The sequence below is a fragment of the Streptomyces wedmorensis genome (assembly GCF_000716445.1).
In the GTDB taxonomy this organism is placed as follows: Bacteria; Actinomycetota; Actinomycetes; order Streptomycetales; family Streptomycetaceae; genus Streptomyces; species Streptomyces wedmorensis.
Genome location: NZ_JNWK01000024.1, coordinates 1 through 115343 on the forward strand (window position 1 = coordinate 1; position 115343 = coordinate 115343).

Annotated in this window: 99 protein-coding genes, 1 tRNA gene and 1 pseudogene (1 of these 101 running past the window's edge); 60 read left to right on the forward strand and 41 right to left on the reverse strand. The window is 72.2% G+C overall.

All coding sequences use genetic code 11. The features are described from left to right. Positions 1 to 118: 118 nt before the first annotated feature. From OO54_RS20085 to OO54_RS20100, 4 genes are all read right to left on the reverse strand, one after another. Positions 119 to 811: a 3-keto-5-aminohexanoate cleavage protein gene (locus OO54_RS20085; RefSeq protein ID WP_234439309.1), complete on the reverse strand. Its 693-nt coding sequence runs from the start codon at positions 809 to 811 to the stop codon at positions 119 to 121. 74 nt (positions 812 to 885) lie between these two features. Beyond that, entirely contained in the window at positions 886 to 1500 is a 615-nt protein-coding gene (locus OO54_RS20090; RefSeq protein WP_033204923.1) for a hypothetical protein, read from the reverse strand. A 163-nt stretch (positions 1501 to 1663) separates the two neighbouring features. Continuing rightward, entirely contained in the window at positions 1664 to 2995 is a 1332-nt protein-coding gene (locus OO54_RS20095) for an alpha/beta hydrolase (RefSeq protein WP_033205043.1), read from the reverse strand. Between the two features lie 174 nt (positions 2996 to 3169). Continuing rightward, positions 3170 to 4417 (reverse strand): exo-beta-N-acetylmuramidase NamZ family protein, encoded by a 1248-nt coding sequence (locus tag OO54_RS20100; protein ID WP_033204924.1) that lies wholly within the window; start codon positions 4415 to 4417, stop codon positions 3170 to 3172. Positions 4418 to 4600: 183 nt separating this feature from the next. On the opposite strand from OO54_RS20100, the gene OO54_RS20105 reads away from it, so the two are divergent. The 3 genes from OO54_RS20105 to OO54_RS20115 all read left to right on the forward strand — a co-directional run bounded on the left by OO54_RS20105 (position 4601) and on the right by OO54_RS20115 (position 10585). Continuing rightward, positions 4601 to 5395, forward strand: a complete 795-nt coding sequence (locus OO54_RS20105) for an SDR family oxidoreductase (RefSeq protein ID WP_033204926.1) — start codon at positions 4601 to 4603, stop codon at positions 5393 to 5395. A gap of 143 nt (positions 5396 to 5538) precedes the next feature. Next, on the forward strand, positions 5539 to 6132 hold the full coding sequence (locus tag OO54_RS20110; RefSeq protein WP_017241640.1) for a TetR/AcrR family transcriptional regulator: 594 nt from the start codon (positions 5539 to 5541) through the stop codon (positions 6130 to 6132). Between the two features lie 25 nt (positions 6133 to 6157). Further along, on the forward strand, positions 6158 to 10585 hold the full coding sequence (locus tag OO54_RS20115) for a WD40 repeat domain-containing protein (RefSeq protein WP_157856493.1): 4428 nt from the start codon (positions 6158 to 6160) through the stop codon (positions 10583 to 10585). Positions 10586 to 10736: 151 nt separating this feature from the next. Here OO54_RS20115 and OO54_RS20120 read toward each other — a convergent pair whose 3' ends face one another. Beyond that, positions 10737 to 11951, reverse strand: a complete 1215-nt coding sequence (locus tag OO54_RS20120; protein ID WP_033204930.1) for an acyl-CoA dehydrogenase family protein — start codon at positions 11949 to 11951, stop codon at positions 10737 to 10739. Between the two features lie 6 nt (positions 11952 to 11957). Beyond that, the gene (locus OO54_RS20125) at positions 11958 to 12980 is read right to left on the reverse strand and encodes a phosphotransferase family protein (protein WP_033205045.1); all 1023 of its coding nucleotides are present in this window, start codon (positions 12978 to 12980) and stop codon (positions 11958 to 11960) included. Between the two features lie 132 nt (positions 12981 to 13112). On the opposite strand from OO54_RS20125, the gene OO54_RS20130 reads away from it, so the two are divergent. After that, positions 13113 to 14435 carry an enolase C-terminal domain-like protein gene (locus OO54_RS20130; protein WP_033204931.1) on the forward strand — a complete coding sequence of 441 codons (1323 nt, stop codon included), beginning with the start codon at positions 13113 to 13115 and terminating at the stop codon, positions 14433 to 14435. A 550-nt stretch (positions 14436 to 14985) separates the two neighbouring features. Here the strand turns inward: OO54_RS20130 and OO54_RS20135 are convergent. After that, positions 14986 to 15897 (reverse strand): MBL fold metallo-hydrolase, encoded by a 912-nt coding sequence (locus OO54_RS20135; protein WP_033204933.1) that lies wholly within the window; start codon positions 15895 to 15897, stop codon positions 14986 to 14988. Positions 15898 to 16052: 155 nt separating this feature from the next. Between OO54_RS20135 and OO54_RS20140 the strand changes: the two genes are divergently transcribed. Further along, on the forward strand, positions 16053 to 16982 hold the full coding sequence (locus tag OO54_RS20140) for an NADP-dependent oxidoreductase (RefSeq protein ID WP_033204934.1): 930 nt from the start codon (positions 16053 to 16055) through the stop codon (positions 16980 to 16982). Positions 16983 to 17024: 42 nt separating this feature from the next. Here OO54_RS20140 and OO54_RS20145 read toward each other — a convergent pair whose 3' ends face one another. From OO54_RS20145 to OO54_RS20170, 6 genes are all read right to left on the reverse strand, one after another. Beyond that, on the reverse strand, positions 17025 to 18407 hold the full coding sequence (locus tag OO54_RS20145) for an FAD-binding oxidoreductase (protein ID WP_234439412.1): 1383 nt from the start codon (positions 18405 to 18407) through the stop codon (positions 17025 to 17027). A 278-nt stretch (positions 18408 to 18685) separates the two neighbouring features. Further along, the gene (locus OO54_RS20150; RefSeq protein ID WP_033204938.1) at positions 18686 to 19003 is read right to left on the reverse strand and encodes a DUF202 domain-containing protein; all 318 of its coding nucleotides are present in this window, start codon (positions 19001 to 19003) and stop codon (positions 18686 to 18688) included. Further along, positions 19000 to 19395 (reverse strand): YidH family protein, encoded by a 396-nt coding sequence (locus tag OO54_RS20155; protein ID WP_017241649.1) that lies wholly within the window; start codon positions 19393 to 19395, stop codon positions 19000 to 19002. The genes OO54_RS20150 and OO54_RS20155 overlap by 4 nt, the downstream gene beginning before the upstream one ends. A gap of 24 nt (positions 19396 to 19419) precedes the next feature. Next, on the reverse strand, positions 19420 to 19953 hold the full coding sequence (locus OO54_RS20160) for an NUDIX domain-containing protein (protein ID WP_033204940.1): 534 nt from the start codon (positions 19951 to 19953) through the stop codon (positions 19420 to 19422). Between the two features lie 83 nt (positions 19954 to 20036). After that, positions 20037 to 20801, reverse strand: coding sequence for a glucose 1-dehydrogenase (locus OO54_RS20165; RefSeq protein WP_033204942.1), 765 nt, complete (start codon positions 20799 to 20801; stop codon positions 20037 to 20039). A gap of 21 nt (positions 20802 to 20822) precedes the next feature. Beyond that, positions 20823 to 21452, reverse strand: coding sequence for a TetR/AcrR family transcriptional regulator (locus OO54_RS20170; RefSeq protein WP_033204944.1), 630 nt, complete (start codon positions 21450 to 21452; stop codon positions 20823 to 20825). 94 nt (positions 21453 to 21546) lie between these two features. Here OO54_RS20170 and OO54_RS20175 point away from each other — a divergent pair, with 94 nt between their 5' ends. Continuing rightward, positions 21547 to 23202, forward strand: a complete 1656-nt coding sequence (locus OO54_RS20175; protein WP_033204946.1) for an FAD-binding dehydrogenase — start codon at positions 21547 to 21549, stop codon at positions 23200 to 23202. A 176-nt stretch (positions 23203 to 23378) separates the two neighbouring features. Further along, positions 23379 to 24263, forward strand: a complete 885-nt coding sequence (locus OO54_RS20180; protein WP_033204947.1) for a TIGR03619 family F420-dependent LLM class oxidoreductase — start codon at positions 23379 to 23381, stop codon at positions 24261 to 24263. Positions 24264 to 24326: 63 nt separating this feature from the next. On the opposite strand, the gene OO54_RS20185 is transcribed toward OO54_RS20180, so the two are convergent. Both OO54_RS20185 and OO54_RS20190 read right to left on the reverse strand, forming a co-directional pair. Then, the gene (locus OO54_RS20185) at positions 24327 to 25724 is read right to left on the reverse strand and encodes a GntP family permease (RefSeq protein ID WP_033204949.1); all 1398 of its coding nucleotides are present in this window, start codon (positions 25722 to 25724) and stop codon (positions 24327 to 24329) included. A gap of 59 nt (positions 25725 to 25783) precedes the next feature. Continuing rightward, positions 25784 to 26308, reverse strand: a complete 525-nt coding sequence (locus OO54_RS20190; protein ID WP_033204951.1) for a gluconokinase — start codon at positions 26306 to 26308, stop codon at positions 25784 to 25786. A 157-nt stretch (positions 26309 to 26465) separates the two neighbouring features. Between OO54_RS20190 and OO54_RS20195 the strand changes: the two genes are divergently transcribed. The 4 genes from OO54_RS20195 to OO54_RS20210 all read left to right on the forward strand — a co-directional run bounded on the left by OO54_RS20195 (position 26466) and on the right by OO54_RS20210 (position 30618). After that, positions 26466 to 27167 (forward strand): FadR/GntR family transcriptional regulator, encoded by a 702-nt coding sequence (locus OO54_RS20195; protein ID WP_033204953.1) that lies wholly within the window; start codon positions 26466 to 26468, stop codon positions 27165 to 27167. A gap of 155 nt (positions 27168 to 27322) precedes the next feature. Beyond that, positions 27323 to 28783: an amino acid permease gene (locus OO54_RS20200; protein WP_033204955.1), complete on the forward strand. Its 1461-nt coding sequence runs from the start codon at positions 27323 to 27325 to the stop codon at positions 28781 to 28783. 120 nt (positions 28784 to 28903) lie between these two features. Next, on the forward strand, positions 28904 to 29989 hold the full coding sequence (locus OO54_RS20205; RefSeq protein ID WP_033204956.1) for an S-(hydroxymethyl)mycothiol dehydrogenase: 1086 nt from the start codon (positions 28904 to 28906) through the stop codon (positions 29987 to 29989). Further along, positions 29989 to 30618, forward strand: a complete 630-nt coding sequence (locus OO54_RS20210; protein WP_033204958.1) for an MBL fold metallo-hydrolase — start codon at positions 29989 to 29991, stop codon at positions 30616 to 30618. Before OO54_RS20205 ends, OO54_RS20210 begins: the two co-directional genes overlap by 1 nt. Here the strand turns inward: OO54_RS20210 and OO54_RS20215 are convergent. Continuing rightward, positions 30602 to 31528 carry a pseudouridine synthase gene (locus tag OO54_RS20215; protein WP_033204960.1) on the reverse strand — a complete coding sequence of 309 codons (927 nt, stop codon included), beginning with the start codon at positions 31526 to 31528 and terminating at the stop codon, positions 30602 to 30604. The genes OO54_RS20210 and OO54_RS20215 overlap by 17 nt on opposite strands. Before the next feature lie 52 nt (positions 31529 to 31580). After that, positions 31581 to 31668 (reverse strand) — tRNA-Leu (locus OO54_RS20220). 211 nt (positions 31669 to 31879) lie between these two features. On the opposite strand from OO54_RS20220, the gene OO54_RS20225 reads away from it, so the two are divergent. The 3 genes from OO54_RS20225 to OO54_RS20235 all read left to right on the forward strand — a co-directional run bounded on the left by OO54_RS20225 (position 31880) and on the right by OO54_RS20235 (position 34547). After that, positions 31880 to 33205 (forward strand): M20/M25/M40 family metallo-hydrolase, encoded by a 1326-nt coding sequence (locus OO54_RS20225; RefSeq protein ID WP_017241659.1) that lies wholly within the window; start codon positions 31880 to 31882, stop codon positions 33203 to 33205. A 151-nt stretch (positions 33206 to 33356) separates the two neighbouring features. Further along, positions 33357 to 33590: a chaplin ChpH gene (gene chpH, locus OO54_RS20230; RefSeq protein ID WP_015032475.1), complete on the forward strand. Its 234-nt coding sequence runs from the start codon at positions 33357 to 33359 to the stop codon at positions 33588 to 33590. A gap of 138 nt (positions 33591 to 33728) precedes the next feature. Beyond that, the gene (locus OO54_RS20235; protein WP_033204962.1) at positions 33729 to 34547 is read left to right on the forward strand and encodes a chaplin; all 819 of its coding nucleotides are present in this window, start codon (positions 33729 to 33731) and stop codon (positions 34545 to 34547) included. Positions 34548 to 34618: 71 nt separating this feature from the next. Here the strand turns inward: OO54_RS20235 and OO54_RS20240 are convergent, their stop codons facing one another. Then, complete coding sequence (locus OO54_RS20240; protein WP_017241661.1) at positions 34619 to 34807, reverse strand: DUF5703 family protein; 189 nt, start codon at positions 34805 to 34807, stop codon at positions 34619 to 34621. Between the two features lie 47 nt (positions 34808 to 34854). Between OO54_RS20240 and OO54_RS20245 the strand changes: the two genes are divergently transcribed. Then, positions 34855 to 35580 carry a hypothetical protein gene (locus tag OO54_RS20245; RefSeq protein WP_051787045.1) on the forward strand — a complete coding sequence of 242 codons (726 nt, stop codon included), beginning with the start codon at positions 34855 to 34857 and terminating at the stop codon, positions 35578 to 35580. A 63-nt stretch (positions 35581 to 35643) separates the two neighbouring features. Here OO54_RS20245 and OO54_RS20250 read toward each other — a convergent pair whose 3' ends face one another. Both OO54_RS20250 and OO54_RS20255 read right to left on the reverse strand, forming a co-directional pair. Beyond that, on the reverse strand, positions 35644 to 37953 hold the full coding sequence (locus OO54_RS20250) for a helix-hairpin-helix domain-containing protein (protein ID WP_033204964.1): 2310 nt from the start codon (positions 37951 to 37953) through the stop codon (positions 35644 to 35646). Next, the gene (locus tag OO54_RS20255; protein WP_033204965.1) at positions 37950 to 38927 is read right to left on the reverse strand and encodes an aldo/keto reductase; all 978 of its coding nucleotides are present in this window, start codon (positions 38925 to 38927) and stop codon (positions 37950 to 37952) included. The genes OO54_RS20250 and OO54_RS20255 overlap by 4 nt, the downstream gene beginning before the upstream one ends. A 129-nt stretch (positions 38928 to 39056) precedes the next feature. On the opposite strand from OO54_RS20255, the gene OO54_RS20260 reads away from it, so the two are divergent. Beyond that, positions 39057 to 40106: an LLM class F420-dependent oxidoreductase gene (locus tag OO54_RS20260; RefSeq protein WP_033204966.1), complete on the forward strand. Its 1050-nt coding sequence runs from the start codon at positions 39057 to 39059 to the stop codon at positions 40104 to 40106. A 244-nt stretch (positions 40107 to 40350) separates the two neighbouring features. Continuing rightward, positions 40351 to 41136 carry a hypothetical protein gene (locus OO54_RS20265; protein WP_033204967.1) on the forward strand — a complete coding sequence of 262 codons (786 nt, stop codon included), beginning with the start codon at positions 40351 to 40353 and terminating at the stop codon, positions 41134 to 41136. A gap of 21 nt (positions 41137 to 41157) precedes the next feature. Here the strand turns inward: OO54_RS20265 and corA are convergent, their stop codons facing one another. Further along, the gene (gene corA, locus OO54_RS20270) at positions 41158 to 42150 is read right to left on the reverse strand and encodes a magnesium/cobalt transporter CorA (protein WP_033204968.1); all 993 of its coding nucleotides are present in this window, start codon (positions 42148 to 42150) and stop codon (positions 41158 to 41160) included. Between the two features lie 232 nt (positions 42151 to 42382). On the opposite strand from corA, the gene OO54_RS20275 reads away from it, so the two are divergent. The 6 genes from OO54_RS20275 to OO54_RS20300 all read left to right on the forward strand — a co-directional run bounded on the left by OO54_RS20275 (position 42383) and on the right by OO54_RS20300 (position 50161). Then, the gene (locus OO54_RS20275) at positions 42383 to 43072 is read left to right on the forward strand and encodes a histidine phosphatase family protein (protein ID WP_033204969.1); all 690 of its coding nucleotides are present in this window, start codon (positions 42383 to 42385) and stop codon (positions 43070 to 43072) included. Positions 43073 to 43139: 67 nt separating this feature from the next. Further along, positions 43140 to 43730 carry a DUF3090 domain-containing protein gene (locus OO54_RS20280; RefSeq protein ID WP_053194492.1) on the forward strand — a complete coding sequence of 197 codons (591 nt, stop codon included), beginning with the start codon at positions 43140 to 43142 and terminating at the stop codon, positions 43728 to 43730. Continuing rightward, the gene (locus OO54_RS20285; RefSeq protein WP_033204972.1) at positions 43727 to 44533 is read left to right on the forward strand and encodes an SCO1664 family protein; all 807 of its coding nucleotides are present in this window, start codon (positions 43727 to 43729) and stop codon (positions 44531 to 44533) included. The genes OO54_RS20280 and OO54_RS20285 overlap by 4 nt, the downstream gene beginning before the upstream one ends. A gap of 150 nt (positions 44534 to 44683) precedes the next feature. Next, the gene (mshC, locus tag OO54_RS20290; RefSeq protein WP_033204973.1) at positions 44684 to 45913 is read left to right on the forward strand and encodes a cysteine--1-D-myo-inosityl 2-amino-2-deoxy-alpha-D-glucopyranoside ligase; all 1230 of its coding nucleotides are present in this window, start codon (positions 44684 to 44686) and stop codon (positions 45911 to 45913) included. Between the two features lie 114 nt (positions 45914 to 46027). Next, positions 46028 to 49084: an NPCBM/NEW2 domain-containing protein gene (locus tag OO54_RS20295; protein ID WP_033204975.1), complete on the forward strand. Its 3057-nt coding sequence runs from the start codon at positions 46028 to 46030 to the stop codon at positions 49082 to 49084. Positions 49085 to 49186: 102 nt separating this feature from the next. After that, positions 49187 to 50161, forward strand: coding sequence for an NHL repeat-containing protein (locus tag OO54_RS20300; protein ID WP_033204976.1), 975 nt, complete (start codon positions 49187 to 49189; stop codon positions 50159 to 50161). Between the two features lie 71 nt (positions 50162 to 50232). Here the strand turns inward: OO54_RS20300 and OO54_RS20305 are convergent, their stop codons facing one another. The 6 genes from OO54_RS20305 to OO54_RS20330 form a co-directional block, all read right to left on the reverse strand. Further along, positions 50233 to 51372: a PAC2 family protein gene (locus tag OO54_RS20305; protein ID WP_078905272.1), complete on the reverse strand. Its 1140-nt coding sequence runs from the start codon at positions 51370 to 51372 to the stop codon at positions 50233 to 50235. A gap of 141 nt (positions 51373 to 51513) precedes the next feature. Further along, positions 51514 to 52575 carry an LLM class flavin-dependent oxidoreductase gene (locus OO54_RS20310; protein ID WP_033204977.1) on the reverse strand — a complete coding sequence of 354 codons (1062 nt, stop codon included), beginning with the start codon at positions 52573 to 52575 and terminating at the stop codon, positions 51514 to 51516. 100 nt (positions 52576 to 52675) lie between these two features. Beyond that, positions 52676 to 54280 (reverse strand): glycerol-3-phosphate dehydrogenase/oxidase, encoded by a 1605-nt coding sequence (locus tag OO54_RS20315; RefSeq protein ID WP_017241676.1) that lies wholly within the window; start codon positions 54278 to 54280, stop codon positions 52676 to 52678. A 6-nt stretch (positions 54281 to 54286) separates the two neighbouring features. Continuing rightward, positions 54287 to 55813 carry a glycerol kinase GlpK gene (glpK, locus tag OO54_RS20320; protein ID WP_033204979.1) on the reverse strand — a complete coding sequence of 509 codons (1527 nt, stop codon included), beginning with the start codon at positions 55811 to 55813 and terminating at the stop codon, positions 54287 to 54289. Between the two features lie 35 nt (positions 55814 to 55848). Next, entirely contained in the window at positions 55849 to 56607 is a 759-nt protein-coding gene (locus OO54_RS20325) for an MIP/aquaporin family protein (protein ID WP_033204980.1), read from the reverse strand. Positions 56608 to 56886: 279 nt separating this feature from the next. Next, positions 56887 to 57651: an IclR family transcriptional regulator gene (locus tag OO54_RS20330; RefSeq protein ID WP_033204981.1), complete on the reverse strand. Its 765-nt coding sequence runs from the start codon at positions 57649 to 57651 to the stop codon at positions 56887 to 56889. A 244-nt stretch (positions 57652 to 57895) separates the two neighbouring features. Here OO54_RS20330 and metH point away from each other — a divergent pair, with 244 nt between their 5' ends. From metH to OO54_RS20350, 4 genes are all read left to right on the forward strand, one after another. Next, the gene (gene metH, locus OO54_RS20335) at positions 57896 to 61411 is read left to right on the forward strand and encodes a methionine synthase (RefSeq protein ID WP_033204982.1); all 3516 of its coding nucleotides are present in this window, start codon (positions 57896 to 57898) and stop codon (positions 61409 to 61411) included. A gap of 137 nt (positions 61412 to 61548) precedes the next feature. Next, the gene (locus OO54_RS20340; RefSeq protein ID WP_033204983.1) at positions 61549 to 62247 is read left to right on the forward strand and encodes an HAD family hydrolase; all 699 of its coding nucleotides are present in this window, start codon (positions 61549 to 61551) and stop codon (positions 62245 to 62247) included. Positions 62248 to 62713: 466 nt separating this feature from the next. Next, a complete protein-coding gene (locus OO54_RS20345) occupies positions 62714 to 64306 on the forward strand; it encodes an ABC transporter substrate-binding protein (RefSeq protein WP_033204985.1) in 1593 nt (530 codons plus the stop codon). 77 nt (positions 64307 to 64383) lie between these two features. Further along, on the forward strand, positions 64384 to 65967 hold the full coding sequence (locus OO54_RS20350) for an ABC transporter substrate-binding protein (RefSeq protein WP_033204986.1): 1584 nt from the start codon (positions 64384 to 64386) through the stop codon (positions 65965 to 65967). A 90-nt stretch (positions 65968 to 66057) separates the two neighbouring features. On the opposite strand, the gene OO54_RS20355 is transcribed toward OO54_RS20350, so the two are convergent. Further along, positions 66058 to 66732: a response regulator gene (locus OO54_RS20355; RefSeq protein ID WP_017241683.1), complete on the reverse strand. Its 675-nt coding sequence runs from the start codon at positions 66730 to 66732 to the stop codon at positions 66058 to 66060. Between the two features lie 64 nt (positions 66733 to 66796). After that, complete coding sequence (locus tag OO54_RS20360) at positions 66797 to 67699, reverse strand: RecB family exonuclease (RefSeq protein ID WP_234439411.1); 903 nt, start codon at positions 67697 to 67699, stop codon at positions 66797 to 66799. Positions 67700 to 67879: 180 nt separating this feature from the next. Here OO54_RS20360 and OO54_RS20365 point away from each other — a divergent pair, with 180 nt between their 5' ends. From OO54_RS20365 to OO54_RS20375, 3 genes are all read left to right on the forward strand, one after another. After that, positions 67880 to 69013 (forward strand): site-2 protease family protein, encoded by a 1134-nt coding sequence (locus OO54_RS20365; RefSeq protein WP_234439413.1) that lies wholly within the window; start codon positions 67880 to 67882, stop codon positions 69011 to 69013. 19 nt (positions 69014 to 69032) lie between these two features. After that, a complete protein-coding gene (locus OO54_RS20370) occupies positions 69033 to 69920 on the forward strand; it encodes a tRNA (adenine-N1)-methyltransferase (protein ID WP_015032448.1) in 888 nt (295 codons plus the stop codon). A 230-nt stretch (positions 69921 to 70150) separates the two neighbouring features. Next, a complete protein-coding gene (locus OO54_RS20375; RefSeq protein WP_033204989.1) occupies positions 70151 to 70726 on the forward strand; it encodes a hypothetical protein in 576 nt (191 codons plus the stop codon). 4 nt (positions 70727 to 70730) lie between these two features. Here the strand turns inward: OO54_RS20375 and OO54_RS20380 are convergent, their stop codons facing one another. Then, a complete protein-coding gene (locus OO54_RS20380) occupies positions 70731 to 71042 on the reverse strand; it encodes a ferredoxin (protein WP_033204991.1) in 312 nt (103 codons plus the stop codon). Positions 71043 to 71282: 240 nt separating this feature from the next. Between OO54_RS20380 and arc the strand changes: the two genes are divergently transcribed. From arc to prcA, 5 genes are all read left to right on the forward strand, one after another. Further along, positions 71283 to 73049, forward strand: a complete 1767-nt coding sequence (gene arc, locus OO54_RS20385) for a proteasome ATPase (protein ID WP_017241687.1) — start codon at positions 71283 to 71285, stop codon at positions 73047 to 73049. A gap of 180 nt (positions 73050 to 73229) precedes the next feature. Further along, positions 73230 to 74741, forward strand: coding sequence for a depupylase/deamidase Dop (dop, locus tag OO54_RS20390; RefSeq protein WP_033204993.1), 1512 nt, complete (start codon positions 73230 to 73232; stop codon positions 74739 to 74741). A 180-nt stretch (positions 74742 to 74921) separates the two neighbouring features. Next, a complete protein-coding gene (locus tag OO54_RS20395; RefSeq protein ID WP_053194491.1) occupies positions 74922 to 75134 on the forward strand; it encodes a ubiquitin-like protein Pup in 213 nt (70 codons plus the stop codon). 161 nt (positions 75135 to 75295) lie between these two features. Continuing rightward, positions 75296 to 76135: a proteasome subunit beta gene (gene prcB, locus OO54_RS20400; RefSeq protein WP_017241690.1), complete on the forward strand. Its 840-nt coding sequence runs from the start codon at positions 75296 to 75298 to the stop codon at positions 76133 to 76135. Positions 76136 to 76187: 52 nt separating this feature from the next. Next, entirely contained in the window at positions 76188 to 76940 is a 753-nt protein-coding gene (gene prcA, locus OO54_RS20405) for a proteasome subunit alpha (protein ID WP_033204994.1), read from the forward strand. Positions 76941 to 77001: 61 nt separating this feature from the next. Here the strand turns inward: prcA and OO54_RS20410 are convergent, their stop codons facing one another. Beyond that, positions 77002 to 78021, reverse strand: a complete 1020-nt coding sequence (locus OO54_RS20410; protein WP_033204996.1) for a LacI family DNA-binding transcriptional regulator — start codon at positions 78019 to 78021, stop codon at positions 77002 to 77004. 124 nt (positions 78022 to 78145) lie between these two features. Between OO54_RS20410 and OO54_RS20415 the strand changes: the two genes are divergently transcribed. From OO54_RS20415 to OO54_RS20475, 13 genes are all read left to right on the forward strand, one after another. Next, positions 78146 to 79417, forward strand: coding sequence for an MFS transporter (locus tag OO54_RS20415; protein ID WP_033204998.1), 1272 nt, complete (start codon positions 78146 to 78148; stop codon positions 79415 to 79417). A gap of 69 nt (positions 79418 to 79486) precedes the next feature. Beyond that, positions 79487 to 80848 carry a Pup--protein ligase gene (gene pafA, locus OO54_RS20420; RefSeq protein WP_033204999.1) on the forward strand — a complete coding sequence of 454 codons (1362 nt, stop codon included), beginning with the start codon at positions 79487 to 79489 and terminating at the stop codon, positions 80846 to 80848. Between the two features lie 119 nt (positions 80849 to 80967). Further along, complete coding sequence (locus tag OO54_RS20425) at positions 80968 to 81906, forward strand: FKBP-type peptidyl-prolyl cis-trans isomerase (RefSeq protein WP_033205001.1); 939 nt, start codon at positions 80968 to 80970, stop codon at positions 81904 to 81906. Between the two features lie 43 nt (positions 81907 to 81949). Beyond that, the gene (locus OO54_RS20430; protein WP_026058671.1) at positions 81950 to 82330 is read left to right on the forward strand and encodes an FKBP-type peptidyl-prolyl cis-trans isomerase; all 381 of its coding nucleotides are present in this window, start codon (positions 81950 to 81952) and stop codon (positions 82328 to 82330) included. 141 nt (positions 82331 to 82471) lie between these two features. Further along, positions 82472 to 83428 carry a helix-turn-helix transcriptional regulator gene (locus OO54_RS20435; RefSeq protein ID WP_033205002.1) on the forward strand — a complete coding sequence of 319 codons (957 nt, stop codon included), beginning with the start codon at positions 82472 to 82474 and terminating at the stop codon, positions 83426 to 83428. A 16-nt stretch (positions 83429 to 83444) separates the two neighbouring features. Continuing rightward, positions 83445 to 84398 (forward strand): helix-turn-helix transcriptional regulator, encoded by a 954-nt coding sequence (locus OO54_RS20440; RefSeq protein ID WP_017241698.1) that lies wholly within the window; start codon positions 83445 to 83447, stop codon positions 84396 to 84398. A gap of 52 nt (positions 84399 to 84450) precedes the next feature. Then, complete coding sequence (locus OO54_RS20445; protein ID WP_017241699.1) at positions 84451 to 84714, forward strand: CpXC domain-containing protein; 264 nt, start codon at positions 84451 to 84453, stop codon at positions 84712 to 84714. A gap of 13 nt (positions 84715 to 84727) precedes the next feature. Continuing rightward, positions 84728 to 84925, forward strand: a complete 198-nt coding sequence (locus OO54_RS20450; protein ID WP_033205004.1) for a hypothetical protein — start codon at positions 84728 to 84730, stop codon at positions 84923 to 84925. A 186-nt stretch (positions 84926 to 85111) separates the two neighbouring features. Continuing rightward, positions 85112 to 85399, forward strand: coding sequence for a Sec-independent protein translocase subunit TatA (tatA, locus tag OO54_RS20455; RefSeq protein ID WP_017241701.1), 288 nt, complete (start codon positions 85112 to 85114; stop codon positions 85397 to 85399). Positions 85400 to 85503: 104 nt separating this feature from the next. Beyond that, positions 85504 to 86406, forward strand: a complete 903-nt coding sequence (gene tatC / locus OO54_RS20460) for a twin-arginine translocase subunit TatC (RefSeq protein WP_200146667.1) — start codon at positions 85504 to 85506, stop codon at positions 86404 to 86406. Between the two features lie 192 nt (positions 86407 to 86598). Next, on the forward strand, positions 86599 to 89424 hold the full coding sequence (locus tag OO54_RS20465) for a DEAD/DEAH box helicase (protein ID WP_033205008.1): 2826 nt from the start codon (positions 86599 to 86601) through the stop codon (positions 89422 to 89424). A 170-nt stretch (positions 89425 to 89594) separates the two neighbouring features. Continuing rightward, on the forward strand, positions 89595 to 90983 hold the full coding sequence (locus OO54_RS20470; RefSeq protein WP_033205009.1) for a cytochrome P450: 1389 nt from the start codon (positions 89595 to 89597) through the stop codon (positions 90981 to 90983). A gap of 31 nt (positions 90984 to 91014) precedes the next feature. Continuing rightward, positions 91015 to 91818 (forward strand): methyltransferase domain-containing protein, encoded by an 804-nt coding sequence (locus tag OO54_RS20475; RefSeq protein WP_033205010.1) that lies wholly within the window; start codon positions 91015 to 91017, stop codon positions 91816 to 91818. A 22-nt stretch (positions 91819 to 91840) separates the two neighbouring features. Here the strand turns inward: OO54_RS20475 and OO54_RS20480 are convergent, their stop codons facing one another. Both OO54_RS20480 and OO54_RS20485 read right to left on the reverse strand, forming a co-directional pair. Continuing rightward, complete coding sequence (locus OO54_RS20480; RefSeq protein ID WP_033205011.1) at positions 91841 to 92290, reverse strand: ABA4-like family protein; 450 nt, start codon at positions 92288 to 92290, stop codon at positions 91841 to 91843. Next, entirely contained in the window at positions 92287 to 93255 is a 969-nt protein-coding gene (locus OO54_RS20485; protein WP_033205012.1) for a hypothetical protein, read from the reverse strand. Before OO54_RS20485 ends, OO54_RS20480 begins: the two co-directional genes overlap by 4 nt. 153 nt (positions 93256 to 93408) lie before the next feature. Here OO54_RS20485 and OO54_RS20490 point away from each other — a divergent pair, with 153 nt between their 5' ends. Then, positions 93409 to 94041, forward strand: a complete 633-nt coding sequence (locus OO54_RS20490; protein ID WP_033205014.1) for a MerR family transcriptional regulator — start codon at positions 93409 to 93411, stop codon at positions 94039 to 94041. Positions 94042 to 94126: 85 nt separating this feature from the next. On the opposite strand, the pseudogene OO54_RS43705 reads toward OO54_RS20490, so the two are convergent. Together OO54_RS43705 and OO54_RS20500 are read right to left on the reverse strand one after the other, a co-directional pair. Beyond that, positions 94127 to 94831 (reverse strand): annotated as a pseudogene (locus OO54_RS43705) (siderophore-interacting protein); the annotation flags it as partial. A gap of 138 nt (positions 94832 to 94969) precedes the next feature. Beyond that, positions 94970 to 95875, reverse strand: a complete 906-nt coding sequence (locus tag OO54_RS20500; RefSeq protein WP_026058673.1) for a 5'-3' exonuclease — start codon at positions 95873 to 95875, stop codon at positions 94970 to 94972. Positions 95876 to 96160: 285 nt separating this feature from the next. Between OO54_RS20500 and OO54_RS20505 the strand changes: the two genes are divergently transcribed. From OO54_RS20505 to OO54_RS20520, 4 genes are all read left to right on the forward strand, one after another. Next, entirely contained in the window at positions 96161 to 97237 is a 1077-nt protein-coding gene (locus tag OO54_RS20505) for a quaternary amine ABC transporter ATP-binding protein (RefSeq protein ID WP_033205018.1), read from the forward strand. After that, a complete protein-coding gene (locus OO54_RS20510; RefSeq protein ID WP_033205019.1) occupies positions 97230 to 99035 on the forward strand; it encodes an ABC transporter permease/substrate binding protein in 1806 nt (601 codons plus the stop codon). Before OO54_RS20505 ends, OO54_RS20510 begins: the two co-directional genes overlap by 8 nt. A 185-nt stretch (positions 99036 to 99220) precedes the next feature. Next, a complete protein-coding gene (locus tag OO54_RS20515) occupies positions 99221 to 99778 on the forward strand; it encodes a helix-turn-helix domain-containing protein (RefSeq protein ID WP_033205021.1) in 558 nt (185 codons plus the stop codon). Continuing rightward, positions 99775 to 100521, forward strand: coding sequence for a helical backbone metal receptor (locus OO54_RS20520; RefSeq protein ID WP_033205023.1), 747 nt, complete (start codon positions 99775 to 99777; stop codon positions 100519 to 100521). Before OO54_RS20515 ends, OO54_RS20520 begins: the two co-directional genes overlap by 4 nt. Here the strand turns inward: OO54_RS20520 and OO54_RS20525 are convergent. Further along, positions 100448 to 101629 carry a TDT family transporter gene (locus OO54_RS20525; protein ID WP_033205025.1) on the reverse strand — a complete coding sequence of 394 codons (1182 nt, stop codon included), beginning with the start codon at positions 101627 to 101629 and terminating at the stop codon, positions 100448 to 100450. The two genes, OO54_RS20520 and OO54_RS20525, sit on opposite strands and share 74 nt — an antisense overlap. A gap of 70 nt (positions 101630 to 101699) precedes the next feature. Here OO54_RS20525 and OO54_RS20530 point away from each other — a divergent pair, with 70 nt between their 5' ends. Next, positions 101700 to 102704 carry a LysR family transcriptional regulator gene (locus OO54_RS20530; protein WP_234439410.1) on the forward strand — a complete coding sequence of 335 codons (1005 nt, stop codon included), beginning with the start codon at positions 101700 to 101702 and terminating at the stop codon, positions 102702 to 102704. 59 nt (positions 102705 to 102763) lie between these two features. Here the strand turns inward: OO54_RS20530 and OO54_RS20535 are convergent, their stop codons facing one another. Both OO54_RS20535 and OO54_RS20540 read right to left on the reverse strand, forming a co-directional pair. Continuing rightward, positions 102764 to 104398 (reverse strand): amidohydrolase, encoded by a 1635-nt coding sequence (locus tag OO54_RS20535; protein WP_033205028.1) that lies wholly within the window; start codon positions 104396 to 104398, stop codon positions 102764 to 102766. Positions 104399 to 104568: 170 nt separating this feature from the next. After that, positions 104569 to 105267, reverse strand: coding sequence for a TetR/AcrR family transcriptional regulator (locus tag OO54_RS20540; RefSeq protein WP_033205030.1), 699 nt, complete (start codon positions 105265 to 105267; stop codon positions 104569 to 104571). A gap of 69 nt (positions 105268 to 105336) precedes the next feature. Here OO54_RS20540 and OO54_RS20545 point away from each other — a divergent pair, with 69 nt between their 5' ends. Together OO54_RS20545 and OO54_RS20550 are read left to right on the forward strand one after the other, a co-directional pair. Then, positions 105337 to 106791, forward strand: a complete 1455-nt coding sequence (locus OO54_RS20545) for a purine-cytosine permease family protein (protein ID WP_033205032.1) — start codon at positions 105337 to 105339, stop codon at positions 106789 to 106791. Then, positions 106788 to 107915, forward strand: a complete 1128-nt coding sequence (locus tag OO54_RS20550; RefSeq protein WP_051787047.1) for a C45 family autoproteolytic acyltransferase/hydrolase — start codon at positions 106788 to 106790, stop codon at positions 107913 to 107915. The genes OO54_RS20545 and OO54_RS20550 overlap by 4 nt, the downstream gene beginning before the upstream one ends. Here OO54_RS20550 and OO54_RS20555 read toward each other — a convergent pair. From OO54_RS20555 to OO54_RS20565, 3 genes are all read right to left on the reverse strand, one after another. Continuing rightward, the gene (locus tag OO54_RS20555) at positions 107896 to 108642 is read right to left on the reverse strand and encodes a gamma-glutamyl-gamma-aminobutyrate hydrolase family protein (RefSeq protein ID WP_033205034.1); all 747 of its coding nucleotides are present in this window, start codon (positions 108640 to 108642) and stop codon (positions 107896 to 107898) included. The genes OO54_RS20550 and OO54_RS20555 overlap by 20 nt on opposite strands. Before the next feature lie 45 nt (positions 108643 to 108687). After that, positions 108688 to 110133 (reverse strand): ethanolamine permease, encoded by a 1446-nt coding sequence (gene eat / locus OO54_RS20560; RefSeq protein ID WP_033205036.1) that lies wholly within the window; start codon positions 110131 to 110133, stop codon positions 108688 to 108690. A gap of 118 nt (positions 110134 to 110251) precedes the next feature. Then, positions 110252 to 110980, reverse strand: coding sequence for a FadR/GntR family transcriptional regulator (locus OO54_RS20565; protein ID WP_017241722.1), 729 nt, complete (start codon positions 110978 to 110980; stop codon positions 110252 to 110254). A gap of 89 nt (positions 110981 to 111069) precedes the next feature. On the opposite strand from OO54_RS20565, the gene OO54_RS20570 reads away from it, so the two are divergent. From OO54_RS20570 to OO54_RS20585, 4 genes are all read left to right on the forward strand, one after another. Beyond that, the gene (locus OO54_RS20570; protein WP_017241723.1) at positions 111070 to 112434 is read left to right on the forward strand and encodes a glutamine synthetase family protein; all 1365 of its coding nucleotides are present in this window, start codon (positions 111070 to 111072) and stop codon (positions 112432 to 112434) included. Positions 112435 to 112472: 38 nt separating this feature from the next. Continuing rightward, complete coding sequence (locus tag OO54_RS20575) at positions 112473 to 113837, forward strand: aldehyde dehydrogenase family protein (RefSeq protein WP_033205038.1); 1365 nt, start codon at positions 112473 to 112475, stop codon at positions 113835 to 113837. Beyond that, complete coding sequence (locus tag OO54_RS20580; protein WP_017241725.1) at positions 113834 to 114616, forward strand: 3-oxoacyl-ACP reductase; 783 nt, start codon at positions 113834 to 113836, stop codon at positions 114614 to 114616. Before OO54_RS20575 ends, OO54_RS20580 begins: the two co-directional genes overlap by 4 nt. 88 nt (positions 114617 to 114704) lie before the next feature. Then, positions 114705 to 115343 carry the 5' portion of a haloacid dehalogenase-like hydrolase gene (locus tag OO54_RS20585; protein ID WP_033205040.1) on the forward strand. Its footprint extends 609 nt past the window's final position, so 639 of the gene's 1248 nt are visible here — the first part of the coding sequence; the start codon lies at positions 114705 to 114707; its stop codon lies off the right edge, out of view.

The window sequence follows — 115343 nt, forward strand, 5'->3', positions numbered from 1 at the left end:
TGAGGTGAGTTCCTAGACAGCTCCCACCACACCGGAGGTCTTCGCCATGTTCAAGACCAGACCAGTGTCAACAACGCTCGTGATCAATACACCTAGGGCCTGTCCACCGGCGCTTCCGCTAGTACGCCACAGCCGCCGCCACCAGCTCGGCGTTCGAGCGGGCCCATGTGCCGTCCGGCAGGCGGAGGGTGTCCTCCAGGCCGATCCGGGCGGCGAGGCCCAGCCGGCGGGCCAGGCGCAGCACCGGCCACGCGCCGCTCTCCACGCCGTGGAGCAGCAGCGGCACGCCCGGGCGCCCGATCTCCGCGAGCAGGCCGACGGCCAGGGCGACGGATCGGGCTGCCGCAGGATCGGACCCCGTTGCCGGGCCCTGGGCGCTCGCCAGGACCCGCGCCACCCGTGGGGCCAGCGGGGAGCGGGCGAATCGGGCCGGGCCGTCGGTGCCCGGCCACAGGGCGGCCTCGACGGCGACGCCGCGGGAGAGGAGCGCCGCCGTGAGGTGCTCGGCGTGCGGCTCGTGCCAGTCGACCGAGACGAGGTCGGGGAGGGAGACCCAGGAGCGGATCCGCTCCGGTCTGCGCTCCGCGTCGGGCTCGGCGGACATGGCCGTCGCCACCCGGACCGGCCTGCTGCCCGCCGTCGTGCCCGTGTCCGCCGCGCCGACCGCCGCCCGGAGGGACGTCAGGACCGGCCCGAGCACCCGCGGGGACAGCGACGTGCGACCGCACGGCGTACGGGGGTGTACGCGCACCTCGTGGGCGCCCGCGGCCACCGCCGAGGCCGCCGAGGCGGCGAGGGACTCCGGTGACATCGGCACCGCCGAGGAATCCCCGGGCGACCGGAGCCCGTTGAGGCAGACCTGGAGCACGGGGCCGCACGGCCCCGTCACGCCGCCGAAACGAGGGGGCGGTGCCGGTCCCCGCGGGCCCTGGCCAGCGCGGTGGAGGTGAGCACCGAGTGGGGGACGCCGACGCCGCAGTCACCGCACACGGGGCCGACCCAGGGCTCGTACGCGTCTCCGTGCCCGGTCCACTCGATGCGCGGCCCGGCGCACACCGGGCACTCCTCACCCGGTCCCGTCTCCAGGGCCGCGATCAGCCGCCGCAGCACCTCGGGCAGCGGGTCCGAGGGGTGGACCGCCGGATCGCCGCACCGCACGACCCCGTTGCCGCCCCAGACGCGCCGGTGCCAGTCGTCGAGAGCGCCGAGACCGCGCAGGCCCTCGTGCTTCTCGCGCCGCCGCCGGGCCGCGAACTCCTCCTCGTACGCGAGCCACACGGCCCGCGCCTCCTCCAGCTCGTCGAGCGCGGCCACCAGCCGCCCCGGGTCGAGCTCCCGGTCCTCGGGTCCGAACCTGTGCCGGCGGCACAGATGGTCCCAGGTCGCCCGGTGCCCGTACGGCGCGAACCGCTCCAGGCACTTGCGCAGGGAGTACCTGCGCAGCGCCGTGTCGCACCCCGGATCGCGCACCTGTCTCGCGAGACTCCGGAAACCGGCCATCTCTCGCCACCTCCGCCGCTGGTCCTTCCGCGATATCAGAGGGACGAACGAGCGCCCCGCGATGTTCCATCGAATTGCCGATGGCACCCATCAGCGGGGCGGGAGAGACCCCTGGGAGGCCCCGGAACCAGCGCGTCCGGTGGGTTGCGGAGCAGGTCACCCCCTATGCCCGGCCGGTTCGCGCCGCCGACACCACCAGCCGGGCCAATTCGGGCCGGAGGATGTCGCTGTGCGAGCCGACCACCGCCGCCGCGTCGACGCTCACGCACCCAGTCGCCGGCACCCCCTCGCGCAGCACCGCCGCCAGCGTCCGCTCCAGCGTCCCCGGCACCGCCTGCACGCCGTCGTGCCCGATCGCCCCCCACCGCGGATCGTCCGCGCCGAGCAGACCGGCCCCGGCCCCGCGGAACGACGCGGAGTCGCCCGCGAGCCGGGACGCCAGCGGGTACATCACCCCGAGCGCCGAGTCGTGCCGTGAGTAGCAGGCCACCACAGGGCCGCGCACCCGGTGCTGCAAGTCCCGCAGCGCACCGGACCGCCGGGGGTCGTGCGGCAGCCGGGGCGCGAAGGCGTAGTGCGAGAAGGCGCCCTGAAGGAGGGTCACGGAGGCGACCGGCCGGGCCCCGGCGGGCAGCCCCCGCAGCGCGTACGCGACGAGCCGGGCGCCCATGCTGTGCCCCACGAGATGGACCCGCAGGCCGGGAGCCGTACGGGCGACTTCGCCGAGCAGCGGCCCGAGTCCCCGCTCGCCCACGTGCCCGGACCGCTTCTTCATCACGTAGTACGTCGCCTGCCGCAGCACCTCCCGAGCCCCTTTCCAGTACCGCTTCAGCCCCTCCCCGAATCCCTCCCCGAGCCCCTCTCCGAACCCCTCCTCGAATCCGTCCCCGCGACCTTCCTCGAATCCGTCCTCGAATCCGTCCTCGAATCCGCCCTCGATCCCGCCCCCGGCCTCCGCACCGCCCCGCTCCCCGGAGTGCTCGGCCTCCAGCGCCGCCGTGAACAGCGCGCACGTCTCCACCGGATCGGCCACCAGGAACTCCGGCACCGGATGCCGTGGGCCGGCGGCGCCCGGGAAGGGCGCGTCGGGAACGTCCGCCAGTTCGCGCAGCAGGGCGCCGAACTCGGCGAAGGCCCGCTCGTCGGCCGGTGCCGAGGCCAGCAGTTCGGTGATCCGGCCGAGGACGGGTTCCTTCTCCGGAAGGACCGTCACCAAGGACCGGTAGTCGGGGACGGGCTCGCCGGTGAACATCATCGACGGCCAGATCACCCCCGCGTAGCCGACCTCGACGCCGGGGGCGAGGAGGCCGGGGAAGGGGGCGAAGAAGTCCGAACAGAGGCGGGTGGCGCCGGACGGGGAACTGTTCCACCCGTGCGCCAGCACCACCAGGTCGGTGACCCCCTGCCGGGCCAATGCGACGAGGGAGGCGGACTGCCCCGCCGGCCCGTCGGCGTCCTTGTCGAAGGTGATCTCCCGGTACGGCTCCACACTCATCCCGGTCACGGCCTGACCGTCCCTCCACGTCGAGGCGGGCCGCCATGCCGTGGGCGCGCGCGTGCGCGGGCGGCGGCTCCACGGCCAGCATGCCCGCGCACGGCCCCGTCCAGACGTGGGACGCCGGGGGAGACCCGGTTCGGGGGAGGGACCCGGCTCCGACGGCGGTATCGCTCAGCGGTAGAGCAGGTACTCCTCGCGTACCGACCGGAAGGCCGCCAGGTCCGTCGACCACGCGCCGACGACCTCGTCGAGGCCCGCGCCCGCGTCGACGAGGGTCCGCACCCGGGTCGAGCCGGTCAGCTTGTCGATCCAGTGGTCGGGACGCCATGCGAAGCCCGGCCACGAGTTCCGGGCGGTGATGAGGAGCCCGATCCCGGTCCGTACGGGGTCGAAGGACTGCCGGTCGTGGACGTGGAGCTGGACCCCGCCCACGGTCTTCCCCTGGAACTTGGAGAAGGTCGGCGCGAAGTACGCCTCGCGGAGGTGGACGCCGGGCAGGGCGAGCGCGTTCGCGGCCTCGGCCCACCGCCGGTCGATGCCCTCCGCGCCGAGGAGTTCGAAGGGGCGGGTGGTGCCACGGCCCTCGGACAGGTTGGTCCCCTCGAAGAGGCAGGTGCCCGCGTACACGAGGGCGGTGTCCGGCGTCGGCATGTTCGGGCTCGGCGGCACCCAGGGCAGCCCGGTCGCGTCGAAGAACTCCGCACGCCGCCACCCCGTCATCCGTACGGTCTCCAGGGCCACGGGCGCGGTCAGGAACTCGCCGGCGAAGAGCAGGGCCAGCTCGGCCACCGTCATGCCGTGGGCCTGCGCGATCGGCTCGCGTCCCACGAACGTGGCGAACGCCCGGTCGAGGACGGGGCCGAGCGCGGCCCGCCCGGTCACCGGGTTCGGCCGGTCCAGGACGACGAACCGCTTCCCGGCGAGCGCGGCGGCCGCCATGCAGTCGTACAGCGTCCAGATGTACGTGTAGAAGCGCGCGCCGACGTCCTGGATGTCGAAGACGACGGTGTCCACCCCGGAGGCGGTGAAGACGTCCGCCAGCGGCTGCCCGCTCTTCAGGTACGTGTCGTAGACGGGCAGTCCGGTCGCCGGGTCGTCGTACCGCCCCTCGGAGCCGCCCGCCTGCGCGGTGCCCCGGAAGCCGTGTTCGGGGCCGAAGACGGCGACCAGGTCCACCCGTTCGTCGGCGGCCATCACGTCGACGATGTGGCGCGCGTCCGGGGTGATCCCGGTCGGATTGGTGACGACCCCGACCCGTTCGCCGGCCAGCAGCGCGTACCCGTCCGCCGCGAGTCGCTCGAAGCCGGTCCGCACACGGCCGTGGCCGGGCGCGGAGGCGGCCGGGGCCGCGGGCGCCGACGCCGCCACCGCCCCGAGAGCACCTCCGGCGGCCAGCAGACTCCGTCGCGACAGACCCATGGAACCTCCTCTGGGTGACATGGGCACGCACGCTAGCGCTCCTGACCGCCCCGGGGAACGAGGCGTGCGGAACGGGTCTTCCGCGACTCCATACCGACTGGTTAGTCTGTCCCGGTCCCCGCAAGCGCAGCGGGTCGTCGCGACTGTCGTCACGGCAGGTCGTCACAGCCGAGAGGTGGGTCCATGGCCGCGGGAACGGGCACGAGCACGGACACGAACGGGCTCCGGGGCGCCGGAGTCGTCGTCACCGGAGCGGGCGGCGGCATCGGCGCCGCCCTCGCCCGCCGCTTCGCCGCCGAGGGGGCCCGGGTCGTCGTCAACGATCTCGACCCCGTCCGCGCCAAGGCCGTCGCCGAGGAGATCGGCGCCGTCGCCGTACCCGGCGACGCCTCCGCGGTCGTGGACGAGGCACGGGACGCCCTCGGCGGCGGCGTCGACGTCTGGTGCGCGAACGCCGGCCTCTCCTCGCCCGGCGACGCCTTCGCCGACGAGGGCGTCTGGGCCGCCGCCTGGGACGTCAACGTCATGGCCCACGTCCGGGCGGCCCGTGCGCTGCTCCCGGAGTGGCTGGAGCGCGGCAGCGGCCGGTTCGTCTCCACCGTCTCCGCCGCGGGCCTGCTCACCATGATCGGCGCGGCGCCGTACAGCGTCTCCAAGCACGGGGCGTACGCCTTCGCCGAATGGCTCTCCCTCACCTACCGGCACCGCGGCCTCAAGGTCCACGCCATCTGCCCGCAAGGCGTCCGTACGGACATGCTGACGGCCGCAGGAACGGCCGGCGAGCTCGTCCTCGCACCCACGGCCATCGAACCCGAGGACGTCGCCGACGCGCTCCTCGACGCGATCGCGGCGGACCGCTTCCTCGTCCTGCCCCACCCCGAGGTCGCCGGCTACTACCGCAACCGGGCCACGGACCCGGAGCGCTGGCTCGGCACCATGAACCACGTCCAGCAGGCGTGGGAGACGGGCACCCGCTAGGAACGGCCCCGGCGGATGGGAAGATCTACGGACGGGAACGGCGTTTCCCGACTCAAGGCGATCACGGATCATCACGGATCATCACGGATCATCACGGATCATCACGGATGATCATGGGCGATCACGAAGAAAGGCGGCGGAGCATGGCCAGGACGACGGACGAGAGCGGCGCGCCCGTCCCCCAGAGGCTGCTCGCCGCCGCCACCCGGCTGTTCGCGGAACAGGGCTACGACCGCACCTCCGTCCAGGAGATCGTCGAGGCCGCCGGCGTCACCAAGGGTGCCCTCTACCACTACTTCGGCTCCAAGGAGGACCTCCTCCAGGAGGTCTACTCCCGGGTCCTGCGCCTCCAGCAGGAGCGGCTCGACGCCTTCGCGGACGCCGACGCGCCCATCGAGGACAGGCTGCGCTCCGCCGCCGCCGACGTCGTCGTCACGACCATCGAGAACCTCGACGACGCCGCCATCTTCTTCCGCTCCATGCACCACCTCAGCCCCGAGAAGAACAAGCAGGTCCGCTCCGAACGGCGCCGCTACCACGAACGGTTCCGGGCCCTGATCGAAGAGGGCCAGCGCTCCGGGGTGTTCTCCTCGGCGACCCCCGCCGACCTGGTCGTCGACTACCACTTCGGCTCCGTGCACCACCTCTCCACCTGGTACCGCCCCGACGGCCCCCTCACCCCCGAGCAGGTCGCCGGCCACCTCGCCGACCTCCTGCTCCGAGCCCTCCGCCCCTGACCCCGCTCCGGGGTATAACTGGCCCGTGGACGGGGAGGGGGCAGGGGCGGACGGGGTGCGCGAGCGGGCGGTCATCGACCGCAGACTCGTCGCCGTGGGCACGGGAAGCTATCGGCACGTACCCGAACTGCCCCTGATGTCCGAGGAGTTACGCGTCGCCGTCCGGCTCTTCGGCGGACTCGGCTACCGCGTCGACGAACGGATCACCGACGCCGGCCTCGGCGCGACCCGGGACCGGCTCCTCGACTGGGCCTACCGCACCGACGGCACCGGCAGCGCCGTCGTCGTCTACTGGACGGGACACGGCGCCGACGGCGCCGGCCGCCACTACCTGCTCTGCGCCGACAGCCACCCCGACCGGCTCGCCGGAACGGCGCTCGCCACCGAGGACCTCACACGCTACGTCCTCGAATCCGGCGCCGAACGGGTCCTCCTCGTCATCGACACCTGCTGGGCCGGACTGGGCGTCGCCGACTCGGCCGCGGTCGCCGGACGGCTGAGCGCCGCACTCCGGCAGGGAGCCGACCGCGGCCGGGCCACCGGCCGCGCCGACGGCGGGCGCCGGCTCACCGACTTCGCCGTGATCGCCGTCGCACGCGCCGAGGAAGCCGCCTCGCCGATGGTCTTCGCCGCCGCCCTCGAAACCGCCCTCGCGCGGCTCTCCGTCTCCCTCAAGCAGCGCTACCTCTCCGTCGAGCAGGTCGTCGACACCGTCAACGACATCTACCGGAGCGCCGGGATCCGCCAGACCGCACGCGCGCACGTGGAGACCGAGGGCTACTCCTTCTTCTCCTTCGAGAACACCGGCTTCCGCCCCGAGGCCCTGTCCGACGAGGGCGACGTCGCCGAACTCGCGGCCAGGCTCGCCCGGACCGGACCAGAGGGCCTGCGCCGCCGCGCCGACCTGGAGAACCACTTCGCCCCGCGCGGCAAGGGCTTCGAGCACACCGCGCCCGGCCGCGGCGGCTCCTACTTCGTCGGCCGCACCGCCGAACTCGACCGCATCGGCCACTGGCTGGCCCACGACGACGGCACCTGGGGCCGCGGCCTGGTCGTCACCGGCGGCCCCGGCGTCGGCAAGTCCGCCCTCCTCGGCAAACTGCTCCTGCGCTCCGGCGTCCGTACGGCGGACACCCCGGCGCCCACCGCCATCCACGCCCGCCACCGCTTCCTCGAAGACCTGGTCGCCGCCGTCGCCGAGGCCGCCGGGGTCACCGCCGGCACCCCGCAGGCCCTTCTCGGGGCCCTCGCCGCCCGCAGGGCCCCGCTCCACCTGATCGTCGACGCCCTCGACGAGGCCGGCGAGGCCCACGGCGACGACACCGAGGCCCGCCGGATCGCGACGGACCTGCTGTGCCCCCTGCTCCGCGTCCCCTGCGTACGGCTCCTCGTCGGCACCCGCCCCCACGTCGTCGACGCCTTCGGCGGCGAACCCGCCGTCCTCGACCTCGACGACTCCCGCGAGAGCAGCGGCGACGACGTCGCCCACTACGCCCGCCGCCTCCTCCAGGCACCCGACGGGCCCGGCAGCCGCGGCCCGTACGACGACGCGGGCGCCGAGACCGTCGCCCGGGAGATCGCCGCCCGCGCCCGCGGCAGCTTCCTCTCGGCCCGCATCGCCGCCCGCTACCTCGGCCGCGCGCCCCGCCCTGTCGACACCGCCGAACCCGGCTGGCACGCGCGCGTGCCCGAGGTCGGCGAGACTCCCGGCGTCACCTTCCTGCGGGTCCTGCGCCACCAACTCGGCGCCGACCACGCCCGCGGCCTCCCCCTCCTCGCCGCCCTCGCCCTCGCCGAAGGCCCCGGCCTCCCCCCTGACCACGTCTGGCGCGCGATCGCCTCGGCCTGCGCAACGGACCCGTCCGCCGAGCGGGACGCGCCAGGCACCTCCGCCGCCTTCGCCTGGGAGGACATCGCCTGGCTGCTCGACGCCGTGGGCGAGCACCTCGTCGAGGAGCTCGACGCCGACGGGCGTTCGGTCTACCGGCTGTACCACCAGGCGTACGCCGACGCCCTGCGCGGCACGCTCGACCCGGGTGCCCGCGGCCGCGTCGCGCACGCACTCGCGGGACTCGTCCCCGAGGGCCCGCACGGACCCGAGTGGGCCGCGGCACCCCCGTACGTACGCCGTCACCTCGCCGAGCACGCCGAGGGGACGGAGCTGCTCGACACCCTGGCCCTTGACCCCGAGTACCTGCTCACCGCCGCGGTCTCCGCGCTCCAGCGGGTCCTGAACCGGGCCGGGACCGAGCGGGCCCGCGCCGCCGCGCGTGCCGTCGGGCACTGCGCCGCCCTGCTGCACGCCCCCACCGACGAGGGCACCCGGGCCGCCCAACTGCGGCTCTCCGCCTTCCAGTCCGGCGCCGAGGAACTGGCCGGGGCGGTACGGCTCCGGTACCCGCGGCTGCCCTGGGACACCGAATGGGCGGAGGTGGCCCCGGTGCCGTACACCACCCTCGGCACGTTCGCGGGGGGCGTGCGCGGCGCCGCCGTCGTCCCCGCGCACGGCAGGACCGCCCTGGTGACCGCCGAGCGCGACGGACCCGTACGGGCCTGGGACACCGAGGGCGGCGAACTCCTCGCCGAACTCCCCACCGACCTCGGCCGGATCACCGCCGTCCACGGCTGCGCCACCCGGCCCTGGGCCGCCCTGCGGACCGCCGACCGGATCTGGGTGTGGGACGTGGAGAGCCGCGACCTGATCGGCGCCGTGCCCGCGCCGCCCCGCACGGTGGACTGCGCCGTGACCCACCTCGGCGGGGAGTGCCTGGTCGCCGCGCTCGACCGGTACGGCACGGTCACCCTCGCGACCGCCTCGGGCGAGGCCCCGCCGCTCACCCTGCGGGCCGACCGCCGCCGCGCGCTCCTGTGGCGCGCCTTCGACGGCGACCGGCTGGCCGTCGCGCACCACGAGGGGCGTCTCCGCATCGCCGTGACCCGCGTCCACCGCTGGAAGGAGAGGGGACGCAGGGCCCGCCTCACGGTCTGGGACCTCGCGGGCGCGTCCGGCGCGTCCGATGACTCCGTGGACAGCCTGACCGTCGAGCGGCGGCTGCACCGCAACCTGCGCGGCCGTGACGTCGAGGCCCTCGCGCTCCACCGGGGCACGGCCGCCGTGGCCACCCATCTCACCGTGGCCGGGCCCCTCGTGGGGACCTGGTCCACCACCCGGTCCGACGGCCTCCGGGTCGTCGAGTGGTCCGGGCACCCCCACGGCTCCGCCCTGCTGATCACCCCGGCCTCGGGCCCGGAGGTCACCCCGGCCTCGGCACCGGAGGCCGGGGCCGGGCCGATGTGCCTCTCGGCGACCGCGTACGCCGTGACCGCAAGGGCAGCCGACGGCACCGTCCTCGGCAGGACCCGCACCGACGCGCCGGTGTCCCGCCTCCTCCCGGCCGACCGGGGACCGGACGGGCTCCGGCTGGTCTCCCTGGGCGCGGACGCCTGGTCCGCCAAGGGGTGGCACCTCGGCCCGCCGCCCGAGCAGGGCGAGACGGCCGACGATCCGGAGGTGACCGTCGGGACCGGGACGCACTCCGGCCGGCCCGTCGTGGTCGTCCAGGACGCCGACGGCACCCGCCTCCTGGACGGTGCGAGCGGCGCCGTGATCGACCGCATGGAGGAGCGGGAGGACGGCCCGGCCGTCGAGACCCACCCGGGTGCTCCGGTCGTCCTCCGGGACCGGCTCGCGAAGAAGCGGAGGAAGCGGCGGCAGCAGGTCGGGACGTGGCTCTGGTCGAGCGAGCCGCCCGCCTCCTTCCCCAGGACGCGCGGACTGGTCCGGGCCTGCCCCGTACCGGGCGCCGGGGAGCCCGGCCTCCTCGCCTGCTTCGGCTACTACGAGATGGGCAGGCACTACATCGCCCTCCACACGCCCGACGGCCGGGTGGAGGAGCCCGTGGACGTCAGGCTGAACGACATCCACTCGGTGCGGCTGGTGCCGGACGGCGCACGGGTCCTGGCCGTCGTCGTCGGGCGGCGCCACGAGTTCGACGGCAGCACCGAGGAAGCGCCGCCGCCCGAGCCCTACCTGACGGTTCGTTCGGTTCCGGACGATACGGTCCGGTTCGCCATGCGGCTGACCTCCGCGGACATCGTCCACGACCTGGGCCGGTGGCCGCAGGGCCCCGCCCTCGGGTACGTCACGCACGACGGCGAACTCGCCGTCCGCACCCGGTTCCCCGCCTCCTTCACAGCGCCCCCGGGGAACCCGGACATCGTCCCGCGCCCCGACCGGGTCCGTGTGACCGCGCTCCGGCTGCAGACCAGGAACGGCCGCCCCACGGTCCTCACCGCCGGCGCCGACGGCGCTCTGACGCTGTTCGCCGCGGACACCACCGAAGTCCTGCACCGGATCCACCTCGGCGGCGAGATCCGGGGCCTGGACTGGCTCGACGACGAACGGCTCTGCGTCCACACCGCGACGGGCATCCTCTGCCTGCGCCTCGGCTGACGCCGGGGAACCCGACCGGGGCCGGGCCCGGCCGAGGCCCAGGAGGGGGCCTGGCCGACGCCCCGGGCCCGGGACGGGCGCCCGGCGCGGTGGACTCGCCGCGCGCCGGGCCCGCGCCTGCGGCTACCGGCGCCTAAGGGTCCCCGCGGCCCTACAGGTACTGCTTCAGCTCCCGGCGGGCCAGCGACCGCTGGTGCACCTCGTCCGGGCCGTCCGCCAGCTTCAGCGTCCGTGCGGCCGCCCACAGCTCGGCCAGCGGGAAGTCCTGGGACACGCCGCCGGCCCCGTGCGCCTGCACGGCCTTGTCGATGATGTCGACGACCGCGCGCGGGGTCGCGATCTTGATGGCCTGGATCTCGGTGTGCGCGCCCCGGTTGCCGACGGTGTCCATGAGCCAGGCCGTCTTGAGGACGAGCAGCCGCAGCTGCTCGATCGTCACCCGGGCGTCCGCGATCCAGTTCTGGACGACGCCCTGCCCGGCGAGCGGCTTCCCGAACGCGGTACGCGAGACGGCGCGGCGGCACATCAGCTCGACGGCCCGCTCCGCCATGCCGATGAGGCGCATGCAGTGGTGGATGCGGCCGGGGCCGAGCCGGGCCTGGGCGATGGCGAAGCCGCTGCCCTCCTCGCCGATCAGATGCGAGGCGGGGACCCGGACGCCGTCGAACAGCACCTCGGCGTGGCCGCCGTGCGAGTGGTCCTCGTACCCGTACACCCGCATCGCGCGCCGCACCTCCACGCCGGGGGTGTCGCGGGGCACCAGGATCATCGACTGCTGACGGCGCGGGTCGGCGCCGTCGGGGTCCGTCTTGCCCATGACGATGAAGATCCTGCAGTCGGGGTTCATGGCCCCCGAGATGTACCACTTGCGTCCGTCGACGACGTACTCGTCGCCGTCCCGCCGGATCCGGGTCTCGATGTTGGTGGCGTCGGAGGAGGCGACCTCGGGCTCCGTCATCGCGAAGGCTGAACGGATCTCGCCCGCGAGCAGCGGCTCCAGCCACTGCTTCTGCTGTGCCTCGTCGCCGAACTGGGCGAGCAGCTCCATGTTCCCGGTGTCCGGGGCGGCGCAGTTGAGGGCGGTCGGGGCGAGGTGCGGGCTGCGGCCGGTGATCTCCGCCAGCGGCGCGTACTGGAGGTTGGTCAGCCCGGCCCCGTACCGCGCGTCGGGCAGGAACAGGTTCCACAGTCCCTGCCGCCGCGCCTCGGCCTTCAGCTCCTCGACGACCTGCGGGGTGTCCCAGGGCGACGCGAGCCGCGCCCGCTGCTCCTCGGCGACGGCCTCGGCCGGGTACACGTGCTCGTCCATGAAGGCGAGGAGCCTGGTCCGCAGTTCCTCGGTGCGGGCGTCGTACGCGAAGTCCATGACGGATCAGCCTTCCTGAAGGGTCGTGAGGCCGTGCTCGATGAAGACGGGGACGAGTTCGCCGATGCGGTCGAAGCCGGCGCCGACGGTCTGCCCGAGCGTGAAGCGGTAGTGGATGCCCTCCAGGATCACGGCGAGCTTGAACCAGGCGAAGGCCGTGTACCAGGAGAGGGTGGAGGTGTCGCGGCCGGAGCGGGCCGCGTAGCGCTCGACCAGTTCGGCGGCGCTCGGGTGCCCGGGGGCCGTGGCGGTGGTGGAGATGGGCGAGTTCGGCAGATCCAGCGGTGTGCTGTACATGACGAGCAGACCCAGGTCGGTGAGCGGGTCGCCCAGCGTGGACATCTCCCAGTCGAGGACGGCCCGGATGCGGTCGTCCCCGTCGATGAGGACGTTGTCCAGCCGGTAGTCGCCGTGGATCACGGTGGGCGCCGGGGACACCGGCAGCGCGCGCCCGAGCGCTGCGTGCAGTTCGTCGATGCCGGGCAGCTCACGGCCGCGCGAGGCGTCCAGCTGCTTGCCCCAGCGGCGCAGCTGCCGGTCCAGGAAGCCCTCGGGCCGGCCGAAGTCGCCGAGGCCGACGGCCGCCGGATCGACGGCGTGCAGGTCGACCAGCGTGTCGACGAGGCCCAGGACGGCGGCGCGGGTGCGCTCGGCGCCGAGCGGCGCGAGTTCGCCGGCCGAGCGGTACGGCGTCCCCTCGACGAACTCCATCACGTAGAACGGCGCCCCGAGCACCGACTCGTCCTCGCAGAACAGCACGACCCCGGGGACGGGCACAGCGGTTCCGGCCAGGGCGCTGATGACACGGTGCTCGCGCCTCATGTCGTGCGCGGTGGCGAGCACGTGCCCCAGCGGCGGCCGGCGCACGACCCAGCGGCCGGTGCCGTCGCTCACGACGTACGTCAGGTTCGACCGTCCGCCCTCGATCAACCGCGCTTCGAGCGGACCGGCCACGAGCCCGGGCCTCTCACGGTCGAGGAAGCGGCGCAGCTGCTCGGGGTCGAGTCCTGGCGGCGGGGCGGAGCTCATGCGTGCGTACCTCCGGGTCGGCATCGGTCGGCGTTCATGATGACCGACCAGTCGGTATGTCGTCCAGGCCGGCGGCGGAAAAGACCTCTCCGCACCCTGGCCCTCGATCCCATGTCTGAATAGAGTTCACATATGGATTCGATGCTGATCATCGACGAGGTCCGACTCACCCCGATCCTCATCTCCGACCCTCCCCTCCTCAACGTCCAGGGCGTCCACCAGCCCTACACCCCCCGACTCATCGTCGAAGTCATCACCCGAGCCGGCACCACCGGCCTCGGCGAGACCTACGGCGACCGCGTCTACCTGGACCTCGCCCGCCCCCTGGCCGACGCCCTCCCCGGCCACCCGGTCACGGACGTGAACGCGCTGTTCGAATTGGCCGGAGTGGGAAGACCAGCGGCGGGGGAGAGGAACGCAGGGGCGTCGTCGTCACCGCCGCATGCACCGGTCACGGAGGCGGGGGTCGACGCCGCCGGTCTGCGAGGCGTGCGGACCGCCGACAAACTCCGCCTCTCCGTCGTCTCCGCTTTCGAGACCGCCTGCCTCGACGCCCTCGGCAAGACCCTCGGCCTGCCCGTCCACGCCCTCCTCGGCGGCAAGGTCCGCGACTCGGTCGAGTACAGCGCCTACCTCTTCCACCGCTGGGCCGCCCACCCCGGCGACGGCCCCACGGACGACTGGGGCGCCGCCCTCGACCCGGCCGGCGTCGTCGCCCAGGCCCGCCGCTTCGACCGCCTCCACGGCTTCCGCTCCTTCAAACTCAAGGGCGGGGTGTTCCCGCCCGAGCAGGAGATCGCCACGATCCGCGCCCTCGCCGAGGCGTTCCCCGGCCGCCCCCTCCGCCTCGACCCCAACGGCGCCTGGTCCGTGGACACCTCACTCGCCGTCGCACACGAACTGCGGGACGTCCTCGAGTACCTGGAGGACCCGGCGAGCGGCACCGACGCCATGGCCGAGATCGCCGCCCGTACGGACGTCCCGCTCGCCACCAACATGTGCGTGACCACCTTCGAGGAGATCCCCGAGGCCTTCGCGGAGGACGCGGTACGGATCGTCCTCTGCGACCACCACTACTGGGGCGGACTCCACCGCACCCGCGAACTCGCCGCGCTCTGCCGGACCTACGGCATCGGGCTCTCCATGCACTCCAACACCCACCTGGGCATCAGCCTCGCCGCCATGACCCAGGTCGCCGCCACCCTCCCCGAGCTCCACCACGCCTGCGACACCCACTACCCCTGGCAGACCGAGGACGTCGTCACCCCCCGCCCCGTCTTCCGCGCCGGGCGCATCCCCGTCTCCGACGCCCCTGGCCTCGGTGTCCAGCTCGACCGCCGGGCGCTCGCCGCGCTCCACCGCCGGTGGCTCACCGCCGACGTCGCCCTCCGCGATCGCGACGACACCGCCACCATCCTCTCCACCCACCCCACCTGGACCCCACCCCACTGGTAACCCCCACCCCTACGACCCGTGGCCCGCGCCCGCGTGGGGCCCGCGCCCCCGTGGGCCTTCGCCCGTCTCCCACCCCCGTGTGGGCAATCGTCCCGCCCTGTGGGGCCCGCACCCGTGTGGGCCTGCGCCTGCCTGGGCTGTTGCCCCACCCCGTGTGGGCCCGCGCGCGTGGGGCCGTACCCACCCCCTGTGTGGGCAATCGTCCCGCTGGGGCGGGACGGGTGGGCACACGGGACGGCGCCCTTGGCGGCGCCTCCGCCCCTGTTGCCCGAACCCGCACCCACAGCTCGGTGCGCACCGGGTGCGGGCTCGGGCGCGGAAGCCTGGGCCCGGCAAGGGGCGCCGTCCGTTGTGCCCACCCGTTCCGCCCCAGCGGAACGATTGCCCACAACGCGGGCGCACGGGCCCACAGCGCGCGGCGCATCCCACAACGAGGCGGGTGTGGGGTGGGCACCGCCCCGGCGGAACGATTGCCCACAACGGGCTGGGCGGGCACAGCCCGCAGCGCCGGGGCGCGGGCCCGCGAGGGGGCCCGGGCGCAGCCTGGGGGTCAGGCGTGGCAGGCGACTGGGACGCCGCCGTTCATCGCCGCCATGTCGCCGAACACGGCGACGGGATCCAGCGGCGCCCCTTCCTCGCGTCCTTCCAGTTCGGCGTAGGCGCGGTGGAGGTTGGCGACGAGCCGCTCGCTCTCGCGCCAGGCGGCGAATTCGCCGAGGTCCGCGGCGCGGGCGGTCTCCAGGGGGGTGGCTCCCTTGGCGTAGCCGTCGGCGGCCAGTTCTTGGATCCAGCGGAGGTAGCGCTCGGTGGTGTCGTAGGCGGAGGGGTCGGTGACGCGACCGTGGCCGGGGACGACGGTGGGGGCGTCGAGGGAGCGGAGGAGGTCGAGGGCGCGCAGGGAGCCGGTGAGGGATCCCATGGGGAGGAACGGGGTTCCGCCGTGGAAGACGAGGTCGCCGGTGAAGACGACGCCGTGGTCGGGGAGGTGGACGATGGAGTCGCCGGTGGTGTGGGCGGCGCCGGGGTGGATCACGCGTACTTCGATGTCCCCGACGTACAGGGTGAGGCGGTCGTGGTAGGTGAGGGACGGGGGGAGGATGTCGACGCGCCCGAAGTCGGTCTGCGGCCAGATGAGATGGAGCTGGTGGCCGGCGGCGAGCTGTTCGGCCCGGCAGTTCTCGTGTCCGACGATCCGCGCCTGGGGGTGGAAGACCCCGTTGCCGTAGGTGTGGTCGCCGTGGTGGTGCGTGGTGACGATCGTCGACGGCAGGGGCAGTCCTTGGGCGAGGACGGCCTCGCGCAGGAGTCGTGCCCTGCGTTCGGTGGCGGCGGTGTCGACGAGCAGGGATTCGCCGGCGTCGCCGAGGAAGCCGGCGTTGTTCAGGCACCAGCCGCCGTCGGGCTGGACGAAGGCGTGGACGTTCGGCGCGAGGGCGACGACGTAGGGATCGGTGGCAGACAAAGGGATTCCCCCGGTTGAGAGCCCGATTGGACACGGCGAAGCGTGCCAGCCGTCCCTGCCCGGGGGGAAGTCGGAACGAACGGGTCCGCACGGGCTCGTGTCACCGGCCCTCGTCCGAGTTGCGGCGTGCCGTACCTCCGCACAGGGTCGGAGGCATGAAGGCGATCAGTTACAGCCGGTACGGCGGTCCCGAGGTGCTGGAGTACGGGGAGCGACCGGAGCCGAAGGTGGGGCCGGACGCGGTCCTGGTCAAGGTCCGGGCGGCGTCGGTGAACCCGGTGGACTGGAAGTGTCAGGCCGGGTACCTGGACGGCATGATGGAGGCGGTGTTCCCGGTCGTTCCGGGCTGGGACGTCTCCGGGGTGGTCGTCCGGACCGGGGTGTCCGTGCCCGAGTTCACCGAGGGCGACGAGGTGATGGGTTACGTGCGCGAGGACTTCTTGTCCCGGGGCACCTTCGCCGAGTACGTCGCGGCCCCGGTCCGTACGCTCGCCCGCAAACCGCGCACGGTGGGTTTCGAGGAGGCCGCGGCACTGCCGCTGGTCGGCCTGACCGCCTACCAGGTGCTCCACCAGGCGCTGCTGGTCGGCGCCGGCGACACCGTACTCGTGCACGCGGCGGCGGGCGGGGTCGGCTCGATGGCGGTGCAGATCGCCAGGCACCTGGGCTGCCGGGTCATCGGCGCGGCACGGGAGGCGGGGCTCGAACAGGTCGCGGCGCTCGGCGCCGAGCCGGTCCGCTATGACGAGGCGACCTTCGCCGACCGGGTCCGGGCCTTGGCCCCGATGGGCCTGGACGCCGTTCTCGACACCATCGGCGGGCCGTACCTGAAGCTGTCCGCCGGGCTGCTCGCGCCCGGCGGCCGCCTGGCGTCGATCGCCGACGGCGAGGTCCTCGCGCTCGGCGGGCGCTACTTCTGGGTCCGGCCCGACCCCACCGACCTCGCGGTCCTCGCCGACCTCGTCGACGACGGCGTCGTGTCGGTGCGGGTGGCCAGGACCTTCCCCTTGGAACGCGCGGCGGACGCCCAGCGCGCCAACGCCGAGGGCGGCCTCAACGGCAAGGTCGTCGTCACGGTGCCCTGAGGCCCTGAAGCCCTGAGACCTTGAGGCCCTGACGCCCCCCGCTCACCCGCTCGGCGGAATGTTCTGGTTGAGGGCGAAGACGTTGCCGGGGTCGTACCGGTCCTTCAGCGCGACGAGGCGGGCGTACTTCTCCGGGCCGTACGAGGAGCGCAGACGGGCGCCCTCGTCGGCGAGGATGAAGTTGGGGACGGAGGTGCCGGTCGTCCACGGGCGGAGCGCCGAGTGGAGGTCGCGTGCCCAGGCGATGTGATTCAGGCGGTCCTCGGAGCCCCACCAGACGGCCAGGCAGAAGTAGACCCACTTCGTGGGCGGGACGGTGAGGGCCATGGCGTCCCCGTCGAGGCGGTCCATGGCGCCGCCCAGGGGGCAGAAGATGAGCTGGGTCAGCGGCGAACCCATGGACTCGGCCAGGGCGATCGCGGTGTCGATCGCCTCGTCCGGAAGCTCGGGCAGGTAGTCGATCTTGAAGTACTCGCTGACCCCGGTGGGCGTGCCGTCGTCGAGCATCCGCTGCACGGCGGTGTACGGCATGGGCCGGACCATCCGGACCAGGGGATCGCCCCACTCGACGAGCGGCCGCAGGGCCTCCTCGCCGCGCGCGGGGTCGCCGACGTACGCGACGATCACGGCGCAGGCCGGCTTGCCCCGCGCCTCTTCGGGTACGAACTCCTCCGGCGGAGCGGTGACCAGGGCGAAGGCCCCGGTGACCTCGTCGGGTGCCTGCTCCAGGAAGTCCCGGTAGAACCGCGCGAGCGGGCCGGCGGCCGAGCGTGGGTGGAGGAGCATTCCCGCGTACAGCAGGGGACCGACGGGATGGAGCCGGAAGCCGAAATCGGTGATGACGCCGAAGTTGCCGCCGCCGCCCCGGAGGCCCCAGAACAGCTCGGCGTTCTCCTCCGCGTCGGTGTGGAGGATCCGCCCGTCGGCGGTCACCACCTCCGCCGACACCAGGTTCCAGGCGGAGGGTCCGTACATCCGTTCCAGCCAGCCGGAGCCGCTGCCGAGCGTCAGTCCCGCGACCCCGGTGTCGGACACTCGCCCGCCGGTCACGGCCAGGTCGAACTCCTGGGTGGCGGCGTCCAGTTCGCCCCAGGTGAGGCCGGCGCCGAAGCGGCCGGTGCGGGCCTCCGGGTCGATCTCGACGTGCTTCATCGGGCTGGTGTCGACGACGAGCCCGCCCTCGCAGGACGCGAAGCCGGCGGTGGCGTGGCCCCCGCCGCGCACCGCGACGCCGAGGCTGTTCTCCCGGGCGTACCGGAGTGCGGCGCGTACGTCCTCGGGACCCGTGCAGCGCGCGATCAGGGCCGGATGCTGGTCGTGGTCCCGGTTGAAGCACCGGCGGACGGTGTCGTAGTCGGGGTCGGCGGGTCCCACGACGGCGCCTTGGAATCCCGGTATGCGGTCGGTCGGTCTGGTGGTGGTCATGGTCATGGTCCCTGGTCAGCCGTCGACGACGACGGCCGCAGGACCACGGGCGCGGGCACAGCCCGGCTCGGCCCCGGCCGCCTGCTGTACGCCGTCAGTATGCGACCGGACCCATCGGTAGGCGATTCGGGCATCCGGGGGCGCGAGGGCCCACGCCCCCGGATCGGCTCATGGAACGGGCCCGTCGGGGCGACTCACCGAGCGTCGCCGTCAGGCTGGGCACGGGGCCTCGGATCGACGCACCGGACGGGGCGACCGGCCGAGCCCGCCCGGACGGCTCACCAGATCAGTGCCGCCCCGAAGACGGCCAGTGCGATCGTGCACATCGCCGCCAGCAGCGCGCCCCGGTGGGAGAGAGGCAGGGGCCGCGCGGTGCCGAGGGAGCGGATCCTGCGGTGGGACACGGCCAGGAACGCGACCCAGACCAGCGCCGACAGCGCGAGCCCGGTCAGCTCCTTCGCCCCGATCTCGTCGCTGACGGTCAGTTTCACGGCCAGCACCGCGACGACCGTGCACGACAGGGTCGTACGCCGCCACGCGAGCCGGGTCCGCTCCGGCTGGAGCCCGGGATCCCGGACGTCGCCGGCCGCGGTCACCGCCCGGCCCAGCCGAAGACGACGAGCACCACCATGGTGAGCGCCACGCCGGCCACGGCGAGGCTCAGCACCGCGGGGAACCGGGACCCGGGCAGGTCCTCGCCGCGCCGCATCGCCCGCTCGCAGCGCACCCAGTGGTTCACCGCGCGCAGGGAGCACAGCACCCCGGCCGCGAGGAGCGCGAGCGCGAGCCCGACGCGCACCCCCCAGCGCAGGTCGGGCAGGAACTGGGCGACGGCGAATCCGCCGCCGACGAGTGCGAGCGCGGTCCGGAGCCAGGCCAGGAAGGTCCGCTCGTTGGCGAGGGAGAAACGGTAGTCGGGGGTCTCGCCCTCGTCCCGGACCCGCTGCGGCGCGAACCAGAGCCGCAGGGTCTGCACGAAATCGCTCACATGTGCACCCTAACGGCCGGGTGATCAGCCCGCCCGGCCGCCCGTACCGCCCTCACGGGACCGCAGCTCCTCGTACGCGGCGAGCCCGTCCGGCACCCACTCCCAGGTTCCGAGCCGCGCGCGCACCTCGTCGTCCGTGAGGAAGCCGTGCCAGGCGACCTCCTCGACCTGGGGGTCCACCGGCAGCTCGCAGCGCACGTCGTACACCGCCGACCACCACTTGCCGGCCACGCCCCCGGAGTCGTACAGGAACTTCGTCACCGGCTCGGGCCGGGGCAGCCCGGAGACGCCGAGCTCCTCCTCGGCCTCGCGCAGCGCGGCCTCGTCGTAGGACTCGCCCGCGCCGACGACGCCGCCCACGAACATGTCGTACAGGGAGGGGAAGATCAGCTTCGTCGGCGTCCGGCGGTGGACGAACACGCGGCCCTCGGCGTCCCGGACCCGGATGAAGACGCAGCGGTGGATCAGACCCCGCGCGTACACCTCGCCGCGCGGCGCCTGTCCGACCACCCGGTCGTGCTCGTCGACGACGTCGAGAATCTCTTCAGTGGCACTCATGCCGTCATCCAACCAGGGCCTGCCGCGCGGCCGGTGGCCGCGTCACCGCCCGCCGGGGCCTCCCGGCCCCGGCGGCGTGCGGCTCACTGCCCCATGACGTACTTGACCGTCGGGCCGGTGGTCCAGCCGCCGTCGACCGCCAGCTCGGCACCGGTCACGTACGAGGCGGAGTCGGAGAGCAGGAAGACGACCGCGCCGGCGATCTCGTCGGCCTCGCCGACCCGGCCCATGGGCGTGTTCGGGTACTTGCCCTCGCCGCGCTCGATGCCGACGGAGGCCGTCATCGGGGTGTACGTCATGCCAGGGTGGACGGAGTTGACGCGGATCTTCGCCGTGCCGAGCTCCACCGCCCCGATCTTGGTCAGGCCGCGCACGCCCCACTTGGAGGCGCCGTAGCCGGCGGTCAGGGCCAGCCCCATCAGGCCGGCGGCCGAGGAGATGTTGACGATCGAGCCGCCACCGGCCTCCTTCATCGCCGGTATCGCGGCCTTCATGCCGATGAAGACGCCGGTCAGGTTGATGTCGAGGACCTTGCGGAAGTGCTCGACGGACTCCGTCTCCAGGAACGCGCCGGTGGAGATGCCCGCGTTGTTCACCAGGCCGTGCAGTCCGCCGAACTCCGCCACCGCGTAGGCGACGGCCGCCGCCCACTCCTCCTCGGAGGTCACGTCGTGGTGGAAGAACCGCGCCCGCTCGCCGAGCGCGTCGGCGGTCGCCTTGCCGTCCTCGTCCAGGACGTCGGTGACGACGACGTTGGCTCCGGCGGCCACGGCCTGCCGGGCGGCCTCGGCGCCCAGGCCTCGGGCGCCGCCGGTGATGAGCACGGTCTTGCCGGTGAGGTCGTTCATGGAAGGTCCCTTCGGGGTGCTTCAGACGCTCCGGGGCTGTGCGGCCCGGAGAAGCGCGGTGGTCGTCTCGACGAGATCGGCGAGGAAGAGCGCCTCGCCGGTGAGGGGTTCGGAGCCGTCGAGGTACTGCCGGGCCCGGTCCGCCATGGCCGCGCCCACCACGGTGAGCGCCAGGTCGAGGCGCTCCAGGAGCAGCGGCTCGGGCAGCCCGAGGGCGGCGAGCCGGTCCGCGACCCGTTCGATCAGGCGCCAGTAGACGGTGCCGGCGAGCGCGGGGTGCGGGGTGCGGGTGCGCACGCCGCTCTCGTGGCTGAGCTGGGCGGAGATCCGCAGGCAGCGACGGCCCCGGTCGGTCCCCAGCTCGCTCGCCTCGGCGGTGACGAGGGCGGCGACCAGTTCCTTGAGGTCGTCGCCCGCCTGCTCGAAGAGGGGGGCGAGGATCTGTTCCGTACGCAGCTGGCGGCCGGCCATCACCGCGTCGAGCAGTCCGGCGCGCGAGCCGAAGTGGTACTGCACGGCGGACGGGTTCGCCTGTCCGGCGAGGGCCACGACGTCCCGCAGTTGCGCGCCGTCGACGCCCCGGGCGGCGAAGAGTTCCTCTGCCGCGCGGATCAGTTTCTCCCGGGTCTCAGGCCCTGACGTTCGTGCCATACCTTCATATTAATGCTCGACATTAGGAAACGGGAGTGCCACGGACGAGGCGAAACGGTTGACTCGATACATCCGTGTATCCAAGATGCGGTCCATGTCCTACGACGCTGATGTGATCGTGATCGGGGCCGGTCTCGCCGGCCTCGTCGCCACCGCCGAGCTGGTCGACGCCGGCCGCACCGTGATCCTCCTCGACCAGGAACCCGAGCAGTCCCTCGGCGGCCAGGCCCACTGGTCCTTCGGCGGACTCTTCCTCGTCGACTCGCCCGAGCAGCGCCGGATGCGCGTCAAGGACAGCCACGAGCTCGCCCTCCAGGACTGGTACGGCACCGCCGGCTTCGACCGGACCGAGGACCACTGGCCGAAGAAGTGGGCCGAGGCGTACGTCGACTTCGCCGCCGGCGAGAAGCGTTCCTGGCTCCACGCGCGCGGGGTGCGCTTCTTCCCCGTCGTCGGCTGGGCCGAGCGCGGCGGCTACGACGCCAACGGCCACGGCAACTCCGTACCCCGCTTCCACATCACCTGGGGCACCGGCCCCGGCCTCGTCGCCCCCTTCGAGCGGCGGGTCCGCGAAGGCGTCGCCCGCGGCCTGGTCCAGCTGCGCTTCCGCCACCGCGTGACCGCACTCGGCCGCACCGGCGGAGCCGTCGACACCGTCACCGGCGAGATCCTGGAACCCTCCACCGCCGCCCGCGGCACCGCCAGCAGCCGCGAGGCCACCGGTTCCTTCGAGCTGCGAGCCCAGGCCGTGATCGTCACCTCGGGCGGCATCGGCGGCAACCACGACCTGGTCCGGGCCCAGTGGCCCGCCCGCCTCGGCACCCCGCCCGCCCGCATGCTCTCCGGCGTCCCCGCCCACGTCGACGGCCTCATGCTCGGCATCGCCGAGAAGGCCGGCGCCCACCACATCAACCGCGACCGGATGTGGCACTACACCGAGGGCATCGAGAACTGGAACCCGATCTGGGCCCGGCACGGCATCCGCATCCTCCCCGGCCCGTCCAGCCTGTGGCTCGACGCGACCGGCAAGCGGCTGCCCGTCCCGCTCTTCCCCGGCTTCGACACCCTCGGCACCCTCGAACACATCATGCGGACCGGCCACGACCACACCTGGTTCGTCCTCGACAAGCGCATCATCGGCAAGGAGTTCGCCCTCTCCGGCTCCGAACAGAACCCCGACCTCACCGGCAAGTCCGTCCGCGACGTCCTCGGCCGCGCCCGCGCCGACGTGCCCGCGCCCGTCCAGGCCTTCATGGACCGGGGCGTCGACTTCGTCGTCGAGAACGACCTCTCCGCCCTCGTCCGCGGCATGAACGCGCTCACCGACGAGCCGCTGATCGACGAGGACGCCCTCCGGCGCGAGATCACCGCCCGCGACCGCGAGATCGCCAACCCCTTCACCAAGGACCTCCAGGTGACCGCGATCCGCGGCGCCCGCAAGTACCTCGGCGACAAGCTGATCCGTACGGCCGCCCCGCACCGCATCCTCGACCCCAAGGCGGGCCCGCTGATCGCCGTACGCCTCAACATCCTGACCCGCAAGTCCCTGGGCGGCCTGCAGACCGACCTCGACTCCCGCGTCCTGACGGCCACCGGTGAGCCCCTGGACGGCGTGTACGCGGCGGGGGAGGCGGCCGGCTTCGGCGGCGGAGGCGTCCACGGCTACCGCTCCCTCGAAGGCACCTTCCTCGGCGGCTGCATCTTCTCGGGAAGGGCGGCGGGCCGCGCGGCGGCGAAGGCGCTGAGCTGACGGTGCGGGCCGTGCGTGCGGTCGGCCGACGGTGCGGGCCGTGTCGGCCGACCGCACGCAGGGGCCGTGTCGGCGGCGGGTAGACGGGGCACGGACCCGCGCGAAGGGGGCGTGTGGCGGGGGTCACACGCCGAGCCCGTCGTGTCGCGGGCCGCCCCGCTGCCCAGGATGAGGCCATGGAGATAGGCATCGCACTGCCCCAGTACGGCACGCACGCCCGCGCCGACCGCATCGCGGGCTTCGCGCGGGACGCCGAGGACGCCGGGTTCGACTCGTTCTGGGTCGGCGACCGCGCCCTGACCCCCGTGGCCCCCAGCGACCTCTATCCGGGACATACGCCGGAGAACCCCTACCCCCACCAGTACAAGACCTTCCTCGACCCGCTGACCGTGCTCACCGTCGCCGCCGGCGCGACCTCCCGCGCCCGGCTCGGCATGAGCACCCTCAACGGCCCCTGGTACCCGCCGGCCCTGCTCGCCCGCTCTCTCACCTCGCTCGACCAGGTCAGCGGCGGTCGCCTCGACGTCGGTCTCGGCATCGGGTGGCTGCGGGACGAGTACACCGCCGTCGGCGCCGACTTCGGCAGGCGCGGCGCCCTCCTCGACGAGCTGCTCGACGTCCTCGACGGCATCTGGACCCGGGAGGAGTTCGGCCACGAGGGACCCCACTGGACGATCCCCGCCTCGTACGTCGGCCTCCGCCCCGTCCAGCCCGCCGGCCCGCCCGTCTACCTCGGCGGCTTCAGCCCGGCCGCCCTGCGCCGGGTCGGCCGCCGGGCCGCCGGCTGGGTCGGCGCCGTCCTGCCGCCCGGAGCCGCCGAGGGCCTGTGGGACGTGGCCCGGCACGCCGCGGAGGAGGCGGGCCGCGACCCGGGGGCGCTGCGCCGGCAGATCCGCCACAACCCCGCACCCGGCGCCACGGCGGACGCGATCGCCGCCGTCCTGTCGGGAGTGCGCGACACCGGAGCGGACGGATGCTTCGTCGACCTCCAGCAGTCGGTCGACTCGCCGGGCGAGGCCCTGGAGCTCGGAGGCAAGGTCCTGGGCCTGCTGCGGGGCTGAGCACGGCGAAGGGCCCCGGACCGTCCCTGCGGACGTCCGGGGCCCTTGGTGTGCCCGCCGGAGCTACAGCACCAGCGACAGCAGCAGGACGAACACGATGCCGACCACCGAGATGATCGTCTCCATCACCGACCAGGTCTTGATCGTCTGGCCGACGTCCATGCCGAAGTACTCCTTCACCAGCCAGAACCCGGCGTCGTTGACGTGGCTGAAGAACAGCGAGCCGGCACCGATCGCGAGCACGAGCAGCGACACCTCACCGGTCGACATGCCCTCGGCGAGCGGGGCGACCAGGCCGGCCGCGGAGATCGTCGCCACCGTGGCCGAGCCGGTCGCGAGCCGGATCGCGACCGCGATCAGCCAGGCGAGCAGCAGGGCCGGGATCGACCAGCTCTTCGAGAAGTCGAGGATCATCTGGCCGACGCCGATGTCGATCAGGGTCTGCTTGAAGCCGCCGCCCGCGCCGACGATCAGCAGGATGCCGGCGATGGGGGCGAGGGACTTCTCGACGGTGGAGGACAGCTGCTCCTTGGTGAAGCCGGCCGCCCGGCCCAGTGTGAACATGCCGACTATGACGGCCGCGAGCAGGGCGATCAGTGGCGAGCCGATGACGTCGGTGACCTTCTGCACGCCGTTCTCGGGGTCGTCGACCACGATGTCGACGAGAGCCTTGACCAGCATCAGGACGACGGGCAGCAGGATGGTCGCGACGGTGGCGCCGAAGCTCGGGCGCTTCTCCAGGTCCTCGGAGGGCCGCGCCGGGATCATGTTCTCGGGGGCCTGGATGTCCACCCAGCGGGCGGCGTACTTGGAGAAGACCGGACCGGCGATGATCACCGTCGGGACGGCGACGACCAGGCCGAGTGCCAGCGTCACGCCCAGGTTGGCGCCGACCGCGTCGATCGCGACGAGCGGGCCGGGGTGCGGCGGGATCAGACCGTGCATCACGGAGAGGCCGGCCAGGGCCGGGATGCCGATCCGCATCAGCGAGTAGTTGCCGCGCTTGGCGACCATGAGCACGACCGGGATCAGCAGAACGATGCCGACCTCGAAGAAGAGCGGCAGGCCGATCACGGAGGCGATCAGGACCATCGCCCACGGCATGGCGCGCTTGCCGGTCTTCGCCAGGATCGTGTCGACGATCTGGTCGGCGCCGCCGGAGTCGGCGAGCAGCTTCCCGAGGATCGCGCCGAGCGCGATGAGCACGCCCACGCCGGCCACGGTGTTGCCGAGTCCCGTGCTGAACGACTTGATGGTGGCGGCGAGCGGCGCACCGGCGAACGCGCCGAGCGCGAGCGACCCGATGGTCAGCGCCAGGAACGCGTGCATCTTGAACTTGGTGATGAGCAGGACGATGACGGCGATGCCGGCGAGCACGGCGATCCCGAGCTGGGCGTTGCCTGCCGAGGTGATCGGTTCGGCGGCGTCCGCTGCCAGGATCTCGACACTGAGACTGGGCACGGTGGGTCCTTCGTACGGGCAGGAGTGAGGGGGACGGGGGTACGGGGGGACGGAAGAGGTCAGCCGGGCAGGCCGCGCAGCGCGGTGACGGCGCGGACGGCGATCTCCTCCGGGGTGCCGGAGACGTCGACGGCGACGCCGGCCTCGTCGTCCTGCAGCGGCTGCAGGGTGGCGAACTGGGAGTCGAGGAGCGCGGTGGGCATGAAGTGGCCCTTGCGCGCGGCCATCCGCGACTCGATCAGCTCCCGGTCACCGGTCAGATGCAGGAAGACGACCCCGGGCGCCGCGGCACGCAGCCGGTCCCGGTAGGTCCGCTTCAGCGCGGAGCTGCTCACCACTCCGCCGAGCCCGGCCCGGCCGTGGGCCCACTCTCCGATGGCGTCCAGCCAGGGCCCCCGGTCCGCGTCGTCCAGCGGGACGCCGGCCGACATCTTGGCGACGTTCGCCGACGGGTGGAAGTCGTCGCCCTCCGCGTACGGCAGGCCGAGGGCCTCCGCGACCAGCGGACCGATGGTGGTCTTGCCGGTCCCGGCGACGCCCATCACGACGACGACCGGGGGTGCGGTGAGGGGGGTGGTGCTCATGGGGGGTGCCTCGCTGTCTTCATCGACATCGATTCGGTGAATCCGTCGCGCTCATGAAACCCATTGAGTACGACGTATTCAAGAGGCTGTGACATAAAAGTCGTACTTTTAATTCCCGGGTGTGATCACACCGACCCGCGCGCATAGGCTGATCACCATGACGACACCGGCCCAGGGGCTGCACTCACACGTCCTGGCCACCCTGGGCCTCGCGATCACCGCGGGGGAGTACCCGCCGGGCACCGTGCTGCGCACCGACGAGCTCGCCCAGCGCTTCGACGTCTCCCGGACCGTGGTCCGCGAGGTCGTCCGCGTCCTGGAGTCCATGCACCTCGTCGAGTCGCGCCGCCGCGTCGGCGTGACCGTCCTCCCCACCGCCAGCTGGAACGTGTACGACCCCCAGGTCATCCGCTGGCGCCTGGCCGGTGCGGACCGGCCCCGCCAGCTCCGCTCGCTCACCGTGCTCCGCTCGGCCGTCGAACCCGTCGCCGCCGGCCTGGCCGCCCACAACGCCACCCCCGACCAGTGCCGCGAGCTCACCGAGCAGGCCCTCGGAATGGTCGCCACCTCGCGCGGCCGGCGCCTGGAGGAGTACCTCGTGCACGACATCGCGTTCCACCGGGTCGTCCTCAACGCCTCCGGCAACGAGATGTTCGCCCGCCTCGGCGACGTCGTCGCCGAGGTCCTCACCGGCCGCACCCACCACCACGTCATGTTCGAGGACCCCGACCCGGCCGCCGTCACCCTCCACGTCCAGGTCGCCGAGGCCGTGCGGGAGCGGAACGCGGCCCGCGCCGAGGAGCTGACCCGGCAGATCGCGGTCGGAGCCCTCCAGGAACTGGACGTACTGGCTCCGTAAAGCTCTGAACTAGCTCAAGAATGGGCGTTCAGTGACATGCGCCACTGTCATCGGCATCCCCTGCCGTGAGGATGTGCGCTGGCCGTGCCGGGGAAACCCCCCACGGGGCACGGCCGGGCACCGCACAGCTCCCCCTCACGAAGGCGAACAACTCCATGACTGACCGCGTCATCGCGGCCGAGCCGCTGTCCGCCACCGCGGCGAACCCGGCCGCCGCCCCCCACGTCGACGCAGGCGACGCCGGATACCGCAAGGACCTCAAGTCCCGGCACATCAACATGATCGCCATCGGCGGCGCCATCGGCACCGGCCTCTTCCTGGGCGCGGGCGGCCGGATGTCCCAGGCGGGACCCTCCCTCTTCATCGCCTACGCGGTCTGCGGCGTCTTCGCCTTCTTCGTGGTGCGCGCCCTCGGCGAACTCGTGCTCTACCGCCCCTCCTCGGGCGCCTTCGTCTCCTACGCCCGTGAGTTCATGGGCGAGAAGGGCGCCTACACGGCCGGCTGGCTCTACTTCCTCAACTGGTCCACCACCGCCGTCGCCGACATCACCGCGGCCGCCACCTACGCCCACTTCTGGTCGATGTTCAGCGACGTCCCCCAGTGGATCCTGGCCCTGATCGCCCTCGCGGTGGTCCTCGCCGCCAACCTCATCTCCGTGAAGTACTTCGGCGAGATGGAGTTCTGGTTCGCGATCATCAAGGTCGCCGCCCTGGTCGCCTTCATGCTCGTCGGCATCTTCCTCATCGTGACCTCGCACGACGTCGGCGGCCACACCCCCGGCCTCGCCAACATCACGGACAACGGCGGCATCTTCCCCAACGGCATGATGCCGATGCTGCTCCTCATCCAGGGCGTCGTCTTCGCCTACGCCTCCGTCGAGCTCTGCGGCGTCGCCGCCGGCGAGACCGAGAACCCCGAGAAGATCATGCCGAAGGCGATCAACTCGATCATGTGGCGCGTGGGCCTCTTCTACGTCGGCTCGGTGGTCCTGCTCGCCCTGCTCCTGCCGTACACGGCCTACTCCGGCGACCAGAGCCCCTTCGTCACCGTCTTCGACAAGCTGGGCATCCCCGGTGCCGCCGGCGTGATGAACCTCGTCGTCCTCACCGCCGCCCTCTCCAGCCTCAACTCCGGCCTGTACTCCACCGGCCGCATCCTGCGCTCCATGTCGCTCGCCGGCTCCGCGCCCAAGTTCACCGGCGTCATGAACAAGGGCGGCGTCCCCTACGGCGGCATCCTGCTCACCGCGGCCTTCGGCGTCCTCGGCGTCGGCCTCAACTACGTCATGCCGGGCGAGGCCTTCGAGCTGGTCCTCAACTTCGCCTCCATCGGCATCATCGGCACCTGGGCCATGATCATGCTCTGCTCGCTGCTCTTCTGGCGCAGCGCCGAGCAGGGCAAGCTCACCCGCCCCGGCTACAACCTCCCCTGGGCCCCGTACACCCAGATCGTGACCATCGCCTTCCTCGCCTCCGTCCTCGTCCTGATGTGGATGGACGGCGGCATCAGCCGCACCACCGTGAACTGCCTGCCGCTCATCGCGGCCGCGCTCACCGGCGGCTGGTTCCTGGTCCGCCGACGGGTCCGCGCGACCGCGGGGACGCACCAGGACTGACCCCCTCCACGGGAACGGCGGGACCCCCGCGGGCACGGCCTGCGGGGGTCTCGCCTTTTGTCAGGAGATAGTGGTACGCAAGAGGCTTACAAGATCCGGTCGGAGAAAAGGAAGTTCGCGATGCCGCAGCACGTCCAGGGGGTCATCGCCCCCGGCAGGAACGAACCGGTACGGGTCGAGACCATCGTCATCCCCGACCCCGGCCCCGGCGAGGCCGTCGTGAAGATCCAGGCCTGCGGCGTCTGCCACACCGATCTCCACTACAAGCAGGGCGCCATCAACGACGAGTTCCCCTTCCTGCTCGGCCACGAGGCCGCCGGAATCGTCGAGTCGGTCGGCGAGGGCGTCACCGACGTCACCCCCGGCGACTTCGTCGTCCTCAACTGGCGCGCCGTGTGCGGCACCTGCCGCGCCTGTCTGCGCGGCCGCCCCTGGTACTGCTTCGCCACCCACAACGCGAAGCAGCGGATGACCCTCCTCGACGGCACGGAGCTCTCCCCGGCCCTCGGCATCGGCGCCTTCGCCGAGAAGACCCTCGTCGCCGCCGGCCAGTGCACCAAGGTCGACCCCGCCGTCGCCCCCGAGGTCGCGGGCCTCCTCGGCTGCGGCGTCATGGCCGGCATCGGCGCCGCCATCAACACCGGGAACGTCGGCCGCGGCGACACCGTCGCCGTCATCGGCTGCGGCGGCGTCGGCGACGCGGCGATCGTCGGCTCCCGCCTCGCCGGAGCCGCGAAGATCATCGCCGTCGACATCGACGACCGGAAGCTGGAGACCGCGAAGGGGATGGGCGCCACCCACACCGTCAACTCCCGTTCCGCCGACGCCGTCGAGGCCATCCGCGAACTCACCGGCGGCTTCGGCGCCGACGTCGTCATCGAGGCCGTCGGCCGCCCGGAGACGTACCGGCAGGCCTTCTACGCCCGCGACCTCGCCGGCACCGTCGTCCTCGTCGGCGTCCCCACCCCCGAGATGAAGCTCGAACTCCCCCTCCTCGACGTCTTCGGCCGCGGCGGCGCCCTCAAGTCCTCCTGGTACGGCGACTGCCTGCCCTCCCGCGACTTCCCGATGCTCATCGACCTGCACCAGCAGGGCCGCATCGACCTCGCCGCCTTCGTCACCGAGACCATCGGCCTCGGCGACGTCGAGAAGGCCTTCGCCCGCATGCACGAGGGCGACGTCCTCCGCTCGGTGGTGGTGCTGTGATGACCGCCCGCATCGACCACCTGGTCACCTCCGGCACCTTCAGCCTCGACGGCGGCACCTGGGACGTCGACAACAACGTCTGGATCGTCGGCGACGACACCGAGGCCATCGTCATCGACGCCGCCCACGACGCCGACGCCATCCTCGCCGCCCTCGACGGCCGCACCCTCCGCGCGATCGTCTGCACCCACGCCCACGACGACCACATCGACGCGGCCCCGGCGCTCGCGGCCGCCACCGGCGCCCGCATCCTGCTCCACCCCGCCGACCAGCCGCTCTGGAAGCAGACCCACCCCGACCACAGCCCCGACGGCGACCTCGCCGACGGTCAGGTCCTCACCATCGCCGGCACCGACCTGCGCGTCCTGCACACACCGGGCCACGCCCCCGGCGCGGTCAGCCTGTACGCCCCCGACCTCGGCACGGTCTTCACCGGCGACACCCTCTTCCAGGGCGGCCCCGGCGCCACCGGCCGCTCCTTCTCCGACTTCCCGACGATCGTCGACTCGATCCGCGGGAAGCTGCTGACCCTCCCGCCGGAGACGGTGGTCCGCACCGGACACGGCGACACCACCACGATCGGGGCCGAGGCCCCGCACCTCCAGGAGTGGATCAACCGAGGCCACTGAGAGCCAGCCGGCTCTCGAACCGCATCTCCCCACCCGTGAACGGGTCGGTGAACTCCAGCGTCCGCGCCAGCAGTTGCAGCGGCCGTCCGAAGTCCTCCGGCCCGTCCTCACGCACCACCGGATACACCGGATCGTGCAGGATCGGCAGCCCGAGCGCGTTCATGTGCACCCGCAGCTGATGGGTCCGCCCGGTCACCGGCTCCAGCCGGTACCGCCCGAGACCGCCCGCCCGCTCCACCAGCGCTATCCGGCTCTCCGCGTTCGGCTCGCCCGCCACCTCCCGGGCCGCCATCACCCCGCGCTCCTTCTCGATCCGGCTCCGCACCGTCACCGGCAGCTTCAGCCCCGGCTCGTACGCGGCCACCGCCTCGTACTCCTTGCGCACCGCCCGGTCCCGGAACAGCGTCTGATACGCCCCCCGGTCCTCCTCCCGCACCACGAACAGCACCAGCCCCGCCGTCAGCCGGTCCAGCCGGTGCGCAGGCTGCAGCCGCGGCATGCCGAGGTCCCTCCGCAGCCGCGCCAGCGCCGTCTCCGTCACATGCCGCCCCCGCGGCATCGTGGCCAGGAAGTGCGGCTTGTCCACCACCACGATCCGCTCGTCGCGGTGCACCACCCCGATCGGGAACGGCACCGCGGTCTCCACGGGAAAGTCCCGGTGGAACCAGACGTACCGCCCCGCGGCGTACGGCTCGTCCCCGCGCACGGGGCCGTCGACCCCCACGAACCGGCCACTCAGCAGCATCGCCTCGACCCGCCCGGCGCCGATCGCGCCCGCGTACCGGTCGAGCAGATGCTCCCGGACGGTCCCCCAGACCCCCTCGGGGTCCTCCGGCAGCCGCACCCGCACGGGATCGATCCCGTCCCGCTGGGGGAGAGGGGAAGAAGGGGCCTTGGTTCTGCGTCGCACCGGGTCCTACCGCCGTAACGAGAAAGACCCCACATGATGTGGGGTCTTTCGCTGGTGTCCGAGGGGGGACTTGAACCCCCACGCCCGATAAAGGGCACTAGCACCTCAAGCTAGCGCGTCTGCCATTCCGCCACCCGGACTAGGTGTTTCGTCTTCTTGGCCGCTCGGCCCTTCCGACGAACAGAACAATAGCAAAGATCTGAGGGGGTCGATCACCACCCCCAGGTCAGCCGGTGTCATGTGACGTCCGCATGTCGGCCGACGGGCGCCCTTGGGGGGTGAGGGGGGCACGCGGGAGGATGGGGGCGACCGGCCGGCAAGTACGTGGGGCACGTAGTGAGAGGAAGCAGCGTGAGCGAGTCGAAGACGGGCCAGGGCGTCAGGGGCGAGGACGAGGTCGTCGACCTCTGCCGCGATCTCATCCGGATCGACACCAGCAACTACGGCGACCACTCGGGCCCGGGTGAGCGGGCGGCGGCCGAGTACGTCGCCGAGAAGCTCGCGGAGGTCGGGCTCGAGCCGAAGATCATCGAGTCGCACAGGGGGCGGGCCTCCACCGTGGCCCGCATCGAGGGCGAGGACCCGTCGAAGCCGGCCCTGCTCATCCACGGGCACACCGACGTGGTTCCGGCCAATGCCGAGGACTGGACGCACCACCCCTTCTCCGGCGAGGTCGCCGACGGGTGCGTGTGGGGCCGCGGGGCCGTCGACATGAAGGACATGGACGCGATGACCCTCGCGGTCGTACGGGACCGGCTGCGCAGCGGCCGCAAGCCCCCGCGCGACATCGTCCTCGCCTTCCTCGCCGACGAGGAGGCCGGCGGCACGTACGGCGCCCGGTACCTCGTCGACAAGCACCGGGACCTCTTCGACGGGGTCACCGAGGCGATCGGCGAGGTCGGCGGCTTCTCGTTCACGGTCAACGAGAACCTGCGGCTCTACCTGGTCGAGACGGCCCAGAAGGGCATGCACTGGATGCGGCTGACCGTCGAGGGCACCGCGGGCCACGGCTCGATGACGAACGACGACAACGCCATCACCGAGCTCTGTGAGGCCGTGGGCCGCCTCGGCCGCCACCAGTGGCCGGTGAGGGTCACCAAGACCGTGCGGTCGTTCCTGGACGAGCTCTCGGACGCGCTGGGCACCCCGCTCGACCCCGAGGACATGGACGGCACCCTCGCCAAGCTCGGCGGCATCGCCAAGATGGTCGGCGCCACCCTGCGGAACTCCGCCGCCCCGACCATGCTCGGCGCCGGCTACAAGGTGAACGTGATCCCCGGCCAGGCCACGGCGCACGTCGACGGCCGCTTCCTGCCCGGGTACGAGCAGGAGTTCCTGGCCGACCTCGACCGGATCCTCGGCCCCCGCGTGAAGCGCGAGGACGTGCACGGCGACAAGGCCCTGGAGACCAGCTTCGACGGCGCCCTGGTCGACGCCATGCAGCTGGCGCTGCGAGCCGAGGACCCGATCGCCCGCGCCGTGCCGTACATGCTCTCCGGCGGCACCGACGCCAAGTCCTTCGACGACCTCGGCATCCGCTGCTTCGGCTTCGCCCCGCTCCAGCTGCCGCCGGAGCTCGACTTCGCCGGCATGTTCCACGGCGTCGACGAGCGGGTGCCGGTCGACGGCCTGAAGTTCGGCGTCCGCGTCCTGGACCGCTTCATCGACGCCTGCTGACGACCTGCCGATGGAGCCCCCCGAATTCGTCCGTGCGTTTGCATGTGACCGGAAAGAGTGAATGAACACGGGGGCTCGTAGCCCCCACCATTCCCCCTCGTTACAGGTGTGCGGTCCGCGGCTGGGGCCGCATTTCCAACTAGGAGGAATAATGATCAAGAAGGTCGTCGCTGCTGCGGCTGCCACGGGCGGTCTCGTTCTCGCGGGTGCGGGCATGGCCGTTGCCGACGCGGGTGCCCAGGGTGCCGCCATCGGTTCCCCCGGTGTCCTCTCGGGCAACGTCGTCCAGGTGCCGGTTCACGTCCCCGTGAACGTGTGCGGCAACACGGTCTCCGTGATCGGGCTGCTGAACCCCGCCTTCGGCAACACCTGCGTCAACGCCTGACGTTGAGCCTCGCCCCGTGAGGGTGTGAGCCGGTCCGGCCCCGGAGTGCGTGCCATGCACTCCGGGGCCGGTGGCCATTTCCGCCCCGGGTTTCCCGCCCGGTGGCACTCTTTCGAAGTCGAGCAGCAGGGAACAGCTATGCGACAGGTCACGCGCAAGGGTCTTATCACCGTGGCGGCCGCCGGAGGCGTTTTCGCCGCCGTCGGAGGCGGTTATGCGCACGCCGATTCCGGAGCGAACGGTACGGCCACGAATTCACCGGGCGTCGCGTCCGGAAATTCCGTACAGGTCCCGGTGCACGTACCGGTGAACGCCTGCGGAAACACCGTCAACGTCGTCGGATTGATGAATCCGGCGATGGGCAACAACTGTGCCAACGGGTCCGGCTACGGAAGCGGCTCCTCCGCGAGCGGGCACACCAGTGACTCTCCCGGCGTGGGTTCCGGCAACACCGTCCAGGTGCCGGTCGACGTCCCCGTCAACGTCTGCGGCAACAGCTTCACCGGCGTCGGCCTCGGCAACGCCGTCGCGGACAACGACTGCGGGAACGGCGGCGGCGACACGGGCTACGGGGAGGAGGAGCCGGGCAACCCCGGGAACCCTGGCAACCCCGGGAACCCTGGCAACCCGGGCAATCCCGGGAACCCCGGCAATCCCGGGAACCCCGGGAACCCGGGCAACCCTGGGAACCCGGGCAACCCTGGGAACCCGGGCAACCCCGGCACTCCTGGTAACCCCGGCACCCCCGGCACCCCCGGTACGCCCGGTACGCCGGGTACGCCCCCCGGCACCGAAGGTGGGCCGAACACGCCCGGTCCCAACGGGGTCACGCCGCCCCGCGCCACCGAGGAGCTCGCCGAGACCGGAGCCGGTCCGCTCGGGGTGATCGTCCCGGCCGGTGCGGGGCTGCTGCTCGCGGGTTCGCTGATCTACCGCCGGACCCGCGGCGCCGCCTGAGCCGCCGCTCCCCGTATGAAACGCATCACGCACAGGGGCCCCGCGCATCGCGGGGCCCCTTCTCTCGTCGCCTACCAGGTCGCCCGGATCTGTCGGATGATCCGGCGCTTGAGCCGCACCCTGCGGCTTCCGTCCCGGTGCAGGCTGAGGCGGTCCAACTCCCAGTGTCCGTACTCGGCATGGTCGGTCAGGAGCCGCGTCGCCTCCTTGCGGGAGACACCGCGCGGCACGTACACATCGACAAATTCGTATTCCGGCATCGCATCTATTGTGCGGGCACGGGCCTGGTACGGATAGCGTCTGTCCCATGTCTGATGCTGCGCAGCCCACCGCTGCCGAGGTACGTGCCGCCGCCGAGGCGGTCAAGACCGCACTGGACCGTCACCTCGCGGCGGTCGAACTCCGCACGGGAGACGACGACACGGCCGTCTACGAGGCCTTCAACGCCCTCGCCACGGCGGCCGAGGCGTACGACGAGCTCCTCTACGACCGCTACGACGAGGTCACTCCCTTCGAGATCCCCGGGGCGGACGGTGCCCTGCCGCCGTACGCCGGACCTGACGAACCCCATGCCCTCAGCCTCCTGATCCGCCGCGACTACGCCGTGGCGGAACCACAGCGCCTGCTCGCCCAGGCCAGGCGCGTCGCCGAGCTCGACGGCGACGAGGAGACCACCGGGGCGGCCGCGCGGGCCGGTGCCTCGCCCCTGGCCGCGCTCGGTGTCCTCTTCGGCGAGTACGAGCCCGACGAGATCGCCTCCCGCCACAAGGAGTTCGGCCTGGAGGAGGGCGACTCCACCCTGTGGGTCACCGCCGCCGACGAGCTCCCGGAACCGGGGGAGTGGCTCAGCGCACCCTTCGATCACGCCGACCCCGAGCGCATCGTGTGCCGCTTCGACGTCAGCTCCGTCTTCGACGAGGACGAGGACGAGGACGAGGACGAGGACCCGGGCTTCGACGGAGAGGGAGACGACGTGCCCCGCGTGCCGAGGGCCGTCGCCGGCGCGGACCGGCACGCGAGCGCCGGTTCCTGAGCGAACGGTGGAGGGCCGGGACACCGCGCTGAGCGCTGTCCCGGCCCTCCGCCGTTCCCGGTCCTACTCCTCGGGCGTGGCGAGCAGTCCCTCCAGGAGCGGCCGCAGCCGCGTCGTACGCTCCGGAGCCACCCCCTCGGCCACCGCGCGGGCCAGGGCCTGGTCCACGCCGTGCACGACCGACAGATGGCGCTCGGCCCGGCCGAAGGCCGTGTACACCCACGGCCGGCTCAGACCGCCGGCGGCGTCGCCGGGCAGGACGACGACGACCGCGGGCCAGCGCGTCCCGGCGGCCTGGTGCGCGGTGAGCGCCCAGCCGTGCCGCAGCGTCGCCTCCACCCGCTCCTTGGGTACGCGGACCTCCTCGTCACCGCACCGCAGGCGCAGCCCCTCGGCGTCGGCCGACAGCACGGTCCCGGTCACCGTCCGGCCCGGCACCGGCGCGTACGCCACCCGGTCACCGGGGTCGTAACCGCCGAACCGGCCGGGGCCGGGGCTGAGCCGCTGCTTGAGGGCGGCGTTGAGCGCGCGCGTGCCGGCGGAGCCGCCGTGCCCGACGGTGACCACCTGGGTCTGCTCGGCCGGCACCCCGATGGCCCGGGGCACCGAGTCGGCCACCAGCTGGACCGTACGGTGCACGGCCTCGCCGGCGTCCCGCACGGGGACGATCACGACCTCCTTGCCGGGGGCCTCGACCTGGTTCAGCTCCCCGACGCCGATGCCCGACACCAGCTCGCCGAGCGGCCCCGGGTCGGGGAGGCGGGAGGCGACGCGGGGGCAGACCCTGGCGGCGAGCGCGTCGGCGAAGACCCGGCCCGCGCCGGGCGCTCCCAGCACCTCCGGGTCGCCGCTCAGCACCAGGCGGCAGCCGTCCGGCAGGGACTCGACCAGCACCGCGGCGGTCTCCACGTCCAGCTGCGGCGCGTCGAGCACCACCAGCAGGTCCAGGGCGAAGGCGCCGTCCTCGTCACGGCCGGGACCGGCCGTCCCCGCGAGCAGGCCACCGACCGTCACCGCGGCGGCCCCCGCCGCGCCGAGCGCGTACCGGCCGGCGTCGCTGTGGACGGCGACCAGGACGCGGAGCCCCCGCGCGGCGGCGGCCTCGGCGAGCGCGACCGGCTCGGCCCTGGAGGCCTCGCCGCCCGTGTGCAGGACGAGACCGTGGGCGCCGGCGGCCCGTTCGAGTTCGGAGCCCTCCCAGGTGTCGGCCGTCGCGGTCTTGACCAGGCGGGCGAGACCGTCCGCGAGGCTCTCCTCCGCCAGGGCGTACCGGTCGAGCCCGAGCAGCACGGGCGAGGCCGGCTCCTCGGCGGCGGGCCGCGAAGGCTCCTCGGACGGATCCGCGTCCTCGTCGGACTCCGGCTCCTCGGTCTCCTCCTCCTGGAACACGAGGACGGCCCCCTCGGAGACGGCCGTCTCCACGGCCTGCTCCGGGTCGGGGACCGCGTGCCCGGCCAGTCCGGCGCGCACGGCCTCGATCTCCAGCGCCGTGTGCCCCTGGAGCGCGGCCCGCTCCAGCAGCCACACGGTCAGCGCCACCGTCCGGCGCGGGTCGTCGGGGCCGCAGGCGGCGCCGAGCAGCGCCCGCGCGAAGCCGTCGGCCTGCTCCGGCCGCACCCCGGACACCGCGAGCAGCTGCCACGGGTCCTCGCTCAGCGCCGCGGCCGCGTTCTCGCCGAGGGCGGCGGCGACCTGGCCGGCCAGGGCCTCCGGCGCGCCGCCCTTGGCCAGTACCTCCCGCACGGCCGCCGTGGTGCCGGCCGTCGGCGCGGCGGCCCGCTCGGGCGCCGGGGGCCGTACGACCGCGGCCGGGACGGTCTCGGGCGCGGGGCGCCGCGGGGCGGGCTCCGGGGCCTCGTAGAACGCGCTGCCCGAGGCCGCGCCGCCCTCCACGGCCCGCACCGCCGCGAGCAGGTCCGCCGCGGTGCCGCTCAGCTTGGCACCGCTCGACACGGTGCCGTCCTTGTCGGCCTTCCGGGCCTCGATCCTCGCCCGCAGCTCCCGCTGCGCGGCCAACTCGGCCTGCGCCTCGCTCAACTCCGGTGTGCCGCCGGCCCCGGACTCGGACGCGGCGACGTCCACCCCGGCCGACCCCGGCTCCTCCCCGGCCTCCGGCTCTTCACCGGCCTCCGGCTCCTCGGTGGCCTCCGACTCCTCGTCGGCGTCCGGCTCCTCACGGGCCCCAGGTTCCTCGTCGGCGGCCGGCTCCTCGGTCGCCCGGGGCTCCTCGGTCGCGTCCGGCTCCCCGGGTGCGGCGGGTGCCTCGGGAGCGCCCGGGACGTCGGTCCGGGTCTGGGCCTCGGGGGCTTCCTCCTGCGGGTCCTCGGTGGGCTGCGCGGCCTCGGGCGCGGTCTCCCCGGAAGGCTCGGTCACAAGGTGCTCCAGTCGTGATCCGGATAGCGGTGCACGGGCGCCGACACATCGTCCAGCGCCCGACAGATCTCGTCAGGAAGACTAAGGGTCTCCACCGACAACGCGGCCGTGAGCTGCCGTGCCGTGCGCGCGCCGACGATCGGGGCGGTCACCCCGGGCCGGTCGCGGACCCAGGCGAGGGCCACGTGGAGCGGCGTCGTCGCGAGCCCGTCGGCGGCCGTCGTGACCGCGTCGACGATCCGGCTCGCGGCGTCGTCCAGGTACGGCTCGACGAACGGCGCCATGGTCTCCGACGCGCCCCGGGAGTCCGTGGGCGTCCCGCCGCGGTACTTGCCGGTGAGGACCCCGCGCCCGAGCGGTGACGAGGGCAGCAGGCCTATGCCGAGGTCCAGGGCGGCCGGCAGCACCTCGCGCTCGACGCCCCGCTGGAGCAGCGAGTACTCCAGCTGCGCCCCGGCGAGGCGGGTCCGGTCGCCGGCGAGCTGCCAGGTGCCGGCCTTGGCCAGCTGCCAGCCGCAGAAGTTCGCCACGCCCGCGTACCGGGCGCGCCCGGTGCGTACGGCGATGTCGAGTGCCTGGAGGGACTCCTCGAGGGGCGTGTACGGGTCGAAGGCGTGCAGCTGCCACAGATCGACGTGGTCGGTGCCGAGCCGGTCGAGGGAGGCGTCGAGCGCGGCGAGCAGGTGCCCGCGCGAGCCGTCGGTGCGCCGGTCGGGGTCCGGCACGCTGCCGGCCTTCGTGGACAGGACGAGGTCCTGCCGCGGGACCAGCCGGTCCATCAGACGGCCGAGCAGGTACTCCGCCTCGCCCCCGCCGTACACGTCGGCGGTGTCCACGAGCGTGCCGCCGGCGTCCCAGAACGCCTTCAGCTGCTCGGCGGCGTCGTGCTCGTCGGTGTCCCGGCCCCAGGTGAGGGTGCCGAGTCCGATGCGCGACACACGCAGGCCGGTACGTCCGAGATGCCTCTGCTCCATGGGCGCGAGATTACTGGCCAGGGCACCACGCGGAGAGAGCCTGTGGACAACCGTGCCCTGACGGATGCCGCGGCCGCGCGCTAGAGTCCCGCCCACAGAGACGTTACCGATGGGTAAGGGGTGCGTGGAATGCGGCTCGGCATCAACCTCGGCTACTGGGGCGCCGGCATGGACGGCGACAACCTCGCCGTCGCCCAGGAGGCGGACCGCCTCGGCTACGACGTCTGCTGGGCGGCGGAGGCGTACGGCTCCGACGCCCCCACCGTCCTCGCGTGGGTCGCGGCGAAGACCGAGCGGATCGACGTGGGCTCCGCGATCATGCAGATCCCGGCCCGGCAGCCCGCCATGACGGCGATGACCGCCGCCACCCTCGACTCGCTCACCGGCGGCCGCTTCCGCCTCGGCCTCGGCGTCTCCGGACCGCAGGTCTCCGAGGGCTGGTACGGCGTGAAGTTCGACAAGCCGCTCGCCCGGACGCGCGAGTACGTCGAGATCGTCCGCAAGGCCATGACCCGCGAGCGCCTCAGCTACGACGGCGAGCACTGGACCCTGCCGCTCCCGGGCGGTCCGGGCAAGCCGATCAAGCTCACGGTCCACCCGCAGCGCGAGCACATCCCGCTGTACATCGCCGCCATCGGCCCGAAGAACCTGGAGCAGACCGGCGAGATCGCCGACGGCGCCCTGCTGATCTTCCCCTCCGCCGACCACCTGGAGGAGACCGCGCTCCGTCACCTGCGGGCGGGCCGGGAGAAGGCCGGCCTGACCATGGACGGCTTCGACGTCTGCCCCACCCTGCCGCTCGCCCTGGGCGAGGACGTGAACGCCCTCGCCGACGTGTTCCGCCCGTACACCGCGCTGTACGTCGGCGGCATGGGCAGCCGCAAGCAGAACTTCTACAACCAGCTCGCGCGGCGGATGGGGTACGAGAAGGAGGCCGCCGAGATCCAGGACAAGTACCTGGCCGGCGACAAGGCGGGGGCCGCTGCCGCCGTGCCGCACTCCCTGATCGACCAGACCACCCTGCTCGGCTCCGTGGAGCGGATCGCGGAGCGGATGACGGCCTACGCCGAGGCCGGCGTCACCACCCTCACCCTCGCCCCGGCCGGCTTCACCCTCGACGAGCGGCTCGCGGCCCTGCGGGCGGGCGTCGAGGCGATGGACCGCGCCGGCCTGGCGTAACCCCGAGGACCGGACGAGGGCCTCGTCCGAGAGGAGTTTTCTGCGGCCGTGGTGGGGGCTCGGGGGTCTTCCCCGCCACGGCCGTCATGCAGCACAACGCCTCCGCGGGGCCCGCGGTTACGCCTCCGAGTCTCACTCTTTCGGCCGAGTCGCCGTGCCCTGCTGTTGCCCGACGCGCCGGACCGGACTTGACTCGTTCTCCCGGACGTACCGCAGTACGGGCGTCCGCACGGAGGTGGCGGCGATGCTCACGGCCAAGGGCCTGTTCCAGGAAATCATCGACAACGACGAGTCCTTCCGGCTCTTCTGTTCCATCGCCGCGAGCGGCGAGGCCCAGGGCGGCTGGGAGAACGCCCGGATCGCGGCCCTCGTCGCGCCCGGCATGCGGGACCTCACACCCAAGATCACCCGGCACGGCGCCGACGAGGACAAGCACGGCCGGATCTTCAACGCGCTGATGAAGAAGCGCGGCCTCGACCCCGTCCCGGTCCCGGCGGACACCGACTACACGATGCTGCTCGAGGAGCGGGGGGTCGGCCTCGCGCACGAGAAGCTCCGCGCCGACCGGCCGCTGACCGAGGAGGACGTCATCGTCTACCTCGCCCACAGCCGGGTCACCGAGCAGCGCGCCGCCGACCAGATGGACATGCTCGTCACGTACTTCGGGGACCACCCCGAACTGGGCAAGGCCATCCACATGATCGACAACGACGAGGCGAACCACCTCGCCTACTGCCACGAGGAACTGCTCCGGCTCGCCCGCCAGGGCCACGGCCGGCTCATCCAGCGGACCCTGCGCGAGTCCGCCCTCGTCGAGATCCAAGTCTACCGCGACGTCAGCCTCGCGGTGATGCGCCACATGGGCCGCATCCTGAGATGGCCGAAGCCCAAGGCGGCCGCCCTCTCCGCCGGGATCCGCGCCGTGTACGCGTACGAGCGGGCCGCCGGCTGGCACAGGATGGTCGACCTGCGGATGCCCGAGCGGCTGAACGCCCTCGGCGGCCCCGTGAGCCCCGCGCCCGCCTTCTGAGCAGGCCCGAGGCGGGAGGTCTCACATCCAGCCGCGCCGCTTGAACATCCGGTACAGCGTGATGACGATGCCGGTCATCACGACGATCACCGCCGGGTACGACCACGTCCACCGCAGCTCCGGCATGTGGTCGAAGTTCATGCCGTAGATCCCGGCGACCATCGTCGGGACGGCGGCCATGGCGGCCCACGCCGAGATCTTCCGCATGTCGTCGTTCTGGCGCACCCCCATCTGCGCGAGATGGGCCGACAACACGTCGGACAGCAGCCGGTCGAGCCCCTCCACCTGCTCGTTGGAGCGCAGCAGGTGGTCGTTGACGTCGCGGAAGAAGGGCTGCGCCTCCTCGTTCACGAACGGCACCGAGCCGGCCGTCAGCCGGGCCATCGGCCCGGCCAGCGGACCGCTGGCCCGGCGGAACTCCAGCACCTGGCGCTTGGCCGTGTAGATCCGTCCGGCGGTGTTCGCCGGATTGCCGCCGGACGGCGCGAAGACGTCCGCCTCCAGCTCCTCCAGGTCCACCTGGAGTTCGGCCGTCACGTCGAGGTAGTGGTCCACGATCGCGTCGCTCACCGCGTACAGCACCGCCGTCGGCCCGTGCTTCAGGACCTCCGGGTCGGCCTCCAGGCGCTTGCGCACCGCCATCAGGGGCGCGCCGTCGCCGTGCCGGACGGTCACCACGAACGAGTCGCCCATGAAGATCATGAGCTCGCCCGAGGAGACCCGGTCGCTCTTCGCCTCGTACACGACCGGCTTGAGCACCACGAACAGCGAGTCGTCGTAGACCTCCAACTTGGGTCGCTGGTGGGCCTTCAGCGCGTCCTCGACGGCCAGCGGATGCAGCGCGAACTCGGAGGCGACATGGTCGAACTCCGCCGCCGTGGGCTCGTGCAACCCGACCCACAGGAAGGCGTCCCCGGTCGCCCGGGCCTCCTCCAGCGCGTCGGAGAGGTCGGCGGGTCCGTCCGTGCGGCGCCCGTCGCGGTAGATGGCAGAGTCCACGATCACGCGGCGCATTCTCCCCCGAACGCCTCCGCCGCGCACGCGTGCGATCGCGGGCGACGACCTCCGGCGCCACGCGCGCGCACGGCGCCGGCGCACCTCCGCACGCGCGTCCGGCGCCGGCTCCTCCGGCCCCGGCCACGCACGCGTGTGAGGCTCGGCTCACCCTCCGGGCCGCACCGTGCGGCCGCGGCGGCCTGGGGCCTCTCCGGCGGATCAGGGCCGGGCAGGCCCTAGGCTGGCCCGCATGGCCACGTTGATCCTCGTCCGGCACGGACGCTCCACCGCCAACACCTCCGGGGTACTCGCCGGGCGCACGCCCGGGATCGCGCTCGACGAGCGCGGGGCCGCGCAGGCCGCGGCCCTGCCGGGGCGCCTGGCGGGCGTTCCGCTCGCCGCCGCCGTCTGCAGTCCCCTCCAGCGCTGCCGGGAGACGCTGCGCCCGCTCCTGGACGCCCGCCCGGAGCTCCCTCTGCACGTCGAGGACCGGATCAACGAGTGCGACTACGGCGACTGGTCGGGCCGCAAGCTGGCGGAGCTCAACGACGAGCCCCTGATGGACGTCGTGCAGGCGCACGCCTCCGCCGCCGCCTTCCCGGGCGGCGAGTCGATGCGGGCCATGCAGAACCGCGCCGTCGAGGCCGTGCACGACTGGAACGCCCGCGTCGAGGCCGAGCACGGCGAGGACGCCACGTACCTCATGTGCTCCCACGGGGACATCGTGAAGTCGATCGTCGCCGACGCCCTCGGCCTCCACCTCGACCTCTTCCAGCGCGTCCACGTCGACCCCTGCTCGGTCACCGTCATCCGCTACACACGCCTGCGGCCCTTCCTCCTCCGCCTCGGCGACACCGGCGACTTCGCCGCCCTCGCGCCCCGCGACCACCCCGACAGCAGCGGGACGGCGGAGGTCGGTGGTGGTGCGGGCGCACCGTGATCCCCTTGCGCAGTAGGGTGGACGCGCCGCTGTAGTACGACCGTCGAGACGCAAGGGAGTCGGGAACGTGTCCCGTCAGGTGTTCCTCTACGACCCACCGGAGCGTTTCGTGGCCGGCACGGTCGGGCTGCCTGGCCGCCGCACCTTCTTCCTCCAGGCGTCCGCGGCCGGCCGGGTCACCAGCGTCGCCCTGGAGAAGACACAGGTCGCCGCACTCGCCGAGCGCATCGACGAACTCCTCGACGAGGTCGTGCGCCGCACCGGGGGCAACGCCCCCGTCCCCGCGGTCGCCCCGGCCGAGATCTCCGACACCGCGCCGCTCGACGCGCCCGTCGAGGAGGAGTTCCGGGTCGGCACCATGGCGCTCGCCTGGGACGGCGAGGAGCAGCGCATGATCGTCGAGGCACAGGCCCTCGTGGAGCTCGACGTGGACTCCGAGGAGGACCTCGCCGAGGCCGAGGAGCGGCTGCTGCAGGACGAGGAGAACGGCCCGCCGATGCTGCGGGTCCGCCTCAGCGGGGCCCAGGCCCGGGCCTTCGCGAAGCGGGCCCTCGACGTCGTCAACGCCGGCCGTCCGCCGTGCCCGCTGTGCAGTCTGCCGCTCGACCCCGAGGGGCACGTCTGCCCGCGCCAGAACGGATACCGCCGCGGCGCATGAGCAGCAGCCCTTCGATCCCGCAGGACGCCGAGCTGCTGGCCCGCGGTGAGCTGACCGTGCGCGGCCGGGTCCGCGAGGCCTCCAACGCCGTGCTGTACTGCTCCGTCGCGTACGGGGGCCGTGAGGCGGCCTGCGTCTACAAGCCGGTCGCGGGGGAGCAGCCGCTGTGGGACTTCCCCGACGGCACCCTGGCGCAGCGCGAGGTCGCCGCGTACGAGCTCTCCGAGGCCACCGGCTGGGGGCTGATCCCGCCGACGGTGTTGCGCGACGGGCCGTACGGGGAGGGCATGGTCCAGCTGTGGGTCGAGGCGGACCCCGGGGCGCGGCTGCTGGCCCTCACCGAGGACGACGAGGCCGGCGAGGGCTGGAAGGCCGTCGGGCCCGCCCAGGTCGACGAGGACCGCACGGCCCTGCTGGTGCACGCGGACACGCCCGAGCTGCGGCGGCTGGCCGTCCTGGACGCCGTCATCAACAACGGCGACCGGAAGGGCGGGCACCTGCTGCCGGCGCCGGACGGCCGGCTGTACGGCATCGACCACGGGGTCACCTTCCACGTCGACGACAAGCTGCGGACGCTGCTGTGGGGCTGGGCGGGCGAGGAGCTGCCCGCCGAGGCGGCCGGGGTGCTCGACCGGCTCGCCGGTTCCCTGGCCCCGGGAGCGCCGCTCGCCGCCCGTCTGGCGGAACTGCTGACCGGCGCCGAGGTGGCGGCGGTACGCGCCCGCGTGGAGGCCCTGCGCACGACCGGGCGGCACCCGGAGCCCTCGGGCCGGTGGCCGGCGATCCCCTGGCCCCCGGTCTGATCCGGGCCGAAAGGTTTCGGCCAAGGCGCCGAGGCGGGTATGCACCCCTGGGGGGTATGCACGCACGCCTCCGACCCGCAAGAGCGCCTAATCGGTCAAGATCCCCGATCCGGTTCGTATCCGGAACACCTGTCCGGTTACGCTCGGGTCATGCATGCCTGGCCCGCTTCTGAGGTCCCCGCCCTTCCCGGCAAGGGCCGCGACCTCCGGATCCACGACACCGCGACCGGCGGACGAGTCACCCTCGCCCCCGGCCCCGTCGCCCGTATCTACGTCTGCGGCATCACGCCGTACGACGCGACCCACATGGGTCACGCGGCGACCTACAACGCGTTCGACCTCGTTCAGCGCGTGTGGCTCGACACCAAGCGGCAGGTGCACTACGTCCAGAACGTGACGGACGTGGACGATCCGCTCCTCGAGCGCGCGATCCGCGACGGCATCGACTGGGTCGGCCTCGCCGAGCGCGAGACCGCCCTGTTCCGCGAGGACATGACCGCCCTGCGGATGCTGCCCCCGCAGCACTACATCGGCGCCGTCGAGGCCATACCGGGCATCGTCCCGCTCGTCGAGCGGCTCCGGGACTCGGGCGCGGCCTACGAGCTGGACGGCGACGTCTACTTCTCCGTCGACGCCGACCCGCACTTCGGCAAGGTCTCGAACTACGACACCGAGCTGATGCGCCACCTCTCCGCCGAGCGCGGCGGGGACCCGGAGCGCCCCGGCAAGAAGAACCCGCTCGACCCGATGCTCTGGATGGCCGCCCGCGAGGGCGAGCCGAGCTGGGACGGCGGCAGCCTGGGCCCCGGCCGACCCGGCTGGCACATCGAGTGCGTCGCCATCGCCCTCGACCACCTCGGCATGGGCTTCGACGTGCAGGGCGGCGGTTCGGACCTGATCTTCCCGCACCACGAGATGGGCGCCTCCCACGCCCAGACCCTCACCGGCGAGTACCCGATGGCCAAGGCGTACGTCCACGCCGGCATGGTCGCGCTCGACGGCGAGAAGATGTCCAAGTCCCGGGGCAACCTGGTCTTCGTCTCGAAGCTGCGCAAGGACGGCGTCGACCCGGCCGCCATCCGGCTCGCGCTCCTCTCCCACCGCTACCGCGACGACTGGGAGTGGACCGACCAGGTGCTCCAGGACGCCGTGGAGCGCCTCGGCCGCTGGCGCGCCGCCGTGTCCCGCCCCGACGGCACGCCCGCCGACGCGCTGGTCGAGGAGCTCCGCGAGGCGCTCTCCGACGACCTGGACACCCCCACCGCGCTCGCCGCGGTGGACCGCTGGGCCGCGCTCCAGACGGCCGACGGCGGCGACGACGAATCCGCCCCCGGACTCGTCTCCCGCGCCGTCGACGCGCTCCTGGGTGTCGCCCTGTAGCGGGCGATCCGTACAACTCCCGTTCGAGGCGCCGCTCTTGGACTTCTTCAGGAAGTCCGGGGGCGGTTCCTTTTTGTCCTGTCGCGATGCTCGAATCTGCGCTAAATAGGCACCATGCAATCATCAATGCGCATGAGAGCTGCAGTCGTCGGTGCACTCCTCGGGTTCGTCGCCACCCTCACGGGACCCGGTGCCACCGCCACGGCCGAGCCGTCCGACATCACCGTCGGCGACGTCACGGGCTTCGCCGCCGACGGCCCCGTCTACCGGCTGACCGCCGGCCAGGCCGAGGCCCGCGTCTCCTTCGTCACCGCCGACACCTTCCGCATCGAACTCGCCCCCGACGGCAGGTTCACCGACCCCACCGGCACCGACATCACCCTGCCCCAGGGAGCACCGCCCGCCACCCACTGGCGCGACCTCGGCGACCGGTACGAACTCGGCACCGCCGACGTGACCCTGCGGGCCTACAAGGCTCCGCTCCGCTTCGCGGCCGTACGCGCCGACGGCACCCCCCTGTGGAGCGAGACCCAGGGGCTGACCTGGAACCAGGACCGCACCGTCCAGACCCTCGCCCGAGGCGCCACCGAGCAGTTCTACGGCGCCGGGATGCAGAACGGCCGCGGCAACACCTCCCACCGCGGCAAGACCGTCGAGGTCGGCGTCGACTACAACTGGAACGACGGCGGCCACCCCAACTCCGTCCCCTTCTACCTCTCCTCCGCCGGCTACGGCGTCTACCGCAACACCTACGCCCCCAACACGTACGCCTTCACCGAGCCCGTCACCACCACCGCGAAGGAACGGCGCTTCGACGCCTACTACTTCACCGGCACCGGCCGCGACGCCGCCAAGGACGTCATCGGCCAGTACACCCGGCTCACCGGCAAGCCCTTCATGCCGCCCGTGTACGGCCTGGAGATCGGCGACGCCGACTGCTACCTCCACAACGCCAACCGCGGCGAGCGCCACACCCTCGACGCCCTGAAGGTCGCCGACGGCTACGTCGAGCACGACATGCCCAACGGCTGGATGCTCGTCAACGACGGCTACGGCTGCGGCTACGAGAACCTCGCCGAGGCCTCCGCCGGACTCGGTGAGCGGGGCATGAAGCTGGGCCTGTGGACCGAGGACGGCATCGACCGGCTCGGCGACCAGGTCAAGGCCGGCCAGCGGGTCGCCAAGCTCGACGTCGCCTGGGTCGGCGAGGGTTACAAGTTCGCCCTCGACGGCTGCAAGGACGCCCACGCCGGCATCGAGGCCAACAGCGACGCCCGGGGCTTCACCTGGGCCCCCGAGAGCTGGTCGGGCGCCCAGCGCTGCGGCGTCCAGTGGTCCGGTGACCAGGCCGGCAGCTGGGAGTACATCCGCTGGCAGATACCCACCTACGCGGGCGCGTCCATGTCCGGCCTCGCCTACACCACCGGTGACGTCGACGGCATCTTCGGCGGCAGCGCCAAGACGTACACCCGCGACCTCCAGTGGAAGACCTTCCTGCCCGTCACGATGACCATGGACGGCTGGGCCGCCAACGACAAGCAGCCCTTCCGCTACGGCGAGCCGTACACCACGATCAACCGCGCCTCCCTCAAGCTGCACGAGGCCCTGCTCCCGTACATCTACAGCCACGCCCACCGGGCCACGAAGACCGGCGTCGGCCTGGCCCGGCCGCTCGCCCTGGAGTACCCGGACGACCCGAAGGCCGCGAGCGACGCCGCGAAGTACGAGTTCCTCAGCGGCGAGGACTTCCTGGTCGCGCCCGTCTACCAGGACGCCGTCGAACGCGACGGCATCTACCTGCCCGAGGGCACCTGGATCGACTACTGGAGCGGCCGCGTCCACCAGGGCCCGGTGACCCTCGACGACTACAGCGCACCGCTCGACACCCTGCCCCTCTTCGTACGGGCCGGGGCGGCCGTGCCGATGTGGCCCGGCGACATCCGCTCGTACACCGACCGCGCCCCCGGCGACCCGCTCGCCTGGGACGTCTACCCCAAGGGCGTCTCGTCCTTCGAGCTGTACGAGGACGACGGCGTCACCCGCGAGCACCGCTCCGGCAGGTACGCCACCCAGCGCGCCGAGGTCCGCGCCCCGAACGCGGGCCCCGGCGACGTCTCCGTCAGCGTCGGCCCCAGCACCGGCACGTACACCGGCAAGCCGGCCGCCCGGCCGTACGCCTTCACCGTCCACACCGGCGACGCCCCCGGCAGCGTCCGGCTCGACGGGCGCAGGCTGACCGGCCTCACCTCCCGCGCCGCCTTCGAGGCCGCCGCCGAGGGCTGGTGGTACGACCGCGACGAGCGCGGGGGAGTGGTCCGGGTCAAGACCGCGGCCCTGCCCACCGACCGCGGCTTCCAGCTGCGGCTGACCGACACCAGCGCGGTCGGCGGCGCCGTACCGGGTGCCTCCGCGGTCCTGGCCGCACCCACCGGCCAGGAGCTCGGGGCCGGCGCGACCGGCACCGTCGCCGTGGACGTCACGGCCGGCAGCAGGGACGCCACCGACGTACGGGTCTCCCTCGACGTCCCGGCCGGCTGGCAGGTCACCCCGGCCGCGCCGCTCGCCCGCGTCCCGGCCGGGACCACCCGCCGGGTCCAGGTCGGCGTCATCCCCGCCGCGGACGCGAAGCCCGGCGAGGTCACCCTCACGGCCACCGCCAGGCACCGCGCCGCGGGCACCGACAGCACCGCCTCCCAGCGGCTCGCGGTCGGCGTGATGCCCCCGCCGCCCACCGGCGACGCCTGGGCGAGCGACCTCGTCTGGCTGCGCTCCACGAACGGCTGGGGGCCGCCGGAACGCGACCGCTCCAACGGCGAGTCCGGTGCGGCCGACGGCCGGACCCTCACCCTCGCGGGCAAGGCCTACGCCAAGGGGATCGGCGCCCACGCCGACTCCGACATCGAGGTCTACCTGGGCGGCCGCTGCACCGCCCTGACGGCCGACGTCGGCATCGACGACGAGATCGACGGCTACGGGGACGTGGCCTTCTCCGTCGAGGCCGACGGCCGGGTCCTGTGGACCTCGCCCCGGCTGACCGGCGCCTCCGCGACCCTGCCCGTGAACGTCGACGTGACCGGGGCGCGACACCTCCGGCTGCGGATCACGGACACCAACGGATCCAAGAGCGGAGACCACGGGGACTGGGCGGCAGCCCGTCTGAGCTGTGGCTGATCTAGGCCTCGCATCCGCGAGAATCAGCCAAGTCCCCTGAGGCGAAAGCGTGTTGTGATGGGCTGCGAGTGCCAATAGACCGTTTGTACGAAAGGGCACTCAGTGCAGCATCCCCTCGCACGCAGAGGATTCCTGGGAGCCGCCGTCGCCCTCGGCGCGGCGGCTCTCACCGGCCCCCTCGCCGCGGGCACGGCGCAGGCGGCCGCACTCGGCGGACGGTGGCCGACCGAGCTACCGCTCCCGCAGGGCTTCCAGCCGGAGGGCATCGCCATCGGCCACAGCCCGTACGCCTACTTCGGCTCGCTCGGCAACGGCGCCGTCCACCGCGCCTCGCTGGCGACCGGCGAAGGCCGGATCGTCCACCAGGGCCTCGGCGACGGGCACAGCACCGTCGGGCTCAAGATCGACCGGGCCGAGCGGCGGCTCTTCCTCTCCGGCGGCTGGAGCCGGGAGATCCGTGTGGTCGACGCCCGCTCCGGCGCGCTCCTCCGAAACTTCACCGGCCTCGGCGCCGACACCACCATGGTCAACGACGTCGTCCTCACCCCGGGCGCCGCCTGGTTCACCGACTCCTTCCAGCCCCAGCTGTACCGGCTGGACGTCGACCGCACGGGCGAACCCGGCGACGCGGTGACGACCGTCCCGCTCGGCGGCGACTGGGCGCAGGGTGGCGACTTCACCGCCAACGGCATCGAGCGCACCCCCGACGGCCGGGCCCTGCTCGTGGTCAACGTCTTCAAGGACGGCGGCACGCTCCTGCGCGTCGACCCGCGCACGGGCACCGCCCGCACGGTCGACCTCGGCGGTCTGAAGATCCCGCACGGCGACGGTCTGCTGCTCCTCGGCCGCGACCTGTACGTCGTCCAGCAGGCGATCAACCAGATCGACGTGGTCCGGCTCGACGCGACCGGATCGCGCGGCACCGCCATCGCCCGGATCACCGACCCGGAGCGGTTCCGCGTCCCGACCACCGCGGCGGCCTGGGGCGACCGGGTCTACCTGCCCAACGCCCGGTTCGGCCTGGACCCCGACCCGACCACCGCCGCGTACGACGTGGTGTCCGTGCCGCGGGTCTGATCCCCGGCCCGGCGCGCCCGAAGCCGGAAAGCCGTACGGGAGGGGCGGCCGCGCCACCCCTCCCGTACGGCTCACTCCTCGGCGTCGCCGCCCGCGTTCCCGGCGGGCGGCCCGGGCTCGGTGCCCGGGTCCCCGTCCGACGGCCCGGGCTCGCCGCCCGGCCCCTCAGCCGCTTCGGCGCCCCGCTCCTCGGCAGGTCCGCCGGCCGCCTCCGCGTCCGGTGCGGGCCCGGGATCCGGCTGCTCCGCGCCCGGGACCGCCTCCGGCCCCGGCTGCTCGGGCTTCGGCGGCCGGGTCCGGCCGCTGCCGGACTCCCGCAGGAACGGGGAGTCCCCGCCGTCCGTCGCCAGGCCGGGGCCCGGCCCGGTGCCGGGCTCGCGGCGCCGCAGGTACCGCTCGAACTCGCGGGCGATCGCCTCGCCCGAGGCCTCCGGCAGCTCCGCCGTGTCCCGTGCCTCCTCCAGGGTCTGCACGTACTCGGCGACCTCGCTGTCCTCGGCGGCCAGCTGGTCCACGCCCACCTGCCAGGCCCGCGCGTCCTCGGGCAGCTCGCCCAGCGGGATGCGCAGACCGATCAGGTCCTCGAGACGGTTGAGGAGCGCCAGGGTCGCCTTCGGGTTCGGCGGCTGCGACACGTAGTGCGGCACCGCGGCCCACAGGCTCACCGCCGGCACGCCGGCGTGCGTGCACGCCTCCTGGAGGATGCCGACGATGCCCGTCGGGCCCTCGTACCGGGTCTCCTCCAGGTCCATCGTGCGCGCCAGGTCCGGGTCGGAGGTCACGCCGCTGACCGGGACCGGCCGGGTGTGCGGGGTGTCACCGAGCAGGGCGCCCAGGATCACCACCATCTCCACGCCCAGCTCGTGCGCGAAGGCGAGGATCTCGTTGCAGAAGGAGCGCCAGCGCATCGACGGCTCGATCCCGCGGACCAGCACCAGGTCACGGGGTTTCTCGCCGCCGACCCGGACCACGGAGAGCCGGGTCGTCGGCCAGGTGATCTTCCGGACGCCGTTGTCCAGGAAGACCGTGGGCCGGTTCACCTGGAAGTCGTAGTAGTCCTCGGCGTCGAGCGCCGCGAAGACCTCGCCCTTCCATTCCCGGTCCAGATGGGCGACCGCGGTGGAGGCGGCGTCGCCGGCGTCGTTCCAGCCTTCGAACGCGGCCACCATGACCGGGTCGATCAGCTCGGGTACCCCCTCGAGCTCGATCACCCAGCGCCTCCTTTTCGAAGTTCCTGTCGTACGGACCAACCTTACGGCTTTCCGGTGGCCCGTCCGCAGCCCCCGGACATCCCCGAAAACCCGTGCGGCCTTGATCGACTACCCAGGAACTCCCCTCCGCACACGGCGGTCTCACTCCTCCCAGAGCGAGCTGGGCGCCTCCCTCCGCACGACGGGCGCGATCTCCTCCGCGAAGCGCTGGAGCGTCTCCGTCTGCTCGGCCGTCGACTGGCCGAACGTGTCGACGGTCACGGACTGCAGGTCGTGCCCGTAGTGCTCGTGGTAACCGAGGATCTTGTCGATGATCTGCTGCGGCGATCCGATCAGCTGGGGGCCGTCGGCGATCGCGTCCTCGATCGTGCGGAACGGCGTGTTGTACCCGGCCCTGCCCTCCAGGTGCGGCCTGAAGCTCTGTCTGATCTTCGCCTCGTACAGGTCCTTGTAGCGGGCGACCGCCCGCTCGGCGGTGTCGGCGATGAGCAGGCCCCCGGAACCGGCCGCCACGCGCGCGTGGGCCGGGTCGTGGCCGTGCTCCTCGAACTTCTCGCGGTAGTGGGCGATGAGCCTCGCGTACGCCTCGCGCGGCTGGATCGCGTTTGCGGTGAAGAGCGGGTCGCCGTGCTTCGCGGCGAGCTCGGGGGAGTTGAGGCTGGTGGCCGAGCCGTGCCAGATCCGGGGCGGGCCGGCGTACGGGCGGGGCACCGTGGTGACGTTCTTCAGCGGGGGCCGGAACTCGCCCTCCCAGTCGACTCCCTCCTCCGTCCAGAGACGGCGGAGGAGCTCGTACTTCTCCTTCTGGAGGTCCCACTGCCGCTCCTCGTCCAGGCCGAAGAGGTCGAAGTGCCCGGCTTCCGCGCCCTTGCCGACGACGAGCTCGAGGCGGCCCCGGGACAGCTGGTCGAGCGTGGCGTAGTCCTCGGCGACCCGGACGGGGTCCAGGATCGCGACCACGGTGACGCCGGTGAGCAGCCTGATCCGGTCGGTGCGCGCGGCGAGCGCGGCGAGCAGGACGGTCGGGGCCGAGGAGAGGAACGGGCCCGCGTGCCGCTCCCCGACCGCGTACGCGTCGAAGCCGAGGCGCTCGGCGGTCTCGCCGAGCGAGACGACCTGCTCCAACCGGTCGGCGGCGCTGAGCAGTTCACCGGTCAGGGGGTGCGGGGAGTGGTGGACGATCGAGAGCACCTGAAACTTCATGACCCCACTCTGCGCGCCGAGTGTTGCGGCCGTGTGGACGGCTTGTGGCATGCCGCAGGGGCGGCTCCTCGAAGAGGAACCGCCCCTGGGGACAAGCGGGTTACTTGCGGAGCATCGACTCGACGCCGGCGCGGACCTCGTCCGTGGCCAGGCCCCGGATCGTCAGCGTGGTGCGGCGGCGCAGCACGTCGTCCGCCGTCTCGGCCCACTCGTGGTCGCGGGCGTAGGCGACCTGCGCCCAGATCTCCGGCGCGTCCGGGTGGATGCGGCGGGCCAGCTCGGGGTTCTCGTTCGCCATCCGGGCGATCTCGAACGAGAGCGAGCCGTAGTGCGTCGCCAGGTGCTTGGCGGTGTCGGCGGCCATCCGGGGGCCGGGCGCCGGACCGTCGACGAGCAGCCGGTGCGCGACCGCGTTCGGGTTGGCTATGCCGGGCAGCGGCAGCCGCTTCGGCAGCGCCGAGACCGGCTCGTAGTCCTCGCCGAGCGGGTGGCCGGGGAGCTGCTCCAGCTTCTTCATGACCGTACGGCCGATGTGCCGGAAGGTCGTCCACTTGCCGCCGGCCACCGACAGCATGCCGCCGCGGCCCTCGGTGACGACCGTCTCGCGCTTGGCCTTGGAGGTGTCGCCGGGGCCGCCGGGGAGCACCCGAAGGCCGGCGAAGGCGTAGGTGATGAGGTCACGCGACAGCTGCTGGTCGCGGATGGAGAAGGCGGCCTCGTCCAGGATCTGGGCGGTGTCCTTCTCGGTGACCTCGACCTGGCCGGGGTCGCCCTCGTACTCCTCGTCGGTGGTGCCGAGGAGCAGCATGTCCTCCCAGGGGAGGGCGAAGGTGATGCGGTACTTGTCGATCGGGGTGGCGAGCGCGGCCTTCCAGGGCGAGGTCCGCTTGAGGACCAGGTGCGCGCCCTTGGAGAGGCGGATGGAGGGGGCCGCGTTCGGGTCCTCCATCTTGCGCAGGTGGTCGACCCAGGGGCCGGTCGCGTTGAGCACCAGGCGGGCGGTGACGCCGAACTCGTCCCCGCTGGTGCGGTCCTTGAGCTCGGCACCGGTGACCCGGCCGCGGGTGAACCGCAGGCCGGTGACCTCGGCGTGGTTGAGGACGGTGGCGCCGGCGTCGACCGCCGCGCGGACCGTCATCAGGGCCATGCGGGCGTCGTTCATCTGGTCGTCGCCGTAGACGGCCACGGCCTTCAGGTTGTCCGTCCGCAGCTCGGGCACGTCTTGCGCGGCCTTGGCGGGGGAGAGCAGGTGCCCGACGCCGTCGCCGAAGGCCGACAGGGCGGAGTAGGCGAAGACGCCGGCGCCGAGCTTGGCCGCGCCGTGCGGGCCGCCCTTGTAGACGGGCAGGTAGAAGGTGAGGGGGTTGGCGAGGTGCGGTGCCACCTGGCGGGAGACCGCACGCCGCTCGAAGTGGTTCTCCGCGACCAGCTTCACCGCGCCGGTCTGCAGGTAGCGCAGACCGCCGTGGAGGAGCTTCGAGGAGGCGGAGGAGGTGGCGCCGGCGAAGTCGCCGGCGTCCACCAGGGCCACCCGCAGGCCCGACTGCGCGGCGTGCCAGGCGGTGGAGATGCCCAGGATGCCGCCGCCGATCACCAGGAGGTCGTACGTCGCCTTGGAAAGCTGTTCCCGGGTCTCGGCGCGGCTCGGCAGGGAGCCGGACGCCGGGTGCGTCCCGAGGGCAGGGACGCTCTGCAGGGTGGTCATGTCGTATTACTCCTCGTCCTCGATCCAGCCCATGGTCCGCTCGACGGCCTTGAGCCAGCTCTTGTACTCGCTGTCACGCTTGTCGGCGTCCATGCGAGGGGTCCATTCCGCGGCGCGGCGCCAGTTGGCGCGCAGCGCGTCGGTGTCCGGCCAGAAGCCGACGGCCAGGCCGGCGGCGTAGGCGGCGCCGAGGCAGGTGGTCTCGGCGACCATCGGACGCACGACGGGCGCGTCCAGGAAGTCCGAGAGGGTCTGCATCAGCAGGTTGTTGGAGGTCATGCCGCCGTCGACCTTCAGCGCGGTCAGCTCGACGCCGGAGTCCTTCGTCATGGCGTCGGTGATCTCGCGGGTCTGCCAGGCGGTGGCCTCCAGGACGGCGCGGGCGATGTGCGCCTTGGTCACGTACCGGGTGAGGCCGGCGATCACACCGCGTGCGTCGGAGCGCCAGTACGGGGCGAACAGGCCGGAGAAGGCCGGCACGAAGTAGGCGCCGCCGTTGTCCTCGACCGAGGACGCGAGGGTCTCGATCTCGGCGGCGGACTTGATGAGGCCCATCTGGTCGCGCATCCACTGCACCAGCGAACCGGTGACGGCGATCGAGCCCTCCAGGGCGTAGACCGGCTTCGCGTCGCCGATCTGGTAGCCGACCGTGGTCAGCAGGCCGCTGTAGGAGTTGATGATCTTGTCGCCGGTGTTCATCAGCATGAACGTTCCGGTGCCGTACGTGGACTTGGCCTCGCCCTCGGCGAAACAGGTCTGGCCGAACAGGGCGGCCTGCTGGTCGCCGAGCGCGGAGGCGACCGGGACGCCGTCGAGGACGCCGCCCTTGACGTTGCCGTACACCTCGGCGGAGGAGCGGATCTCGGGGAGGACGTTGAGGGGGACCCCCATCGACTCGGCGATCTTCTCGTCCCACGCCAGCGTGTGCAGGTTCATCAGCATGGTGCGCGAGGCGTTGGTGACGTCGGTGACGTGCACGCCGCCGTCGGTGCCGCCCGTGAGGTTCCAGATGACCCACGAGTCCATGGTGCCGAAGAGGATGTCGCCGGCCTCGGCGCGCTCCCGCAGGCCTTCGACGTTGTCGAGCATCCAGCGGATCTTCGGGCCGGCGAAGTAGCTCGCCAGGGGCAGGCCGGTCTCGCGGCGGAAGCGGTCCTGGCCGACGTTGCGGCCGAGCTCCTTGCAGAGCGCGTCGGTGCGGGTGTCCTGCCAGACGAGGGCGTTGTGGACGGGCTCGCCGGTGTTCTTGTCCCAGAGCAGCGTGGTCTCGCGCTGGTTGGTGATGCCGATGGCCTTGACGTCGGAGGCGGCGATGCCGCCCTTCGTCAGGGCGCCGGCGACGACCTCCTGGACGTTGGTCCAGATCTCGGCGGCGTCGTGCTCCACCCAGCCCGGCTTCGGGAAGATCTGCTCGTGCTCCTTCTGGTCGACCGAGACGATCCGGCCGTCCTTGTCGAAGACGATGCAGCGCGAGGAGGTGGTGCCCTGATCGATGGCCGCGATGAACGGGCCGGAGGTGTGTGCGTCGGTCACGGTGTGCTCCAAGGGAGGTCTGGAAGAAGGACGGCTCAGGCGAACGCGATGTTGTAGATACCCGCGGCGATGGCGCCACCGATCAGCGGACCCGCGACCGGGATCCAGGCGTAGCTCCAGTCGGAGGTGCCCTTGTGCGGCAGCGGGAGCAGGGCGTGCACGATGCGCGGGCCGAGGTCACGGGCCGGGTTGATCGCGTAGCCGGTCGGGCCGCCGAGCGAGAGGCCGATGGAGACCACGACGAACGCGGTGATCAGGGCGCCTATGACGCCGAGGCCCTTGCCGCTGTCGTTGAGGCCCTGGGTGAGCACGGCCAGGACGAGCACGACGGTGCCGATGATCTCGGTGGCCAGGTTCTGCCAGGTGTTCCGGATCTCGGGTCCGGTGGAGAAGACGCCGAGCACCGGGCCGGGGCCCTCGATCGGCTTCTGGCCCGAGGCCTCGGGGTCGGCGAGGTGCGCCTGGAACTGGCCGTAGTAGGCCACCCAGACCAGCACCGCGCCGATCATCGCGCCCAGCATCTGGCCGGCGATGTAGACGGGCACGTCGCCCCACTCGCCGTCCTTGATCGCGATTCCGACCGTGACGGCGGGGTTCAGATGGGCACCCGAGAGGGAAGCGGTCATGTAGACGGCCGTCATGACGGCGAAGCCCCACCCGAAGGTGATCGCGAGCCAGCCCGCGTTGCGGGCCTTGGAGCCCTTGAGCGTCACGGCGGCGCACACACCGCCGCCGAGCAGAATGAGTACGGCGGTACCGATGGTCTCGCCGAGGAAGATGTCGGAGCTGGACACCCGCGACTCCTTTGTCCTTCGTCCAGGGGAAGGCGAACCCCGGGTCCCTCCGGTGGTCCGCGCCCTCGTGTTGAGGGCGTTACCGGCCCTTGGCGCTGCCACACTCTAGCGCCTATTGCCGTTAGGTGTTCGGCAATGCCGACCGATGAACGGAAGTTTTGCCCCCGGGTTAACAGCGCGTCAAGGGTCCCGGACGTGAAAAACCCGCCGATAACGCGATCGTTACCGACGGGTTCGGTCGTGCTCGTACGCCGTCCGGAGGCGTGCCTCCCCGGCGTGTCAGAAGCGGCCGGCGCCCAGGTCCCGGGACACCGCGCGGGCGCAGTCCCGCACCGCCGCCACCAGCTCCGGGCGCAGCTCGCCGTCCGGGCGGAGCCGCTCCACGGCGCCCGTCACGGCCACCGCGCCCACCGGCATCCGTCGGCGGTCGTGGATCGGTGCCGCCACCGACGCCACGCCCTCCCAGGTCTCCTCCGCGTCCGCCGCCCAGCCGCGGGCCCGCACCAGGTCGAGCAGCGCCTCGAACTCGTCGTGCTCCGTGGTCGTCCGGGGCGTGAACGCCTCCCGCTCGATCTCCAGGACCTCGCTGTGCGCCACCGGGTCGTACGCCGAGAGGACCTTGCCGAGCGCCGTGGAGTGCAGCGGCTGCATGGCCCCCACCTCCAGGACCTGGCGGCTGTCGTCCGGCCGGAAGACGTGGTGCACGATCAGCACGCCGCGCTGGTGCAGCACGCCCAGGTGCACGCTCTCGCCGCTGGACCGCGCCAGGTCGTCCGTCCAGACCAGGGCGCGTGCCCGCAGCTCGTGGACGTCCAGATAGCTGTTGCCGAGCCGCAGCAGCTCCGCGCCCAGCTGGTAGCGGCCGGAGGTCGCCTCCTGCTCCACGAAGCCCTCCGCCTGGAGGGTGCGCAGGATGCCGTGCGCCGTGCCCTTGGCGAGCCCCAGCGAGGACGCGATGTCGGACAGTCCGAGCCGGCGTTCGCCGCCCGCGAGCAGTCGCAGCATGGCTGCCGCCCGTTCAAGCGACTGGATGTTCTTCGCCATCGCCCGGCCCCTTATCCCTCTCACGTTGTTCGACAATGCTGAACACTATCGGTCGATGCCGACCTTGCGTTACACCTGACAGTGTCGGTCAAGAACGGGTCGGACCGGGAGTCCCCGCACACAGGATGCCGTCCGCCTCGTGGGACGCCGTGTCCACCCCGGGCCGAGCGCGGTTACGCTGGCCACGTGCACCCTCCCCCGAGGGCGCAAAGCCGACAGCCGTCGCATCCCAGGGAGCTCATCCATGGCCTCGTTGCCGACCCCTTCCGCTGACAGCCGGACCCGCATCGCCGCCCTTCGCGAGGCGCTCGCGACCCGGGTCGTCGTCGCCGACGGAGCCATGGGCACCATGCTCCAGGCCCAGGACCCCACCCTCGAGGACTTCCAGAACCTCGAAGGCTGCAACGAGATCCTGAACGTCACCCGCCCCGACATCGTCCGTTCGGTCCACGAGGCGTACTTCGACGCCGGCGTCGACTGCGTCGAGACGAACACGTTCGGCTCCAACCACTCCGCGGCGGGCGAGTACGAGATCGCGGACCGCATCTTCGAGCTCTCCGAGGCGGGCGCCCGCATCGCCCGCGAGGCCGCCGACGCGTTCGGCACCCGGGACGGCCGGCAGCGCTGGGTCCTGGGCTCCATCGGACCCGGCACCAAGCTCCCGTCGCTCGGCCACACCACGTACGACGTGCTCAGGGACGGCTACCAGCAGAACGCCGAAGGCCTGCTGGCCGGCGGCTCGGACGCCCTGATCGTGGAGACCACGCAGGACCTGCTGCAGACCAAGGCGAGCCTGATCGGCGCCCGCCGTGCGATGACCGCGCTCGGCGTGGACGTGCCCCTGATCTGTTCGCTCGCCTTCGAGACCACCGGCGTCATGCTGCTCGGCTCCGAGATCGGCGCGGCCCTGACCGCCCTGGAGCCGCTCGGCATCGACATGATCGGCCTGAACTGCTCGACGGGCCCGGCCGAGATGAACGAGCACCTGCGCTACCTCGCCCGCAACTCGCGCACGCCGCTGATGTGCATGCCGAACGCCGGCCTGCCCATCCTGACGAAGGACGGCGCCTACTTCCCGCTGACGCCGCCGGAGATGGCCGACGCGCAGGAGAACTTCGTCCGCGACTACGGCCTCTCGCTGGTCGGCGGCTGCTGCGGCTCCACGCCCGAGCACCTGCGCCAGGTCGTCGAGCGGGTCCAGGGCCTCACGCCCCCCGAGCGCGCCCCGCAGCCCGAGCCCGGCGCCGCCTCGCTCTACCAGACCGTGCCGTTCCGCCAGGACACCTCGTACATGGCGATCGGCGAGCGCACCAACGCCAACGGCTCCAAGAAGTTCCGCGAGGCCATGCTCGAAGCCCGCTGGGACGACTGCGTCGAGATGGCCCGCGACCAGATCCGCGAGGGCGCGCACATGCTCGACCTCTGCGTCGACTACGTCGGCCGCGACGGCGTCGCCGACATGCAGGAACTGGCCGGCCGCTTCGCGACCGCCTCCACCCTGCCGATCGTCCTCGACTCCACCGAGGTCGAGGTCCTGCGCGCCGGCCTGGAGAAGCTCGGCGGCCGCGCGGTCATCAACTCCGTCAACTACGAGGACGGCGACGGCCCCGACTCCCGCTTCGCCAAGGTGACCCGCCTGGCCCAGGAGCACGGTGCCGCGCTGATCGCCCTGACCATCGACGAGGAGGGCCAGGCCCGTACCGCCGAGCACAAGGTCGCGATCGCCGAGCGGCTCATCGACGACCTGGCCGGCAACTGGGGCATCCGCGAGTCGGACATCCTCATCGACACCCTGACCTTCACCATCTGCACCGGTCAGGAGGAGTCCCGCAAGGACGGCATCGCCACCATCGAGGCGATCCGCGAACTCAAGCGCCGCCGCCCGGACGTCCAGACGACCCTGGGTCTCTCCAACATCTCCTTCGGCCTCAACCCGGCCGCCCGCATCCTCCTGAACTCGGTCTTCCTCGACGAGTGCGTCAAGGCCGGACTCGACTCGGCGATCGTCCACGCGTCGAAGATCCTGCCGATCGCCCGCTTCGACGACGAGCAGGTCACCACCGCCCTCGACCTCATCTACGACCGCCGCTCCGAGGGCTACGACCCGCTGCAGAAGCTGATGGCCCTCTTCGAGGGCGTCAACACCAAGTCGCTGAAGGCCGGCAAGACCGAGGAGCTGCTCGCCCTGCCCCTCGACGAGCGCCTCAAGCGCCGGATCGTCGACGGCGAGAAGAACGGCCTGGAGGCCGACCTCGACGAGGCCCTGACGACCCGGCCCGCCCTGGACATCGTCAACGAGACCCTCCTCGACGGCATGAAGACGGTCGGCGAGCTCTTCGGCTCCGGCCAGATGCAGCTGCCGTTCGTCCTCCAGTCCGCCGAGGTCATGAAGACCGCGGTCGCCCACCTGGAACCGCACATGGAGAAGTCGGACGCGGAGGGCAAGGGCACGATCGTCCTCGCCACGGTCCGCGGCGACGTCCACGACATCGGCAAGAACCTCGTCGACATCATCCTCTCCAACAACGGCTACAACGTCGTCAACATCGGCATCAAGCAGCCGGTCTCCGCGATCCTCGAAGCCGCCGAGGAGCACTCCGCCGACGTCATCGGCATGTCCGGCCTCCTCGTGAAGTCCACCGTGATCATGAAGGAGAACCTGGAGGAGCTGAACCAGCGCGAGCTGGCCGCCAAGTACCCGGTGATCCTCGGCGGCGCCGCCCTGACCAGGGCCTACGTCGAACAGGACCTCCACGAGATCTACCAGGGCGAGGTCCGCTACGCCCGCGACGCCTTCGAGGGCCTGCGCCTCATGGACGCCCTCATCTCCGTCAAGCGCGGCGTCCCCGGCGCCACGCTCCCCGAGCTGAAGCAGCGCCGGGTCGCCAAGCAGGCCACCACCGCCGCGCTCCAGGTCGACGAGCCGGAGCCCGGCGGCCGCTCCGACGTGGCCACCGACAACCCGGTGCCGGTCCCGCCGTTCTGGGGCACCCGGGTCGTCAAGGGCATCCCGCTGAAGGACTACGCCTCCTGGCTCGACGAGGGCGCCCTCTTCAAGGGCCAGTGGGGCCTCAAGCAGAACCGCGCCGGCGACGGACCGGCGTACGAGGAGCTCGTGGAGACCGAGGGCCGGCCGCGGCTGCGGGGCTGGCTGGAGCGCCTCCACACCGAGAACCTCCTGGAGGCGGCCGTCGTCCACGGCTACTTCCCGTGCGTCTCCAAGGGCGACGACCTGATCATCCTGGACGAGGCGGGCAACGAGCGGACCCGCTTCACCTTCCCCCGCCAGCGCCGCGGCCGCCGCCTCTGCCTCGCGGACTTCTTCCGCCCGGAGGAGTCCGGCGAGACCGACGTCGTCGGCCTCCAGGTCGTCACCGTCGGCTCGAGGATCGGCGAGGCCACGGCCAAGCTGTTCGAGTCCGACTCCTACCGCGACTACCTGGAGCTGCACGGCCTCTCCGTCCAGCTGGCCGAGGCCCTCGCCGAGTACTGGCACGCCCGCGTCCGCGCCGAGCTCGGCTTCGCGGGCGAGGACCCGGCGGACGTCCAGTCCATGTTCGACCTCAAGTACCGAGGCGCGCGCTTCTCCCTCGGCTACGGCGCCTGCCCGGACCTGGAGGACCGCGCGAAGATCGCGGACCTGCTGCGTCCGGAGCGGATCGGCGTCCACCTGTCGGAGGAGTTCCAGCTCCACCCCGAGCAGTCCACCGACGCCATCGTGATCCACCACCCGGAGGCGAAGTACTTCAACGCACGGTGACCGTCCCCGCGGGCGCGGACGCAAATCCACGCACCCGCGTTGATCGGGACGTACACTTGTCGGTCCAGTGCAGGCCGGTCTTCCTCCCCGTACGGGGAGGAAGACCGGCCTTCTCGTCCCTTCATGGAGGTGTGCCGATGACCAGTACGGTCCCCGCGTCCCTGTTCCGTACGAACGGCAGCTCCGCCCTGCAGGCGGTCTTCCTCGACATGGACGGGACCCTCGTCGACACGGAGGGGTTCTGGTGGGACGCGGAGGTCGAGGTCTTCGCCGACCTCGGGCACCGGCTGGACGAGGCCTGGCGGGACGTCGTCGTCGGCGGTCCGATGACCCGCAGCGCGGGCTACCTCATCGAGTCCACCGGGGCCGACATCACCCTCGGCGAACTCACCGTGCTGCTCAACGAGAAGTTCGAGCAGCGCATCGACCGGGGCGTCCCGATGATGCCGGGCGCCGAGCGGCTGCTCGCCGAGCTGGCCCGGCACTCCATTCCGACCGCCCTGGTCTCCGCCTCGCACCGGCGGATCATCGACCGGGTCCTCGCCTCGCTCGGCCGTGACCGCTTCACCCTGACCGTCGCCGGCGACGAGGTCGTACGCACCAAGCCGCACCCCGAGCCGTACCTGACGGCCGCCAGCGGGGTCGGGGCCGACCCGGCGCTGTGCGCCGTCATCGAGGACACGGCGACCGGTGTGGCGGCCGCGGAGGCCGCCGGCTGCCGGGTCGTCGCGGTGCCCTCCGTCGCCCCGATCGCGGCCACTCCCGGCCGGGTCGTCGTGCGCTCTCTCGAAGAGGTCGACGTTCCTTTCCTGCGCACCCTGATCTCGGGAACCTGAGCTTTATCTGAGCTTCCCCGGGGCCGAATGCGTTTTCCCGCGAGGGAATCCAGCGGGCCATTCACCGAGGGGGAATTCTCGTGACCTTCGTCACGCAGAGTGCCCGCCGGTGGGTGGCCCGTCGGCGTTTCCCGTCCGGAATGGGCGTGTTCCGTTGCCCGTATGTGTCCCGATTCGCGTACGGGCGTCCCCGTCGCACCGGCGCATGACTATCGAGAAGGCCGCATTCATGATCACTGTGCGGCAACCCCCGCCGTCTTCCGCGGTCCGGCATTAGCGGCGCCGCCCACTAATCTTTCGCGAGTACTTCGCCGTATAACCGCGTGCACCGGCGCACACCCAAGCCGCCGTGAGCACAGGACCGATCGCAACACCCGGCCCGATCGCTCCCGCCCCGACCGGGCGGCCGGCGGCGGAGTTCCCACTGACCGCTGTACCCCAGTGCCGGATGAGGAGATCGTCCCTGATGAACCGCAAGACCCTGGTGCTGCCGGCCGTGGCCGGACTGCTCGCCCCGCTGCTCGCCGCCTGTGGAGCAGGAGAGGACGGCGGCGCGGGCATCGTCGTCGGCACCACGGACCAGTTCATCGCCACCGAGGACGCCCCCGCCCCGCTCGACCCGGCCTACGCCTACGACACCGGCGCCTGGAACATCCTGCGGCAGACCGTCCAGACCCTCATGCACACGCCCCGCGGCGGCGGCGAGCCCGTCCCCGAGGCCGCCGAGAGCTGTGGCTTCTCCGACAAGGCCAGCGAGAGCTACCGCTGCAAGCTCCGCTCCGGCCTCACCTTCGCGGACGGCACCCCCGTCACCGCCGAGGACGTCAAGTACTCCATCGAGCGCGTCCTGAAGATCAAGTCGGACAACGGAACGGCCGCCCTCCTCGCGAACATCGACACCGTCGAGACCCAGGGCACCGACGGCGTCGTCTTCCACCTCAAGAGCCCCGACGCGACCTTCCCGCACAAGCTCTCCACCCCCGTCGCCGGCATCCTCAGCAAGGACAAGTACGCCGCCGACAAGCTCCGCGACGGCTTCGACGTCGACGGCTCGGGGCCGTACACCATGAAGGTCGAGCGTGACGGCGAGAAGGCCACCCGCTTCGTCTTCACCAAGAACCCGGCCTACAAGGGCGACATCACCCTGCGCAACGACAAGGTCGAACTGCGCCCCTACGCCGACGCCGGCGCCATGGGCGCGGCCCTCGAGAGCGACGACATCGACATGATGGCCCGCTCCCTGTCGCAGAAGCAGATCAAGGACCTCACCGAGACGCCCAAGGACGGCATCGAGATCACCGAGGTCCCCGGCCTGGAGATCCGCTACCTCGGCTTCAACACGAACGCCCCCTCCGTCCAGGAGAAGGCCGTCCGCCAGGCCATGGCCTCCGTCGTCGACCGCGGCGCCCTGGTCAACCTCGTCTACGGCCCCACCGCCGAGCCGCTCTACTCGCTGATCCCCTCCAGCATCACCGGCCACGCCACCCCGTTCTTCGACGAGTACGGCGAGCCCGACGCCGACCGCGCCGCGAAGCTCCTCAAGGACGCGGGCGTCAAGACCCCGGTCAAGGTGACCCTGAACTACACCACCGACCACTACGGCGCCGAGACCGCCCAGGAGTTCGAGGCGATCAAGAAGCAGCTCGTCGCCTCGGAACTCTTCGACGCCACCGTCCAGGGCTCCGAGTGGTCGAAGTTCCGCACCGCCCAGAAGCGCGGCGACTACGCCGTCTACGGGCTCGGCTGGTTCCCGGACTACCCGGACCCCGACAACTACGTCGCGCCCTTCCTCGACAGCGACAACTTCCTCAACACCCCCTACGTGAACAAGGTCGTCCGCGACCAGCTCATCCCGCGCTCGCGCCGCCTGGCCGACCGCACCGCCGCTGCGCCCGTCTACGCGCAGATCCAGAAGATCGTCGCCCAGGACGTGCCCGTCCTGCCGCTGTGGCAGGGCAAGCAGTACGTCGCCGCGCGCGACGACCTCAACGGGGTCGAGTACGCCCTCAACACCTCCTCCGACCTGCTGCTCTGGGAACTGGGCCGCGGCACCGCCTAACCCCTCGTCCGGATCGGTGGTACCGGCCGCGCACCAGGGCGCGGCCGGTCTGACATAGAGATCAAGAGGCACGTTCTGTGAAGGCACACACCAAGTGGCTGACGGCCCCGCTCGCCGCGGGCCTGTCCGCCGCGCTCCTCAGCGGCTGCGGCACCGAGCAGGGTGGCGGCTCGGGCGGCTCCGGAAACGGCGTGCGCGTCGGCATGTCCGACGAGATCCTGGCCACCGACCCGGCCGCCGGCTACGACCCCGGCTCCTGGCTGCTGTTCAACAACGTCTTCCAGTCGCTGCTCGCCTTCCCCAAGGGCGGCTTCGAGCCCGAGCCGGAGGCCGCCGACAAGTGCGGCTTCTCCGACGGGAGCAAGACCTACACCTGCACCCTGCGGGACGGCCTCACCTTCTCGAACGGCAACAAGCTCACCTCGGAGGACGTCAAGTACTCCTTCGAGCGGGCCCTCAAGATCGCCGACCCCTCCGGCCCGGCACCGCTGCTCTCCACCATCGACAAGATCGAGACCCCGGACGAGCGGACCGTCGTCTTCCACCTCAAGGTCCCGGACGCCACCTTCCCCAGCAAGATCGCCTCCGGCGCCGGCTCCATCGTCGACCACCGCGAGTACCCCGCCGACGCCCTGCGCACCGACGGCAAGGCCACCGGCTCCGGCCCGTACAAGCTGGACTCCCTCAGCGAGACGGCGGCCACCTTCTCCGCCAACTCCGGCTACCGCGGGCTCGCCCGGCCCAAGAACAGCGGGATCACCCTCAAGCTGTACCGCGGCGACCGCGCCGCCCTCGCCAAGGCCCTCGGCGACGGCGACGTGGACATCGCCTACCGAGGCCTCTCCGCCGACGACATCGCCGCCCTCGAAACCTCCGACACCACGGACGACAAGGGCATCGAGGTCATCCAGGGCAGCAGCGCCGAGGTCCAGCACCTCGTCTTCAACGTGAAGGACCCGGTCGTCGGCAAGCTCGGCGTCCGCCAGGCCATCGCCCACCTCGTCGACCGCGAGGCCCTCGTCGAGCATGTCTACAAGTCGACGGCCACGCCGCTCTACTCGATCGTCCCCGCCGGCATCGCCGGCCACAACACCGCCTTCTACGACACCTACGGCACCCCCGACGCGGCGAAGGCCAAGAAGGCCCTGCGCTCCGCCGGCATCACCGACAAGGTGAAGCTCACCCTCTGGTCCACCCCGAGCCGCTACGGCCCCGCCACCGACCAGGAGCTGAAGGCCATCGCCGGCCAGCTCAACGAGAGCGGCCTCTTCGAGGCCGACGTCAAGTCCGTCGCCTACGACCAGTACGAGAAGGACATCGCGGCCGGCAAGTACGGCGTCTACGTCAAGGGATGGGTCCCCGACTACCCCGACGCCGACAACTTCACCTCGCCCTTCTTCGGCGAGGGCAACGTCCTCGGCAACCACTACGAGAACACCACCATCACCGGCCGCCTCCTCCCGGAGACCGCCGCCATCACCGACCGCGCCGGCACCGCCGACGAGTACGGGAAGCTCCAGGACCTCGTCGCCGAGGAACTCCCGCTGCTCCCGCTCTGGCAGGGCAAGCAGTACGCCGTCACCCGCGACGACATCACCGGCCTCGAGTGGACCCTCGACGCCTCCACCGTCTTCCGCTTCTGGGAGATCCGGAAGGGCTGACGGTCCCCGGCCGACGCCGTACGACACGGCGAGGGCCCGGCACGCACACCGCGTGCCGGGCCCTTCCCGTGTCCAGGACCGGTGCTCCGGCTACTGGCCGCCGCCCGGGCGCACCAGACCGCTCTCGTACGCGTACACCGCGGCCTGCACCCGGTCGCGCAGCCCCAGCTTCGTCAGCACATGGCCCACGTGCGTCTTGACGGTCGTCTCGCTGACGAACAGGTCCGCGGCGATCTCCGCGTTCGACAGCCCACGCGCCACCAGCTTCAGCACCTCGACCTCGCGATCGGTCAGGGTGCTCAGCGTCTCCGGCATCCGCTCCTCGCCCGTGGGCAGGTGCGCCGAGTACTTGTCGAGCAGCCTGCGCGTGATCGACGGCGCCAGCATCGCCTCGCCCGCCGCCACCACCCGGATCGCCTGCACCAGCTCGTTCGCCGGAGCGTCCTTCAGGAGGAAGCCGCTCGCACCGGCCCGCAGCGCCTCCACCACGTACTCGTCCAGATCGAACGTGGTCAGCACGAGCACCTTCGCCGGACCGTCCCGGCCCGGACCCGTGATCTGCCGGGTCGCCTCCACCCCGTCCATCCGCGGCATCCGGATGTCCATCAGCACCACGTCGGGCTGGAGCGCGCGCACCTGCTCCTGCGCCTGGAGACCGTCCCCGGCCTCACCCACCACCGCGATGTCCTGCTCCGCCTCCAGAATCATCCGGAAGCCGGTGCGCAGCAGCGGCTGGTCGTCCACCAAGAGGACGCGGATCGTCACAAGGGCTCCTTCACGGGGCGGGCCGGACACACGACGGCGACCCGGCTCACGGTGCGGGCAAGGCTCACGGCGCGGGCGGGGCCGGGTCCATTCTGCCCTGCCCGGATTCGCCGGACTCCGCCGGGCGCGCGGAAACGATCTTCAGCGGATAGACCGGGGGAGTCCCCCCGAACTCCGGACAGACCGCCTGGTGGTCGCACCAGCCGCACAGCTTCGTCGGCCTCGGCCGCCAGTCGCCCGTCTCGGTCGCCAGCCGGATCGCGTCCCACAGCGCGAGCAGCTTCCGCTCCACCCGCAGCAGGTCCGCCTCCACCGGGTCGTACGTCAGCACGTCCCCGCTGCCCAGATAGACCAGCTGGAGCCGGCGCGGCAGCACCCGCCGCAGCCGCCAGACCACCAGCGCGTAGAACGTCATCTGGAACAGCGCCCCGTCGCGGTACTCGGGCCGGGGCGCCTTCCCCGTCTTGTAGTCCACGATCCGCACGTCACCCGAGGGCGCCACGTCGATCCGGTCGATCACACCGCGCAGCCGCAGCCCCGAATCCAGCTCCGTCTCCACGAACAGCTCGCGCTCGGCCGGCTCCAGACGCGACGGGTCCTCCAGCGTGAACCACCGCTCGACCAGCCGCTCCGCCTCGCCCAGCCACCCCGCGAGCCGCTCCCCGTCCGGATCCTCCGCGAACAGCTCGCCCAGCTCCGGCTTCGACTCCAGCAGCCGGTCCCACTGCCCGGGCACCATCGCCTTCGCCCGCGGCGCCGTCCGCTCCACCGCCGGATCGTCGAAGAGCCGCTCGAGCACCGCGTGCACCAGCGTGCCCCGGGTCGCCGCCGGACTCGGCTTCTCCGGCAGCCGGTCGATCACCCGGAACCGGTACAGCAGCGGACACTGCATGAAATCGCTCGCCCGCGACGGCGACAACGACATGGGCGCCCGGGGCTCCGCCGGCACCTGCTCGCTCGTACTCATGACGAAGACCCTACGACCCGCCACCGACATCGCGCGGAATACCATCGACCCGGGACCCCGTCGCACTGCATGATCGAACCGTGACGCACCGACGCGGGTCACACCACGCGACGAAAGGAACCCGTGAACCAGGACGAGCCCAAGCCGCAGCGGACCGAGGAGCCCGGCGGCGGGATCCTCATGGGCCGCCCCTTCGGCGTGCCCGTCTACGTCGCCCCCAGCTGGTTCCTCGTCGCCGCCCTCATCACCTGGGTCTTCGGCGACCAGATCGAACGCGTCCTGCCCGAACTCGGCGCCGCCCGCTACCTGGTCTCCCTCTTCTTCGCCGTCGCCTTCTACGCCTCCGTGCTCGTCCACGAACTGGCCCACACCATCGCCGCGCTCCGCTTCAAGCTCCCGGTGCGCCGCATCCAGCTCCAGTTCTTCGGCGGCGTCTCCGAGATCGAGAAGGAGACCGAGACCCCCGGCCGCGAGTTCGTCCTCGCCTTCGTGGGCCCCCTCCTCTCCCTCGTCCTCTCCGGCGTGTTCTACCTCTCCCTGTACGCCGTCGAGCCCGGCACCGTCCCCGGCGTCCTCCTCGCCGGCCTGATGATCTCCAACCTGATCGTCGCCGCCTTCAACCTGCTCCCCGGCCTCCCGCTCGACGGCGGCCGGATGCTCCGCGCCGTCGTCTGGAAGATCACCGGCAAGCCCATGAGCGGCACCGTCGCCGCCGCCTGGGTCGGCCGCGCCCTCGCCGTCCTCGTCCTGGTCGGCCTGCCCCTGCTCACCCGCACCGGCCTCCTCGGCAACTCCACGGACGACATCAGCGGCTTCACCACCGTCACCGACGCGCTGCTCGCCGCGATCCTCGCCGCCATCATCTGGACCGGCGCCGGCAACAGCCTCCGCGTGGCCCGGCTCCGCGAGCACCTCCCCGAACTCCGCGCCCGCGTCCTCACCCGCCGCGCCATCCCGGTCGAGAGCACGACCCCCCTCTCGGAGGCCCTCCGCCGCGCCAACGAGGCCGGCGCGCGCGCCCTCGTGATCGTCGACGGCAACGGCGACCCCACCGGCATCGTCCGGGAGGCCGCCATCGCCGCCGTCCCCCAGCACCGCCGCCCCTGGGTCGCCGTCAGCAGCCTCGCCCAGGACATCACCGAAGGCATGCGGGTCCCCGCCGAACTCACCGGCCAGCCCCTCCTCGACCACCTGCGCGCCACCCCGGCCACCGAGTACCTCGTCGTCGAGGAGAGCGGCGAGATCTACGGCGTCCTCGCCACCACCGACGTCGAGCGCGCCTTCGTCAAGGCCATGGCACGACCGTCCTCGTAACCCCGGTACTCTTGTTCACATGTCCGAACCGACCGGTGCCGCCCGCCGACGCGGGCCCTTCAAGGTCGGGGACCAGGTTCAGCTGACCGACCCCAAGGGCCGTCACTACACGTTCACGCTCGAAGAGGGAAAGAACTTCCACACCCACAAGGGTTCCTTCCCGCACGACGAACTGATCGGCGCCCCCGAGGGCAGCGTTGTCCGTACCACCGGAAACGTCGCCTACCTCGCGCTGCGCCCCCTGCTCCCCGACTACGTCCTGTCCATGCCCCGCGGCGCCGCCGTGGTCTACCCGAAGGACGCGGGTCAGATCCTGGCCTTCGCCGACATCTTCCCCGGCGCACGCGTCGTCGAGGCGGGTGTGGGCTCCGGCTCGCTCAGCAGCTTCCTGCTCCGCGCCATCGGCGACAGCGGCATGCTGCACTCCTACGAGCGCCGCGAGGACTTCGCCGAGATCGCGAAGGGCAACGTCGAGCGCTACTTCGGCGGCCCGCACCCCGCTTGGCAGCTGACCGTGGGCGACCTCCAGGACAATCTGTCCGACACCGACGTCGACCGCGTCATCCTGGACATGCTCGCTCCCTGGGAGTGCCTGGAGGCCGTCTCCAAGGCGCTCGTCCCCGGCGGCATCCTCTGCTGCTACGTGGCGACCACCACCCAGCTCGCGCGCACCGTGGAGTCCATCCGCGAGTTCGGCTGCTACGCCGAGCCGCAGCCGTGGGAGTCCATGATCCGCAACTGGCACGTCGAGGGCCTCGCCGTCCGTCCCGATCACCGCATGATCGGCCACACCGGCTTCCTCGTCACCGCCCGCCGCCTCGCGGACGGGGTCGAGCCCCCGATGCGCCGCCGCCGTCCCGCCAAGGGCGCCTACGGCGAGGACTACGAAGGCCCCAACAAGGGCTGACGTCCCGACATCCACACCGCGCCGCCGTCGAGTTCCCCGCCCACGGGAGGGAACTCGACGGCGGCGTCCTCACGTTCGGAGCCGAGCACCGGCGCGCGCACCGAAGGCCGTCCACGTGCGCGCGACCCGAAGCCGGCCGTCCGCGGCCGACCCCAGCTGTTCCGTCGCCCTGTGACGTGTGGCACGATGCCCGGTAACCCGGCCGCACCACCCCTCAGGAGACGTCTCGCGTGCAGCACTCCGCCGCTCCGGACCTCGCGGACCTCGCGCACACCCACGCCCGGCCGGCCCACTGGCTGGCCACCGCCACCGCGACGGCCGCGGTCGTCGCCCTCGCGGGGCTGCTCCAGCCGGGCCCGGCCGGAGCCACCGCGGCCCCGGGGCCCGCGCGACCCGCGCCGGCGCCCGAGGCCGCAGGGGCCGACTATCCCCTGGACTGCGGGGGAGGCCCCCGTACGGTCGCGAAGCGGGTCACCGGCGACCTCGACGGGGACGGAAACCCGGAGACGGTTGCGGTCGTGCACTGCGAAGCCGGCTCCGGCAACCCGCCGCACGGCGTCTACGTCCTCACCCGCGGCAAGGCGAAGGACGCCCCCGCGCGCGTGGTGGCCACACTCGTCGAACCCGGACTGCACCGGAACGTCACCGAGCTCGCCGTCCGTGACGGAGCGGTGCACGCCACACTGCTCGGCTACTCGACGCCCGACGTGCCCCGCTGCTGCCCCGACGAGAACGAGCAGGTCAGCTGGCGCTGGCAGGGCGGCGCCTTCGTGCGCGCCGGCCACGCCGACGCGCGCGGCGCCTGACCCGTCACTCCGCGTCGGGGCCGTACACCTCGACCCGGTCCGCGACCCGGCGCACGTGGATGCAGTCGCCCGGGCACTCCTTCGCGGAGTCCACCACGTCCTGGAGCAGCGGCAGCGGCACCGGGGTCGTCGCCCCCGCGTCCTGAAGGAGCTCGTCGTCGGCGCTCTTCACATAAGCGAGCCCGTCGATGTCGAGCTCGAACACCTCCGGGGCGTACTGCACACAGATCCCGTCCCCGGTGCACAGGTCCTGGTCGATCCAGACTTCCAGCGCCTCCTCGGCGCCCGTTGCCGGGGCCTCGTGCTGCACGGTCATATCTCCTGCCGTTTCTGCTTCGCGCGGTAAGTCGGGCCACCCCTGACGGGTGTTGGCCGAACACGACGATACAACCGCCCGCTTTCAAGCGGTGAAGGGTGGGTATTCCCCTGGCGAGAGGGGAAGCGCAAGGGTGAAGATCGGACACGCCCCGCAGTCTTTTTGATCTAGGGGTTTCAATCATCACCCACGCAGGTAGGGTCAGGAAGCGTCCAGCTCCCCCTGGAGGAGGTGAGGACCGTGGCAGCCCACGACGACGACATCAACCGCGGCATCCGGCCCGGGCGAGGGTCTGAGGACCCCGCCGGACAGGTTGCCTATCTCGAGCAGGAAATCGCCGTCCTGCGCCGCAAGCTCGCCGACTCTCCGCGCCACACGAGGATTCTCGAAGAGCGGATCGTCGAGCTGCAGACCAGCCTGGCCGGCGTGTCCGCGCAGAACGAACGACTGGCGAACACGCTCCGTGAAGCCCGCGACCAGATCGTGGCGCTCAAGGAGGAGGTCGACCGGCTCGCGCAGCCGCCGGCCGGCTTCGGCGTCTTCCTGCAGGCCAACGAGGACGGCACGTGCGACATCTTCACCGGGGGCCGCAAGCTCCGGGTGAACGTGAGCCCCAGCATCGAGCTCGAAGAGCTCAAGCGCGGCCAGGAAGTCATGCTCAACGAGGCGCTCAACGTGGTCGAGGCCATGGAGTTCGAGCGCGCCGGGGACATCGTCACCCTCAAGGAGATCCTCGAGGACGGCGAGCGCGCCCTGGTGGTCGGGCACACCGACGAGGAGCGGGTGGTGAGGCTCGCCGAGCCTCTGCTGGACGTCACCATCCGCGCCGGCGACGCCCTGCTGCTCGACTCCCGGTCCGGCTACGTCTACGAGGTCGTCCCCAAGAGCGAGGTCGAAGAGCTCGTTCTGGAAGAGGTCCCGGACGTCGACTACGACAAGATCGGCGGTCTGGGCAACCAGATCGAGCTGATCCGCGACGCGGTCGAGCTCCCGTACCTCTACCCGGACCTCTTCAAGGAGCACGAACTGCGGCCGCCCAAGGGCATCCTGCTCTACGGCCCGCCCGGCTGCGGCAAGACGCTGATCGCGAAGGCCGTGGCCAACTCCCTGGCCAAGAAGGTGGCCGAGGTGACCGGCCAGCCCGCGGGGAAGTCCTACTTCCTCAACATCAAGGGCCCCGAGCTCCTCAACAAGTACGTCGGCGAGACCGAGCGGCACATCCGCCTCGTCTTCCAGCGTGCCCGGGAGAAGGCGAGCGAGGGCACCCCGGTCATCGTCTTCTTCGACGAGATGGAATCCCTCTTCCGCACCCGCGGCTCCGGTGTCAGCTCGGACGTGGAGAACACCATCGTCCCGCAGCTGCTCGCCGAGATCGACGGTGTGGAGGGCCTGGAGAACGTCATCGTCATCGGCGCCTCCAACCGCGAGGACATGATCGACCCCGCGATCCTGCGGCCCGGCCGGCTCGACGTCAAGATCAAGATCGAGCGTCCGGACGCGGAGGCGGCGAAGGACATCTTCGCGAAGTACCTCACGGCGAACCTGCCGCTCCACTCGGACGACATCTCCGAGCACAGCGGCTCCAAGGCCGCCGCCGCCCACGGAATGATCCAGTCCGTGGTCGAGCAGATGTACGCGGAATCCGAGGAGAACCGCTTCCTGGAAGTCACGTACGCGAACGGCGACAAGGAAGTCCTCTACTTCAAGGACTTCAACTCCGGCGCGATGATCCAGAACATCGTCGACCGGGCCAAGAAGATGGCCATCAAGGCCTTCCTCGACCACAACCAGAAGGGCATCCGGGTCTCCCACCTCCTCCAGGCGTGCGTGGACGAGTTCAAGGAGAACGAGGACCTGCCCAACACCACCAACCCCGACGACTGGGCCCGGATCTCCGGAAAGAAGGGCGAGCGGATCGTGTTCATCCGCACCCTCGTCACCGGAAAGCAGGGCGCGGACACCGGACGCTCCATCGACACGGTGGCGAACACCGGTCAGTACCTGTAGGAACGCGAACCGGCTGCGGATGTCCGGAAACGGGCATCCGCAGCCGTCGCATTCAGCCGGAAATTCTCCCGGCAGCCCGGGAAATACCGCAAGTGATCTCCCCACCAGCGCGGAGCCGTTCTAGGCTCTTCGGTAACGCCGAGTCGCGCACTGTGAGCGACGCCGGGCAAGGAGGGCCGCATGACCGTACGGCGAGTAATGGGCATCGAGACGGAATACGGGATCTCCGTCCCGGGGCACCCGAACGCCAATGCCATGCTCACCTCGTCCCAGATCGTCAACGCCTACGCGGCGGCGATGCACCGGGCGCGCCGTGCCCGCTGGGATTTCGAGGAGGAGAATCCGCTGCGGGACGCCCGCGGCTTCGACCTCGCCCGCGAGGTCGCCGACTCCAGCCAGCTCACCGACGAGGACATCGGCCTGGCCAACGTGATCCTCACCAACGGTGCGCGGCTCTACGTGGACCACGCCCACCCCGAGTACAGCTCGCCCGAGGTCACGAACCCGCGGGACGCCGTGCTCTGGGACAAGGCCGGCGAGCGGATCATGGCGGAGGCGGCCGTGCGCGCCGCCCAGCTCCCCGGCGCCCAGCCCATCCACCTCTACAAGAACAACACCGACAACAAGGGCGCCTCCTACGGCACGCACGAGAACTACCTGATGAAGCGGGAGACCCCCTTCTCGGACATCGTGCGCCACCTGACGCCGTTCTTCGTCTCCCGCCAGGTCGTGACCGGCGCGGGGCGGGTCGGCATCGGGCAGGACGGCCGTGAGAACGGCTTCCAGATCAGCCAGCGGGCGGACTACTTCGAGGTCGAGGTCGGCCTGGAGACCACCCTCAAGCGGCCCATCATCAACACCAGGGACGAGCCGCACGCCGACGCCGAGAGGTACCGGCGCCTGCACGTGATCATCGGCGACGCGAACCTGTCGGAGATCTCGACCTACCTGAAGCTGGGCACCACCGCGCTGGTCCTGTCGATGATCGAGGACGGCTTCATCACCGTCGACCTCGCCGTCGACCAGCCGGTACGGACCCTCCACCAGGTCTCGCACGACCCGACCCTCCAGTACCTGGTCACCCTCCGCAGCGGCCGGACTCTGACCGCGGTGCAGCTCCAGATGGAGTACTTCGAGCTGGCCAGGAAGTACGTGGACGAGCGGTACGGCTCGGACGCGGACGAGCAGACCAAGGACGTCCTCACGCGCTGGGAGGATACCCTCAACCGGCTCGAGAACGACCCCATGAGCCTGGCCGGCGAGCTCGACTGGATCGCCAAGCGGGAGCTCATGGAGGGCTACCGCCGCCGCGACGGCCTGGACTGGGACGCGCCCCGGCTGCACCTGGTGGACCTCCAGTACGCGGACGTGCGCCCCGAGAAGGGCCTGTACAACCGTCTGGTGGCCCGCGGGCGCATGAAGCGGCTCCTGGACGACGCAGACGTGCTGCGGGCCGAGACGGCACCGCCCGAGGACACCCGGGCCTACTTCCGGGGCCGCTGCCTCGAGCAGTACGCCGACGACGTCGCCGCGGCCTCCTGGGACTCGGTGATCTTCGACCTGCCCGGTCGGGACTCGCTCCAGCGCGTCCCGACCATGGAACCGCTGCGCGGAACCAAGGCCCACGTGAAATCGCTCCTGGACCGCTGCCGTACGGCCGAGGAACTCGTGCGCGTGCTTTCCGGCGGCTGAACCCGGGGCCCGACACGGGCCTGAAATACCCCGGCGCTGGGAATCATGGAATCAGTGCCCGGACGTTGTGGAAACTGCGGGGCCGAAGTCGGACCCGCCCTATAGGGTCTGATCTTGTACGGACTCGACCGGGTCCGTACGGACTCAACCGAGCGGGTCGAATCGAGCGGGGTGAGGGATATGGCGACCAAGGACACCGGCGGCGGACAGCAGAAGGCGACGCGTTCCACGGAGGAGGTCGAGGAGACCACCACGGAGGCGAGCTCCGACCTCCAGGAGCGCCAGGAGAAGCTGAGCGAGGACGTGGACTCCGTCCTGGACGAGATCGACGACGTCCTGGAGGAGAACGCCGAGGACTTCGTGCGGTCATTTGTGCAAAAGGGTGGCCAGTAGCCGCCCCTCGCGTCTGTCGTCCTCCGTCCCCGGAGCCCCGGAGAAAGCCGTGGGCCCGGGGACGGATGACAGGCGGTGGCACGGGTATGGTCCGTGCACAGCAACCAAGATCGCCCCGCGCTTCGCACGGCGGGCCGACTCTCCCACCCGGAAGGAATCGCGTGGAAGCCAACCCTCGTAGCACCGGGCGTCTGCCGGCGGCCTTCCTGACGCCGGGCTCGTCCTCGTTCATGGACTTCCTGGCCGACCACTCGCCGGAGATGCTCCCGGGCAACCGGAAGCTCCCGGAGGGCATCGTCGAGGCCCCGCACGGCACGACCATCGTGGCGGCCACCTTCCCCGGCGGGGTCGTCCTCGCCGGTGACCGGCGGGCCACCATGGGCAACATGATCGCGCAGCGGGACATCGAGAAGGTGTTCCCGGCGGACGAGTACTCGGCCGTCGGCATCGCCGGCACCGCCGGTCTCGCCGTGGAGATGGTCAAGCTGTTCCAGCTGGAGCTGGAGCACTTCGAGAAGGTGGAGGGCGCGACGCTCTCCCTGGAGGGCAAGGCGAACCGCCTCTCCACCATGATCCGAGGCAACCTCGGCATGGCCATGCAGGGACTCGCCGTCGTTCCGCTCTTCGCGGGCTGGGACGAGAGCAAGGAGAAGGGCCGGATCTTCTCCTACGACGTGACCGGCGGCCGCTCCGAGGAGCACGGCTTCGCCGCCACGGGCTCCGGCTCGATCTTCGCGCGCGGGTCGATGAAGAAGCTGTACCGCGCCGACCTCACCGAGGAGCAGGCCACGACGTTGGTCGTGCAGGCGCTGTACGACGCGGCGGACGACGACTCGGCGACCGGCGGGCCGGACATGGCGCGCAGGATCTTCCCGATCGTCACCGTCATCACCGACGAGGGCTTCCGCAGGCTCAGCGAGGCCGAGTCCTCCGGGCTGGCCCGGTCGGTCACCGAGCGGCGTCTCGAGCAGCCCGACGGGCCGCGCGCCGCCCTGCTCTGACCGTTCGTCGCCCGTAGAAGCCCTTCAGACCGGAAGAAAGGGACGGTAGCCGGTGTCCACGCCGTTCTATGTCTCACCTCAGCAGGCCATGGCCGACCGGGCCGAGTACGCCCGCAAGGGCATCGCCCGGGGCCGCAGCCTCGTCGTCCTCCAGTACACGGACGGCATCGTCTTCGTCGGCGAGAACCCGTCGCGCGCACTCCACAAGTTCAGCGAGATCTACGACCGGATCGGCTTCGCCGCCGCCGGCAAGTACAACGAGTACGAGAACCTCCGCATCGGCGGCGTGCGCTACGCCGACCTGCGGGGCTACACCTACGACCGGGACGACGTGACCGCGCGCGGCCTGGCCAACGTCTACGCCCAGACGCTGGGCACCATCTTCTCCAGCGCGGGGGAGAAGCCCTACGAGGTGGAGCTCGTCGTCGCCGAGGTCGGCGCCGAGCCGGAGGGCGACCAGATCTACCGGCTGCCCCACGACGGCTCGATCGTGGACGAGCACGGCTCGGTCGCGGTCGGCGGCAACGCGGAGCAGATCAGCTCCTACCTGGACCAGCGGCACCGGGACGGCATGTCCCTCGCCGAGGCCCTGAAGCTGGCCGTCCAGGCGCTCTCGCGGGACACCAACGGCACCGAGCGGGAGATCCCCGCGGAGCGTCTCGAGGTGGCGGTCCTTGACCGCACGCGTCCGCAGCAGCGCAAGTTCAAGCGGATCGTCGGCCGTCAGCTGTCCCGCCTCCTGGAGGCGGACAACGCGGCCGTGACGAAGACGGACGAGCCCTCGGACGAGGCTCCCGAGGAGTAGGCGGCTGTGCCCGGAGGGGCCCCGGTCCACACGGACCGGGGCCCCTCCGGCGCATCCGCCCTCAGACGGCCGGTGCGGGGCCCGTGGAGCCGCGCCGGACGAGCTCCACGGGCAGGGTGACCGGCGGGGCGGGTTCCCCCGCGAGGACGGCGAGCAGCGCCTCCATGCCCCGCCTGCCGAACTCCTCGGCGGGCAGCCGGACCGTGGTGAGCTCGGGCTCGACCGCGGTGGCGAGGGCCAGGTCGTCGAAGCCGGTGATCGACAGGTCCTCGGGGACGCGCAGGCCGAGCCGGCGGGCGACCTTGAGGACGCCGACCGCGAGGATGTCGTCGTCGCAGATCACCGCGGTGGGCCGGGGTTCCCGGGTGTCGAGCGCGGCGTGGGCGGCCGTCCAGGCGTCGGCGACGTTGAGCGGGGAGCGCACGGTACGCAGCTCCGCGCCGCGCAGGGCATCGGCGAGGGCCGCGGCGCGTACGTCGAAGGTCCAGGACGGTACGGCGGACGCCAGGTGCAGGAAGCGGCGGTGCCCCAGGCCGAGCAGGTGCTCGGTCACCCGCCGCATGCCGTCGGCGACGTCGATGTTCAGGTGCGCGGAGGCACCGGGGTCGGACGGGTCGCTGTCGAGCATGACGAGGGGCAGGTCGGTGCCCCGGAAGGCCTTGAGGGCGTCGGCGGCCATGGAGGAGGCGATGACGCCGTCCAGGGCGGCCTGGGCCGAGGCGAACGGGTCGCGGGCGGGGCCCACGCCGTCGGGGGAGGGGTAGAGGACGACGCCGAAGCCGTGCCGTGCGGCGGCGACGGCCGCGCCCGTGTAGACGTGGGCGAAGAACTCGTTGGTGAGTGCCGGCACGACGAGCATGGCGGTCCGGGTACGGCCGAGCCGGAGGTTGCGGGCGGCCAGGTTGGGCCGGTAGCCGAGGTCCCGGGCGGCGGCCCGCACGGTCTCCGCGGTGCGCTCGGAGACACGGCCGCGCCATTTCTCGCCGAGCACGAGGGAGACGGTGGCCTGCGAGACGCCCGCGGTCCGGGCGACGTCCCGGCTGGTCGGGCGTGTGCCGCCGAGCGGCTCCGGGGTCTGCACACAAGCCTCCGCGTCGTACGGTCCCAGGGCGCGGAGTGGACCCGCGTCATGTCGACATGGTACGTATGACGCGTAACGTTATACGTAAAACCTCGGCCGGGTTCCGAGGTGAGGGGAGACCGACATGGCCACCGAGGCCCCCGCGCACGGCGGCTATCTCGACATACTCCGGGCACCGCACGCCGCCCGGCTGCTCGCGGGCACCCTCGTCGGCCGGCTGCCCAACGGCACCGGCCCCATCGCCATGACCCTGTTCGTCCGGGACCAGGGCGGCAGCTACACCCTGGCCGGCGGTCTGATCGCGGCGTACGGCGTCGCCAACGCCGTCGGGCAGCCGCTCCTCGGCCGGGCCGTGGACCTCAAGGGCCAGCCCCGCGTCCAGCTGCCCGCCGCCGTCCTGTCCGCGCTCGGCATGGTCCTGTTCGCCTTCGCCGGCATCGGCCACCTCCCCCTCGCCTACGCGGCCGTCGTGATCGCCGGACTCTTCACCCCGCCCCTGGAGGGCGGGCTGCGGGCCCTGTGGCCGAGCGTCCTGGGCCGCGAGGACCGGGTCCACCGGGCGTACGCGCTCGACGCGGTGGCCCAGGAGGTCATGTTCACCGTCGGCCCGCTGCTCGTGACGCTCCTCGTCGCCGTGTGGTCGCCCGCCGCCGCCCTCCTGGTCATCAACGTCCTGGGGATCCTCGGTGCCCTCGCCGTCGTCCTGTCCGAGCCGTCCCGCGCATGGCGCTCCGCCACCCGTGAGGCCCACTGGCTGGGCGCCCTCCGCTCGCCCGGGCTGCTCGCCCTCCTCGGCTCCTTCTTCTTCGTCGGCCTCGCCCTCGGCTCCATCACCGTCGCCGCGGTCGCCTACGCCGACGACCGCGGCACCCCGTCCGTCTACGGCTGGCTGATGGCCGCCCTCGGCCTCGGCGCCCTCCTCGGCGGCACCGTCTACGGCGCCCGGCAGTGGGCGGGCGCCCCCGAACGGCGGCTGCGGGTCCTCGTGCTGCTCCTCGCCGTCTGCTACCTGCCGCTCATGCTCACGCCCGGCCCCGTCGCCATGACCGGCCTCTCGGTCCTCTCCGGGGTGTTCCTCGCCCCCGTCCTCGCCTGCGCCTTCATCGTGGTCGACCGGCACGCCCCGCGCGGCACGGTCACCGAGGCCTTCTCGTGGCTCGTCACCACCTTCGGCGTCGGCGCGGCCCTCGGCTCCGCCGTCGCCGGACCCGCGGTCGAACTGGCCGGGACCACGGCCGGGTTCGCGGTGGCCGGGGCAGGCGGTCTCGTGGCCCTGCTGGTCCTCCTCGCCACCGGCCGTGTCCTCACCGCCCCGGCCGCGCCCGACGACACCGCGCGACACGCCGCCGGGGAGACGGTTCCCACCGCCGTACACGCCGAAAAGAACGCGCGCTGATCGGAAAATGATCGAAACGGGAACGCTCAACCCGGTTTCAGCACAGGCCGTCAGGCGTAATGTTCAGACATGGACCGCCGCATTTTCGGGCTGGAGAACGAGTACGGCGTCACGTGCACGTTCAGGGGACAGCGCCGACTGTCTCCTGACGAAGTGGCGCGCTACCTCTTCCGCCGTGTCGTGTCATGGGGCCGCAGCAGCAATGTCTTCCTGCGGAACGGCGCCCGCCTGTACCTGGACGTGGGATCGCATCCGGAATACGCCACACCGGAATGCGACAACGTGACCGAACTGGTCACCCACGACAAGGCCGGCGAGCGCATTCTCGAAGGCCTTCTCGTCGACGCCGAACGCCGCCTGCACGAGGAGGGAATCGCGGGCGACGTCTACCTCTTCAAGAACAACACCGACTCGGCGGGAAACTCCTACGGCTGCCACGAGAACTATCTGGTCGCCCGTCACGGAGAGTTCTCCCGGCTGGCGGACATCCTCATTCCCTTCCTCGTCACCCGGCAGCTGATCTGCGGCGCGGGAAAGGTCCTCCAGACCCCGCGGGGCGCCGTGTTCTGCGTCTCCCAGCGTGCCGAGCACATCTGGGAGGGCGTCAGCTCCGCCACCACCCGCTCGCGGCCCATCATCAACACCCGGGACGAGCCGCACGCCGACGCCGAGCGCTACCGCCGGCTCCACGTCATCGTCGGCGACTCCAACATGTCGGAGACGACCATGCTGCTCAAGGTCGGCGCCACCGACCTGGTGCTCCGCATGATCGAGGCCGGCACCGTGATGCGCGACCTGACGCTGGAGAACCCCATCAGGGCCATCCGCGAGGTCAGCCACGACATCACGGGCCAGCGCAAGGTCCGGCTCGCCAGCGGCCGCGAGGCCTCCGCGCTGGAGGTCCAGCGCGAGTACTACGAGAAGGCCGTCGACTTCGTGGACCGCCGCGGCATCCGCTCCGGCACCGTCGCCCAGGTCCTGGAGCTGTGGGGCCGTACGCTCGACGCGATCGAGAGCGAGCGGCTCGACCGCATCGAGACCGAGATCGACTGGGTCATGAAGCACCGGCTCATCGAGCGCTACCGGGCCAAGCACAACATGACCATGTCGAACCCGAGGGTCGCGCAGATAGACCTCGCCTACCACGACATCCACCGCCGTCGTGGGCTGTACTACCTGCTCCAGAAGAACGGGCAGGCGGCGCGGATCTGCAACGACCTGAAGATCTTCGAGGGCAAGTCGGTGCCCCCGCAGACCACTCGGGCCCGGCTCCGCGGCGACTTCATCCGCCGCGCCCAGGAGCAGCGCAGGGACTTCACCGTCGACTGGGTGCACCTCAAGCTCAACGACCAGGCACAGCGCACCGTCTTGTGCAAGGACCCGTTCCGCTCCGTCGACGACCGGGTGGAAAAGCTGATCGCCGGAATGTAGGGCCAGGTCCGTACGCGTCCCCGGGCCCCGCACGATTCACGTGCGGGGCCCTCGCCCTGACAGGAGGGTCCCCTAGAGTGTCGGCACAACTACTGTGCCGTCTGAGATCTGAGGAACACGTGCGCCGACTTGCCGGCCTTCTCGTCGTCCCGCTGCTGCTGCTCTCCACAGCGGCGTGCGGCAGCGACGACAAGGGCTCCGATTCCGCCTCGATGAAGAACGGGCTGCCCGCCATCACCGCGGGGGAGAAGTTCGGGGAGAAGCCGACCCTCTCCAAGGGCGAGGGCGACCCGCCCAAGGAACTGAAGGTCAACGTCATCAGCGAGGGCAAGGGCGCGGTGACGAAGAAGGGCGACGCGCTCCAGGTGAACTACCTGGGTCAGGCCTGGGACTCCACCACCCCCTTCGACAACAGCTTCGACCGCGGCCAGCCGTTCGACCTCACGCTGGGCGCCGGACAGGTCATCAAGGGCTGGGACCAGGGCCTGGATGGCCAGAAGGTCGGCAGCCGCATCGAGATCGGCATCCCGCCGGAGCTCGGCTACGGCGCGCAGGGCCAGGGCGACATCAAGCCCAACGCCACCCTCGTCTTCGTCGTGGACATCCTGAAGGCCGTCACCATCCCGAAGTCCGCCACCGGTACCCCGGTCGCCCAGGACAACAAGGACCTGCCCAAGGTCGGCACCAACACCGACGGCAAGGCCCCCTCGCTGACGGTCCCGAAGACCGACCCGCCGACCAAGCTCGTCTCGAACTACGTGCTCGAGGCCAACGGCGAGGCCGTCAAGGCCACCGACACGGTCGTCGTGAACTACGTCGCCGCCCTGTGGAAGGACGGCAAGGTCTTCGACTCGACCTACACCACCGGCAAGCCCGCGAACTTCCCGCTGGAGCAGCTCACGCTGAAGGGCCTCAAGGACGGCCTCGTCGGCAAGAAGATCGGCAGCCGCGTCCTCATCGTCGCCCCGCCGTCCGAGGCCTTCGGCGACCAGGAGAAGCAGGGCATCCCGAAGAACTCCACGCTGGTGTTCGCCGTGGACATCCTGACGAAGATGTAAGACTGTCCCGATCGCGCAGTTCATCAGTATGAGGAGCAGTTCAGTGAGCATCGAGAAGCCCGAGATCGACTTCCCGGGTGGCGAGCCGCCGAAGGACCTGGAGATCAAGGACCTCTGGGAGGGTGACGGCGACGTCGCCGCCGCCGGTGACTTCGTCAAGGTCCACTACGTGGGTGTCGCCTTCTCCACCGGTGAGGAGTTCGACGCCTCCTGGAACCGCGGCAGCGCGCTCGACTTCAACCTCGGCGCCGGTCAGGTCATCCAGGGCTGGGACCAGGGCATCCAGGGCATGAAGGTCGGCGGCCGCCGCCAGCTGATCATCCCCGCCCACCTCGCCTACGGCGACCGTGGCGCCGGCAGCGCGATCGCCCCGGGCGAGACGCTGATCTTCGTCTGCGACCTCGTGGCCGTGAAGAAGCGCTGACCCGCGCACACCGCGACCGTTCGCGGTCGCTCCGGGGCCCCCGCCATCCGTGGCGGGGGCCCTCGGCTTTGGTCCCGACACCCCGGGGCGGTACGGTCGGACGTCCGAGAAGTGGATCCGCGGAAGAGGTGCAGGGCTTCGATGGCGATTGCCAAGTCCGAGCGGCTGATGAATCTCGCGCTGTGCCTGCTCGGGACGCGCCGACCGTTGAGCAAGCGGGAACTCCGCGGCTCCATCGAGGCCTACCTCGAAGCCTCCGCAGACGACGCCTTCAACCGCATGTTCGAGCGCGACAAGGACGACCTGCGCGAGCTCGGCCTCGTCATCGAGACCGTCGAGAACCTGGAGGGCGAGACCGGCTACCTCGCCCGCCGCGACTCCAACCGGCTGCCTCCCATCACCCTCGACGCCGAGGAGGCCGCCGCGCTCGGCCTCGCCGCCAAGGTGTGGCAGCAGGCCCGTCTCGCCGGGGCCGCCAGCGGCGCCCTCCAGAAGCTCCGCGCCGCCGGCATGCCCGAGGCGGAGGACTCGTACGAGACGCAGCCCAGCGCCCTCGAACCCCGCATCCCGGTCCACGAGGCGGCCTTCGAACCGCTCATGCTGGCCTGCCGCGACCGCCGCCCGGTCGTCTTCGACTACCGCAAGGCCAACGCCGCCCGCCCCGAGTCCCGCCAGGTCGAGCCCTGGACCCTCGAATGCTGGCGCGGCCACTGGTACCTCGCCGGCTGGGACCGCGACCGCGGCGCCGAGCGCGTCTTCCGCCTCTCCCGGATCACCGGCAAGGTCCGCTCCCGGGCCGGCGCCTTCACCGCGCCCGTGCCCGACGTCGTCACCGTCCGGGAGACCGTGGAGAGCTGGGCGGGCGAGACCGCGACCCGCACCGCCAGGATCCGGCTGCGCGGCGGCTGCGGCTACCCGCTGCGCGCCCGCGCCCTGTCCGTGCGGGAGGGCGCCGACGGCTGGGACGAGCTGGAGATCCCGTACGGCCACGGGCTCGACGCCTGGCTGGTCGAGTTCGGCCCCGACGTCGTCGTCCGGGAACCCGCCGATCTGCGGGCCGATGTGATGGACCGGCTGCGCGCCGTGGCCAAGGGCTGAGGGGGAGACGAACCGCATGGCTGCCAACGCGATCGACCAGACGAGGCGGATGCTCTCCCTCGTCACCTATCTCCGCGAGCGCCCCGGCGCCCACGTCGCCGACGTCGCGCGCGCCTTCGGGATCACCGAGGACGAGCTGATCTCCGACCTGGACGTGCTGCCCATGTGCGGCACCAGCTTCCGCGGCGGCGACCTCCTCGACATCGACACCGACGGCGACCGCATCTGGTGGCACAACCCGGACGACGTCGCCGCACCGCTGCGGCTCGCCGCGGACGAGGCGACCGCCCTCCTGGTCGCCGCCCGCGCCGTCGCCACCCTGCCGGGGCTCCGCGAGAGCGACCGGGAGGCCCTGCTCCGCGCCACCGCCAAGCTGGAGGCCGCCGCGGGCGAGGCCGCCGGGGCCAGCTCCCGGCTCTCGGTCACCTTCGAGTCCGAGGGCGGCGTCTTCGCCGAGGTCGACCGGGCCATCTCCGAACGCCGGCGCCTCTGGGTCCGCTACTACTCGCCCGCCCGCGACGAGCTCACCGAGCGCGAGGTCGACCCGATCCGGCTCTTCGCCGTCGGCCACACCTACATGGAGGCGTGGTGCCGCCTCTCCGAGGCGCGCCGCACCTTCCGCCTCGACCGCGTCGTCGAGATCCGCATCCTCGACGAGCACGCCGCGCCGCCGGAGCTGGAGCTGCGCGACCTGTCCGAGGGCCTCGTGCAGCCGTCCGCCGACGACCCCGAGGTCGTGGTCGAGGTGGGGCCCGGCGGCCGCTGGGTCGCCGAGTACTACCCGCACGACCGGGCCGACGAGCTCCCGGACGGCGGACTGCGGATCACGCTGCGGACGCCGGACCCCGCCTCGCTGCGCCGGCTAGCCCTCCGACTGGGCAGCGACGGGCGGATCGTCGCACCGGCCGAGCTCGCCGACAGCGCCAGGACGGCGGCCGCCGCCGCGCTCGCCGCGTACGAGGGGCTGTGACGGTCCCGGCGGCCGTGACGCTGTTGCTTACGTACCGAAGGTGCGACGAGAGATGAGGGAAGTGTCCGCGATGCACGGTCTCACGGCGACGATCGCCCCGGTCCTCTTCAAGGCCGCCTGCCCCGACTGCCGCTCCCGCTTCGAACTCTCCGCGAGCGCCCTGCGGCTGGCCATCGGCGCCAGCCGCCGCACCACGTTCTACTCCTTCACCTGCCCGGAGTGCGGAAGCTCCGTCCGCAAGCCCGCCGGCGAGCGCATCGTCGAACTCCTCACCGGCGGCGGCGTGCGCACCCTGCGGCTCCACACGACCGTCTGAGTAGGCTCAGCACATGTTCTGGCCCATGCTCGCCATCGCCCTCGGATTCCTCGGGATCGCCGTCCTCGGCGTCCTCGCGGTCAAGGTCTTCCTCGAAGTCCGGCGCCTCGGGCGCCAGGTGGCCCACACCACAGAGCGGATCAATCGGGCGGCCGAGGACCTCGAGACCGCCGCCGCAGGACTGGCCCGAACCGGCGAGACCCTGCGCTGAACCCGTGCCGTACCCTGCGTGAAAGAGCACACACCCGGGCTCGTGCTGCGCAATCGGGAGTATGCAAGGGCATTGCCCTGCGTTTACTCCTGCGGGTTACGATCGCTGGCAGCGCGGTGGTAGGACGCATGTCCGACCCGCCGGGCAACCGCACTCCCTGTCGCCTCGGTGAAGAAGGTAAACGCTATGGGTAGGCTCGGCCCCACCGAGATCATCCTGATCCTCGTCGTGATCATCCTGCTGTTCGGCGCCAAGAAGCTTCCGGACATGGCGCGCTCGCTGGGCAAGTCGGCCCGCATCCTCAAGAGCGAGGCCAAGGCGATGAAGTCGGACGACCAGCAGAGCGCCCCCGCCGACCCGCCGCAGGCGGGCACCGGAACGCAGGAGCCCGCGCCGCGCACCATCCAGGCCGCTCCCGGCGACGTGACCAGCTCGCGCCCCGTGGCCGAGCCTTCGGACACCACCAAGCGCTGACCCGGTCCGCCGCGGCCGCCGCACCGGGCGGCGGCTGCCGCACGAGATGAGGACGTGGGTTGCCCAAGTCTGCCCGCAAGCAGGAGAAGGACCCCGAGGGCCGGATGCCCCTCGTGGAGCACCTGCGTGAACTCCGCAACCGACTGGCGAAGGGTCTCCTCGCCATCGCAGCGGTGACGATCGTCGCCCTCGCGTACAGCGAGGAGCTGATGCAGTTCCTGACGAAGTCGGTGCCCACCTGCGCACCGAACGTCACCAGTGACGGCGGCAACTGCGCGATCGTCTCCTTCAACACGCTGATGGCCCCCTTCAGCACGACGATCCAGCTGTCGCTGACGGCCGGTCTCGTCGTCGCGAGCCCGGTCTGGCTCTACCAGCTGTGGGCTTTCGTCGCGCCCGGGCTGCACAAGAACGAGAAGAAGTACACGTACGCCTTCGTGGGCGCGGCCGTGCCGCTGTTCGGCGCGGGCGCCTACCTCGCGTACCTCATCCTCCCCGTCAGCGTGAAGGTCCTGATCAGCCTCACGCCCAGCGGATCCGCGAACATCCTGTCGCTGAACGACGTCCTCGACTTCACCCTGCGCATGGTGCTCGTCTTCGGCCTCGCCTTCGAGCTGCCCCTCGTCCTGGTGATGCTGAACCTCACCGGGGTCCTCACCGGCCGCCGCATGGCCGGCTGGTGGCGCGGCGTGATCATGGGCGTCTTCGTGTTCGGCGCCGTCATCACCCCGACCACCGACCCGGTCGGCATGATCGCCCTCGCCGGACCGATCACGATCCTGTACTTCGGGGCCGTCGGTTTCTCCCTCCTCAACGACCGGCGACGCAGGCGCGGCAACCCCGACGCCGAACTCGACGACGACGAGGCCTCCGCGCTGGACCTCACGCCCCAGGCCGTCGGCGCCGTCGAGCCCGTCACCGCCGCCCGGGCCCTGCCCGAGCAGGCCACCGCCGAGCCCGGCGGAAGCGGCGCGCACCGGCTGAACGGCTACGACGACATCACCTGATCCCGCGGAATCCCGCGGAGCGTCTTCGCGAGGGGTCCCCCGGACATCGTCCGGGGGACCCCTCCGTCGCGTCCGGTCCTCGGCCCCGCATGTCCCGGACCTCCCTCCCGGCACCCTCGGAACCCTGCCCTCCGTATCCCCTCGATAAAGATCGCGTCACTGTCACAGGCGGCGGGTAGGCTCGACAACAAGATGACAGAGGACCTCACACCAGCCGAGGCGTACGCGGCCGCCCGCGCCCGCAACGCCGAGCAGCGCACCGCACTGGCACCCTTCCGCGAGCTGTACGAATTCGGACTGGACCCCTTCCAGATCGAGGCGTGCAAGGCGCTCGAAGCGGGCAAGGGCGTGCTCGTCGCCGCCCCCACGGGCTCCGGCAAGACCATCGTCGGCGAGTTCGCCGTCCACCTCGCCCTCACCCAGGGCCGCAAGTGCTTCTACACGACGCCCATCAAGGCGCTGTCGAACCAGAAGTACGCCGACCTCGTCAAGCGGTACGGCCCCGACAAGGTCGGCCTCCTCACCGGCGACAACAGTGTCAACGGCGACGCGCCGATCGTCGTCATGACCACCGAAGTCCTCCGCAACATGCTCTACGCCGGATCCCAGGCCCTCTCCGGCCTCGGGTACGTCGTCATGGACGAGGTCCACTACCTCTCCGACCGCTTCCGCGGCGCGGTCTGGGAGGAAGTGATCATCCACCTCCCCGAATCCGTCACGCTCGTCTCGCTCTCCGCGACCGTCTCCAACGCCGAGGAGTTCGGCGACTGGCTCGACACCGTCCGCGGGGACACCGAGGTCATCGTCTCCGAGAGCCGCCCCGTGCCGCTCTGGCAGCACGTCCTCGCCGGACGCCGGATGTACGACCTCTTCGAGGAGGAGACCGACCACGGCGGCCGCGGCTCCGCCCGCCGCGAGGTCAACCCCGACCTCATGCGCCTGGCCCGCACGGAGAACACGGCGTACAACCCGCGCGACCGGCGCCGCGGCAAGATGGTCCGCGAGGCCGACCGCGAGCGCGAGCGCCGCCAGCGCTCCCGCATCTGGACCCCCGGCCGCCCCGAGGTCATCGAACGCCTCGACGCCGAAGGGCTCCTGCCCGCCATCACCTTCATCTTCAGCCGGGCCGGCTGCGAAGCCGCCGTGCAGCAGTGCCTGTACGCCGGGCTCCGGCTCAACAACGACGAGGGACGCCGGCGCGTCCGCGAGATCGTCGAGGCGCGCACCGCCGCCATCCCCGCCGAGGACCTCCACGTCCTCGGCTACTACGAATGGCTCGAAGCGCTGGAGCGGGGCATCGCCGCCCACCACGCCGGCATGCTCCCGACCTTCAAGGAAGTCGTCGAGGAGCTCTTCGTCCGCGGGCTCGTCAAGGCCGTCTTCGCGACCGAGACCCTCGCCCTCGGCATCAACATGCCCGCGCGGTCCGTCGTCCTCGAGAAGCTCGTCAAGTGGAACGGCGAACAGCACGCCGACATCACTCCCGGCGAGTACACCCAGCTCACCGGCCGCGCGGGCCGCCGGGGCATCGACGTCGAGGGCCACGCCGTCGTCCTCTGGCAGCGCGGCCTCGACCCCGGCCACCTCGCCGGACTCGCCGGCACGCGCACGTACCCCCTGCGCTCCAGCTTCAGGCCCTCGTACAACATGGCGGTCAACCTCGTCGACCAGTTCGGCCGGCACCGCTCCCGCGAGCTCCTCGAGACCTCCTTCGCCCAGTTCCAGGCCGACCGCTCCGTCGTCGGCATCTCCCGCCAGGTGCAGAAGAACGAAGAGGGACTCGAGGGCTACCGCGAGGGCATGACCTGCCACCTCGGCGACTTCGAGGAGTACGCGCGGCTCCGCCGCGACCTCAAGGACCGCGAGACCGAACTGGCCCGGCAGGGCGCCGCCCAGCGCCGCGCCCAGGCGGCCAACTCCCTGGAGAAGCTCAAGCCGGGCGACATCATCCACGTGCCCACGGGCAAGTTCGCCGGCCTCGCCCTGGTCCTCGACCCCGGCATCCCGGCCGGCCGCACCAACGGCCACCGCGGCTTCGAGTACCACGACGGGCCGCGCCCTCTCGTCCTCACCGCCGAGCGGCAGGTCAAGAGGCTCGCCTCCATCGACTTCCCCGTCCCGGTCGAGGCCCTGGAGCGCATGAGGATCCCCAAGACCTTCAACCCGCGCTCTCCGCAGTCCCGCCGCGACCTCGCCTCCGCCCTGCGCAGCAAGGCCGGACACATCAACCCCGAGCGGCACCACAAGCAGCGCGCCGCCGCCGCCGACGACCGCGAGATCGCCAGGCTGCGCACCGAGATCCGCGCCCACCCCTGCCACGGCTGCGACGAGCGCGAGGACCACGCCCGCTGGGCCGAGCGCTACCACCGCCTCCAGCGCGACACCCAGCAGCTGGAGCGGCGCATCGAGGGCCGCACCAACACCATCGCCCGTACCTTCGACCGGATCGTCGCGCTCCTCACCGAACTCGACTACCTGCGAGGCGACGAGGTCACCGACAACGGCAAGCGGCTCGCCCGGCTCTACGGCGAACTCGACCTGCTGGCCAGCGAATGCCTCCGCGACCGCGTCTGGGAGGGCCTCACGCCGCCCGAGCTCGCCGCCTGCGTCTCCGCGTTGGTGTACGAGTCGCGGCAGGCCGACGACGCCGTCGCGCCCAAGCTGCCGACGGGCAACGCCAAGGCGGCGCTCGGCGAGATGGTCCGCATCTGGGGCCGTCTCGACGCCCTCGAAGAGGAATTCAAGATCAATCAGGCCGAGGGCGTCGGCCAGCGCGAACCCGACCTCGGCTTCGCCTGGGCCGCCTACCAGTGGGCCTCCGACAAGAGCCTCGACGAGGTCCTCCGCGAGGCAGAGATGCCCGCCGGCGACTTCGTGCGCTGGTGCAAGCAGGTCATCGACGTCCTCGGACAGATCTCGGCGGCCGCGCCCAAGGAGAACAGCACCGTGGCGAAGAACGCCCGCAAGGCCGTGGAATCGCTGCTCCGCGGAGTCGTCGCCTACAGCTCGGTCGGCTGACGGCCCGTCGGTCACCGGAGGGGCCCGTGGCGTTCGCGCCGCGGGCCCCTTTCGCGTACCGCCCGCAGCGGGTTGTCCACAGGTCGTCGTCCACAGGGCTGGCGCGGGGGAGGACCCTTCCGCTTGCATGGACTCGTACACACGAACAGGGAGTTGGGGAGGGGACGTACGTGACCAGGCAAGCCGGTCCCGACGCCGGGACACGCGCGACGCAGCCGACCGCGACCATCGCCGACGGCCCCCGGGGAGTACCGCTCCTCGGCAATCTGCCCGCCTTCGGCAAGGACCCCCTCGCCTTCTTCGAGCAGTTGAGGGAGCGCGGCGACTTCGTCCGCTGGCGCTTCGGCCGCGGCCCCGCGCTCTTCATCGCCCACCCCGACGCGATCGGCGAACTCCTCACCGAGGTCGAGCGCACCTTCGACCAGCCCGACCTCGGCATCGCCTTCCGCACGCTCCTGGGCAACGGCGTCGTCGTCGCCAAGGGCGCCGACTGGCGGCGCAAGCGCTCCCTGGTGCAGCCCTCGGTCCGGCCCAAGCAGGTCCGCTCCTACGCCGCGACGATGGCCGAGTGCGCCGTCGCCCTCGCCGACCGCTGGGCCGACGGGCAGCAGATCGACATCAAGAAGGAGATGGCGGCCCTCACCCAACTCATCGCCGTCCGCACCATCTTCGGCGTCGACACCGCGGCGGACGCCGAGTCCATCGGCCGGGCGATGGACATCGCGCAGAAGGAGATCGGCGCCGAGTTCAGCGGCATCGGAGCCGTACTCCCCGACTGGGTGCCCACCCCCGGGCGCGCCCGCATCAAGCGCGCCACCGCCGTCATCGACGCCGAGGTCTCCCGTGTCGTCTCCCGCCACCGCGACGGCGACACGGAGCGCCCCGACCTCCTCAGCCGCCTCCTCGCCGCCCGGGACGAGACCGGCGCCCGCCTCTCCGACCGGGAGATCCGCGACGAGACGGTCACGCTCTACATCGGCGGCCACGAGACCACCAGCTCCACCCTCGTCTGGGCCTGGCACTTGCTCTCCCGCAACCCCCGCGTCCACGAGGCCCTCACCGAGGAACTCGACCGGGTCCTCGCCGACCACGAACCCGGATACGACGACTACGCCGCCCTGACCTACACCCAGGCGGTCGTCAAGGAGACCCTGCGCCTCTACCCCACGATCTGGCTCATCACCGGCATCGCCAAGGAAGGCGCCACCCTCGGCGGGGCCCCCGTCCCCGCCGGCACCCGCGTCTGGTCCAGCCAGTGGGCCACCCACCGTGACCCCCGCTGGTACGGCGACGCCGAGACGTTCCGCCCCGAGCGCTGGCTCACCGGCGAGGACGGCGAACCCGCCGAGCAGATACCCGAATACGCCTGGTTCCCCTTCGGCGGCGGCCCCCGGGTCTGCCTCGGTACCCGCTTCGCCCTCGTCGAGGCCGTCCTCGTCCTCGCCGTCCTCGCCCGCCGCTACCACCTCGACCTCGCCACCGACGACATCCGCCCCGTCCCCAGCCTCACCCTCCAACCGGACCGCGACGTCCACGCCACGGTCCGCGCCCGAGGCTGACGCACCGGAGACGGCTGGCTATCGTCGCCGGATGACTCAAGATCACGAGAAGTTCGACACCGCGATGGCCACCTGGCAGGAATGGCAGGAAGCCCCCTGGGGCCGCCTCCGCTACACGCTCGCCGAGTCGAACCTCATGCGCCACCTCGACGACGGCCCCGGAGGCGGGCCGCTCAGGATCCTCGACCTCGCCGGCGGCGACGGCGGGGACGCGCTGCGGCTCGCCGCGCGCGGCCACCACGTCACCGTCGTCGACCACGCGCCGGCCATGCTGGCCGCCGCGGAGGCCCGCGCCGCCGCGAGCGGCCTGTCGGACCGCGTCAGCTGCGTCCGCGCCGACGTGGACGCCCTGCCCGCGGACGTCGCCGCCGGGGACTTCGACGTGGTCCTGTGCCACAACCTCCTGCAGTACGTCGACGACGTCCCCGGCACCCTCGCCCGGTCCCTCGCCCCCCTGAAGGACGGAGGTCTCTTCTCCCTGATGGCGATCAACCGCCACTCCGCGCCCCTGAACATCGCCGTCCGACAGCTCGATCCCACCGCAGCCCTCGCCGCCCTCGACACCGACCTCCTCCGCAACGAGATGTTCGACTCCGATCTCACCCTGCACACCGCGGAGGAGATCACCCCCCTGCTCGAAACCCTCGGCTGCACGGATGTGCACCACTACGGCATCCGCAGCTTCTGCGACTACCTCACCGACGACGCCCGCAAGTACGACCCCGCCTACTACGCCGACCTCGAACGCCTGGAACTCGCCACCACCGCCCGGCCCCCGTACATGCACACCGCCCGTCTCTTCCAACTGACGGCCCGCAAGCACCCCACCCCCTGACAGCCGGCCCACCCGACGGGCCTCAGCGTTTCCCGGCCGGGGTCAAGGGGCTCGTGCGGTTCTCGTAGGTGGTGCGGAGGACGAGGAAGAGGGGGAGGGCGAGGGGGGAGAGGAGGATGGCGAGGACGAGGAGGGGGGACATGAGGAGTGGGGGGATGGAGAGGCGGCGGGATTCGCGGTACATCCACTGGCCGAGGAGGAGGTCCCAGGCGAGGACCTGGGCCCAGAGGGCGGCGGCGCCGTTCGCGAGGGCGGTGAGGTCGCGGAAGGTGTCGATGTCGGGGCTGGTGACCGCGGTCCAGAGTTCGGGCAGGACGGGGACGGCGAAGACGGCCCAGAGGGCGAGCAGGGGGAGGACGGTCAGGGGGGAGGCGGCCACCCGCTCGGTGATCCGCCGGTGAGGGGCGAAGATCATGAGCAGCCAGACCGGCGCCGCCAGGAAGAAGGTCAGTTCGAAGAGCGTGCCGGTCATGCCGAGACCTCCTCGGCGGGGGCCGGGGCGGGGGAGGCGGGCGCGGTGCGGAGGGAGAGAACGGTGGCCACCGCGGTGAGCAGGGCGATCGCGGCAGCGGCGGTCAGTGTCGCGCCGTCCGGGGAGAACAGGGCCTGGCCGCGCAGTGCCTGCCAGGTCAGGAGGGCGAAGGTCGCCGTGTAGGCGCCGGCCGCGGTGACGGTCAGGCGGAGACGTACGCGTTCGTCGGCGAGGCGGCCGAAGCGCGGCGCGAGCACGGCGAGGACGAGCAGCAGCAGCGGGAGCAGCTGGAGCGCGTGCATGCCGAAGAAGTGCGGGATGCGCAGGTCGCCGCCGGTGGTGGACCAGCCGGTCAGCGGCATGGACGGGCCGCCGTCGGGGACTCCGACGCTGTGGGCGCCGCTGACCGGGGACTCGTCGACCGCGAGCTGCTCGGAGGTCGGACGGACCATCAGGAATCCGACGGCGGCGCCCGCCAGGGCGATCAGCGAGGACAGCCGGACGGCCCAGGCGGTGGCGCGGTCGAGGATCCGGGCGCGCAGCAGGAGCACCGCGATGGTCAGGGCGCCCAGCCACAGCACGGCGATCGTGGCGCCCATGATCTGGAAGACGGCGTTGTCGAACGGGGTCGCCTGGTTGAAGTGGCTCTGGGTGCCGCGGACCACCTGAAGCGTGATGAGGACCATCTCGACGGCGCTGGTGACGGCGACCACCGTGCCGGCCCACCAGCCGATCCGGTGGGCGCGCGGCAGGGGCGCGAGCAGTGAGAGCATCCAGGCGAGCGAGAGCCCGTACGCGATGAACGACAGCGAGAACTTGAGCGGCTTGGCCCAGATCGGCACGCCGACCAGGACCCGGTCGTCGACGACCAGGCCGACGGCGGAGACGAGGGCGAGCGCGCCCATCGAGGCGACGAACCAGACCAGCGGCCGGTGCAGGCGGGTGAGCGGGTGCAGTAAGGACATGTGATCCCCCGTGAGAAGCGGTCACGGAAAGCCGTGACGGTGCGGATGGAGCATGTATGGATAGTGGCACTAGCCGCTATCTGATAGCGCCACTATCTATGATGGAGGTGTCGGTCGGCAAGGCCGAAGAAAGACCTGGAAGGTGAACACGCGATGCGCATCGGCGAGTTGAGTCGCAGGACCGGGGTGTCCGTGCCGACGATCAAGTTCTACGTACGGGAAGGCCTGCTGCCGGCCGGAGAGTTGACGAGCCCGAACCAGGCCTCGTACGGAGAGGCGCACGTGCAGCGGCTTCGCCTGATCCGGGCGCTCCTCGACGTGGGCGGCATGTCGATCGCGGAGATCCGCTGCGTGATCGAGGCGGTCGACGACCCCGACCGGCCGGTGCACGAGGTGCTCGGCACGGCGGCCAGCCGCATGGTGCCGCGCCACGACCGCGAGCCGGGCGCCGGGATCGAGGCGGCGCGGCGGAAGGTCGACGAACTGATCACCGAGCGCGGCTGGCACACGGTCCCGAGCAATCTGGCGTCGGAGTCGCTGGCCACGGCGCTCGCGGCCCTCGACGAGGTCGGCCACGGCGCCTTCATCGAGGTCCTGGACGTGTACGCGGACGCGGCGGAGCTGGTGGCGCGGGCGGACCTGGACTACGTGGCCCGCAACGTGGCGCGCGAGGAGCTCGTGGAGAGCACCGTCGTCGGCACGGTCCTCGGCGACGCGATCTTCTCCGCCCTGCGCCGGATGGCCCACGTGGACGCCTCGGACCGCCTCTTCGGCGAGGCGACGTAGGAGGATCGCGGGGAGGAGACGTGGAAAAGGGGCGGGGGGGGGGGGGGGGGGGGGCGCCCCCCCCCCCCCCCCCCCCCCCCCCACCGAGGTGGCGGCGCAGGTCCTTCACGAACCCGGCCTCGCCGTGGACGAAGGCGTGGACGTCCCCCGCCGGGAAGTCGAGGGCCCGGACGGCCTCGGTGAGCGCCTCGCCGGTCGGGCGGTCACCTCGGTGCAGCCAGGTGACGTCCACCCCCGCCGCCGTCGCGAGCTTCTGCTCCTCCGCGGCGTCCGACACCTCCACGAAGGCGTGCACCCGGGCGCCGGACGGCAGCCGCTCCAGGGCGACCGCGATCGCGGGCAGCGCGCTCTCGTCGCCGACGAGCAGGTGCCAGTCCGCCGCCGGGTCCGGCGCGTAACCGCCGCCGGGGCCGAGGAAGCGCACGGTCTCGCCCGCCTGGGCGCGCGCGGCCCACGGGCCGGCCAGGCCCTCGTCGCCGTGGACCACGAAGTCGACCGTCAGCTCGCGATGCACCGGGTCCCAGGCCCGCACCGTGTACGTCCGGGTCGTCGGCCACTGCTCCCGGGGGAACTCCGCCCGGATCCGCTCCATGTCGAACGGCTCCGGGTACGTGACCCCGTCCGGGGCGAAGAGCAGCTTCACGTAGTGGTCGGTGTACTCGCCGGCCTCGAAGGCGTCGAGTCCCGGGCCGCCGAGGACCACCCGCACCATGTGCGGCGTGATCCGCTCGGTGCGCACCACACGCGCTTCGGTGGCCTTCGGTGCCTTGCGGGCCGGCTGGTCTGCCACGAGGGTCTCTCCTGACTCTGCGAACTTAGGTATGCCTAAGCTAGCACCTCGGGGCGTCGCTCCCCAGGGGGTTTCGGCCGACCAGGCGTCGTGGGCCGCCCCTGACCGGAAAACGCCCTGGGAAGATCGCGGCCCTCGTCAGCGCTCCAGGACCGGCAGCAGCCGTCCCACCGCACCGCCGAGACCCCAGCGCTTCACCAGCGCGTCCAGGGCCGCCGGGTCCCGGGGTGCCGACGGCAGCGCCGGGTCGAAGTCGGGCAGCGGTACGTCCCCGGCGACCCGGACGACCGTCGGAGCCACGTCCAGATACGCGGCCGCCTCGACGATCCCGCGCCGCTTGGCCGGCGTCAGCTTCGACGTCCGGTCCTCCGCCGCCGCCCGTACCCCGGCCAGGTCGCCGTACTCCGTGATGAGCTGCGCCGCCGTCTTCTCGCCGATGCCCTTCACGCCGGGCAGCCCGTCGCTCGCGTCCCCGCGCAGCGCGGCGAAGTCCGCGTACTGGTCGGGGCGCACCCCGTACTTCGCGCGGATCAGCTCCGCGTCCACCAGGTCGCAGTCCCCGACCCCCTTGCGCGGGTACAGCACCCGCACCCCGCGGGCGTCGTCGACCAGCTGGAAGAGGTCACGGTCGCCCGTGACGATGTCGACGGGGCCCCCGGCCCGGCCCGCCAGCGTCCCGATGACGTCGTCCGCCTCGTACCCCGCGGCCCCGACCCGGGCGACGCCGAGCGCGGCGAGGACCTCCTCGATCACCGGCACCTGCGGCGACAGGGTGTCGGGGATCTCCTCCTCGTCCGGGCCGGTCTCCGTCACGACCGCCACCCGGTGAGCCTTGTACGACGGGATGAGGTCCACTCGCCACTGCGGCCGCCAGTCCTCGTCCCAGCAGGCCACCAGGTCGTCGGGGTGGTGGTCCTGGACGAGCCGGGTGATGAAGTCGAGCAGCCCGCGGACGGCGTTCACCGGCGTGCCGTCCGGCGCGCGGACCGAGTCCGGAACGCCGAAGTAAGCGCGGAAGTACAGGCTGGCGGTGTCGAGGAGCATCAAACGTCGGGTCACCCGCCCGATCATGCCGCACACCACCGACAGACCCCCACGACCGACAGGCCCCACGACCGGGACGCCCGCGTCCCCGCCCTGCCGTGACCCGTGTCACCTTTGCGTTTGCACCTGGTGGCGCCGGGCAGGCGGGAGCCCGGAGCGGACCCGGTACGGGATTCAACAAAGAAGTCCTCGTACGCGACGGGCCGCGGGCCGATCCCGCCCGCTCCACGGCCCGGCCGCGCGGGGGTGGCGGGGCCGTTCTTCATCGCTACCCGTGAGGTGTATGTGTCCAGGCTCCAGGCCGACCACCTGTACAAGGTGTTCGGCAGACGACCCGACGAAGCCGTCCGCAGGCTCGCCGACGGCGCCGACCGCGAGGAACTGCGGGCCGAGGGGACGACGGCGGCCGTCGTCGACGCCGGCTTCACCGTCGAACCCGGCCAGATCTTCGTCGTGATGGGCCTGTCCGGCTCCGGGAAGTCCACCCTCCTGCGCATGCTCAACGGCCTGCTCGAACCCACCGCGGGCCGGGTCCTCTTCGACGGTCGCGACCTCACCGCGCTCTCCCCCCGCGAGCTCCGCGCCGTCCGCGCCCGCAAGATCAGCATGGTCTTCCAGCACTTCGCGCTGTTCCCGCACCGAAACGTCCTGGAGAACGCCGCGTACGGCCTGGAGGTACAGGGCGTCCCGCGCGCCGAGCGCGAGACCCGCGCCGCCGAGGCGCTCGAACTCTGCGGGCTCGGCGGCTGGGAGAAGTCCTGGCCCGACGAGCTGTCCGGCGGCATGCAGCAGCGCGTCGGCCTGGCCCGCGCGCTCGCCACCGACGCCGACCTGCTCCTCATGGACGAGTCGTTCAGCGCGCTCGACCCGCTGATCCGCCGTGACATGCAGGACCAGCTCCTCGTCCTCCAGCAGCGCCTGAAGAAGACCATCGTCTTCATCACCCACGACCTCAACGAGGCCATGCGCCTCGGCGACCGGATCGCCGTCATGCGCAACGGCCGGATCGTCCAGCTCGGCACGGCGGAGGACATCCTCGTCCGCCCCGCCGACGACTACGTCGCCTCCTTCATCCAGGACGTCGACCGCTCCCGGGTGCTCACCGCCTCCGCCGTCATGACGGACGACGCCCCCACGACGGACTGCCCCGCCGACTGCGCCTGCCGGGCCGTCGGACCCGACACGCTCGTCGCGGACCTGTGCGCCGTCGCCGCCCTGGCCCCGCACCCCGTGACCGTCGAGGACGCCGACGGCACCGTCCTCGGAGTCGTACCGCCGGAACGCCTCCTCGCCGTCATGGGCGGCGGCGGTGCGACGGACGCCCCGTCCGCCGAGGTCCGGGAGGTGACCGCCGGTGCCTAGGCTCCCCCTCGGCCAGTGGGTCGACAGCTCGGTCGACTGGCTCCAGGCGCAGTTCTCCTGGCTCTTCGACGCCGTCAGCACCGGCGTCACCGGCCTGTACGACGGCATCGACGCCGTCCTGTCCGCCCCCCAGCCGCTGCTGCTCGCCGGCATCCTCGCCGTCGTCGCCTGGTGGCTGCGCGGACTCGCCGCCGCCGTCCTGGCGTTCGCGGGTTTCTGCCTCGTGGACTCCGTGCAGCTGTGGGACGAGGCCATGGCGACGCTCTCGCTCGTGCTCGTCTCGACCCTCGTGACGCTGGTGATCGCCGTCCCGCTCGGCATCTGGGCGGCCCGGTCGAAGACGGTCAGCGCCGTGCTGCGGCCCGTCCTCGACTTCATGCAGACCATGCCGGCGATGGTCTACCTCATCCCCGGCATCATCTTCTTCGGCGTCGGCGTCGTCCCCGGCATCATCGCCACGATCGTCTTCGCGCTGCCGCCCGGCGTCCGGATGACCGAGCTCGGCATCCGGCAGGTCGACGGCGAACTCGTCGAGGCCGCCGAGGCATTCGGCACCACTCCGCGCGACACCCTGCTGCGCGTGCAGCTGCCGCTCGCCCTGCCGACGATCATGGCCGGCGTCAACCAGGTCATCATGCTCGGCCTGTCCATGGTCGTCATCGCGGGCATGGTCGGCGGCGGCGGGCTCGGCGGCGCGGTCTACCGGGCCATCGGCAACGTCGACATCGGCCTCGGCTTCGAGGCCGGCGTCTCCATCGTCGTCCTCGCCATGTACCTGGACCGGATGACCGGCGCGCTCGGCCGCCAGGTCTCCCCGCTGGGCCGCCGCGCCGCCGCCAAGGCCCGCGCCGTGCTGGGCGCGAAGCGGCCCGGCGCCAAGCTCTGGGCCCACCGCCCGCAGCCCGTCACCGCCCTCGTCGGCGTCGTCGTCCTCGCCCTCGTCGCGGGCGGCACGGGCTTCCTCGGCAGCTCCGGCAGCGCCTCCGCCTCGGGCCCGAACGGCGGCGACGGCAAGAAGATCAGCATCGGCTACATCCCCTGGGACGAGGGCATCGCCTCCACGTACCTCTGGAAGGAACTCCTGGAGCGGCGCGGCTACGAGGTCGACACCAGGCAGCTGGAGGCCGGCGCCCTCTACACCGGCCTGGCCGGCGGGCAGCTCGACTTCCAGACCGACGCCTGGCTGCCCGTCACGCACGAGCAGTACTGGGCCAAGTACCGGAACAAGCTGGAGGACCTCGGCTCCTGGTACGGCCCCACCTCGCTGGAGCTGGCGGTCCCCTCGTACGTGAAGGGCGTCGACTCGCTCGCCGACCTCAAGGGCAAGGCCGGGCAGTTCAAGGGCCGGATCGTCGGCATCGAGCCGAGCGCCGGAATGATGGGCATCCTGAAGGACAAGGTCCTCAAGGAGTACGGCCTGGAGGGCGAGTACGAGGTCGTCGACGGCTCCACGCCCGGCATGCTCGCCGAGCTGAAGCGCGCCTACGAGCGCAAGGAACCGGTCGTCGTCACCCTCTGGTCGCCGCACTGGGCCTACTCCCAGCACGACCTGAGGAAGCTCGCCGACCCCAAGGGCTCCTGGGGCAAGGGCGACGGCGTCCACACCCTCGCCCGCAAGGGCTTCGCCGCCGAGAACCCCGAGGTCGGTGCCTGGCTGAAGAACTTCCAGCTGACCGAGAAGCAGCTCACGGACCTCGAATCGGTCATCCAGGAGACCGGCAAGGGCAAGGAGCAGCAGGCCGTCCGCACCTGGCTGGACCGCAACCCCGGGCTGGCGGAGAAGCTCGCCCCGAGGTAGCCGTCGGAGCCCGTCCGACGGACGGTTCGTGACTCCTGTCCGAAAAGGGGTGGTCGCCGAGCGTGCTCGGCGACCACCCCTTTTCCACACGACGAGAAACCCCGCCCCAAAGCTGCGTAAGGTTCAGGTAACCGACCGGTACACCGGTACGAGGGACCACGACAGGTACGAGGGAGGGAGCCGACATGGACGAGAAGGAATCACCCCGCGTGGGCGCGGCCGTCAAGAGGCGCCGAAGAGCGCTCCAGCTCACCCTGGCCGTCGTCTCCTCCCGCAGCGGCCTCTCCGTGCCCTTCCTCAGCCAGGTCGAGAACGACCGCGCCAGACCGAGCCGCCGCTCCCTGGAACTGGTCGCCGGAGCCCTGGAGACGACGGCCGGTGAACTCCTGGCCGCCGCCGAGGCCTCCCGCACCGTCGACGTCGTACGGTCCGGGGAAAGCCCCGAGGCCCCCGCCCTGCCCGTCGGCATCCGGCAGCTCGTCCGGGGCCGCCACCAGCTGCACGCCCTGGAGTTCACCGGCGAGCAGGACGCCGGACGCGAGTTCCAGCACCGCAACGACGAGCTGCTGTACGTGGCCGACGGCGCGGCCGAGGTCGAGGCCGAGGGCCGCGCGTACCGGCTCGGCCGCGGCGACACCCTCTACCTCTCCGGCGGGGTGCGGCACCGCTGGCGGGCCACGGAGCCCGGCACGCGGCTGCTCGTCGTCGCCGTCGCCGAACACGTCGAGGCCGAGGAGGAGTGAGCGCCCGCCCGAGGGTCGTCTCCCTCGTCCCGTCCCTGACCGAGGCGGTCGCCGTCACCCTGCCCGGCGTCCTCGTCGGCGCGACGGACTGGTGCAGCCACCCCGCGGGCCTCGACGTCGTGCGGATCGGCGGCACCAAGAACCCCGACGTCGTGGCGATCACCGCACTCCGGCCCGACCTCGTCCTCGCCAACGAGGAGGAGAACCGGGCACCCGACCTCGACGCGCTGCGCGCCGCCGGCATCGAGGTCCTCGTCACCGAGATCCGCACCCTCGACCAAGGCCTGCGGGAGCTCGCACGGGTCCTCGCCGCGTGCGGCGCACCCCGCAGGCCCCGCTGGCTCGACGACGCCGAGGCCGCCTGGGAGGCCGTGACACCGGTGGGGCCCGCGCCGGACGGAACGCCGCTCACCGCCGTCGTGCCCATCTGGCGCCGCCCCTGGATGGTCGTGGGCCGTGACACCTTCGCCGGCGACCTGCTCGCCCGGCTCGGCGTCCGCAACCTGTACGGCGACCACCCCGAGCGCTATCCGCGCATCCCGCTCGACGAACTCCGGGCCGCCGCCCCCGGCCTCGTCGTCCTGCCCGACGAGCCCTACCGCTTCACGCCCGACGACGGCCCCGAGGCCTTCCCCGGGACCGCCGCCGCGCTCGTCGAGGGGCGCCTGCTCACCTGGTACGGGCCGTCGCTGGCCGAGGCCCCGCAGGCGCTGGCCCGGGACCTGCGAGCAGCGCTCCGCTGACCAGCCCGCGCGCGGTGTGGAATCCGGCCACCAGCCAGGCCGCGACGAGGAGCACGTACAGGCCGATCGCGAGCCACCGGAAGGCGGCGAGGCCGGTGTGCTGGGCGAGCCCCTCGGCGCCGGTCACGCAGGTGCCGACCGGGAAGGTGAAGGCCCAGAAGGTCATCGCGAAGCCCATGCCCTTCCGCCGGGCCCGCAGCACCATCGCCGCGGCGAGTGCCAGCCACAGCAGCGCGAAGCCCATCACGGGCACCCCGTAGAGGACGGCGAAGGCGGCGAAGCCGTGGGCGTACGGCTCGGGCAGCACGCCCGGGGCCGCGTCGGCGAACTTGTTCGCCGCGGTCGTCGACTGCCCCAGCGGTCCGAGGACCAGGAAGAGGGTCGGGGTCAGCGCGAGCGGCAGCGGGCCGCCGGTGACCAGCCGCCCGAAGACCAGCGGCAGCATCACCAGGGTCGCGAGCAGGCTGACGCCGAACATCGCGTAGCAGGCGATCAGCAGGGTCTGCTGGGCCTGCCCGGCGGGCAGATGGGGCACGAGGAGCGGGCCGAGGGCGGCCGAGACCATGGGCGCGACGACCGGAAGCAGCCACACCGGGGACGCGCTCTCGATCCGGTGGTGCACCACCATCAGGTACGGGACGGCCACCGCGGCCACCAGGCCGATTACCGTGCCGACCGTGAACAGGACGGTGTCGAGGGCGAGCGCCGCCGGGAGTCCGATCCAGTCCCGGCCCACGATCACGGCTCCGCCGCCGACCGCGAGCAGTGCCATCGAGAGGCACCCGTAGAACGGCGCCACGGCCGGGTCCAGGAGGTGGGCGCGGGCCTGGTCCCGATGCCGGGCCCAGTGCAGCGCACGGGCCCCGACCAGGGCGGACAGCATCACCAGCGACAGCACCCACACCGCCGCACAGACCGTCCGGAGACCCGGGACGTCCACCGGCAGCGTGGCGCCCGCGTTGGCGACGATCGCCGTACCCATCACGGAGGCGTACCAGTTGGGTCCGAGGTGACGGACGGAACGGGCCGGGCCGGCCGGCCGGGCGCCGGGGGTGGTGGCGCGGAGGACCGGACGGGGGGCCGAGCGTGGTGTTGCGAGGCTTGCCATGCCCCCACCGTCGTCCCCTTCCGCCGCCCCCACCAGGGATCATGCGGCTATGACGTCATAAGCTGGCTTTATGAGCAGGGAGACGCGCGGGCCACGAGCGGCCGACGGGGGACAGGGGGCGCACGGGCGCCGAGGTGCGCGCGAGGCCCAGGCGGAGCACGGCGGTGAGCCGCGGGGTCACCTCTCCCACCGGGTGCCGGACCTCGGTGCGCTCGAACTGCTCCTCGCCGTCGCCCGGCACGGCAGCCTGGGCGCGGCGGCCCGCGAGGTGGGGATCACCCAGCCCGCCGCGAGCAGCCGGATCCGTTCCATGGAACGGCAGCTCGGGGTGGCCCTGGTCGACCGCTCGCCGCGCGGCTCGCGGCTCACCGACGCGGGCGCGCTCGTGACCGACTGGGCCCGCCGGATCGTGGAGGCGGCGGAGGCCTTCGACGTGGGCGCGCAGGCGCTGCGCGGACGCCGGGACTCGCGGCTCAGGGTGGCCGCGTCCATGACGATCGCCGAGTACCTGCTGCCGGGCTGGCTGATCGCGCTCCGCGCCCAGCGCCCGGACACCGCCGTGTCGCTCCAGGCCGGGAACTCGGCCGCCGTCGCCGAACGCCTCTTCGCGGGCGACGCCGACGTCGGCTTCGTCGAGGGCCTCGCCGTGCCGGACGGCCTCGACGGGGTGGTCGTCGCCCACGACCGGCTCGTCCTCGTCGTCGCCCCCTCCCACCCCTGGGCCCGCCGCCGAGGTCCCCTCGACCCGGCGGAACTCGCCGCGACCCCGCTCGTCCTGCGGGAACGCGGCTCAGGCACCCGGCAGGTCCTCGACGCGGCGCTCTCCGGCCACGGCGGCCTCGCCCAGCCGCTCCTCGAACTCGCCTCCACCACCGCGGTGAAGGCCGCCGCGGTGAGCGGGGCGGGGCCCGCCGTCCTCAGCGAGCTCGCGATCACCGAGGAGCTGGCCTCGCGCCGCCTCGTCGCCATCCCGGTGGACGGCGTCCTCCTCCGCCGCGACCTCCGCGCGGTGTGGCCCGCCGGCCACCGCCCCACGGGCCCGGCCCGTGACCTGCTGTCACTGACGAGGAGCTGACCCCGCGCCCTCTCCCGCGAACCGGGCGCGAGCGTGGCGCCCGCACGGTGACGGCCCCGTCAGAGGTCCGCCGCGCGGAACGTCACCCGGCCGTCCACGACCGTGAGGCGGACGGGGACGTCCGGAAGGTCCGTCGACGGCGTCGTCAGCGGGTCGGCGGCGAGGACCGTCAGGTCGGCGCGGTAGCCGGGAACGAGGCGGCCCGCCTCGTGCTCCTCACCGGCGGCGTAGGCCGGCGCCGTGGTCATGCCGCGCAGCGCCTCAAGGGCGGTGAGAGCCTGCTCGGGCCCGTGCGGCGCCTGGGCGAGGTCGCGGCTGGGGCGACGGTGGCGGGCGCCGGCCATCACGCCGAGCGGCGGGAAGGGGGCGATCGGCCAGTCCGAGCCGAGGACCACGGTGGCGCCGGAGTCCGCGAGGTCGCGGCAGCGCCACGCGCGCGAGGCGCGCTCCTCGCCGAGGCGGCGCGACCAGTTGTCGGTGTGGTCGGCTCGGGTGAAGTCGCAGCAGTGGGTGGGCTGCATCGACGCGAGGACGCCGAGTTCGGCGAAGCGGCGCAGGGTGTCGTCCGGCACCGTCTCGATGTGCTCGACCCGGTGCCGCACCCCGTCGGGGGCCCCGCCCGATGCCTGGGCCTTGGCGACGGAGTCGAGGACGTGCCGGACGGCCGCGTCGCCGATGGCGTGCGTCGCGGTGGGCACGCCCGCCCGGTGCAGCTCGCCCACGATGTGGGTGTACGCGGCGGGGTCCGGCCAGAACGCGTGCGTCGACTCGCCGTGGCAGTCGGGGCGTTCCAGCCAAGCCGTGCCGTTGTCGACGGTCCCGTCCATGAAGAGCTTCACGCCCGCGACCCGCCACAGCGACCCGCCCGTGCCCTGCTGCTCGATCAGGCCGCGCACGCCGTCCGCGTCGGTGCCCGGCTGGCACCAGGGCGCGACCCGCAGCCGCAGCGGCAGGTCGCCGGCCGCGTCGAGGTCCCCGTACAGCGCGAGGCTCTCGCCGTTCGCGTCCATCGCGTGCCCGCCGGTCAGTCCGGCCGCCGCCATGGAGCGCAGCGCCGCGGCGAGCCGCTCGCGGCTCTCCTCGCGCGTCGGGCGCGGCGCGACCCGCTCGACGAGCTCGCAGGCGGCGTCCTCCTGGAGGAGGCCCGTCGGGCGCCCCGCCGCGTCGCAGACGACCTCGGCCGACGCCTGGGCGAAAGTGCGCGGTCCGTCGACCCCGGCGAGTTCGAGCGCGCGGCGGCTGGCCAGCGCCGAGTGGGCGTCGAAGAGCAGCAGGAAGGCGGGGATCCCGTCCAGTACGGCGTCGAACGGGGCGATCCCCATCGGCAGGTCGCCGAAGACGTTCGGGTCGAGGCCCCAGCCGAACAGCCACTCGCCGCGCCCGAGGGACCGGGCCTCCCGCGCGAGCGCCGACCGTACGTCGTCGAGGTCGGCGCAGTACGACAGGTCGAGTCCGTGCGTCAGTTCCGCGCCCGAGACCGGGTGCACGTGCCCGTCGACGAGCCCCGGCGTGACCACGGCCCCCTTGAGGTCGACGACCGTCGTGGCCGGACCGGCCAGTGCCCGGATCTCACGGTCGTCGCCCAGGGCCGCGATCCGGCCGTCGTCGGAGACGGCGAGCGCCGTCTCCGGCAGGAAAGCCCCCGTACCGGGGTCGAGCAGACGGGCGGAGAGCAGGACGAGTCGGGTGCGCACGGGGGCTCCAGGGGTGCGGAAACGGGGGAGGGGGGAGGGGAGGGCGGGGGCAGGTGGGGCGACGGCGCTCGATCCGACGGACCTGCGGACTACGACGGATCCGGCGGACCCGCGGACTACGAAGGATCCGACGGACCCGCGGACTACGAAGGATCCGACGGACCCGCGGACTACGAAGGATCCGGCGAGTCCACGGTCGGCGTCGGTTCCGCGCGGGCCGGAGTCGGCTCCGTGAGGGCCGGGACCTCGGTCAGGGCTCCGTACGGCAGGCCGAGGACGCGTTCCGCCGTGGTGACGGCCATGCGGGTCACGGCCTCGGGGCGGTTGCTGCGGTCGGTGCTGGCGTGGGCGCCGAGGCCGTCGATGACCACGAGGATCTGGATGGCGGCGGCGCGCGGGTCGTCGGTGCGGAACTCGCCGCTGTCGACGCCGTCCTGGATGACCGCCTGCAGGCGGTCGTCGGAGGCGAGTTCCTGCTCGGCGACGCGGTCGCGGAGGACGGGCCGGTAGCGGCTGAGGTGGCGCGCGTTGATCCAGAGACGGCTGATGTCGTCGTACGCGTCGCCGGCGGAGAGGGCGAAGTAGCGGGCGAGGTACTGCGTGGGGGTGCCGTGCGGCCGCTCGGCGGGCAGCAGGGCGTCGAGCTCGCCGGTGGAGGCCACGCTGAAGGCCTCGGCCACCAGGTCCTCCGCCGAGGGGAAGTAGTGGCTGATCAGACCGGGCCGCACGGCGAGCTCGTCGGCGATCCGACGGAGGGTGATGCACTCGAGCCCCTCCGTCAGGGCGACGCGGGCCGCGGTCTCCACGATCTCGGCCCGTCGGGCTTCCGGGGATTTCCGAATTCGCTTGCGCTGGACGCTTGACGACATACCCGGGATGCTATTGAGTGTGCGACCAATAAGCAACCAGGTGGGCACCACACGCATCCGGAGGGCCGCATGGCTTCCACGATTCCCGACCCGCTCCCACGCTCCGAGGGCGCCCGGGTCGCCCCGTCGGCCACCGACCGGCCCGGCCGCATCGAGGCCCACGGCATCGACCACATCCCCGACGGCGAACGCCACGGACACCCCCGCGAGCTCTTCTCCGTGTGGGCCGCCGCCAACGTCAACTACCTCAGCCTCGTCATCGGCGGCGCCCTCGTCCTGATGGGCCTCACCCTGTGGCAGGCCGTCGCCGTGATCGTCGTCGGCAACCTGTTCTGGCTGTTCACCGGTCTCCTCGCCACCTCCGGACCGGCGGCGGGCGCGCCCAGCGAGGTGATCACCCGCGCCCTGTACGGCGTCATCGGCAACCGTGTGAACAACGCGATCGGCGGCTGGCTCGTCTCCGTCTGCTACTTCGCGCTCAACCTCGCCGCCGCGGCCACCGCCGCCTTCGCGCTCGTCGAGAAGACCGGCATCACGGCGAACACCCCCGTCAAGGTGGCCGTCATCGTGGTCATCGCCGCGCTCACCCTGGCCATCAGCGTCTACGGGCACGCACTGATCATCAAGCTCTACCTGCCGATCACACTGATCCTGGCCGGCATCTTCACCGTGGTGGCGTTCGCCGTCTTCCGGCACGCCGACTTCTCGTACGCCCCCGCCACGAAGCTCGAAGGCGTCGAGCTCTGGGGGCTCCTGCTCGCGGGCACCACGATGATCGCCTCCGGCCCGCTGTCGTACACCACCAGCGCCGACTTCTCCCGCTACCTGCCCCGGACGTCCTCGAAGAAGGCGATCATCGGCTGGACCGCCTTCGGCGCCTTCCTGCCCAGCGTCGTCGTCTGTTCGCTCGGCGCGTTCGCGGCCACCGCCGTCGACATGACCGACCCGCAGACGGCGCTCCAGACGATCCTCCCCGGCTGGTTCACCCCCGTCTTCCTGCTCGCCCTGGTCCTCGGCACGATCTCCATCAACGCCCTGACCGCCTACAGCGCGGGCCTCGCCCTCCAGGCCGTCGGCCTGCGCATCCGCCGGACCGTCAGCGTGCTCTTCGACGGCGCCGCCGCCGTCGCCCTGACCCTCTACGGCCTGCTGGTCTCCAACTTCCTGGACACGGTCAGCAACGCCCTCCAGGTGATCGTGGTCCTCATCGGCCCCCTGATGGCCGTCTACGCCACCGACATCGTGCTGCGCCGCTGCCGTTACGACGGGGGCGCGCTCTCGGACGAGACCCCCGGCAGCGCCTTCTGGTACACCGCCGGCGTCAACCCGGCCGGCGCCCTCGCCGTCGTCGTGGGCGTCACCGCGGCCTCCCTCTGCGTCAACACCCTCTACACGGGCCCGATCGCCACCGCCCTCGACGGCGTCGACCTCTCCCTCCCCGTCGGCATGGTCGTCTCCGCGGTCCTCTACGCCGTCCTCATGCGCAACGACCGCACCGCCCTCGCCGCCCGGACGCGCGCGTGACCGGCCGTACGGTCCTCCGGATCACCGGGGACACCCCGAGGCGCCGCGGCGAGGACCGAGGCCGCCGGGCCGCCGCCGCCATCGCGCGCGCGTGGCGCGTCTACGACGAACTCTTCGCGACCGTCGCCGCAGGAAGCGCAGGAAGCGCAGGAAGCGTTGCAAGCGCCGGGATCTCCGGAGCCGCCCGCTCCCTGGAGGTGCGAGCCCTCGCCCTGCGCACCGCCGACGCCACCCGGGCGTGGGCGCCGGAGCTGGTGGAGGAGATGGAAGGGGTCGCCGAGGGGGCGGGACTCCCGTTCTGGACGGTCGTCGCGCTCAACGCGCGCACCGAGATCCTCGCCGAGGCCGGCGCGCCCCGCGCCGGCGAGTGCTCGACGCTCGTCCGGACCGGCCTCCGGACCACCGGCGGACAGTGCTGGGACTGGCATGAGGAACTGGCCGGGGCCTGGCACCTCCAGACCGTGACCGGCGACGCCCAGGGGTTCGCGGGGATCACCGAGCACGGCATCCTCGCCAAGATCGGTGTCAACGACGCCGGGGTGGGCGTCCTCTTCAACATCCTCGGCCACGCGGAGGACGCGGCCACCGGCGTCCCCGTCCACCTGGTCGCCCGTCAGGTGCTGGGCACCGCAGGGTCGTTCGCGGAGGCGGTCGGGATCCTCACGGGCGCCCCCGTCTCGGCCTCCACGGTCATCACCGTGGTGACGGCCGACCGGGCGGCCTCCGTGGAACTCGCCCCCGCGGGTTCGGCGGTGGTCGAGCCCGACGAGCGGGGCTGGCTGACCCGCACCAACCACTTCCTGGACCCGTCGCTCACCGCCGGCGAACTGCGCGGGCGCAGGGAACCGGAGACGTACGACCGGCACCGCCTGCTCACGCGGCGGGTCCTCGGCCACCCCGGGCCGCTCGACCCCGAGGCGCTCGTGAAGCTGCTCGCCGCCCACCGCGACGACGGCGCCGAGGTCTGCTGCCACGCCCCCGCCGAGGGGACGCTCGGCAGCCGGTGGGCCACGCTCGCCACGGTCGCGGTCGACCCGGCGGAGCGGCGCCTCCTGGTCCACGACGGCGGGCCCTGCACGGCAGGTCCGTCGACCTGGACTCCGCTCACGGCACCGGCGCGCTGACGAGGGCGTCGACGGGCCCACTCGCCCCCGGGACCGGCACCGCCCGTCGTGCCCGCGCCGCCTCCACGAGCCCCCGCATCACCCGCGGGTCCTCGCCCATCTCCGGGTGCCACTGCACGCCGAGGGCCCAGGCCGGGGCGGCCAGTTCGACCGCCTCCACCGTGCCGTCCTCCGCGTGCGCGGAGACGGTGAGACCGGTTCCGAGCCGGTCGACGGCCTGGTGGTGGTAGGTCGGGACCTCGGCGAGCTCGGGCACGAGGGAGGCGTACAGGGTGCCCGGCACGGGCTTGACCGCGTGCCGGCCGATCACGCCGACCGCCTCGACGTGCCCGTCGAGGTGCTGCACGAGCGTCCCGCCGAGCGCCACGTTCATCAGCTGCATCCCCCGGCAGATCCCGAGCAGCGGGGTGCCGGACGCCAGCGCCGCGTCGATCAACGCCAGCTCCCAGGCGTCCCGGGCGCGGGCGGGCGGGCCGGTACGGGGGTCGGGCTCGGCCCCGTACCGTACGGGCTCGACGTCCGCCCCGCCCGCGACGACCAGACCGTCGAGCCGGGCCACGACCGCCGCGGCGGCCTCCGGTCCGTCCGGCGGCAGCATCACCGCGAGCCCGCCGCCCTCCCGGACGAGCCCCGGGTAGCGGGCGGGGAGCAGCGCGGCCTCCATGTCCCACACGCCCCAGCGGGCCTGGTCCAGATAGGTGGTCACGCCGATGAGCGGCTTGGACACGTGCTTCCTCCAGAGGTGCGGACAGAGGGGTGGAGCGGATTCCGGTCAGTCGCGTTCGAGCTCGGCCTCCGCCGCGGCGAGCGCCGCGAACTCCTCCTCGGGCGCGCCGGCCACCAGATGGTGCCGACTGTAGAACGCGAAGTAGGCGAGGGCGATCACGTACACCCCGAGCGCCATGAACGCAGCCGTCCGGTCCACCAGGAAGGTCGCGACGAGCGCCGACAGGGCGAGGACGAAGGCCACGGACGAGGTCACGATTCCCCCGGGCGTGCGGTACGGCCGGTGCAGCCCCGGCTCCCGGCGCCGCAGCACGATGTGGGAGAGCGCCATCAGCGCGTACGAGATGGTGGCGCCGAACACCGCGATGTTCAGCATCCGCGCCCCGTTCCCGGTCCCGGCGGCGAGCGCGAAGCCGATCGCGCCCGGGATGAGCAGCCCCAGGTACGGAGACTTGCGGCGGCTGGTCAGGGACAGGAACCGGGGCAGGTACCCGGCCCGGGAGAGGGCGAACAGCTGGCGCGATCCGGCGTAGATGAGGGAGAAGAAGGAGGCGACCAGGCCCGCGAGCCCCGCGTAGTTCACGAACCGGCTCAGCGCCGTCGGCTCCCCGTCGCCCTGCAGCGCCACGACCAGCGGGTTTCCGGCCTCCTGGACGGCCGCCGAGCCGCGCGCACCGGTGGCGGCGAGGAACGTCACGACGGCGAGAAGCACCAGGATCCCCATGGAGATCGCGAGCGCCCTCGGCATCGACCGCACCGGGTCCTTCGCCTCCTCGGCGGCGAGCGGCACGCCCTCCACGCCGAGGAAGAACCACATGCCGAAGGGGAACGCGGCCCAGATCCCGAGGAGGCCGAAGGGCAGCCAGGAGTTCGATCCGAAGGCCTCGCCGTCGACGGGGATGTCGTTCAGGCCGTCGACGTGGAAGTCGGTGAGCGCGCCGAGCGCGAAGACGACGAGGGCCGCGACCGCGATCGCCGTGACGATCAGGCTGAAGCGCAGCGCCTCGCCCACGCCCCACAGGTGGATCCCGATGAACAGCGCGAAGCACACCAGGTAGACCGGCCAGCCCGACTCGAGCCCGAAGAGGCCGAGGGACTCGACGTAGTCGCCGATGAAGATCGAGATCGCGGCGGGCGCGAGGACGTACTCGATGAGGATCGCGGTGCCGGTGAGGAACCCGCCCCAGGTGCCGAGCGCCCGGCGCGCGAAGCCGTAACCGCCACCGGCGGTGGGCAGGATCGCGGAGAGTTCGGCGAGTGCGAAGACCAGGCAGGCGTACATGGCGCCCATCAGGACGGTGGCGACGGCCAGTCCGCCGAAGCCGCCCTTCGACAGGCCGATGTTCCAGCCGGAGAAGTCCCCGGACACGACGTACGCGACGCCGAGCCCGGTGAGGAGCAGCCAGCCCGCGCTGCCGCGGCGCAGCGCCCGGCGCTCCAGATAGTCGTCCTTCGGCGGGGCGGTGCCCCCGGTGGTGTCTTCGAGCGTCATGGCAGCGTCAGCTCCCCGCAACGGGCCCAATGGATTGGAGCCATACCTTTGCGGTGGCCGACGGGGGAGCGCAACCCCCGTGCGTTACTTTCGGGTTACGCCCCCGGGGGCGCCGGGCTCACGTCAGGAACCCCCGCAGCAGCGCCGCCGTGCCCGCGCAGTGCTCCCGCATCACCTCGCGCGCCGCGTCCGCGTCCCCGTCGAGCACCGCCTCCACCAGCGCGGTGTGCTGGTGCTGGGAGTGCTCCAGGTTGCGTACGAGCAGGGGGATGCAGTCCAGGAGGTCGTTCACCGTCGCCCGGACGGCGGCGTACTGGGCGGTCAGCGTCGGCGAGCCGGAGAGCTCGGCGAGCGTGAGGTGCAGCAGGGTGTCCTGGCGGCGGTAATCGGCCAGCGGGGCGTCCCGGGTCGCCGTCACGGCGGTCCGCAGCCGCTCGGCGCCCGCCGCGTCGAGGCCGTGGGCCGCGCAGAGCCCGGCGGCCCCCACCTCCAGGACCTCACGGAAGCGCAGGGTGTCCTCCATGTCGACCGAGGCGATCCGGCGGCGCAGCTCGTCCTCGTCGGCGGTCTGGACGCGGGGCAGCACGAACGTTCCGCCGTACCGGCCGCGCCGGCTCTCCACGAGCCCCTGTTCCTGGAGGACCTTGAGGACCTCGCGCAGGGTCACCCGGCTGATCCCCATCCGGTCGGCGAGCTCCCGCTCGGCGGGCAGCCGCTCGCCGCCGGGCACGAGCCCGAGCCGCACCACCTGGAGGATCTGCTCCAGTGCCTCCTCGAAGCCGTTGCCCGCCCGCACCGGCCGCAGCACGGGCGTCAGCCGGTCCGCCGATTCACTCGTACTGGCCACGTTCTCGTTTCCCCTTCTCCAACACTTCCCAAGCAATGGTCTTCGGCAATACCTTATGACTCCCGGCAGGCCGAAGGAGGAGCAATCCCGTGGCAGTCCGCACACCCCCGCTCACCGTCGAGGAGCTGCGCGCCCTCGTCGCGAGCGGCGAGATCGACACCGTCGTCCTGGCCTTCCCCGACATGCAGGGACGGCTCCAGGGCAAGCGGTTCGCCGCACCGTTCTTCCTGGACGAGGTCCTCGGCCACGGCACCGAGGGCTGCAACTATCTTCTGGCAGTCGACACCGAGATGAACACCGTCGACGGCTACGAGATGTCCTCCTGGGACCGCGGCTACGGCGACTTCGCGATGCACCCCGACCTCACCACCCTCCGCCGGCTGCCCTGGAACGAGGCCACCGCGATGGTGACGGCCGACCTCGCCTGGGGCGACGGCACCCCGGTCGTCGCCGCGCCCCGCCAGATCCTCCGCCGCCAGCTGGACCGCCTCGCCGAGCTCGGTCTCACCGCCCACGTCGGCACGGAACTCGAGTTCATCGTCTTCCGGGACAGCTACGAGCAGGCCTGGGACGCGAACTACCGCGACCTCACCCCCGCCAACCAGTACAACATCGACTACTCCGTCCTGGGCACCGGACGCATCGAGCCCCTGCTGCGCCGCATCCGCAACGAGATGACCGGCGCCGGACTCACCGTGGAATCCGCCAAGGGCGAGTGCAACCCCGGCCAGCACGAGATCGCCTTCAAGTACGACGAGGCCCTCGTCACCTGCGACCAGCACGCCGTCTACAAGACGGGCGCCAAGGAGATCGCCGCCCAGGAGGGCTACTCGCTCACCTTCATGGCGAAGTACAACGAGCGCGAGGGCAACTCCTGCCACATCCACCTCTCCCTCCAGAACGCGGCCGGCGAGAACGTGATGGCCGGCGACGACGCGCACGGCATGTCCGAGACCATGCGGCACTTCCTAGCCGGACAACTCGCCGCCCTCCGCGACTTCTCCCTCCTCTACGCCCCCAACATCAACTCCTACAAGCGGTTCCAGCCCGGCTCCTTCGCGCCCACCGCAGTCGCCTGGGGCCACGACAACCGCACCTGCTCCCTCCGGATCGTCGGGCACGGCCGCTCCACCCGCTTCGAGAACCGCCTCCCCGGCGGCGACGTCAACCCGTACCTCGCCGTCGCCGGCCTGATCGCCGCCGGCCTGTACGGCATCGAGCAGCGCCTCGAACTGCCCCCGCCCTGCACCGGCAACGCGTACACCGCCGAGTACGCGCACGTCCCCACCACCCTGCGCGAGGCCGCCGAACTCTGGGAGACCAGCGAGATCGCCAAGGCCGCCTTCGGCGCCGAGGTCGTCGCCCACTACCGCAACATGGCCCGCGTCGAACTCGACGCCTACGACGCCGCGGTGACCGACTGGGAACTGCGCCGCTCCTTCGAACGCCACTGACCCGACGCCGCCGCACGAACGCCACCGAGAGGAAAGAGTTGCTCCAGGTACTGAACCCGGCGACCGAGGAGCCGGTCGCCACCGTCCCCGCCGCCACACCGGCCGACGTCGACGCCGCCGTCGCCCGCGCCACCACCGCCCAGCGCGGCTGGGCCGCCGCCGCCCCCGCCGACCGCGCCCGGCTGCTCCGCCGCTTCGCCGCCGTCGTCGACGACCACGTCGAGGAGCTCGCCCGCCTGGAGGTCACCGAGGCCGGGCACACCATCGGCAACGCCCGCTGGGAGGCAGGCAACGTCCGCGACCTGCTCGACTTCGCCGCCGGGGGAGTGGAGCGGCTCAACGGCCGCCAGATCCCGGTCGCCGGCGGCCTCGACGTCACCATCCTCGAACCGCTCGGGGTCGTCGGCGTCATCGCCCCCTGGAACTTCCCCATGCCGATCGCCGCCTGGGCCACCGCACCCGCCCTCGCCGCCGGCAACGCGGTCCTCCTCAAGCCCGCCGAGACGACCCCGCTCACCGCGCTGCGCCTCGCCGAGCTCGCCCTGGAGGCCGGCCTTCCCGAGGGCCTCTTCCAGGTCCTCCCCGGCACCGGCCCGGTCGCGGGCAACGCCCTCGTCGAACACCCCGGCATCGCCAAGATCGTCTTCACCGGCTCCACCCGCGTCGGCAAGGGCATCATGGCCAAGTGCGCCGACCAGGTGAAGCGGCTCACCCTCGAACTCGGCGGCAAGAGCCCCAACATCGTCTTCGCCGACGCGGACCTGGAGGCCGCCGCGGCCGCGGCCCCGATGTCCTTCCTCGACAACAGCGGCCAGGACTGCTGCGCCCGCACCCGCATCCTCGTCCAGCGGAGCGCGTACGACCGCTTCCTGGAGCTCCTCACCCCCGCCATCGAGGAGATCGTCGTCGGCGACCCCGCCGACGAGCGCACCCAGATGGGCCCGCTCATCTCCCGCGCCCAGCTCGACCGCGTCCGCTCCTACGTCACCGACGACCTCGAAGGCATCCGGGGCAAGGCGCCCGAGGGCCCCGGCTTCTGGTTCCCGCCGACCGTCCTCACCGGCCTCGCCGAGGACGCGCCCTGCGCCGTCGAGGAGATCTTCGGCCCCGTCGCCGTCGTTCTCCCGTTCGAGGACGAGGCCGACGCGATCCGCCTCGCCAACGCCACGGAGTACGGCCTGTCCGGCTCGATCTGGACCCGGGACGTCGGCCGCGCCCTGCGCGCCTCCCGCGCCGTCCGGGCCGGCAACCTCTCCGTCAACTCCCACTCCAGCGTCCGCTACTGGACCCCGTTCGGCGGCTACCGGCAGTCCGGCCTCGGCCGCGAACTCGGCCCCGACGCCCTGACCGCCTTCACCGAAACCAAGAACGTCTTCATCAGCACGGAAGGCCCCGCACTGTGAGCAACGAGATCATCTGCCGCCGCCTGGTCGGCCGCACCGCCGTCATCACCGGAGCCGGCAGCGGCATCGGCCTCGCCACCGCCCGCCGCCTCGCCTCCGAGGGCGCCCACGTCGTCTGCGGCGACATCGACGAGACCGCGGGCAAGGCCGCCGCGGAGGAGGTCGGCGGCATCTTCGTCCGGGTCGACGTCACGGACCCGGAGGAGGTCGAGAACCTCTTCAAGGTCGCCTTCGACACCTATGGCTCCGTCGACATCGCCTTCAACAACGCCGGCATCTCGCCCCCCGACGACGACTCCATCCTGGAGACCGGCCTCGAGGCGTGGAAGCGCGTCCAGGACGTCAACCTCACCTCCGTCTACCTCTGCTGCAAGGCGGCACTGCCCTACATGCGCCGCCAGGGCAAGGGCTCCATCATCAACACCGCCTCCTTCGTCGCGATCATGGGCGCGGCCACCAGCCAGATCTCCTACACCGCGTCCAAGGGCGGCGTGCTCGCCATGTCCCGCGAACTCGGCGTCCAGTTCGCCCGCGAGGGCATCCGCGTCAACGCCCTCTGCCCCGGACCGGTCAACACCCCGCTCCTCCGGGAACTGTTCGCCAAGGACCCCGAGCGGGCCGCGCGCCGCCTCGTCCACATCCCCGTCGGCCGCTTCGCCGAGGCCGAGGAGATCGCCGCCGCCGTCGCCTTCCTCGCGAGCGACGACTCCTCCTTCGTCAACGCCAGCGACTTCCTCGTCGACGGCGGCATCTCCGGGGCGTACGTCACCCCCCTCTAGGCCCTCGCCGCCGCCACCCCTCCCCCCCCCACCCGACAGCCGGGCGTCGCAAGGCGCCCGGCTGTCGCGCACCCCCAGGAGAACGTCCATGAACGACAAACTCCGCGCCTCCGCCGCGGCGGCCGCCCTCGCCCTCGCCGCCACCGGCCTCCTCCCCGCGGCCGCCGAGGCCGGCCCCGCCGCATGCCCCACCCTGAAGACCTCCGACGGCTGGTACGGCGAGAACAAGGCGCGCATCGACGCGCTGATCGCCGACCACTGCCACGACGAGGACGGCCGCAAGCCGCTCGCGGTCTTCGACTGGGACAACACCGTCGTCAAGAACGACGTCGGCGACGCCACCTTCTACTGGCTGCTCCGCAACGACCGGATACGCCCGCCCCGCGCCGGCGACTGGTCCACCACCAGTCGCCACCTCACCCCCGAGGCCGCGACCGCCCTCGGCGAGGCCTGCCCCACCGGCGTGCGCACGCTCCCCACGGCCACCGACACGGACTGCGCCGACGAACTGCTCGCCGTGTACGGATCGGGCACGACCACCGGCGGGAAGACCGCCTTCACCGGCCACGACCACCGCCGCATGGAGCCCCAGTACGCCTGGCTCGCCCAGCTCCTGCACGGCTGGACCACTCGCCAGGTCGAATCCTTCGCCGCCGCGGCCCGCGCCGAGAACCTCGCCGCCCCCCAGGGCGCCACCCAGCAGGTCGGCACCTCCCGCGTCACCGGC

What these genes read in the sequence shown, in the direction of transcription:
- OO54_RS20110 (WP_017241640.1), top strand. Translation starts at nt 5,539, where the DNA reads ATGGCCAGGACGACGGACGAGAGCGGCGCGCCCGTCCCCCAGAGGCTG.
- OO54_RS20415 (WP_033204998.1), top strand. Translation starts at nt 78,146, where the DNA reads ATGGCCACCGAGGCCCCCGCGCACGGCGGCTATCTCGACATACTCCGG.
- OO54_RS20440 (WP_017241698.1), top strand. Translation starts at nt 83,445, where the DNA reads ATGGCTGCCAACGCGATCGACCAGACGAGGCGGATGCTCTCCCTCGTC.
- OO54_RS20370 (WP_015032448.1), top strand. Translation starts at nt 69,033, where the DNA reads ATGTCCGAACCGACCGGTGCCGCCCGCCGACGCGGGCCCTTCAAGGTC.
- OO54_RS20340 (WP_033204983.1), top strand. Translation starts at nt 61,549, where the DNA reads ATGACCAGTACGGTCCCCGCGTCCCTGTTCCGTACGAACGGCAGCTCC.
- OO54_RS20530 (WP_234439410.1), top strand. Translation starts at nt 101,700, where the DNA reads ATGAGCAGGGAGACGCGCGGGCCACGAGCGGCCGACGGGGGACAGGGG.
- OO54_RS20525 (WP_033205025.1), bottom strand. Translation starts at nt 101,629, where the DNA reads ATGGCAAGCCTCGCAACACCACGCTCGGCCCCCCGTCCGGTCCTCCGC.
- OO54_RS20265 (WP_033204967.1), top strand. Translation starts at nt 40,351, where the DNA reads ATGCTCACGGCCAAGGGCCTGTTCCAGGAAATCATCGACAACGACGAG.
- eat (WP_033205036.1), bottom strand. Translation starts at nt 110,133, where the DNA reads ATGACGCTCGAAGACACCACCGGGGGCACCGCCCCGCCGAAGGACGAC.
- OO54_RS20085 (WP_234439309.1), bottom strand. Translation starts at nt 811, where the DNA reads ATGTCACCGGAGTCCCTCGCCGCCTCGGCGGCCTCGGCGGTGGCCGCG.
- OO54_RS20120 (WP_033204930.1), bottom strand. Translation starts at nt 11,951, where the DNA reads ATGGACTTCGCGTACGACGCCCGCACCGAGGAACTGCGGACCAGGCTC.
- OO54_RS20480 (WP_033205011.1), bottom strand. Translation starts at nt 92,290, where the DNA reads ATGACCGGCACGCTCTTCGAACTGACCTTCTTCCTGGCGGCGCCGGTC.
- OO54_RS20205 (WP_033204956.1), top strand. Translation starts at nt 28,904, where the DNA reads ATGCCGCAGCACGTCCAGGGGGTCATCGCCCCCGGCAGGAACGAACCG.
- OO54_RS20545 (WP_033205032.1), top strand. Translation starts at nt 105,337, where the DNA reads ATGGCTTCCACGATTCCCGACCCGCTCCCACGCTCCGAGGGCGCCCGG.
- OO54_RS20170 (WP_033204944.1), bottom strand. Translation starts at nt 21,452, where the DNA reads ATGGCACGAACGTCAGGGCCTGAGACCCGGGAGAAACTGATCCGCGCG.
- OO54_RS20365 (WP_234439413.1), top strand. Translation starts at nt 67,880, where the DNA reads ATGGGCCGCCCCTTCGGCGTGCCCGTCTACGTCGCCCCCAGCTGGTTC.
- dop (WP_033204993.1), top strand. Translation starts at nt 73,230, where the DNA reads ATGACCGTACGGCGAGTAATGGGCATCGAGACGGAATACGGGATCTCC.
- corA (WP_033204968.1), bottom strand. Translation starts at nt 42,150, where the DNA reads ATGCGCCGCGTGATCGTGGACTCTGCCATCTACCGCGACGGGCGCCGC.
- OO54_RS20130 (WP_033204931.1), top strand. Translation starts at nt 13,113, where the DNA reads ATGGATTCGATGCTGATCATCGACGAGGTCCGACTCACCCCGATCCTC.
- OO54_RS20105 (WP_033204926.1), top strand. Translation starts at nt 4,601, where the DNA reads ATGGCCGCGGGAACGGGCACGAGCACGGACACGAACGGGCTCCGGGGC.
- OO54_RS20465 (WP_033205008.1), top strand. Translation starts at nt 86,599, where the DNA reads ATGACAGAGGACCTCACACCAGCCGAGGCGTACGCGGCCGCCCGCGCC.
- OO54_RS20435 (WP_033205002.1), top strand. Translation starts at nt 82,472, where the DNA reads ATGGCGATTGCCAAGTCCGAGCGGCTGATGAATCTCGCGCTGTGCCTG.
- OO54_RS20190 (WP_033204951.1), bottom strand. Translation starts at nt 26,308, where the DNA reads ATGAGCACCACCCCCCTCACCGCACCCCCGGTCGTCGTCGTGATGGGC.
- OO54_RS20100 (WP_033204924.1), bottom strand. Translation starts at nt 4,417, where the DNA reads ATGGGTCTGTCGCGACGGAGTCTGCTGGCCGCCGGAGGTGCTCTCGGG.
- OO54_RS20475 (WP_033205010.1), top strand. Translation starts at nt 91,015, where the DNA reads ATGACTCAAGATCACGAGAAGTTCGACACCGCGATGGCCACCTGGCAG.
- OO54_RS20275 (WP_033204969.1), top strand. Translation starts at nt 42,383, where the DNA reads ATGGCCACGTTGATCCTCGTCCGGCACGGACGCTCCACCGCCAACACC.
- OO54_RS20195 (WP_033204953.1), top strand. Translation starts at nt 26,466, where the DNA reads ATGACGACACCGGCCCAGGGGCTGCACTCACACGTCCTGGCCACCCTG.
- OO54_RS20310 (WP_033204977.1), bottom strand. Translation starts at nt 52,575, where the DNA reads ATGAAGTTTCAGGTGCTCTCGATCGTCCACCACTCCCCGCACCCCCTG.
- OO54_RS20145 (WP_234439412.1), bottom strand. Translation starts at nt 18,407, where the DNA reads ATGACCACCACCAGACCGACCGACCGCATACCGGGATTCCAAGGCGCC.
- OO54_RS20125 (WP_033205045.1), bottom strand. Translation starts at nt 12,980, where the DNA reads ATGAGCTCCGCCCCGCCGCCAGGACTCGACCCCGAGCAGCTGCGCCGC.
- OO54_RS20175 (WP_033204946.1), top strand. Translation starts at nt 21,547, where the DNA reads ATGTCCTACGACGCTGATGTGATCGTGATCGGGGCCGGTCTCGCCGGC.
- OO54_RS20380 (WP_033204991.1), bottom strand. Translation starts at nt 71,042, where the DNA reads ATGACCGTGCAGCACGAGGCCCCGGCAACGGGCGCCGAGGAGGCGCTG.
- OO54_RS20490 (WP_033205014.1), top strand. Translation starts at nt 93,409, where the DNA reads ATGCGCATCGGCGAGTTGAGTCGCAGGACCGGGGTGTCCGTGCCGACG.
- OO54_RS20285 (WP_033204972.1), top strand. Translation starts at nt 43,727, where the DNA reads ATGAGCAGCAGCCCTTCGATCCCGCAGGACGCCGAGCTGCTGGCCCGC.
- OO54_RS20180 (WP_033204947.1), top strand. Translation starts at nt 23,379, where the DNA reads ATGGAGATAGGCATCGCACTGCCCCAGTACGGCACGCACGCCCGCGCC.
- chpH (WP_015032475.1), top strand. Translation starts at nt 33,357, where the DNA reads ATGATCAAGAAGGTCGTCGCTGCTGCGGCTGCCACGGGCGGTCTCGTT.
- OO54_RS20540 (WP_033205030.1), bottom strand. Translation starts at nt 105,267, where the DNA reads ATGTCGTCAAGCGTCCAGCGCAAGCGAATTCGGAAATCCCCGGAAGCC.
- OO54_RS20095 (WP_033205043.1), bottom strand. Translation starts at nt 2,995, where the DNA reads ATGAGTGTGGAGCCGTACCGGGAGATCACCTTCGACAAGGACGCCGAC.
- OO54_RS20165 (WP_033204942.1), bottom strand. Translation starts at nt 20,801, where the DNA reads ATGAACGACCTCACCGGCAAGACCGTGCTCATCACCGGCGGCGCCCGA.
- OO54_RS20330 (WP_033204981.1), bottom strand. Translation starts at nt 57,651, where the DNA reads ATGGCGAAGAACATCCAGTCGCTTGAACGGGCGGCAGCCATGCTGCGA.
- tatA (WP_017241701.1), top strand. Translation starts at nt 85,112, where the DNA reads ATGGGTAGGCTCGGCCCCACCGAGATCATCCTGATCCTCGTCGTGATC.
- OO54_RS20450 (WP_033205004.1), top strand. Translation starts at nt 84,728, where the DNA reads ATGTTCTGGCCCATGCTCGCCATCGCCCTCGGATTCCTCGGGATCGCC.
- metH (WP_033204982.1), top strand. Translation starts at nt 57,896, where the DNA reads ATGGCCTCGTTGCCGACCCCTTCCGCTGACAGCCGGACCCGCATCGCC.
- OO54_RS20345 (WP_033204985.1), top strand. Translation starts at nt 62,714, where the DNA reads ATGAACCGCAAGACCCTGGTGCTGCCGGCCGTGGCCGGACTGCTCGCC.
- OO54_RS20140 (WP_033204934.1), top strand. Translation starts at nt 16,053, where the DNA reads ATGAAGGCGATCAGTTACAGCCGGTACGGCGGTCCCGAGGTGCTGGAG.
- OO54_RS20445 (WP_017241699.1), top strand. Translation starts at nt 84,451, where the DNA reads ATGAGGGAAGTGTCCGCGATGCACGGTCTCACGGCGACGATCGCCCCG.
- OO54_RS20240 (WP_017241661.1), bottom strand. Translation starts at nt 34,807, where the DNA reads ATGCCGGAATACGAATTTGTCGATGTGTACGTGCCGCGCGGTGTCTCC.
- mshC (WP_033204973.1), top strand. Translation starts at nt 44,684, where the DNA reads ATGCATGCCTGGCCCGCTTCTGAGGTCCCCGCCCTTCCCGGCAAGGGC.
- OO54_RS20210 (WP_033204958.1), top strand. Translation starts at nt 29,989, where the DNA reads ATGACCGCCCGCATCGACCACCTGGTCACCTCCGGCACCTTCAGCCTC.
- OO54_RS20235 (WP_033204962.1), top strand. Translation starts at nt 33,729, where the DNA reads ATGCGACAGGTCACGCGCAAGGGTCTTATCACCGTGGCGGCCGCCGGA.
- tatC (WP_200146667.1), top strand. Translation starts at nt 85,504, where the DNA reads ATGCCCCTCGTGGAGCACCTGCGTGAACTCCGCAACCGACTGGCGAAG.
- OO54_RS20255 (WP_033204965.1), bottom strand. Translation starts at nt 38,927, where the DNA reads ATGGAGCAGAGGCATCTCGGACGTACCGGCCTGCGTGTGTCGCGCATC.
- pafA (WP_033204999.1), top strand. Translation starts at nt 79,487, where the DNA reads ATGGACCGCCGCATTTTCGGGCTGGAGAACGAGTACGGCGTCACGTGC.
- OO54_RS20090 (WP_033204923.1), bottom strand. Translation starts at nt 1,500, where the DNA reads ATGGCCGGTTTCCGGAGTCTCGCGAGACAGGTGCGCGATCCGGGGTGC.
- OO54_RS20160 (WP_033204940.1), bottom strand. Translation starts at nt 19,953, where the DNA reads ATGAGTGCCACTGAAGAGATTCTCGACGTCGTCGACGAGCACGACCGG.
- OO54_RS20245 (WP_051787045.1), top strand. Translation starts at nt 34,855, where the DNA reads ATGTCTGATGCTGCGCAGCCCACCGCTGCCGAGGTACGTGCCGCCGCC.
- OO54_RS20485 (WP_033205012.1), bottom strand. Translation starts at nt 93,255, where the DNA reads ATGTCCTTACTGCACCCGCTCACCCGCCTGCACCGGCCGCTGGTCTGG.
- OO54_RS20295 (WP_033204975.1), top strand. Translation starts at nt 46,028, where the DNA reads ATGCAATCATCAATGCGCATGAGAGCTGCAGTCGTCGGTGCACTCCTC.
- OO54_RS20360 (WP_234439411.1), bottom strand. Translation starts at nt 67,699, where the DNA reads ATGAGTACGAGCGAGCAGGTGCCGGCGGAGCCCCGGGCGCCCATGTCG.
- OO54_RS20315 (WP_017241676.1), bottom strand. Translation starts at nt 54,280, where the DNA reads ATGACCACCCTGCAGAGCGTCCCTGCCCTCGGGACGCACCCGGCGTCC.
- OO54_RS20200 (WP_033204955.1), top strand. Translation starts at nt 27,323, where the DNA reads ATGACTGACCGCGTCATCGCGGCCGAGCCGCTGTCCGCCACCGCGGCG.
- OO54_RS20395 (WP_053194491.1), top strand. Translation starts at nt 74,922, where the DNA reads ATGGCGACCAAGGACACCGGCGGCGGACAGCAGAAGGCGACGCGTTCC.
- OO54_RS20500 (WP_026058673.1), bottom strand. Translation starts at nt 95,875, where the DNA reads ATGCTCCTCGACACCGCCAGCCTGTACTTCCGCGCTTACTTCGGCGTT.
- OO54_RS20515 (WP_033205021.1), top strand. Translation starts at nt 99,221, where the DNA reads ATGGACGAGAAGGAATCACCCCGCGTGGGCGCGGCCGTCAAGAGGCGC.
- OO54_RS20260 (WP_033204966.1), top strand. Translation starts at nt 39,057, where the DNA reads ATGCGGCTCGGCATCAACCTCGGCTACTGGGGCGCCGGCATGGACGGC.